The sequence below is a fragment of the uncultured Psychrobacter sp. genome (genome assembly GCF_947500265.1).
Taxonomy (GTDB): Bacteria; Pseudomonadota; Gammaproteobacteria; order Pseudomonadales; family Moraxellaceae; genus Psychrobacter.
Map to the genome: position 1 here is coordinate 230,686 of NZ_CANMRN010000001.1, position 115,343 is coordinate 346,028.

Below are 115,343 nucleotides of genomic sequence, written 5' to 3' on the forward strand. Positions count from 1 at the left end.
ACTGCATCAAGATTGCTCGTGCTAAAACCCGTCGTCCAGGCGTGATTTCTTTTGTTGGTGGCTGGCATGGTCGTACCATGATGTGTATGAGCCTGACAGGCAAAGTGTTGCCATACAAAAAGAACTTTGGCCCGATGCCAGGACCTGTATTCCATGCGTTGTTCCCTGCAGAAGAGTTGAACGTAACAGAAGCGCAAGCGCTACACAGCCTTGACATGATTTTCCAAGCAGATATCGATCCTAGTGAAGTGGCTGCAATGATCATTGAGCCAGTCCAAGGCGAGGGTGGTTTCCATCAGGTAACGCCGTCATTTGCTAAAGCATTGCGTGAGATTTGTGATGAGCATGGCATCGTGCTTATTTTTGACGAAGTACAGTGTGGTTTCGCTAGAACCGGTACCTTGTTCGCTACTGAACAGCTAGGCGTTGAGCCTGATCTAATGACTGCTGCGAAGAGTTTGGCGGGTGGTTATCCTATCTCTGCGGTCATCGGTCGTGCTGACATTATGGATGCGCCGCAAGTAGGCGGCTTGGGCGGTACTTACTCTGGTAATCCACTTGCTTGTGTTGCGGCACTTGCTGTTATGGAAGTTATCGAAGAAGAAAACTTACTTGAGCGTAGTGTAGTGATTGGTGATACCATCGCCGCGTTCTTAAAAGGCTTGAACCTAAGCAGTATCGGTCATATCCGTTATAAGGGCGCGATGTTAGCGTTTGAATTGATTGATAGCGAAGGCAAGCCTGATGCCGCCGCAGCAGCCAATCTAAAAGCAAAATCATTTGAGCAAGGCTTGCTATTAGCGTCTTGTGGTATGTATGGCAATGCCATTCGTGTGATGGTGCCATTGACAGTTGAAGATGAAGTGCTACAAGAAGGCCTTGATATCATCAAAGGTATTCTAACGGCATAAGCAATACTGAGTGTTATTTACTTTAGCGATGGAGCGCTTTTAACCAAGTACAGCTAGTTCAAGTACCTATATTGGTTAAAAGATTGTATGAAAGATAACGGCAAGGTTGCCCTTATAACACTCGCTTTGAGTGAGTTTTTTAACGGCGCCTTGCAAGTCAAGACGCCGTTTTTGTTTTTGCTGTTTGAATACTATACCGATAGCAAAGTTAAACTTTGCGGCGACGCGACAGACACAACAAACATGATGGGTATGATCCCATGAAACAAAAATAGTGTAGCTGTAACAGGCTCACACGGATGAAACACAGACAAGGAGTAGGTTATGTCTGAATTAAAAAAGTCGCTAGGGGTGTTCGATATTATTGCACTGGCATTCGGTGCAATGGTTGGTTGGGGCTGGGTTGTACTGGCAGGTAGTTGGATCATCTCGGCAGGTATATGGGGCGCAATTAGCGCCTTTTTAATAGGCGGTCTGGTAGTCGTTTTGATTGGCGTGACGTATGCTGAACTTGCAGCTTCTATGCCAATTACTGGCGGTGAGCATACCTATACCCACCGTGCACTAGGGGTCAATGTTTCCTTTATTTGCTCATGGAGTATTTTATTCGGTTACTTCTCAGTCGTCGCATTCGAGGCAGTAGCGCTGCCCACCGTCGTCGAATATATTATTCCCAATTATAGCCAAGGGTATCTTTGGAATGTTGCTGGCTGGGATGTTTACGCCACTTGGGTAGGCGTCGGGATGCTAGGCTCAGTGATTGTTACTTGGCTGAACATACGCGGTATGGAAGTCAGTGCGTGGTTTCAAAAAACAGCAGTCGTCGGTATCTTTCTAGTAGGTATATTACTGTTCGTAGGTGCATTACTATTTAGTCCTGAAACTTCTAATACCGTACAAGCGCCTAACTTTATTGGTGGTATGGGTGGCATCATGACGGTGATGGTAATGGTACCGTTCTTATTCGTTGGCTTCGATGTCATTCCTCAAGCTGCAGAAGAAATCAATCTATCTCGTCCGAACATCGGTAAGTTTTTGATCGTCTCTATTATTATCGCCGTGCTGTGGTATGTAGCAGTCGCTTGGAGTGTAGGCAAGACTTTACCGCTATTACAAGCACAAGACTCAACGTTGGCTACTGCTGATGCGATGACCAATGCTTGGAATGGTAAATGGGCTGGTACCTTGCTAGTTATTGGCGGTGTGCTGGGTATTTTATCGAGCTGGAATGCGTTTCTTATTGGTGGTAGTCGTCTGCTATATGCTATGGGCAAAACGCACATGTTGCCACAGTTTTTGTGCAAGCTGCATCCGAAATATAATACGCCCGTCAATGCGATTTTATTGATCGGTGGTCTCGCGACACTTGCGCCATTATTTGGTCGCAAAATGCTGGTATGGATTGTAGATGCTGGTGGGTTCGGTATCGTTATTGCTTATACTTGTGTGGCTCTTTCATTCTTAGTGCTGCGTTACCGTGAGCCTGATATGGTACGTCCGTTTAGAGTACCAGCAGGTAAATTGGTTGGTATTATCACTATTATCTTAAGTCTTGGGATGTTGGCACTATATCTACCAGGTATGCCATCAGCACTGGTTGCTATTGAGTGGTGGATTTTCCTTGGTTGGATCGTACTTGGTGGGGTATTGTACGGTTATGCTACGATGAAGAATCCTGGTAAGAGCAAAGATATTATGGATCATGAGCTGCGTGAGCTAAAAACGGCTAACCAGCAATGGTTAAAAGACAATCCACATAAAAAGTAGACTTACTTTAATTACCTTTGCATAAAAAAGCCTAACGTCAAACGTTAGGCTTTTTTTATTTAACTAAGGTTTTAATCTATTAAGACTTATCACGAATCAGCTTATAGTTTAAGAACTCAGTGATACCAAGGGTGCCAAGCTCACGGCCAAAGCCTGAACGTTTAACACCGCCAAATGGCGTATTGGCCTCAGAGCCAGAAGGCGCATTGATAGTGACCATACCCACTTCTAGTTTGTCTGCAATTTCAGCAGCCAGTGCCGCATCTTGCGTTTGGATAGACGCACCCAAACCGAAAGGCACGTCGTTGGCAATCTTGATAGCATGGTCGATATCATTTGCTTTATAGACGACTGCTACAGGACCAAACAGCTCCTCACGATATACATCCATGGATTCAGTCACATCTGTCAGTACTGCAGGCTTAAACCAAGCGCCAGGCTTGTCTTTGTCCATGCCACCTTCTACTAATACTGTCGCACCTGCTTGGATAGCACTGTCTAGCTGCGCTTGCAAGTTGACCGCAGCAGCTTTTGATGACATTGGGCCAATAAACGTATCTTCTTTAAGCGGGTCGGCCAAAGTCATGTTACTGACCGCATTGGTAAAGCCTTCAACGAATTTATCATAGACTGATTCGATGACGATCAAACGCTTGGCTGCGTTACAGGCTTGTCCAGTATTCCCGAAACGACCAGAGATAGCGCCTTGTATCGCTTGCTCGATATCGGCATCGGCTGCGACGATAAAGGCATCTGAACCACCCAATTCTAAAACGACTTTTTTGAGTGCGCCGCCAGCTTCTTTCGCAACGGCTTGTCCAGCGCGTTCAGAACCCGTTAGCGAGACACCTTGTACGCGTGTGTCATTGATAATGGTCGCTGATTGCTCATTGGTTGCAAAGATATTGTTATAAACGCCTTCAGGTACGCCTGCATCTTTAAAGATATCGACGATAACTTCTGCGGTGTTTGGACACTGCGGTGCGTGTTTTAGAATAATTGTATTACCTGCCATAAAGTTTGGCGCGACAAAACGGGCTACTTGGTAATGTGGATAGTTCCACGGCATGATACCTAGTAGCGCGCCTACAGGGTGTTTTTCTACCGATGCTGATCCTGAGTCTACATCAATGGTGCTTGGCGCTAGTAGCTGCTCAGCGTTGTCTGCATAGTAGCGGTAGATATCAGCCACCAGACCGATCTCGCCTTTTGCTTGGGCAACAGGTTTGCCCATCTCATTTGCAACGATACGTGATAGCTCGTCTTGGCGCTCAAGATAGATATCAGCGATTTTATGCAGTAGTGCACTGCGCTCATTTAATGGCACTTTACGCCAATCTTGATAAGCAGTGTCTGCTTGGTCAATGACGTGTTGGATATCTTGTTCAGTGGCGGTAGGGTAAGTGGCTTCTATTTCGCCAGTGGCTGGGTTATTAACTTGATAATCACTCATATTATGTCCTTTATTTTAAAATATTATTGGGTTCAAAATCCATTTGGGTCTATATTTTTATGCGGGTGCATTAATCAGATGCATCTGATTAATACTTTTAGTTATTGCTTTTGATTGATGGTTCTGGTTGCTGCTGCGTAATACAGTGAATATTACCGCCACCAAAAACAATCTCTCTTGTTCGTACTCCCACTACCTGATGCTGAGGAAAGACTTTTTCAAGCTGCTCGATGGCAAGTGCATCATTTATATCATCATATTGGGGTACGATGACCGCATCATTACAAATCAAAAAATTGGCATATGAGGCGATACAAACATCACCCGTTAGGCGAGGTTTGGCGTCGTCAGACTGTACAATGTCATAATCATCAGGCAAGGTCACTGGCTGTTGGGTACAGCATAGCTTATGGACTGTTAGTCGTCTGCCTTTTGCATCAGTCATATTTGAGAGCTGCTCGTAGGCTTTTTGCGTTGCTTCATAGAATGGATTTTCAGGGTCATCCGTGAATAAGCAAACCACTTCACCAGGGCGCGCAAAACAAGCGATATCATCAATGTGCCCAGTGGTTTCATCGGGATCGATACCGTCATCAACCCAGAGCACTTTTTGGACATTGAGATAGGCTTTTAGCTTGTCCTCGATTTGCTGTTCGTTCAGATGTGGATTACGTCCCGGGCTTAGCAGACACATACGCGTGGTCAGAACCGTGCCTTCACCATCGACATGAAACGCGCCGCCTTCCATAACAAAGTCATCCGTTCGATAGCGCGGAATATTTAGCTGCTCACATAAGCGTTTTGCGAGTTTATCATCGTCATCCCATGGCGAGTAGAGGCCGTCATAGTCTCCGCCCCACGCATTGAATGTCCAATCACAGGCGCGTAACTCGCCTGCGTCATTGATTAAAAATGTCGGTACGGTATCACGCGCCCATGCATCGTTGCTAGGCATAGAGATAACGTCGATATCATCAGGTAAGCTATCGCGGCACTGCTGATAATCGTCAGGATTGACCAGTACGCCAACGTCACAAAACTTGTTAATTGCCAATGCAACATCAGCATAAGCTTTTTTGGCAGGGACAGCTTGTTGTCGCCAGTTATCAGCACGGTATGGCCAGACCATCCATACCTTTTGTATTGGCTCAAACTCTGCTGGCATATAAAAGCCATCTTGCTGCGGGGTTGAGTCTGTCAGTAATATAGACATAAAATCACCTTATCGTACACGAGCGACCATAAAAATAGTGAGAGTAAACTAAAGAGACGGATAGCAGGTTAACCGTGAGTTAGCAGCGTGCCATACATCGATGGACGACGGTCACGGAACACACCCCATTGCTGGCGATCGACAGCCAGTTGATCTAAATCAAAGGTGGTACTAATCACTTCGCTAGTATTTGCTGAGGCTTCTTTTATGATGTCGCCGCGGCCGTCGGTAATGAACGAGCTACCATAAAACTGCATCGTGCTGTCATTGCCATTTTGGCTGATGGTTTCAGTACCAATGCGATTGGCTGCAATAACTGGCATCAGGTTGGCGGCGGAATGGCCTTGCATACAGCGCTGCCAATGGCCTTTTGAGTCGATACCGAGTGTCGGCTCATCACCAATGGCAGTGGGGTAAAACAGCAACTCGGCACCCATCAATGCCATGCTACGAGAGCATTCAGGGAACCACTGATCCCAGCAGATACCGACACCAATCTTAGCGTATTTGGTTTGCCAAACCTTAAATCCCGTATCACCAGGGGTAAAGTAGAATTTTTCCGCATAAGGAATGCCATCTGGTATGTGCGTTTTGCGATAAGTACCCAGTATCTCGCCATCGGCATCGATCACAGTGATGCTATTAAAGAATGTATTGCCTGATTTTTCGTAAAAGCTAATCGGTAGTACCACTTCTAACTCTTTTGCCAGTTTTTTGAAGTGATTGATAGCTGCATTGTCTTCGACTGAAGTCGCCAGTTTAAAATAATCAAAGTCATGAACTTGGCAGAAGTAGGGTGTCTCAAACAGTTCTTGTAGCAAGATAATATTGGCACCATCGTTGGCCGCTTTTTTGACCAAGTCAGTCGCGGTTGCAATGTTTTGCTGGATGTCCCAGCCGCATGTCATTTGCGTGGTCGCCACAGTAACGTTTCGCATGATCTCAATCCTTTTATTGATAGATAAGTAATACTATATGTAGATGATGATTCGTATTTGCTAACGAACAATTTCTCATCATTCGTTAGTGTATAGCGACAATAGTTAAGCTCATATTGGTCAAGTTTTATAGGCTTAAGCCATCATATAGCCCAATCCTAAGAAGGTCACGACGGACAGTCCTGCACCTAACATCGCATACGGGAACTGGGTAAAGGCATGCTGCATGGGTGAGCAGCCAGCACCTTGCGCGGCAAGTAATGATGAATCACTAAAGAAACACGCATGACTACCGAATGATGAGGCTGATAACAATGCGCCAATCATAAGTGGTGTGCTCACGCCAAGGGCGAGCGATATTGGGAACACGATAGGCATCGCCAACACGTACAGACCCCAGCTTGATGAAGTGGCAAAGGTCAAGAATGCCATGACCGCAAAGATAACCGCAGGGAAGATAATAATGGTCATATAAGGCGTGATAGCTTCAATCACATACATGGTCATACCAAGCTCATCGTTGATTGCTTTTAAGAAAAAGCCACCAATAACGGTCGAGAGTGGATAGAGCATGACTTTAAAGCCTTTAAAGATGGCTTCAACTTGTGTCTCAAAGCTCAAGATACCTTGCATCCAGTAGACAACGACAGTCACAAAACAGGTCAATAGTGCTCCGCGTAACAGATCGATTTCAAAGTAAACGGTTGAGACAATCAATAGAATCATCGGAAAAGCAAAGTTAGCGATATTGGCTTTGAATGACAGCTTGCGCTTGGCTTTGACGTTTGAGATCAGTTGCTCTTCGACAAATGCTTCAGGAACAGGGTTACCAGCCTTGGCTCGTTTCTCTGCTTTTTTCATCGGTCCCCAATCACCCAATATGCCATAAGCAACCAAGAATACAATAAGTAAGGCAAACCAAGCATAGGCCATATAAGGAATAGCGCTGATATAAAGTCCAATGCCTTCGCCATCTGCTGCTACGCCATTTTCTTCTAGTAGACCTGCAAAGTAAACTGCCCAAGTAGAGATAGGCACGATGATACACATAGGGGCGGCGGTCGAATCGACGATATAGGCGAGCTTTTCACGAGAGACGTTATAGACGTCAGTGAGTTTTTTAACAGAGGTAGATACGGCAAGACAGTTCAAATAATCATCGATAAAGACCACAACACCCAAAGCAAATGTGGCCAACAATGACTGACGACGCGACTTGATGATTTTCTGTAGCCATTCACTAAAACCATCTAGGCAGCCACTGATTTCAAGGAGCTGAATTAACCCGCCCATCAGACCACAGACGAGGACAATCCAAATAATAGTCTCGTTGCCCAAGACCATCGACATATTGTCTGCAAAGGGCGAAACCAAATCAAAGGGGTTGAGCATCACAAGGCCAGCGACGCAGCCTGCAATCATAGATTCAAACGGTCGCCTAGAGACGATGGCGGTGACTAATACTAATAATGTGGGTAATAAAGATAAAGCACCCCAAGATTCATCTGGTCCACGGCTCATGGATAGCCAAGCAAAGGCCAGATAGATGACGACGGCTACTATTACGGTGAGAAAGACTCGCTTGTTATGATAGTGCCCTTCGACAGCATCATTGAGTTTCATGTTCATACTTGCGCTCCCTGTAGAACCTCATTTTTTAAAACAAACTCTATTCGGTGGTTGATGCTCGACAGCCAGTAGCGAATCAACTTTCTATCGAGCGTCCTATCACAGCAATCCATTACTGTGATAGGTCAAGGCAACAGTAGTTTTTATGATAAAAGCGTTGTCTATGTCGACCGCTTTTATGCAAGGGTGGTCATGTATTTACATGCCGGTGGTGTCTTTTAGTGCATACCACCATGAGCCCATGACCGAGTAAGGAACGCGTAGAGCCCTGCCACCTGGGAACGGAATCCAAGGAATCTGTGCAAAGGTGTCAAATTCTTTGGTTTTGCCATTGATGGCATCAGCCAAGATTTGCCCGAACAGATGAGAGCCTGTTACACCGTGACCACTATAGCCGTGGGCGAAATATACGCGTTCATGTAGCTTGCCCATTTGCGGTACACGAGAGAAAGACAGAGCAAAGTTACCACTCCACGCGTAGTCGATTTTCACATCGCGCAGCTCTGGGAAAATCTTATTCATATTGGGTCTGATTTTGGCAGTGATATCAGCAGGATCTTGACCGCCGTAAACCGTACCGCCGCCAAACAACATGCGTTTGTCTGCTGAGAGACGATAGTAATCAAGAATGTAGCGCACATCTTCGACACAGACATCAGTAGGGAGCAGTTGATCGGCCAAATCGCCCAATGGCTCGGTCGCGATAATCTGCGTCGATACTGGCATCACGCGATCAGTCAGCTTAGGAATGACTTTATTGAGATAAGCGTTACCGCATAGAACGGCTTGCTTACAAGTCACCGTGCCAAACTCAGTAATGACTTTGATAGAATCGTCAGCGTACTCAATATCTACCACTAAGGTGTTTTCATAAATCGTGCCGCCATTTTTTTCGATAGCCGCTGCTTCACCTAATGCAAGGTTTAATGGGTGGAAATGTCCACCTGAATGGTCGATGACGCCGCCCACATAAGCATCTGACTTGATATGCTCTTGAATGCCATTTTTGTCTAGCATCTCTCGGTCGTGCATACCGTGGCTTTCCCACAGTGCATGCGTTTCTTGCAAATCTTTTAGCTGTCCGTTATTCAATGCTGCAAAGATGTTTTTTTCTTTCAGATCGCAGCTGATATCGTAGTCGCTGACAAACCGGCGAATAATTTTGCCACCGCGAGTCACTAATTGACCGACGAAATCTGCGCTTTGCTGACCATAAGATTTTTTGATTTTTTGCAGGCTGGCATTTAGACCGTTGACGATTTGACCACCGTTACGACCTGATGCGCCCCAACCAATCTGTGCGCCTTCAAGCACAACGACTTCATGATCTGTTTCGATAAGGTGTAGGGCAGTCGATAGGCCGCTATAACCGCCACCGACCACGCAGATTTCTACCTGAATATCGTTTTTAAGCGTTGGTCTGTCAGGCTTATGGTTGCGACTGGCTGCATAATAGCTATCAGGGTATTGACCCTTATCCGAGTAATGCGGGATATTGCGCGTGTTGTTAGAAGGTGGGTTTTGGTTCGTTGCCATATTGCTACTTTGGTTGCTATTTGGGCTGCTATTTGACATATCAAACATCCTGTAAATAGGTGAGGTATTCAAGGTTGGTCACTTGCTGAGCAAAGCGTTTGGCCTCTTGCTTTTTGACCGCAATCAATAGCTCAATCATCTCGCTTGGAAATAGTGAATCAACCACATCGCTGCTCTCAAATTGACGAATGGCTGAGAGCCAGTCCAACGGTAAGGTTTTTAGTTCTGCTGCATCATAAGTAATGCTGTTAATCGGCTCAGGTGCTTCAAGCTTGTTTTCGATACCATACAGCATACCCGCCAATACTGCGCTACAAACTAGATAAGGGTTGGCATCTGCGCCAGACACCCGATGTTCGATACGGCGTGCTTTGGTGTCACCGCCGGGGATACGTACAGCTGCGGTGCGGTTTTCATAACCCCATGACACGTTGTTTGGGGCCAATGTACCGGGGGTAAAGCGGCGGTAAGAGTTGACATGCGGTGCAAACAATAAGGTGCAATCTGACATGGTCTTAAGCAGGCCAGCCACTGCATGACGCAACATATCTGAGCCTTCATCTGATCCATCATCGAATACATTATTGCCATCTTTATCTAATAAGCTGCAATGCACATGAAAGCCATTGCCAGACTGTAGGCCGAAAGGTTTTGCCATAAAGGTCGCGGTAAGCTTGCGACGAGCTGCCACGGCTTTGACCACTTGTTTAAACAAAATCGCATCGTCAGCAGCTTTTAATGGATCATCGACGTGTAATAAATTGATTTCAAACTGACCACAACCATTTTCAGCCAGTGCCGCATCCACAGGGATATCGAGCTTTTCACACTGCGCGTAGACTTCGTCTAAAAATTCATCGAATTGTAATAGGTCATTGATACTTAAGATGGATGTTTTATTTAGTCTTAGACCGCTCTTGGGGCGGATAGGTGGCTTGGGTGTCTCTCCCTCGGTATAGTCAACCAAATAAAACTCTAGCTCCGTTGCCATCACTGGCGTCAGTCCCAGTGCTTTGAACTTTTTGCTAATGTGGTCCAAAACGTGGCGGGCATCACCGTAGTAAGGCTCATTGTCTTCGGTATATAGCCAAATCGGTAGTAGCGATGAAGGGGCGCTGGTATTGAGAAGCGGATAAGCAGCACGACCAGTTGGACGGGCAATGGCATCGATATCACCATTGCACTGCGAAGACTCGATGACATCAGCGCCCCATATATCGACACCTAAGATTGACAGAGGTAATCGGATTGCACCGTTTTCTGCTTTTTCCATTTGATCAAAAGGGATGCGCTTACCACGAAGTAAGCCATTGATATCTCCTGCGGCAACATAGACGTACTCTGTGCTGTTTGCAGATTTGACCATTCCATTGGTTGTCATCATGTCTGTTCTTCCTATGAATTTGTAGAATTACTGGGTTTGTTACTGCTACTACGTTTTGGCTGTGGTGTCTAAATTCTCTGCTAGTGGCATTTATAACGAACACTTAATAAATAAGTATTTGATAAATGACGGGTTGAATATGAGGTATTTGTACCACTGCTAAATTTTTATCAATGATATTAGTGACTTATAGGCTGTGCTCTTAGGCGTTTTTATTCAGTCTAAAAGTTAAATTCTGTTGGTTATCATTGCTGCTGACTTTTAATATATGGATGAAAACTATAATTGTCAATTTTTATTTAAAATTATCTTAAAATAACTCGAATTCGGGTTTTTAGTATAAATATCGATATTAATGAAGTTTATAGTTTACATTTTACGAGGCGTTGTGTTAAATTTTAGCTAAATAAGGGATTAGACAACATAGACAGCCTAGGTCTAGTTGTTATAACGAGGGAAGATGATATGAAAAATTCCAGACCTATTATTGCTATTGTGTCTTGTCATAAGATGGTTGACGGACAGCCAGCACAGGCGGTATATCAAAAATACATCGATGCAGTAAACTTTTATGGTGGCAATCCTATATTGCTGCCAAATACAGCTGCCGATAGCGAAAACTTCGACGCCCTGCTCGAAATAGCAGATGGAATTTTATTGACTGGTAGTTATAGCAACGTCGCTCCAAATCGATATGGCGCGACGCATACCGAAGCCAAACAAGATCTAGGCCGTGATGAGCTGAGCTTCAAGTTATTGGCTTATGCGGACAAAAAAAACATTCCGCTGTTTGCAGTGTGTCGAGGTTTGCAAGAGATGAATGTTCATTTTGGTGGCACGCTATATCCTGATTGGCGTGATATCGATGGGTTTTATGAGCAGCATTTAGAGGACAATACCCAGCCGCTTGAGGTGCAATATCAGCCCATACATGACGTCATCATTCAACCTCAAGGAAGGCTGGCAGCATTTGGTGAAAAGTGGCACGTCAACTCATTGCACAAACAAGCCATCAATAAAGTAGGCGAGCGTTTATTCGTCGAAGCGTTAGCGCCTGACGGTCTGGTGGAGGCTATCAGCTTGTTACAACATCCATTTATGATTGGTGTACAATGGCATCCTGAGTTAAATTATGCGCAAGATAGCTTGTCCAAATTTCTATTCACGGAATTTATTCACCATGCCAGAGAACCAAAAACCGAATAGCACGACTAAAAGTAAGGCAGAAACTGCTGTCACTGATAGTGATAACATTGAGAACGATGTTGATAGTGTCGATGACAAAGATGTAGCTGATGTTGATATTGAAATAGATGATATCGATGATGAACTGAATGCTTCTGAAGCAGATGAATCGTTGAAAGAAGACATTGGTAAAAAGATTAACCAGCTGCGTCTAGCAAAAGGTTACTCGCAACGTAAATTGGCAAAACTGTCAGGATTGACGAACACGTCTATCAGCTCGATTGAGCGCAATAAGGTCAGTCCAGCGGTCAATACGTTAAAGGCGATTTTGACAGTATTGGGTTCTGATCTGACTACGTTTTTTAGTGACGAGTGGAAAGAGCCAAAGGCTAGAGTGATTGTAACGCCAAAGGATCTACTAGAGCTTAATGAACCCAATAGCAAAGTATCGCTAAAGCAGGTCTATAACTGCAGCAGGACAAGAAACTTAGGGTTCTTGATCGAGACCTATCAGCCAAATAGCTCAACAGAAGAAAAAATCGCTCACGAAGGGGAGGAGATTGGCACGGTCATCGAGGGTAAAATTATTATACGTATCGAAGACAGTACCTATTTGTTAAATCAAGGTGATAGCTATGTGATTGATACCATTCAGCCGCATACTTTTATTAATCCTACCGATAGCATCACCCGTATCGTAAGCGCCCATACACCAACCACATACTAAACCTAAGCTAAATTTCGTCAGTTTTAATATTGCCCAGTTATAATTGAACAAAAAAGGCTACTTCTATTTTAGAAGTAGCCTTTTTTTGATTATAAAATTATCTATCGAATAGAAACGCTTGGTTTATAGCTGTTGATTGTCTTCTGCTGTTTCTGTCGTATCTACCGTATCGACATTATCTGCTGTTTTAGATTTTTCTTTGGTTAGCTTTATTTTTGGATTTTTAGCAACAGGTTCGATATTTTTTACAGCGACATTTAGGGCAGGTTTAGACGCTTTCTTTAGACTGCGTTTGATGCGTCGAACTGCGATAGCATCTGCTTCTGCTTGTTCTTCTGCAAGCGCCGTATCATGTAAACCTTGATATACCTCAAGCGTCTTTTCAATCATTTCACGCATGGTGAATTTGTTGGTCATTTCAGGGCGCGTCACACTCTCTAGCTGATTTCTAACCGCTTTACAAAGCGCATTGGCATTGTACTTCTTTACCAGTCCTTGCGGGTAGAGCGGTTGTAAAATCTCGCTAAAGGCGGCTTGATCCCAGCCAATGACCGGCGTACCTAGATGTATGGCTTGTAGAGCATTGATACCGATTGACTCGGGTTCATTGGCAAGTGCCATGACAATATTGGCCGCCGATAGCCATTCTCGCATATCATTACGCTTGCTGCCCACATAGGTAATGCGCTCTGCCAGTCCTAAGCTGTTGGTACGTTGACGAAAATCCTCATGAGCGACATCGCCGTCTTTATAGTCTTCATCCATAATAATGACATGAATATTTGGGAATTGCTCTTGCAGGTTACCCAAAATATCTATTAGCCACTCTTGCCCGTACTCATTACCGATGACGGTTGGGAATACGAGCCATTTTTTGTGCTCAAGCTCAGGGTATTCAGCAAAGGTATGACGTAACCAATAAACCGAAGGATTATGACGATAAGGGTAGCGCCGAGTATCGATACCGCGATAGATACGCGTGATGACTTTAGGATCTACGTCTTCGATGCGCAGTCCTTTTTTTAAGTATTGGGTGACACTATCAGATACGGTGATTATCGTATCAACATTGAGTAGAGCCTGAGAGTACTTATTAATAGGATAAAACCCATACATGGTCGAGACCAGTTTGGGAAAACGTCTGACGCGAGCGCGGCGCAGTGCCAAATGCAATATCCATGCAGGGGTACGCGAGTGTACATGGATGACATCGGGTTCATACTTTTCTATCAAATGCCGTAGTGCAGAGACTTGCAATAGCGATAGCCAAGACTTTTTATTCACATGTAGCTGATGGTATATATTGCCATCACGTTTGAGACGTCTGACCAAGTCATTGTCTTCATCGGCACTAGAGACAATGATAGAGGTATGCTCATTTTTGACCAATGCCCGTCCAAGATGAAAAATGCCGCGCTCGGATTCATCATGCTTTAGAGACGACAGTAAGCGCATAACTTTCATAATAGCGTTGGTCACCGGTTAGTAATATCAATTTGCTATTGTCAGTTAAAAGCGATTAAAACTCAACCATCAAGATAAAAAGATGAGGTCAGATAGGCGGTTTTTAGACTATATAAGCGTAAGGCGTGGATTAATAAACACCAAAAGCCGTTAGCGTCGTTTTTGTAAATGTTCAGCATTGAGCAGTACTTGTTTTTCACTCAAGTATTTCCAGTAGCGCTGCGGGAGATATTGCTTATGCAGCTTAGGGTTTTTGCGCTCTTTGATATTGACGTTGGTAAAGTAACCTTGCCAAAATTTTTGATAGCGCTGCTCATCAGGACTATGGATGCTGGCAGGGTTACGCAGTACCGCATCATCAAGATCAGTGATGGTTTGCAGCTTTGCTGGACGTGATGGTGTGCTATTACTTTTATCATAATAGATGCCATAGCCTCGCGTTAGATCATAGATCGCCCAGTGCTGATCCTGATAGCGCTGCCGAAAGTGCTCTCCGATTAATGGTAATACGTTAAAATCAGGCTCTACACGTGCAAAATAAATATCATCAGTCGTATGCTCAAAACGTACAAACGCCTCCATGCGATGTTTTTCGCGCCCAACAGATTTGACTGTTTGGACTAATTCGAGAACATTTAAATTACCCAAATCCTGCATGATTTGACGATTGGGATAGTCGATGGCGTATTTGACCACGCGGAACAATGTCGTACCGATATCGTCTTTCTCTGATAAAAAACCCCACAAGATATTTCGCATGCCTGAGCGACCCAGTAATGTATTTAATTTAACCAACACGCGCTCGGCTTTATCCTCATCGGTTGCCACGTTAGTCGCCTGAGCGATGAGTGATGGCACATAGCAATCTTGAGCGGTTAGCTTCAGTGACATATCGTTTTGTAGACGATTGGCATAGACATAAAACACAGCACTCAGCCAACCTTCAAAGCTAGGCTCATACAGTACAATGCTAGGCGTCAATTGACCGACAGCGTAAGAGTCGTTTTGCATAAGTGCTGACATGTTTTATCCTACATTTCTATCATAAATACAGTAGCGTGATAGCAGGTTTTTTAACACATGCTATCTAGAGCCATTTTAAAATAAAGCCAACTGCCCAGTACGTTGATCGTTAAATTTGGTCTGCGTTTGAGCCAATACATACTGACGGAAATTATCGCGCGTTAAATGAGCAAGGTGTTCGTTTTTGCCAGTAGTCGCGATGAAGTATTTAGCACGGTTGACCGCAGCGCCCATCTTTTTTAGATGGTATAGCGTTAATTGATTGAACTTACGTGCTTTGACGATTTTTTTGGCAGTCTTTGTACCGATACCTGGGATACGCACGATCATCTCATAAGTCGCTGTCTGGATATTGACTGGGAAATGCTCACGATGGCGTATTGCCCAAGCCAGTTTTGGATCGCAGTCCAAATCTAAAAATGGCGACTCCGGCTCCACAATCTCATGCGCACCAAAACCATAAAAGCGCATTAACCAATCTGCTTGATACAGACGATTCTCCCGCACCATGGGCACAGGCGTTCCAATCGCAGGCAAACGATTGTCAAAGAGCATAGGTACATAACCCGAGTAATAGACCCGTTTGAGATCATACGTTTTGTAAAAGTGACTCGACAGCTGAATCACCTGCAAGTCAGTCTCGTTACTCGCACCAACGATCATTTGGCTGGTCTGACCTGCTGGCGTGAACTTAGGCGCTTTTTTATGAGTCTTACGGCTTTCACGAATAGTAATGATTTCTTCTTTTACCGTCTCCATTGGTGCTTTTAATTGGTCATGCGATTTTTCTGGCGCGAGCAACGCCAACCCTGATTTGGTTGGAATCTCGATATTGACGCTCAAACGATCCGCATATAATCCTGCTTCTAGCAGCAGTTCTTTTGAGGCGCCGGGTATGGTCTTTAGATGGATATAGCCATTGAACCGCTCGCGGGTACGCAGTAGTTTAGCGACTTCGACCAGTCGCTCCATTGTATAATCGCCACTTTTAAAGATACCAGAGCTAAGAAATAACCCTTCAATATAGTTACGGCGATAAAACTGCATGGTCAAGTCAACCACTTCTTCGACACTGAACGCGGCGCGCGGCGTGTCATTGCTTTTACGTGAAGTGCAATAAGCACAGTCGTAAATGCAGTGATTGGTCAAAAGAATCTTTAGCAGACTGACGCAGCGACCATCTTCGGTATAGCTGTGACAGATCCCCGTTGCTGAGGCATCGCCTAGTCCGCCGCCTTGGTTTTTGCGAGTACCAGCGGAGGATGAGCAAGAGACATCATACTTGGCAGCATCGGCCAAGATATTGAGTTTGCCCTGTAATCTTTCATAATTGATGTTTGCCATAAGTCGCGTTTTACCAATTAATTATTGAGAGACTATCTTACCAAAATTATCGCTAAGTCATTGTATTTATAGGTGAAGTTAGAATGATATGCGACAACGGTTGTCGTCACAAAAATCTGGACTTTTGGATATGGTTTGAATTTACATAAAGATTTTTTCAGCTAATAATCCAATAACCAATCCGCCAATAATACCTGCAATACCGAGTAGTAGGAGAGGAATGGCTAATATCGTGAATACCTGTGCTTGGCTTTTTTGAATCTCAATCGAGTAGTGGTTTAAGTCAATACCTACTAACGGTAGGGCTGCTCCTATCATTGCTTGAAATCTTGAGGTACTTGAACCTGGTACTAGCTTTAATTCGTAGTGACCCGCTTCCGCCTTAAAAGTAAAAAGCTCCATTCTTCCAATATTAAAATTGTTTGAGCGTGGAGACACCATTGAGCGATTAAGCTTGATTTCTTTGTCAGTAGCGGTATTGAGAATATGTGGTTTAAAATAGGTCAGCGGCGTTTTTTTGAAGAGAGGGCCCTTGTGCCAGATTGCATAAATGCCTGATTTTGAGACAGTGAAACTACCTGCATTATCGTTATATGGTAGCGTCAATAATATGATGCCATTAAATGCATTGCTAAACAGTTTTATTGCTTTAAAAATAATAAATATGCCAATAAGAACAAGGATGAATAGAAATATTCTAATGGACAGGATGCTCATTATTCATCTTCCTTAGTGATATAGAGCTTAATAATAACGTGTTACAGCCAATACAACTACAAGGCTCATTTTTCAGATTAACAAACGCTTATTTATATCATAATAAGTTAGCTATTTTCCAAAAAAAGGTCTTGCTGACTAGATAGCTAGTCCACAAAACCTTTTACATATTCAGATAGCTGTCAAATAATAATGCGCGACAGTTTAATGTTTATTGAACCTTGGCACGTATGACCACGGTTTTGGCCGCATTGGCATCAAAGTTCACCAAGTTCCATTTCAGACCAGAGTAGTTTTCTTGGACAACCACCGTATTGCCAACCTGCTGAATGGTTTGATAGCTGTCTCCGCCAGTGGTAGCAAGCGTCGGTAGAGGACTATTCAACGAGACTAACTGGACGCCACTTGGTAATGAGATCATGGCGTTGATGTCATTAACCGGCTGTGCTGTGGTGTTGGTGTACGTGGTGTGATACTCGATCACATCGCCTGGGGCAATATGATTGGCAGGAACGGCAACTTCACGTCCATCAGCATTTTTTAGAATTTTCATGACTTTTGTGTTGGCATTGACCACGCCAGGCGTACTAAAGGTAGGGGTCAGTTGCAACGTATCCAAAGTTGTCGTTGTGGTCGTTACTTGATTGGTCACTGGCTGCTGCATAATCACTGGCGGGGTGACATTGGTTGCGACAGGTAGTACTTGCGTCACGCTGCTAGCAGGCGTGGTAATCACATCTACTTTAGTGACTTTATTGGTAATAGAGTTAGTCACTGGTACGCTAGTAACGGTCGTCATACCTTGGACAACAGGAGACTGACGCACGACATAGCGTGGCACAGTGGTCACCTGAGTTACCGCGTACGGCATGCCGTCTTGCATGGTGATACCGTTTGGCGTCGCAGTAATCGTAGCAGTTTTGCCATCAGAGTATTGCTCGACCACCGTGGTGCTACCGCTCGCAGATGAGCTAATAGCAATCTCAGGAGCAGCATTGGCCGATGATGCAGCCAATACGATACTTGCTAGCAATGCAGACATAGCTGCATTTTTTGCCATAGTCGTTTCAGCAGTTGTTGCTTGAAAACCATCGTTCGTAATCATAAAAGACTCCTCAAAAATAATAGTAAGTAATACAACAATAGATAATGCCTAGATAAACAAAACCCCCGCTAAATGACACCAAAAAATATGCCAAATAACGAGGGTAGTAGTGCTGATATTAGCCTATGTATGCGATCAGACCATCATTATTTTTAGTAAGAGCGCAGCAGTGCTAACTTGTATAAAAGCTATTCAATCTTAACTATTTCTTATTGAATAGACTTAGTACCAAAGCTGTTGTGTACTCAAACTCAAATAATTATGCGCCAAAACAAATCATGGATAAAAGCAGCATTGTGTAACCGAAATGGTATAAATGCTATTTATGTGTAGTACGGCTTTCATCTATGGAATTGCATAACTAAGTCGCTAGTCACAATCATTGTCATAAAAACTATTATCTAAAAGTCATTTCTCGAACTGTCTATCTTTGAGAACATCAAAATTCTAGATTAGAACGCAGTGTAGTTATTAGTCGTATATAACTTTCATGACTTCATATTCAACCACGCCCTTTGGCGTTTCGATGCGCACTTCGTCACCTTCGAACTTACCAATCAGACCACGAGCGATTGGTGAGTTGACTGAGATTTTACCAGCTTTAAAGTCAGCTTCATCATCGCCGACGATTTTGTATTGTTTTTCTTCTTCGGTGTCCATGTTTTCGATTACGACGCTGACACCAAACACGATACGGCCTTCTTTTGGCAGTGTCGAAGGATCGATGACTTGAGCGCCACCGAGTTTGGCTTCGATATCACGAATACGTGCTTCACAAAAACCTTGTTGCTCGCGGGCAGCATGGTATTCAGCATTTTCTTTCAAATCGCCGTGTTCGCGTGCTTCAGCAATCGATGCTGTGATGCGTGGACGGTCGACACTTTTTAGCTGTTTTAATTCGGCTTCTAGAGCCGCGTGTCCTTGCGGAGTCATTGGGTAACGTTGCATGTTTTTTCCTTAAACCAATAACACCACACCACCTCATAATGAGATGGTGTCAGTGTTGTTGCAATGGATATAAAATATAAAAGAGTGATAATTAAGACGATGTAATGAATAAGTTGGCCATCATTTATGAGTGTATCTCATCTTAATTCAAGCATAGGCGCACTTAAGCTTACGTAATAAAAAGCATAGTCGCAATTTAGCCACTATGCTTTTTAGGTCTATCACGGTAAAGGTATCGTTCCTCAAGCATGGTTGGCTATATTTAAAGCAAACAACGATACTTGAGTGAGCTTTTAGGCAAGCCTAACGGTTATGCTTAATCTACTGAAATTATTCAGCCACGTCAATAGACTTTGCTTGCTCATGCAAATCTTGTAACTTATAGACATCAAACGGTAAGTCAATCGCATAAGATTTGCAGACGGCATCAGCGGCACCTAACGTGGTGACGTAGAATACTTTGCCCTGTAGCGCACTGCGGCGAATAGAGAACGAATCCTCTTGAGCTTGCTTACCTTCAGTGGTATTGATGATAAGGTCGATTTTGCCATTTTTCAAGGCATCAACGATATGCGGGCGACCTTCAGTGACCTTGTTAATTTGCTGACTTTCGATACCAGCGTCGCTCAATACTTTTTGCGTGCCAGTGGTTGAGACAATCTTAAAGCCAAAGTCTGCAAGCTGACGAGCAATCGGAGCGATTTGGGCTTTGTCACTGTCACGAACTGAGATAAAGACGGTTTTGGTTTCGCCTTCAGTTGGTAGACCTGGCAGACGCTCATTACTACCGATAATGGCCTTGTAGAATGCTTCGCCAAAGGTTTTGCCCACGCCCATAACTTCGCCCGTTGATTTCATCTCAGGACTCAAGATTGGGTCAACACCTGGGAACTTAGCGAATGGGAATACCGCTTCTTTGACCGCATAGAATGCTGGGACAATTTCAGTAGTAAAACCTTGATCTTTAAGCGAAGTGCCAGCCATACAGCGCGCTGCAACCTGTGCTAAAGAAGTACCGATACACTTAGAGACAAACGGTACTGTACGTGCAGCACGTGGGTTTACTTCTAGGATATATACGGTTTCGCCTTTTACCGCGAACTGTACGTTCATTAGACCGATAACGCCTAGCTCTTTTGCCATAGCAACTGTCTGTGCGCGCATCACATCACATAGCTCTTTAGACAGTGAGTATGGTGGCAGTGAGCATGCTGAGTCACCTGAGTGAACGCCAGCCTGTTCGATATGTTGCATGATACCGCCGATAACGACATCAGTACCATCACATACACAGTCTACGTCAACTTCGATGGCATCATCTAAGAAGCGATCGAGTAGGACAGGCGCTTCGTTTGACGCTTGTACCGCAGTACGTAGGTAATGTCTTAGCTCGTCTTCGTTGTAGACGATTTCCATCGCGCGGCCACCTAGTACATAAGATGGACGTACAACCAATGGGTAGCCTACGTCTTTTGCTTTAACCAAGCCGTCTTCTAAGCTGGTAGCTAATGCGTTTGACGGCTGTACTAGGTTTAGCTGCTGAATCATATGCTGGAAGCGCTCACGATCTTCGGCACGGTCAATTGCATCTGGGCTAGTACCAATGATTTTAACGCCTGCTGACTCTAATGCACGAGCAAGTTTCAATGGTGTTTGACCACCGAACTGTACAATCACGCCATCAGGGTTTTCGATACGAACAATCTCTAATACATCTTCAAGCGTGATTGGCTCAAAGTATAGACGGTCAGAAGTGTCATAATCGGTTGAAACCGTTTCAGGGTTACAGTTGACCATGATGGTCTCATAACCATCTTCACGCATGGCAAGCGCTGCATGCACACAGCAGTAATCAAACTCAATACCTTGGCCGATACGGTTAGGACCGCCACCGATAACCATGATTTTCTTTTTGTCTGTTGGGTTGGCTTCACATTCGCTATCGTACGTCGAGTACATGTAAGCCGTGCTAGTAGCAAACTCTGCTGCACAGGTATCGACACGCTTATAGACTGGATAGACGTTCAGATCCCAACGCTTTTTGCGTAGTTGCTTTTGTGAGATACCAAGCAATTTAGCCAAACGTAGATCTGACAAACCTTTACGTTTAAAGCTACGTAAATTCTTCTCGTTCAATCCACCAAAGCCAAGTGATTTTACGGTAGCTTCTGTTTTAACGATGTCTTCGATCTGTACCAAGAACCATGGGTCAATCTTGGTAAAGTTAAACACTTCATCGACACTCATACCGACGCGGAATGCATCAGCAACGTAGTAGATACGCTCAGGTGTTGGAATGGTTAGGCGGTTGATGATCTCGCTACGAGCCTTCTCAGCACTGACTTTTGATAAGTCAATTTGCTCATCAAAGCCATCCGCACCTGTTTCCATGCCGCGCAATGCTTTTTGCATCGACTCTTGGAAGTTACGACCAATCGCCATCACTTCACCGACCGATTTCATCTGAGTCGATAGGATATTGTCCGCTTGCGGGAATTTTTCGAAGTTAAAACGAGGTATCTTGGTGACGACATAATCAAGCGCAGGCTCAAAGCTGGCTGGCGTTTTGCCACCAGTGATATCGTTTTGCAATTCGTCTAGCGTGTAACCAATGGCCAGTTTCGCTGCGATTTTGGCAATCGGGAAGCCAGTGGCTTTTGAGGCTAGGGCAGACGAACGTGATACACGTGGGTTCATCTCGATGACGACCATACGACCTGTATCAGGGTTGATACCGAACTGTACGTTTGAACCGCCTGTTTCAACACCAATCTCACGTAGTACTGCTAATGACGCATTACGCATGATTTGGTATTCTTTGTCGGTCAAAGTCTGTGCTGGCGCGACGGTGATTGAGTCGCCGGTATGCACACCCATTGGGTCAAAGTTTTCGATAGCACAGATGATGATGCAGTTGTCGTTTTTGTCACGAACCACTTCCATCTCGTATTCTTTCCAACCGATCAATGACTCATCGATAAGCAGTTGATGGTTTGGAGACAAATCAAAACCGCGCTCGCAGATTTCAATGAACTCATCGCGGTTATAAGCGATACCACCGCCTGAACCACCCATCGTGAATGATGGACGAATGATACACGGATAGCCCATTTTTTCTTGAGTCGCAAAGGCTTCTTCCATGGTTTCAGCCGTTTCAGCGCGAGGGCACTCAAGGCCGATACGCTTCATCGCCTTGTCAAATAAGTTGCGGTCTTCTGCCATCTCGATTGAGTCTTTGGTCGCGCCAATCAACTCACAGTTATACTTGGTCAATACGCCGTGCTTGTCTAGCTCTAGCGCACAGTTTAGAGCCGTCTGTCCGCCCATCGTTGGCAAGATTGCATCTGGACGTTCTTTGGCAATGATTTGCTCAACGGTTTGCCAAGTAATCGGCTCGATATAGGTTGCGTCAGCCATGACAGGGTCAGTCATGATGGTCGCAGGGTTTGAGTTGACCAAGATGACGCGGTAGCCTTCTTCTTTTAGTGCTTTACACGCCTGTGCGCCTGAATAGTCAAACTCACATGCTTGGCCGATGACGATAGGGCCTGCGCCAATGATAAGAATGCTTTTTATGTCGGTACGTTTTGGCATAGTTAGAGCTACCTTCGTTTGGGTGATAATTTGAGTAATCTTTATTTTTGATAACGCTCATGGCGTTTTATGCTTGCAGTGCTTTATTTAATGCCGCTTGAAGCGCTATGGACGATTCAAGCGTTTACTTATTATGTAGTTATAATCAACCGTTTACGCTTGGGCAGTTTTAGCCGCTTCCATCATATCCGCAAACTTATCAAACAATGGCGCGCAGTCATGTGGACCAGGGCTGGCTTCTGGGTGACCTTGGAAGCTAAATACAGGCTTATCGGTCAGCTCGATACCTTGGTTAGTACCATCAAACAGTGAGCGATGAGTAGATTTAACGTTGTCAGGTAACGTGTCTTCATCAACCGCAAAGCCATGGTTCTGACTGGTAATCATAACCGTGCCAGTTGCCAAATCTTGTACTGGATGGTTGGCACCATGATGGCCTGTTTTCATTTTGATAGTATTTGCACCGCTAGCCAGACCAATCAGCTGATGGCCTAAGCAAATGCCAAACGTTGGCACGTCAGTTTGTTCAATGATGTGACGTACCGCATCGATAGCGTAATCACAAGCTGCAGGATCACCAGGGCCATTTGATAAGAAGATACCATCTGGGTTCATTGCTAGCACATCTGCGATAGGGGTCTGTGCTGGTACAACCGTCACGTGACAACCGCGATCGACGAGCATGCGCAAGATGTTTGTTTTGCTACCGAAGTCATAAGCGACGACGTTGTATTTAGAATCGATGTGAGTGCCGAGTTGCTTAAAGAAGCCGCCAGTACCGCTATTATGACTACCAGGGATGTCGCGGTTGAGTAGGGTGTCTGACAGATCCCAAGTGCCCGCTGTCCACTCGAAGTTCTCTTTAGTGCAGCATTCTTTTGCCAAGTCCATGCCCTTTAGACCTGCAAAGCCTTTCGCTAACTCAATCGCTTTTTGCTCATCGTCGCTGCTGATAGTCTCGCCGTTTGAGGCAGTCATGATACAGCCGTTCTGTGCACCTTTATCACGTAATAGACGTGTTAGCTGACGCGTATCAATTTCAGCGATAGCTACTGTCTCATTACGCTGCAAATAGTCGCTGAGTGACTCTGAGTTACGGAAGTTAGAAGTTGCCATGGTGGCATCACGGATGATAAGACCGTCTGCCCATACTTTATGGCCATTGCCGGATTCTGTGTCCTCGCTATTGGTGCCTGTATTACCGATATGAGGGTAAGTCAAAGTCACCAGCTGGCGGGCATAACTTGGATCGGTTAGGATTTCTTGATACCCTGTCATGGCTGTGTTAAATACCACTTCACCAATACGATGACCTAGGCTGCCGATACTGACACCGCGAAAGATTGTACCGTCTGCTAGTGCCAAAATTGCTTGTATTTCTGCCGATGAATTCAAGGATTGCCTCCGCTGTTATTGGTGAGTGCCATCATGTTTTGTTGGTCTAAAATTGCTCCGTATCCTTTTATTTACGGCATTTGACTGTTGTCATATAAAAGTAAAAAAAGGGCGATACACAAAAATTTTCCACAAAAAAGCGAGAAGACATTATTGATGAAAACTACAAAACCCACTAGATAGTGAATAGGTAACTTGCATCATGTCCGCTCGCTTAGGCACAGATTTTGCGTATTATATACAAAATAGATGGTTATAGCTAGCCGATTTACTGGATTAATAGTCATTTCATGGCTAATAATGAGGACTCTATAAATATATTCACTTTATAAAATAGCCTAAGCAGACATTGACTACTTTCTCTTTTAGCAAAATCAACATCGAGCGTATATTAATAGCACTGGATTTTCGCAGTTGGCTTTGCCACAATGGACAGCGCAGCGCTAGACCCAATTTTTATGATCGTTTGTTATAACAATAATGAAGATGACAAGGAGTCGTTATGATTTATCAGTATCTAGACAAAACCCCTGAGTTTGCCGCACCATTTAACGGTTGGGTAGCAGATTCGGCGCAAGTGATGGGCGATGTATATTTAGGCCATCAAGCCAATGTTTGGTTCGGTGCAGTGATACGCGGTGACAACGATCGTATCCATATCGGTGACTATAGTAATGTGCAAGAAAACAGTGTGATTCACACTGATGCAGGTATCAAAGTCACTATTGGTAATTACGTGACTATCGGTCATCTGGCTATGCTACATGGCTGTGAAGTCGGTGATAACAGCTTAATTGGCATTGGCGCTGTGGTACTTAACAATGTCAAAATTGGTAAAAACTGCCTGATAGGGGCGAAAGCCTTAATTACTGAAGGTCAGGTTATTCCTGATAACTCGCTGGTGATGGGCGCGCCTGCAAAAGTAGTCAAGACGCTGACCGATGAGCAAGCAGCGATGCTAAAAATGTCAGCGCTACATTATGCTGAGCGTTGCCAAAAATTTAAAACAGGCTTAACAGAAATAGCAATGCCTGACTAAAGGTAAATAGTCTAAGCAATTCCAAATGGTTAAATTATAAGGTACGAGCTATATCTAATTGATGTGCTATTTAAGTGATACGCTCAACCATAATACATAACGTACCCAATTTTATTAAACGATTCATATTTTTTCGCAACCAACGATAAGGTCTCACCATGCAGGCAAATCAAGCACAAACACAGCAAAAACAACTGGCATTATTTGATTTAGATCATACATTACTTGATGTCGATAGCGATTATCTCTGGGGTGAGTATATCGTAAAGCATGACCTTGTCGATGAGGCGCAGTACCGCACTGCCAATCAGAAATTTTATAATGACTATATCGAAGGTACGCTAGACGCAACAGAGTACAATGAATTCGTTGCGCAGTTTTTGAGTAGTTTGCCGCTTGATAGACTTGATGAGCTAAGAGAAGACTATATCAAAAGCGAAATCGAGCCACATATTCGCCCAAAAGCAATGGAAGCGTTGTGCCAGCACATTGAGCAAGGGCATGATGTGGTGATTATTTCTGCGACCAATGATTTTGTAGTATCCGCAATTGCTAAGCGGTTTGGTATTGAAGCTGCCAATGTATTGGCAACGCCGCTTGAGATCAAAGACAATCGCTATACAGGTAAGCTAATTGATAGACCAAACTTCCAAGCGGGCAAGATATACCATTTGGATAAATGGCTAAATAAACAGCAAGCCTCTGGTATCACGTTTGAAAAAACGTATGCGTATTCAGATTCTAAAAATGATATTCCGTTACTCGAATGGGCTGATGTGGCCGTTTGCGTATCACCTGATGACGCGCTACACGCACATGCCTTGGCACATCGCTGGGCAGTAGAAGATTGGTCGATCTAGGCTGTCCAATCTAGTAACAGTAACAACATTAGCAATAGTGATAATTAGCGAACCATTTAGTATCAATCTCATTTAAAATAGCGCCACATTCGTTATTTATTTTTTTAGAAAAACAGGAATATTTATGGAAATCAATCCGTATCAGGAGCAAATTAAAGATTTATCAGAGCGTGGGCAGGATTTGCGGAGGTATCTTTGACTTCGATGGTAAGCAAGAACGCTTAGAAGAAGTTAATTTAGAGTTAGAAAACCCCGATCTATGGAATGATCCAGAGCGCGCGACCAAGATTAATAAAGAAAAAAGTCACCTTGATGGCGTCATCGATGTGGTAGTGTCACTTGAGACGACATTAGAAGATGCGTCTGCCATGCTAGAGTTGGCAGTCGAAGCAGAAGATGAATCATTGCTAGCCGATGTGCAGAGCGAGCTAGATAGCGCTGAGAAACGTGTTGCTGATTTAGAATTCCGCCGGATGTTTAGCGGTGAGATGGATCCAAACAATTGCTACTTAGATATTCAGTCGGGCAGTGGCGGTACTGAAGCGCAAGATTGGGCTGAAATGCTGCTGCGTATGTATACGCGCTGGGCAGAAGCTCATGGCTTTAAAGTAGATGTGATTGAAGTGTCATCAGGCAGCGTGGCTGGTATTAAGTCGGCAACGATTGAGATCAAAGGCGACTATGCATTTGGCTGGTTGCGCACCGAAATTGGTGTCCACCGCCTAGTACGTAAATCACCATTTGATAGTAATAATGGTCGTCATACTTCGTTTGCTGCGGTGTTTGTGTCACCTGAGATTGACGATAACGTTGAGATTGATATCAATCCTGCAGATTTGCGTATCGATACCTATCGCTCATCAGGGGCGGGTGGTCAGCACGTAAACACGACAGATTCTGCGGTACGTATTACCCATGAGCCGTCGGGCGTGGTAGTGACCTGTCAGAATGAGCGTAGTCAACATGGCAACAAGGCCACGGCGATGAAGATGCTACGTGCTAAGCTCTATGAGCTAGAAATGCAAAAACGTATGGAATCACAGCAAGCAGTTGAAGATGGTAAATCTGATGTCGGCTGGGGCAGTCAAATTCGCTCGTACGTGCTTGATGACTCACGTATCAAAGACTTGCGTACCGGTGTTGAAACCTTTAACACGGGTGCTGTGCTAGATGGTGACCTCGATCAGTTTATTGAAGCGAGTCTAAAAGCAGGACTGTAAAAGGCTGTTTTAAATAAGCAACCGTTTTAAAATAGCAACCAATATTTAATTAAGGAAAATTATGCCAAGCGTTAATAATTATTTTGATGATAAAGTGACTTCTATTGCTTTTCAAACGGCGACCAAGCCTGCGACTGTCGGCGTCATGGAAATTGGTGAGTATGAGTTTGGCACCAGCGAATTTGAAACCATGAGCGTGGTGAGCGGTGCATTGACGGTTAAGCTACCAGAGAGTGATGATTGGAAAACGTTTAACGCTGACGAGCAGTTTACCGTCGAAGCCAATCAGAAGTTTCAAGTAAAAGTAGACGTCGAAACCGCTTATCTATGTGTATACGGCAAATAACGACTTCTAAGTTATAGCAGTATTAGAACAATGAACGCCAAGTACTTTATGCTTGGCGTTTTTTTGTGTGTCATATTTCAAATAAATTTTAAGCTATTATCCTGAAAACCATATTTTACACAGCATTACACTTTGTCTGTGCCAAATAAACAGCAAAAACTAACGTCATTAATTATGCTAAAACCATGAATTCTCAAAGGTATATAGGTTTATGACAAAGGCAACAGTAAAGGCAAACCAGCAGACAATGACCAAAGACGTGCGTCATGATTATGAGCATCTCGCACGCCGCGCTAATTTGCGTTATGTGAGTGACGATGAACCAGGCTACGAGCGTAGACGTTGGGGTCGCGGCTTTACTTATCGTGATGCAACGGGCAACACGGTCAAAGACAAAGCATTGCGTCAGCGTTTTGATGCATTGGTGATACCGCCCATGTGGTCAGAGGTGTGGATATGCCAAGACGAAAGGGGTCACCTGCAATCAACAGGGCGAGACGAAAAATCACGCAAACAATACTTATATCATCCGTCATGGAACAACATCCGTGACCAAGCAAAGTTTGATGCGATGATAGGATTTGCAGAGGCGCTGCCCAATCTACGCGCGCAGGTGGAGATAGATTTGGAAGCAGAGTCCTTATCACGCACCAATGTACTCGCTGCCGTTGTTAAATTGCTAGAGACCACTTTGATTCGTATTGGTAACAGCCGCTACGCCAAACAAAACAAAAGCTATGGTCTGAGTACGCTACGCAGCAAGCATGTCAGTGAAACCGACAATGGACTGGCATTTGATTTCGTCGGCAAAAGCGCAAAAGAACACCACATTGAGCTGCAAGACGAGCGATTGATTGATATCGTACAGGCCTGTTCTGAGCTGCCAGGCTATCAAATATTCAAATATCTAGATGCCAATGGGCACAAACAAGTCGTTGACAGTAGCGATATTAATGACTACTTACGGATGCATACGTGCGGCATGGACTGCGAAAGCAAGCTGTACAGTGCAAAGGATTTTCGCACATGGATGGCAAGTGTACTTGCGGCAAGCTATCTATACGACGAGCTACAAACGACTGCAGGCGCCAGCATACTAGCCAGTGCGCCAGAAAGCGCTGAGCGACAGCAATTAGTCACCGACATGGTAAAAAGTGTGGCAGCTGAGCTAGGCAACACGCCGACCGTATGCCGTGCCTCTTATATTCATCCCATTGTCATTGAGCATTTTTTGGCAGGGCAGTTTTTTGAAAATTATAAACAAGCGCGCCGTGGACGAACCAAAAAATACCAAAGCTGTGAAGAAAAAGCATTGTTAGGGTTTTTAAGAGCTGATGTTTAAGTGTGAGGTTTTAGATAATAATATTGAGGTGTTAATTCTTTAATAGGAAATTGAAAATATGCGGCAGTACTTTGGCTATTGTATGCCTCTTCGCAGATTTATGGTGAATTAATGATAATTAGTTATAGATTATCTCTATTTATATAAAATAAAAATGATACGATATGTATTGAAATAGACGTAAAAATGCGTTACTAATAGAGCATGATAAATACAAACCTATGAAACGGTCTATAGGATGTGGCCGTTTTACAATCATAAATACCATTTTACCAGTTACCTGATATTGCTAAAGGATTAGCTTATGAACACCGCCTTTCAAACTCCGACGAATATTGATACAGATACTACCGTCACACCAAAAAACTATACCGATTACTATAATAATTTTGATATGAATACACTGCTGTCAGAAATATTTGGCGAGCAGGTGGACGATCGACTAAATGCTTATATGGCTTGCTGTGGTCGCCATGTACGCGATGGCCGCGCTGACAATGCTGCGTTAGTACACGAAGACACGGCAGGCAATATAACGCGCATGAGTTTTGGTGAGCTTGACAAAGCAAGTGCTCAAATCGCTAACTTGCTACAGTCGTATGGGGTAAAAGCGGGCGATAAGGTAGCGACCATGCTACCGCGCACGCCCGAGCTGCTAACCGTTGTATTGGCAACATGGCGTATCGGAGCCGTATATCAGCCGCTATTTACTGCTTTTGGCTATGATTCAATCAAGTATCGGATGGACAAAGCCGATACCAAAGTCGTTTTTACTAACCTAGAAAATCGCAGCAAGTTTGAAGATTTGGCTGAGCAAACCAAAATGGTATTGGTCGGCAGTGTGGAGGATGCCCAGACATGGGGTGATGATCACTATAGCCAGTCTATGGCAGCACAGCTGCAAACGTTTGAACCTATGATGCTTGATACGGACGCGCCATTCTTGCAAATGTTTACCTCAGGTACGGTTGGCAAATCAAAAGGCGTCAGCGTTCCATTGGCTGCGTTACCTGCTTTTTACCTATATATGCGTTATGCCATCGACCTACGCGAAAATGATCAATATTGGAACATGGCAGATCCAGGCTGGGCGTATGGCTTGTACTATGCCATTACAGGGCCGCTGCTATTAGGTATCACAACTTATTTTAATGAAGCAGGATTTGACGCGACCCATACCCGTGATTTTATGGTGCGTCACAAAATTACCAATTTGGCCTCTTCACCAACTGCGTTTCGAATGATGAAGTCTAGTGGTGTGTTTGATAGTGTTAATGAAGGCGCTCATAACGATACTAATGCTAAGCTGTCTTTGCGCTGTGCCAACTCGGCAGGAGAGACGCTGAATACCGAAGTGGTCAACTGGGTCGAAACCTATCTGGCGTGCCAAGTCAAAGACCAATATGGGCAAACAGAAACTGGCATGACCTGCTGTGCACATCATGCACTGGCACATGATTGTCCTGTTGGTTCGATGGGTATGGCGCTCCCAGGTCATACGCTAGTCGTATTAGATGATGATATGAATGTACTACCCGATGGTGAGCAAGGGCAACTGGCAGTCGTGGTCAGTCAGTCACCTGCGTTTTATTTCCGTGGTTATAGCTGGAATGAAAAACAAGCCTTTGTAGATGATTACTATCTGACAGGCGACGTGGTCGAGCGACATAGTGATGGCAGCTACTGGTTCTCAGGCCGTGATGATGACATCATTATTACCGCAGGTTACCGCGTAGGGCCTACTGATGTCGAAAACACCGTCTTAGAGCATGAAGCAGTGGCAGAATCTGCGGCGGTAGGCGTGCCAGATGAAGTGCGCGGTCACACTATTAAGTCTTATGTGGTACTAAAAGATGGCATCGAAGGCAGTGAGCAAATCGCCAAAGAAATCCAAGAGCTAGTACGCAAACGCCTATCCACTCATGCGTATCCGCGTGAGGTCGAGTTTGTGACAGAACTGCCGAAAACGCCAAGTGGTAAGATTCAACGCTTTTTGCTGCGTAGTCTGTCTGCTGCATAATTGAATTGGTAAAGCGTACATAAATTTAATAGAAAAATATCTAATAAGAAGCAAAAATTTAAAGGAATAATCATGCAAGTTAAAGAAAACAGCTTTTTGGTTACTGGCGGTGCATCAGGTTTGGGAGAGTCAGTGGCTCGGGCGATTGTAGGTCAAGGTGGCAACGTCGTTATCGCTGATTTAAATGAGTCAGCTGGACAAGCATTGGTCACTGAGTTAGGTGATAGTGCGCGCTTTGTGCGCTGTGATATCACTAATGGTGATGAAGTGCAATCAGCGGTCGAAATGGCAGAGTCAGCTTTCGGCGGCCTACAAGGTTCAATCAACTGTGCTGGTATCGTAGTGGTTCAAAAGCTGCTAGATCGTGATAACAATCCGGCAGACCTTGAGGCATTTAGCCGCGGGGTCAATATCAATTTGGTCGGCTCATTTAACGTTGCCCGTTTGGTCGCTGCTAGCATTGCCAAGCGTATAGCGAGTGATGGCAGTGCAGGCGACCATGTAGAGAAGAATGTAGATCAAGGCATTATTATTAATACAGCCTCTATCGCAGCCTTTGACGGTCAAGTAGGTCAAGCCAGCTATTCTTCGTCCAAGGCAGGCGTGGTCGGTCTGACCTTGCCACTTGCTCGCGAGTTGGCACGTCATGGTATACGCGTGATGACCATCGCACCAGGTGTCTTTGCTACGCCGATGATGGACAGTATTCCTGAAAAGGCACGCGAGCAGCTAGAAGCAGGTGTGCCATATCCTAAACGTTTAGGCGCTCCCAATGAATTTGCCAAATTGGTGACTCATATCATCGATAATGCTTATCTAAATGGTGAAGTTATTCGCTTAGATGGTGCGATTCGCATGGTGTAACAGTCTAGTGAGTGATTCATCACTTTTGCACAAAACGTATCTACAGAATCTGGCATAGTGCTTTGATACATATGATTAATGACAAAAAATTAATTATGGGAATCAGAGTCTATGCCATTTTTTTATAAAAAATTTCACTCATCAAATGAGCAGCGTACGCCTTGGCTGCCCATTATCATTGGCCTTAGTCTTGCTGCCATTGTTAGCACCAGCGCCATTGCTTATGCCAAAAGCACCTCAAAAACCAATAACCCCAGTCTTCCTTCTACAGCCATTGATAGAGTCTTTGTCGATAAATCAGATCGTGTTTTAAAACTGGTGAGCGACGATAAAGCCATTAGGTCGTATCGTATTGCGCTAGGGGACAGTCCATCAGGTCATAAGAAACAAGAAGGCGACCAACGTACGCCAGTTGGGATTTATACATTAGATTATAAGAATGAGAACTCTATTGCGCATCGCTCGATTCATATTAGCTATCCCAATGATGAGGACAAGGCGCGAGCGCAGTCATTAGGGGTCAATCCGGGTGGCGATATCATGATTCATGGGCAAATGAATGGCTTTGGATACTTGGCATTGTTTAATCAACGACGTGATTGGACAGATGGTTGTATCGCTGTTGCCAATGATGAGATGGATGAAATCATGGCAGCGGTGACACTTGGTACTCCTATCGAAATCGTGGAGTAGAATAGTCGGATTGTTATCTAATTTATACTAAATAGATGCATTATTCATTACCGTATTTAATGGAGATTTATCTTTCATTTGCACTAATAAAATGGCGTAACTGATCTACTAACTACCTTTAACTGATATTAATAGCTCATTTAAATATTATTAATAATAAATATCATTGCTTTAAGTAAGGTTTTATTTAGCAATCGTCTTGAAATAGGTGTATATATACCTTATATAAGTGACAGATAACAGTAGTCACTAAACTAAGATAATCCTTAGAGGTGCTACTGAAAATACTAATTATAAAAGGATATAGACATGAGATTTGAGAAGTTTACTCAAAAACTGCAGTCCGCCATTCAAGAAGCACAGAGCTTAGCGTTAGGTCGCGATCATACAGGTATCGATCCTGTACATTTGCTTGCAGTGTTGCTACAAGATGAGTCTAATTTATCGATCTGCCAACAAGCAGGTGCTTCTATTCCAGCGCTAAAAAATGGCGTTGCTAAAGCTCTAGATAACCAGGCGACCATTTCGGAGCCGACAGGTGACGTTAACCTAAACCCAAACTCGGTCAAAATCTTGAATTTGGCAGATCGTCAGGCTCAAAAAGAAGGCGATGATTTTATCGCAACAGAGTGGGTGATGTTGGCACTCGCTGAGCAGGGCGAAACCAAAAAAATATTTGAAAGTGCAGGCGTAACGGCAAGCAAGTTAAAAGTGGTGATTGAGCAATTACGCGGTGATGATACGGTAAATAACCAAAACGCAGAAGATCAACGTGATGCACTCAATAAGTACACGATCAATCTAACTGAACAAGCAGAGCTTGGCAAGCTAGATCCAGTGATTGGTCGTGATGAAGAGATTCGCCGTACCATTCAGGTACTATCGCGCCGTACCAAAAACAACCCTGTACTCATCGGTGAGCCGGGCGTTGGTAAAACGGCTATCGTCGAAGGTTTGGCACAAAAAATCATCAATGGTGATGTACCAGAAGGACTGCGCCGTAAAGAAGTGCTGTCATTGGATTTAGGTGCGCTTATCGCTGGGGCAAAATTCCGCGGTGAGTTCGAAGAGCGCCTCAAAAGCGTATTGAGCGACTTGGCCAAGCAAGAAGGCAATGTCATCCTATTCATCGATGAGCTGCATACGATGGTTGGTGCAGGTAAATCTGAAGGCGCGATGGATGCAGGCAACATGCTAAAACCTGCATTGGCACGCGGTGAACTGCATTGTGTCGGAGCGACGACGCTGGATGAGTACCGTAAATACATCGAAAAAGATGCCGCACTTGAGCGTCGTTTCCAAAAAGTACTGGTCGATGAGCCAACGGTCGAAGACACCATTGCGATTTTACGAGGTCTAAAAGAGCGTTACGAGCTGCATCACGGCGTCGATATTCAAGACAGTGCCATCATCGCTGCTGCGCGCATGAGTCATCGCTATATCACTGACCGTAAGCTACCGGATAAAGCGATTGATTTAATTGACGAAGCGGCCAGTCGTTTGCGGATGGAAATGGACAGTAAACCTGAATCATTAGGTAAGCTCGATAGCCGTTTGATTCAGCTGAAAATGCAGCGTGAAGTGCTCAAAAATGAAGAGGATGCTGGCGCGCAAGCCGAGCGTAAAGTGCTCGATGCGCAAATAGCTGAATTGGAAAAAGAGTATGCTGACCTCAATGAGGTTTGGCAGGCAGAGAAAGCATTGGTCAAAGGCAGTCAACAGCTAAAAGACGAGCTAGATAAAGCCCGTATTGCCTATGACAAAGCCAGCCGCGAAGGCGACTATGAGACCATGAGTAAGCTGCAATATGAAACCATTCCGCAGTTAGAACGACGTATTCATGAGTCTGACTTGGCTGAGCAAAAAGAGCAGACAGGTGAAGGTAGCGGTGTGAAATTGCTGCGTAATAAGGTGACAGACAACGAAATCGCAGAAGTGGTTGCTGCCGCGACTGGTATTCCTGTCAGCAAAATGATGCAAGGCGAGCGTGACAAGATGATCGCAATGGAAGAAAAGCTCCATGAGCGTGTTATCGGTCAAAACGAAGCGGTCGAATCGGTGGCCAATGCGGTACGTCGTAGCCGTGCAGGCTTGTCTGATCCAAACCGTCCTTCAGGCTCGTTTTTATTCTTGGGGCCTACAGGCGTTGGTAAAACTGAGCTGACCAAATCACTAGCAAACTTCTTGTTTGACTCTGAAGATGCAATCGTACGTATCGACATGAGTGAGTATATGGAAAAACACAGTGTCAGCCGTTTGGTAGGCGCGCCTCCAGGTTATGTCGGTTATGAAGAAGGCGGTACGTTGACTGAAGCGGTACGCCGTAAGCCATATAGCGTCATATTGTTCGATGAAGTAGAGAAGGCGCATCCTGATGTGTTCAACATTTTACTGCAAGTATTGGACGATGGCCGCTTAACCGATTCGCAAGGTCGGGTGGTAGATTTCAAAAACACTGTGATCATCATGACCAGTAACTTAGGTTCGCATAAGATTCAAGAAATGGTTGGCGAGAGCTACGAGGATATCAAAGCGGAAGTAATGGATTCTGTTGGGCAGCATTTCCGTCCAGAGTTCGTCAACCGTATTGACGAAATCGTAGTTTTCCATCCGCTTGGTATGTCACAGATGGCAGGTATTGCAGATATTCAATTGGATCGATTGCGTCAGCGTATCCAAGAGCGTGAGATGGATATTGAGCTGTCAGCAGATGCGATGAATAAATTGGTTGCCGTGGGTTATGACCCTGTTTATGGTGCTCGTCCTTTGAAGCGTGCCATTCAACAAGAGATCGAAAACCCATTGTCATTGAAACTATTAGCAGGTGATTTTGTCGCTGGTGATATTATCAAAGTCGATGTAGGTGCCGATGACAAGCTAACTTTTGATAAGCTTAGAATGAGCTAATCAATTTATCCTTGACGTCTTTATAACCCAACTTTACGCTCAAAACAAACCCCTTATCTACAATCGTAGGTAAGGGGTTTTTATTTATAAGACGCGTTTTACGTTACTGTTTTTTTACCATTTCGATATCTCTTAAGTCTCAGGACTATGCTATAACTAAATCAAAGACTAATAATATAAGTATCAACTGAACGGAGAAACAGAACGATGACAGCCCATATTGAACGTATAAATATACCTTTAACTTCGCCGCTAATCATTGCAGCATTGCTGTTTAGCACTGCCGCGTGCTCCAACCCTTCTACAGTAAGTCCTAGCAATAACAAAAGCACTGCAACAGAGTCTAAAGAGGTTTCTACTTCAGATAGCGATGCTCAAACCACCACACAAACAAAGACTAGCAAGCCTGACTTTACCACCAAAGCAATCACTACCTTTGATGAGCCTTGGGCTATGACAGCGTTACCTATTGCAGATAGCAAAGCGCCAAAATTACTAGTAACACAAAAAACAGGTGAGCTATTTATCGTAGATACAGCGACGGGTAATAAAACCAAAATCGAAGGCGTGCCTACAGTCGCTTACGGTGGTCAAGGCGGCTTGGGGGATATCATTGTGGTTCCGGATTTTGCGACGTCCAATACCGTCTATCTTAGCTACGCGGAAGCAGGGGCAGGAGCTGATAGCAATAAATTTGGTGCCAAAGTGATCAAGGCGACACTCTCAGGATTAGAGACAGCCACACCTACGTTGCAAGATATCACGCCTATCTGGCAACAGTCTCCGAAAGTCACAGGGCAGGGACATTATAGTCATCGCCTGCTGTTTTCACCCGATGGACGCTATTTATATATCAGCTCAGGCGAGCGTCAAGACAAAGACCCAGCACAAGACATGAATGGCAATCTGGGTAAGATAATACGGTTGAGTCCTGATGGTAAATCTCCAACAGACAATCCATTCGCTGATACGGGTGATGAGATAGCCAAACAGTTTTGGACCATCGGACATCGCAATGTGCTTGGTATGGCATTTGACGATAGTGGACAGCTTTGGGCGCACGAGATGGGACCAAAAGGCGGAGATGAATTTAATATTATTGAGAAGGGTAACAATTATGGCTGGCCAGTGGTATCCAATGGACGCAATTATTCAGGTTTAGATATTCCTGACCATGATACAAAGCCAGAGTTTGCGGCACCCAAAATTACTTGGACACCTGTCATATCACCATCTGCTATGAGCATCTATGCGGCTGGTACTCATAATGACTTTCCTAGCTGGCAAGGCAATGCGCTTATCAGTGGTTTATCGTCTAAAGCGCTTATCATAGTGGGCATAAGTGAAGACAATACCGCCGCTGAGCGTTACCGTTATGACATGGGAGAGCGTGTACGCAGTGTGCTAGCAGTAGACGGGCAAGTGTGGACACTTGAAGACGGTAATGATGCACAATTACTCAGATTATTGCCCAAATAACATCGAAACAATATCGAAATAACATCGAAACAGCATCGAATTAAGGACGTATTTACCTGCCTGTATATTTAATTATTTTAATAAAACTATTCAATTCTTTTAGAGTAAATTAATAGTTTTATCAAGTTTTATTTTGTAATAGATTGATAGTTAAGACCTATTTTGTTAAGGTAACGTTCCTTGAAATTTGAGACTTGCACATGGAAGAAGTAAAAGTAGGCAGATTAGGACCTTTTCCGCGGGTAAGTAAACCTGTGTTTATTACATCGTCACTGCTGATTGTTGGCTTTATTATTTTCGGTGCGTTTTTCACCGAAACAGCAGGGGCTGTTTTTAGTTTTTTACAAAATTTTATTACCGATAAGTTTGGTTGGCTATTCATTATTCTGGTCAATACCGCGCTTGCGCTTTGTATCTACTTGGCAATGAGTCGCTATGGTGACATTCGACTAGGTAACCAAACAGAACGACCGCAGTACAATCTGTTCTCTTGGATTGGCATGCTATTCTCTGCAGGTATTGGTATTGGTCTGGTTTATTGGGGTACAGCCGAGCCGCTGTATCACTTTATGGCACCACCAATGGGCGATGCCGAGACAGTAGAAGCCGCCAAGCAAGCGATGAATATCTCGTTTATGCATTGGGGTCTACATGCTTGGGCGATTTATACGATTGTAGCGCTATCTTTAGCGTACTTCCATTTCCGTCGCGGCCTGCCATTATCGATTCGATCTACTTTGTATCCTTTACTTGGTAAAAAGATCTATGGTCGTTGGGGACACACGGTCGATATCTTGGCTGTGTTTGGTACGATGTTTGGTGTGGTTACCTCGCTTGGGCTTGGGGTTATGCAGATCAACTCTGGACTCGAAAAGCTGTTTGGTACGCCTAACAGTCTTACCGTACAGTTTGGCTTGATCGCTTTCATCACAGCGCTAGCAGCAGCTTCAGTCTTGATGGGTTTGGATAAAGGTATTAAGCGTTTAAGTGATATCAATATTGGTTTCACTATCGTCTTATTAGCGTTTATGGTCATCTTAGGACCAACGCTATTTATCTTTGATAGTTTTATCGAAAACATCGGCAACTATCTGACTGTGATTGTACCTCTAGGTACATGGGGTGAGTCTTATAGCGGTACAGATTGGCAAAGTAGTTGGACGATATTTTATTGGGCATGGTGGGTTAGTTGGGCACCATTCGTTGGTATCTTTATCGCTCGTATCTCTCGTGGTCGTACTATCCGTGAATTTACGCTTGGTGTACTACTGATTCCAATGCTGATTTTGTTCTTCTGGTTTACCACCTTTGGCGGCGTTGCTGTTCATATGGAGCTTGCTTCTGCTGTGTCAGGTGTTAGCCCAGGATTGGTAGAAGCAGTACAAGCGGATTCTGGTAGTGCCATCTTTAAGTTGGTTGAGTACTATCCATTGGCAAAACCGATTACGCTACTGATTGTCGTCATGATTATGCTATGGTTTGTGACTTCGTCAGATTCTGCTAGCTTTGTCATCGATATGTTGACTGCTGGTGGCGATACCAACCCACCGAAAATCCAGCGCTTATTTTGGGCAACGACAGAAGGCGTTATCGCCGCTATCTTGCTAGCGGCTGGTGGGCTGTCTGCTCTACAGGCGGCGGCTATCGTAGCGGGACTACCGTTTGCCTTAGTAGTCTTTGTCATGATGTATGCGCTACTGCGTGGTTTGAGTCGTGATCGTCTGATTCTATACAGAGCGCAGCAAGGCTTTATTACGGATGAGTCAGCAGACCATAACTCAGCGAATGAGTTCGTTGACGAGCATCTGCTAAAAGGGCCACCTAAGATTGTTAAAGGTGACTAAGAAGTAGATAGCATCAAGACAGCTACTTAAGCTTTTGATAGAAGAAGCCCCAATTTACTTTTAAATTGGGGCTTTTTATTGGATAAAGATATTTAAATTTATTCAGAACAAATTCAGATTGTTGAAATATTATTGCTGCAATGTTACTACGATTTCTATACATTCGGCAGTATTTACATGGTGTTATATTTAGTGATTCGTACATACCTTAGTATGGTTACGCTCTTTTTTGGGGATATACCTATGGATCATGTAAAAGTTGGCAGGTTAGGCCCTTTCCCGCGGGTAAGCAAACCTGTTTTTTTAACTTCAGCATTACTTATTATTACATTTATTATCCTTGGCGTTTTTTTTACTGAATCTGCCGGTACGTTGTTCAGTTTTTTACAAGGCTTTATTACCGATAAATTTGGTTGGTTTTTCATTATTCTCGTTAATGTGGCCTTAGGACTTTGTGTTTATTTGTCTATGAGCCGTTATGGCGATATTCGCCTTGGTGCTCAAACTGAGACACCACAGTACAGTCTATTCTCGTGGATCGGCATGCTGTTCTCTGCTGGTATCGGTATTGGACTTGTCTACTGGGGTACAGCAGAGCCCTTATATCACTTTATGGCACCACCACTCGGTGAAAAGGAAACGATAGAAGCCGCCAAGCAGGCGATGAATATTACCTTTTTACATTGGGGCTTACATGCTTGGGCATTGTACGCGATTGTAGCGCTATCTTTAGCCTATTTCCATTTTCGCCGTGGCTTACCACTATCGATTCGCTCAACCCTTTATCCTATATTGGGTAAAAAGATATATGGCTCGTGGGGTCATGCCGTTGATATCTTAGCCGTATTCGGTACGATGTTTGGTGTGGTGACGTCACTAGGTCTTGGCGTTATGCAAATTAACTCAGGGCTTGAGAAATTATTTGGTATTCCTAATAACCTCACAATACAAATCGCTCTGATTGCCTTTGTTACTGCTTTAGCCGCCTGTTCTGTCATGATGGGCTTGGATAAGGGTATCAAGCGTCTAAGCGATGTGAACATTGGTCTAACGGCTATTCTGCTTGGTTTTATGGTCGTCTTAGGGCCGACGCTTTTCATTTTTGATAGCTTCCTAGAAAATATCGGCAACTATCTTTCAGTGGTTGTACCATTAGGTCTGTGGGGAGAGTCTTATGAAGGTGAGGCAAACTGGCAGTCAGCATGGACGATATTTTATTGGGCATGGTGGGTAAGTTGGGCACCATTTGTCGGCGTGTTTATTGCTCGTATCAGCCGTGGTCGTACGATTAGAGAGTTTGTACTTGGGGTATTGCTTATCCCCATGACCATATTATTCTTTTGGTTTTCAACTTTCGGCGGCGTTGCTATCCATATGGAGCTACTCGCTGCTATTGATCCGGCGTTGGTTAGTCCTGGACTGGTCGAGGCGGTACAAACAGATTTTGGTAGTGCCATTTTTAAATTGGTTGAGTACTATCCATTGGCGCAACCCATCACATTTATAATTGTGATTATGATTGTATTGTGGTTTGTGACCTCATCAGATTCAGCAAGTTTTGTCATTGATATGCTGACCGCAGGTGGCGATACCAATCCGCCAAAGATTCAACGTTTATTTTGGGCAAGCACTGAAGGCGTTATTGCTGCTGTTTTGTTGGCTGCTGGTGGATTGAGCGCGTTACAAGCAGCCGCTATCGTAGCAGGATTGCCATTTGCCGTGGTTATATTTGCCATGATGTATGCGCTACTGCGTGGTTTGAGTCGCGATCGATTGATACTATATAGAGCGCAGCAACATTATATTACTGAAGAGTCAGCAGATCACAACTCGGCAGATGAATTTGCTGATGAGCATCTACTAAAAGGGCCACCTAAGATTGTTAAAGGTGACTAAAAGTAGGTAAAAGTAAGACAGCTACTTAAGCTTTTAATAGAAGAAGCCCCAATTTATTTTTAAGTTGGGGCTTCTTTATTGGGTGAAGATACTTAAATTTATTCAAGACAAATTCGGTTTGTTGAAAATTATTACTGAAATGTTACTACCATTTCTATACATTCGGTAGTATTTACAAGATGTTATATTTGATAATTCGTTCATACCTTGGTATGGTTACGCACTTTTTTGGGGATATACCTATGGATCATGTAAAAGTTGGCCGATTAGGCCCTTTTCCGCGGGTAAGTAAACCTGTATTTTTGACTTCAGCAATCTTAATACTGGCGTTCATTATTTTTGGCGCTTTATTCAACGAACAAGCAGAAGTAGTATTTAACCAAGCAAAAGCATTTGTCTCTTTACGCTTTGGCTGGTTCTTTATTGTCGTGGTCAATTTAACATTGGTCATGAGTATTTATATGATATTTAGCCGCTACGGCGATATCAGACTCGGTCATCAGAATGAGAGGCCAGAGTACAATATGGTTTCTTGGATTGGTATGCTGTTTTCAGCAGGTATCGGTATCGGGCTGCTTTATTGGGGCACCGCTGAGCCGCTGTATCATTTCATGGCACCACCATTAGGCGAGGCGGAGACAGTTGCCGCTGCCAAACAAGCGATGAATATCTCGTTCCTACATTATGGTCTACATGTATGGGCGCTATATGGCATGGTTGCGCTATCGCTCGCATATTTTCATTATCGAGTAGGTTTGCCACTGGCTATCCGTTCGACACTTTACCCAATATTGGGTAAAAAGATCTACGGCGGTTGGGGCCATACGGTAGATACGCTTGCCGTATTTGGTACGATGTTTGGGGTAGTGACCACGTTAGGTCTTGGCGTCTTGCAGATCAACTCAGGCCTTGAGACGTTATTTGGCATACCCAATAATATTACGGTGCAGATTATTTTGATTGGCCTTATCACCATGCTAGCAGGGTTATCTCTGTTTATGGGATTGGATAAAGGCATCAAGCGTCTAAGTGATACCAATATATTGTTCACTGTGATATTGCTAAGTTTTGTGATTATCTTTGGGCCTACGCAGTTTATTTTTAATAGCTTCGTAGAAAACATCGGCAACTATTTGCATCAAATCGTGCCGTTAGGTCTATGGACAGAGTCTTATAGAGGCGAAGAAAATTGGCAAGCTTCTTGGACGATTTTCTATTGGGCATGGTGGATTAGCTGGTCACCATTCGTTGGGGTATTCGTTGCACGTATCTCTCGTGGCCGTACCATCCGTGAGTTTATATTAGGCGTATTATTAATTCCTATCACGATACTTTTCTTGTGGTTTACCGCTTTTGGTGGTTCTGCGGTAAATATGGAGTTGGTAGCAGCAGCAGACCCTAACATAGTTAGCCCAGGTCTGATCGAAGCGGTCAAAGCCGATACGGGTAGCGCTATCTTTAAATTGATGGAGTCTTATCCATTAACAGGTGCGGTCAACTTACTCATCGTGGTGATGATTGTATTATGGTTTGTTACCTCATCAGATTCAGCCAGTTTTGTCATCGATATGCTGACATCAGGTGGTGATACCAATCCACCAAAGATCCAGCGCTTATTTTGGGCAGGTTCTGAAGGTATTATTGCCGCTGTATTATTGGCAGCAGGTGGTTTGAGTGCACTACAAGCGGCATCGATTGTCTCAGGCTTTCCTTTTGCTATTGTGATCGTCGTGATGATGTATTCTCTATTGCGCGGTCTCAGTCGAGATCGTTTGATACTCTATCGTAATCAGCAATGGTTCACCACAGAAGAGTCAGCAGAGCACAACTCGGCCAATGAATTCCGTGATGAAGAGTTGCTAAAAGGTCCACCAGCACTTGAGAAAGATGCTTAAGTTTTAGAGTTTATTTTATGGCTACAAAAAATACCCAGCTTATATAGGCTGGGTATTTTTATGGATGTTCAATATTTTTAATAAAAAAGCTTTCAATACAGTAGCTTTCAGTACAGCCGATCTCGATACAACCGCTTTATGGATTAATTGCATTCGCCTTTTGTATAACCGATAGCTTCAGGAATATTACAGGCCGAACAGGCATTACTAGCCGTTCGGTAGCTGATCACTGATCCAACTTTCGTTTTTACACAGACGGGTTCATATTGTGCCGTACAGATATTATTAGCAGGGTTAGCGGGCGGGCATTGAGTAAGAGCACCTTCAAATTGCTGACTGATATCAGGACTAGATGGAGTAGGTGTTTGACCAGACGTGTCTACATCAGACATAGAGCTACAGCCAGTTAAAGCTAGAACTAATATCAATATAAGTGATGATGGTTTGAACGAAGATTGATTAATTGTGGAAAATCGACGAGTAGATAGAGCTTGTTTCATAAGAAATGTCCTTATTAATAATATTCGATAGCGTCCTGTTATCGCTGATGGATTTGCTTACTGATTATAAATACTTAGTCAGTTATGGTAGCTCATTTGTCAGTAGCTATCCACTGAAACACCATACAAAAACCCCAAGCTCAATTGAGTTTGGGGTTTTGTTTTCTGCCATCAAATACTGATTTTATGACAGCATGTCTAAATCAAAGACATCTAGACTGAAGAAATTCGCTTATTCAGCTGGTTTGTCGTCTTGATTTAGCTGCACGTATTTGTCAAAGTTTTGAGCATAATCAGTCAAATTATCGCTCAGCATTTGGCGATACTGTTTGACATAAAACTCGACAATATCGTCTTTTTCTTTGGCGAAATCATCGCCTTTGACGAATCCGATAGAGGCAACTGACGCGCTATAGCGTGCTGCAGCATACAATAAAGAAGCACCTACTTGACCTGAATGTGCTTCAGGACCTAGCTGGCTGTTGGCGATACCGATGATAGCGTCAGCACGTTGATAGAATGCCTGCATTTCAGGGGTGATTTCGATGTTAGCATCAGCGTTTTGGTCTTGAATATTGTCTTGAGACATAAGCAACTCCTAATAATAAGTGTCAGTAGTTTTTAGTATAAAAATGGTTGGTAAACGTTTTAAAATAGTGACTCTTATAAACCAGCGTCTGCTTTTAAGATATCAGCTTTGTCTGTTTTTTCCCACGTAAAGGCAGTCTCTGAACCTGGACGACCAAAGTGTCCAAAGGTAGCAGTCTGCTGATACATTGGCTGTAGTAAGTTCAACATACGGGTAATGCCGTAAGGACGTAGGTCAAAGTGAGTACGAATCAAGCGAATAATCTCATCGTTACTGATTTTGCTAGTACCAAAAGTATTAACAGAGATAGAAGTAGGCTCAGCGACACCAATTGCATAGCTGACCTGTACTTCACAGCGCTCAGCAAGACCTGCTGCTACGATGTTTTTGGCAACATAACGTACCGCGTAAGCAGCACTGCGATCTACTTTTGAAGGATCTTTACCACTGAACGCACCGCCACCATGACGTGCCATACCGCCGTAAGTATCAACAATAATTTTACGACCAGTCAAACCAGCATCACCGACAGGGCCGCCAATCACAAACTTACCAGTTGGGTTGATATGATAGCGTGTGCCAGCGTGCAATAGGTCAGCTGGTAGCACTTGCTTGATGATAGATTCCATTACGGCTTCTTGCAGATCTGACTGCGAGATGCTTGGATCATGCTGTGTTGATAATACAACAGCATCGATGGCAACAGGACGATTGCCGTCATACTTCAAGGTTACCTGCGCTTTGGCATCTGGACGCAACCATGGCAACTCACCTGCGCGGCGCAGCTCCGACTGACGCTCCATCAAACGATGAGCATACTCGATAGGCGCTGGCATCAATACTTCTGTCTCATTACTGGCATAACCAAACATCAAGCCTTGGTCGCCTGCACCTTGCTCTTCAGGGTCGCTACGATCGACACCTTGCGCGATTTCAGGAGATTGCTTACCTAACATATTAATGACTGCACAAGTCTCGCCATCAAAGCCTAGGTCTGAATGGTGATAGCCAATGCCATTTACGGTGTCACGGACCAGACGCTCTAAATCGATATTTGCCGTTGTAGTGATTTCACCTGCAAGTATGACTGCGCCTGTTTTTACTAAGGTTTCGCATGCCACACGTGCGTGCAGATCTTCACGTAAGATAGCGTCAAGGATAGCATCTGAGATTTGGTCAGCCATTTTGTCAGGATGGCCTTCGCTCACAGATTCTGAGGTAAATAAGTTGTATTCACGCATAATGGGATCGCTTAATTGAATCAATAAGGGTAGGAAAAGCAGCACATCTGGGTGCTGCTCTAATTAATTTTGACCACGCATTTACGCGGCAGATAATCGGTATTTCTCAATTTGAAATCGGTTTTGACTAAAATCTTTGCTAATAAACATGACCAAAGGGTGAGCGGACTATCATTCAATCAATATATAAAATGATACTGCCTCGCTCTAATATGGTCTTGGCGGTAATGAGTTGAGTCAATACTTGACCTAATAGACAACGCTAATGTGCAGATTGCCTTATCAGAAGCAGGGTAATGGCCAAAATCTCTTAACGCAAAATAGGGTTATTCTACCTTGAAACGTTATAAAACTCTAGTGAGCAACACTTGCTCTACTATAAGAAATGCTCAACAAGCAGTTCACTGCAATCAAAGGTGGTTACTGGATAGCGGTTTAGCTAGCTGAGCAATTAGCTAACGGTAGCATCTGCTTGAAATGAACAATACGTTACAACTCTAAAAATGCAGCTTTATCTTTGAACATGCATTCTTCATAGACAGGGCAAGCGCCGCATTTGGGTGTACGTGCCTGACAGGTATAGCGGCCGTGTAAGATAAGATAATGATGAGCGTCTACAATGAAGTCTTCTGGGATACGCTCGACCAGCTTTTTTTCGACGATGAGTACGGTTTTGCCAGTGGCAAGCCCAGTACGATTGCCCACCCGAAAGATATGTGTGTCAACAGCCATGGTCGGCTGGCCAAAGGCCGTATTTAACACGACGTTGGCAGTTTTACGGCCGACACCTGCCAGTGATTCTAAGTCTTTACGGTTATCAGGAACGGTGCTATCAAATTTCTCAATCAAATCATGGCAGGTTTTAATGACGTTTTTTGCTTTGGCATTATATAGACCAATGTTTTTGATATAGGATTTGAGACCGTCTTCGCCTAGTGCCAGTATTGCCTCAGGTGTGTTAGCTATTGGGTACAATTGCTTGGTAGCAATATTGACACTGACATCAGTCGCTTGTGCGGACAGAATTACCGCGATAAGTAACTCAAAATTACTGTCATAATTAAGTTCGGTGACAGGCTCATCAATAGTCGCTGCCAGCTTTTCAAAGAATGGACGCACGTTACGATTGGGCATTCGTCTAGAGGGCGGCGTGTCAGCTGTTTTATGTTTGACCGTTTTACTCATGGCATTTTGACTATTATTTTAGTGAATGATTGTGCCAAATTATATGCTAGCGCTAGCATTCATGTTAATGATTAAAGTATCAACTTATTAACGAACTAACTGCGTAATCAGCTATTACCGTTATAGCGCTACTTGTAATGACTCAAGCTCGGCTTGTAAGGATTCGAGCTCTGCTTGTTTCTTATCGTTTGCACGCACACTCAGTTGTTTTTCTAGTTTTTTGATTTTGGTACGGAGCTTGGCAGCAGCAATGGTGTTTTTTGCTTGTGACTCACTGATGTTTAGAGACTGACTTGCTGCATTATTGAGCTTAGCCTCTACCATACTAACGACAGGTCTACTATTGCTCGTATCAGCAAGCTGTTCTGTGACGCGTTTCAAATGAGTGTGGTAGCGCTGTCTCAAATCCTCTTGCTCTGCTATTCGCTCAGGCTCAGATATTTCTCGCTCAATTGTAACTAAGTCAATGCAATCAACAGGGCAGGGCGCGATACATAGCTCACAGCCCGTGCACAAATTTGTAAAAATCGTATGCATATGCTTACCAGTACCAACGATAGCATCGACTGGACAAGCAGGGATGCATTTGGTGCAGCCGATACAGTCATCTTCACGGATAACCGCACGAACCTCGGTCGGACGTTCGGAAGTAGCATCTATTGGCCACTGTGAAGGCACCGCCGTCAGCGTAGTGTCAAGAGTATCTATATCGAGAGTTTGAGCAATCGCATTGGTGACTGGCTGACCACCAGGCACACATTTATTATACGGCTCGCCATCTAATACAATCGCAGCGGCATATGGCAGGCAACCATCTGGATGCTTACATAGCCCGCACTGCGTCTGTGGCAAACAAGCATCCACACGTGCAATTTTTGCCTGTATGTCAGCGGGCAAGGTATCAATGTGTAATGCATCGAATAAGATAGGTAGATTAACTAAGCGTATATTGGTGCTACTTTGCATTTAATTAAGGACCTTAATACCAGTCGTTAGAATTGGTATTAGTATAAATAGAGATAAAAGGTTGAGAAAGCGGTCTTTGTAAAACAGTATCTATAAGAGCATCTGCTCTGTCAGCGTTTTACTGCTCATTTTGGCGTGTTACTTACCAAAAATGAAGTTCGAAGTAAAACGCTTATAACAGGAGCAGCGATTTTAAAGAGATGAGATTGAAAATACAACACTATAGTGTAATGTGGTGTTTATAGATAAGGACTGATTATAAATCTATATTTTGTTCTTTAGCCACTTGGTCAATCAAATCGCGAGCGATACTACCCTTTGGCGGAATTCTAGGTAGGTTTGAGAGATCGAAGAAATCAGCATGTGCTAGCTCATCTTCTTGCAAGATAATATCGCCACTGGCATACGATGCACGAAAACCAAGCATTAAGTTAGAGGGGAATGGCCATGGCTGACTGCTCACATAGCGGATATCTGATACGCTGATATTGACCTCTTCTGCGACTTCACGTACTACGGCATGCTCCAGACTCTCTCCAACTTCTACAAACCCTGCGATCAAACCATACATTGGCGGTAGGTTTTGCTGTCCATGACGATGATGGTGAGCCAATAAGATTTGCATCTCATCCGTCACTGGATTTTGACGAGTAATAGCAGTAATGACGCACGGTTGTACGCGAGGGTATTGGCGCAATCGACATATTGGACAAACCATGGCACGTTCGCCTTGGTCAGCATGTACGGTAGGGCTAGCACAGCGACTACAAAACTGCGTATCTGCTTGCCAGCTTAATAGTTGTATTGCTTGGCTAATCTGATCTGACAAAGCGACTGGCAAATGAGTCATTAGTTTTCGATAAGGAACAAAAGTGTTACCACTGCTTTCAGCAATAATTGGTAGCGTCATGTTATGAGCAACTGCATAGTCATAAGTCATGGCGCTCGTGGCATGAGCGGTAAAGCTATGAGCCATATTGGCATCAACCGTATCATCTGCATCGTTACCAGTGCTGTCGTCTGATAACCAATGATTTGGTGCTAGGCTCTCGTGCAGCGTTACGTGACCAACCTGATAAGCTTGCTCGCTTAAGTCATTACTATCGGGCGATAGCTGAACTTGCAAAGGCCACCAACCATCTGGCATTTGACGGCATAAGATACTGTCATCACTTAATACAAAAGCATGGGCCATATAAAATTCCAAACATTATAAAGTAAGTCCGCATCGACGTAGACACAGACTGTTTTAGAGTAAAATATCATCAATTCTATGTAAACCAGATACCCATATATGTTGTCAGGCTGGTTCAGCCTCATGACCAGGCTAGTTCAGCCTAATGACTGTAGCGCTTTCACGTGCCTGACTTGTACCTACATTATCTTGAATTATCTATATTTAAATGAGATGTCATGGTTAAGAGGTGATGACCATGACATGACAATGAGAAAAGTTAAGCAGCAAGTAAATGGCTTAAGCTCTGTTGACCAACATCAAGCGCTTGCTTGCTGACAGGATGATTATTCTCAAAACCATCTAAGTGATGATCGACCGCCATGATAACATCAGCGATGCAGGCTAATGTACTGTCTTCGATACGTCGTCCGCTTTCGATACGCTTTTCAATATAGTTGGCTAGCTGACTCAGCATGCTGGCAGGTGTGGCCAGTTGTAAGAAACGTACTGCGCCTGCTACTTGACGCATCATCCCAGGAATATTTTGGATATTGAGCATATCGCGTTCAGGCTCCGCCAAATAATCATTGATGGCTTGCTCGGCACTAGCAATCGCAGTTCGGCTTTCTTGTATCAAGGTATCATTGGCGGTATTAAGCTGATGCAATGAGATATGCGGGTTATTCAGTGGTAGATAGATTGCCCCTGGTGTATGCATCTCTGCCATAGCAATGGTGGCGTTCTCTGCATGCATTAACGCTAGTAGCAAATGATCGAAATCTTCAGGAGAAGGCGCTTGCCAATGGCTCACAGCTTCTGCTGCTTCACCAAGACTATTGGCTGCGTTGGACAGACCTAATAAACGTAATGCCGAACTAAGTTCAGTCAACTCTTTAATAATCTGCGCTGTCTGCATGTCAATAGGATTGATTGAATCGCCACGTGCATAACTGTCTACGTGTTCTTTAATGCTATTAATCTGATTTTGAATAATTGTGTTTAACGTATCGGTAAGTTCGCGGTTAGGACCGAATAGAAAGCGCTTCATTTGTTCTAGCTGAGCACCTTCTAAATGATTGCTTGCATACTGTTCACGTAGTTGATGCGCTTGCTCGTTATCACGTTGACAGGCAAAGCTCACTAAATCTGCAAAGCGGGTATCCATGACTGGTAAATAGCTTTGAAATTGCTGCTCTAAATAGATAAGTGTGTGTTTTTGACTCAGATTTAATGGTAATACTGCTGCGATATCAGTCACGGCAGCAGTCGCCGCTTGCCAAAACAAACTATCAGTATTTGCAGCGATTAATGCACAAGCTGCACTCATAGCATCCAGCTTTTGCTGATCCGCAGAGTCAATGTTGCCATCTTGATTGAGTAGTGCAATGCTAAGGCCACTACGATACGCGTTGGTCAGCAACTCTGTGTCTAGATTAAGTGCGCTTAGAGATTCAAAGTTTTGTTCAGGATTGGCGATGATGACACTACTGCTACCAAATGCAGAAAAATAGTCTGCTGTAATAGGAGCTTTTTGACTATGCGCATTAAGCTTGTTGATTACAGGTATGAGTAGAGTAGGCTCTACCGATTCAGTCAATAGTACAAACTCGACATAACGATCCAAGGTCATGATGGCTTCTGATAGATCCATGATCAAATCAGTATCGTTGTTATCACCATTGTCATAAAGTCTCTGTAGACCACTAACAATAGCATCATTTAATGCTTCTGCACCGACTAAAGAAATCAGTTTGAAAATACAAGACAGCTGCTTTAATACTTCGATAGAATCTGACAACAAAGGCGCCTGACTACTATCATCATTGAACTCACCCAGATGAATTTCAGTATCCTTGAGAGTTGCTATAACCTCATCATGCAGTAAATGGAGTGATGGTAGGTTAAAATCAGTAACACTAAGCGTTGGGGCGGTTAGCTTCATTTGCGCAGACTGGTCCATAAGTATTTTTCCATAATGTACTGATGAGAATAGCAATAGTGTAAATTTGATTCAGAAAGTATTAGCTAGTGATGTTTTAACGCTTTCTATCATAATAATCAAGACTAAATTATACAAATGTCGGTTCAATAAAAATTCAAAGGACAATTACATGCTAGCTTTTAGGGCAGGATAATCTGCTGCCAAAGCGGCATACCAGCTTTGGTCAGCAGTTTCATCCGCCGTTGAAGCCAGTAATAAATTTGCTAAATTGGCGAAACTTGCATGAGCGGTTTGTCCGCCATCGGTATCTGTATCGTCTTCGATGGCAAGCGTGACCTGTCCACCAGTCATCGCCAGATAAACTTCGGCTAAAATCTCTGAATCAAGTAATGCTCCGTGAAAAGTACGGTCTTGTTTACCAACATCTAGGCGACGCACGAGGGCATCTAGCGTGTTTTTTTGCCCAGGGTACTGCTGCTTGGCCATCGCCAGTGAATCGGTTACTTGCACTCGATTGGCAAAGTCATTCAGACCAATTTTTGCAAACTCCATATTTAAGAAGCTCATATCAAAAGTAGCGTTATGAGCGATAATCTCAGCGCCGTCCATAAAGTCATACAAAGACTGAGCCACTTGGTCAAAGGTCGGCTTGTCAGTCAAAAATGCTTCAGAGATACCATGAATACGAATGACTTCATCATCCATACCGCGCTGCGGATTGATATAAACATGCAGCTTCTCACCAGTAAACTTACGTCCGACCAGCTCCACAATACCGACCTCGATAATACGGTCGCCTTTTAGTGCATCAAGCCCTGTGGTTTCCGTATCCATGATAAGCTGCCGATCTGCTTCATGGCGATGTATCGGCTTTGGTAGTAGCGGCTTGAAATATGGGTTGGCACGGCTAGTATCCCCATCGAACTTAGGGGCATCAGATTCTACACTTGGCAATATATCATTGTCGACGGTATCATCTAGGTGCGTTTGAATATCGGGCATAGCTTTGGTACTCGTCGGGTTGTATGTATTGTCTTGATGGCTGTTAGATTCTACAGCAATGTCTTTATTTATCTTAAGGGTGCTAGCTGTACTCTGACTATCTTCTCTTAGCGGTTCAGGTTCTAAGAGCTCTTCATCAAACTCATCGTCCATCATATCTAAACCCAATGGATCAAAACTTAGCCAGTCAGCGCTAGACGTATTTTGCAAGGTATCAGTTTTAGCGTCAGTATTAGTATCAATATCAGTCGCTACGTAGTCTTTTTTTTTAGTCGTCTCTGCTTTACCGACTATATCTGAATGCCCGCTGTTGGATGTGACACCTAGGTTTGCCAGCTCATCTGCTTTTTCATTACCAGCATGTCCAGCGTGACCCTTGACCCAATGCCAGCTAACATCACGCTGTTGGCAGAGTTTATCCAATTGTTGCCATAGGTCTTGATTGGCGACGGGCTTTTTACTGGCAGTTTTCCAGCCCTTTTTCTTCCAACCTTCAATCCATTCAGTGATGCCTTTTTTGACATAACTGGAGTCAGTCCAAATCTCAAGAGTATGCTCATGCGGGCTATGAGTCAGGGCTTGTATCGCACCCATTAGCTCCATACGGTTATTGGTGGTTGCTTTGTCGCCGCCGTACAAATCTTGCGTGCTGCCATCACTAAATATAAGATGTACGCCCCAGCCGCCAGCGCCAGGATTGCCTTTGCAAGCACCATCAGTATAGGCCACAGTGGTATTTGTTTTAGCGGCCAATGGATCAATCGCGTTGTCTTTATGAGTGTTTGGCATTGAATTACGGTTGTCTGACATAAAAGAGTATGGACCTGATAAGTGGTAAGCATAGGGTAGTACTAGAGCATCTCGTTCACGCTATTCGAACGATGATGATGACGTTGTGAGTATAGCAAATCTATCATAAATATGGGCAGTCGTAATGCACAAAGTCAGAAAACCCTTACGGTAACTTATAACATAATAGTAACGTCCTGGTTTTCTGTTAAAATAGCGAAGCTCGCTGAAAGCCACTGGTTTTTAATGACAGAGCTGTCTTTGCTACAAAGATGCCCAAGCGCACTTTTCTTATACAGCTATCTAGGGCGTGTCATCAATTAGCACATTGATGCAATTTATGGCCTTAAAATGGCTAAATTTTCGCTAAACTGTGTCAAAGTTCTTGTCAATATGTTTATATTCACTGCGAATTTTTCCTTGGTTAGCATCAATTTATCTTATTTTAATGCTCATAATCTAATTGGTGACACGCCCTAGTGACATTTTGATAATAGTACACCTAATAAAAGTTTTTAATGCATGATTGCAGGATAACCCCATTATGTCCTTACGCTCGAATTTATTTAATAAGAGACTGACGTATCTGATGCTCAGTGTAACTGCCAGCAGCGCGATTTTTCTGAGCGCTTGTAATGATACTAGCCCTCAAGCAGATACCGAAGTCGCGTCCGATCTGTCTGTCTTTGAGGGTTGTTATACAGTGAGTCAAGATGAGCCTGCTCAGATAAAAGTCAGCCAGCAAGACGACACTTGGGTGATGCAGATGAAAGAGCCCGTCACTGCTAAGCGCGTCTGGGATACTCCAGAGCCGTTAGAAGTGATAGACAATAGCGATATACCGCAGTTCTTCTCTATCGATCCAGATAATGTCGATGCGGTTATTGGTCGTCCTGATCGAGTGCTTGTACTGGCTCATGTCAAACCAGCCTACGCAAATATTGATCCGCTCTTAGACAGTGAGTACTTGTCGTATATTTATCGAGGTGCCAACACGATCTATCACGTGGAATGTGATGAGGTGAATACTGATATTTTAGCCAATCCACATGCTAATCTTGTTATCAATAATGTTAATGATAGTATTTAAATAAGTATTGATGATAGTACTTGGATAAGTATCGACTATAAATATCATTGTTGGTCGATGATATTTGTATAGGCAGTATCTTGTTATAAACAGTCATACCATTAGAGTTAAGCGATATGAATTTTTTTAGTTACGTGGTGTTAGGCGGGTTTTCTTATGCAGCTGGTTGGGCGGTAAGAACGTATGTATTAGACAAACAACCGACGCCTGAGCAGCCTTATAATTTGAAACATCCTGCGATTTTGGCATATTTGGGTGCATTTTTTATTATCATGTTGATCGTTTCGTGGCTGCTTGGTCGCTATGCACTTGGTCATGCTGCGATTGATTTACCTTTCATCATTGTCAATAGTCTCGTTGCGACATTCGTCTACTCGTTTGGTCTTAATCCAGAAAAAGCTAATTATGAAGTGCCTGATTAAAATATAGTATTAAATGAGTTAAAGATAACAAAAGCCACGACCGAAAAGTTAATTCGCGGTCGTGGCTTTTTTGATAGTGCAGTTTTTTAATAGCTGAAAGTATTAATATTTATGAGGCTTTCTTAAGATTAGTACCAGTCTCGTCGCTGTCTTTCTCATCAGTACTAGTCTTGTCGTTATCAGTCTTATCCGTATTATTGTTAGATTCTAACTTGTTTTTAGTATTCGATTGTTCCTGCTTCCATTCTTTGTATTTTTGCAGATCTTTTCTGGCCTGCTTTAAACAAAATTTAAGTATTAGCGCATCATCGATATGACCGATAAACGGAATAGAGTCAGGAATGAGGTCAATTGGATTTAGCACATAGAGCGCACCAATAACGCCAGCTGAAATTGTTTTGAAAGGAATCTTACGGTAGTCACCTTTATAATAGTCTTTGACAAGACTCATAAACAGCATTAAATCGTCACTAAACGGTTCAAGGTAGCCGCTATCTTCTAACTTTTCTTTCAGCTTGTCTTCTTTGCCCAGCAAGTATTCTAAATTAGAGTCAAGTGACTTGTTTTTATCGGTTTTTTTATTAAACATAATTATTACCCTTTGTTTTTTGCGATGAATTTGTATTTACAGTAACAAATCTGATCGACCTATATTGTGTGTCTCAGTAGCGAAAAAGTAAATATCGGTAAAGATTAGGCAACCATCAGTGTCAGAAAAGCGTCTACAATATGCTGCCACAAGGTCTAAAAACACAAGTCATAAAAATAAAAGCGATAAGGTAGCAGCAAGATATGGGGATTAAGACTCAGGCATGGACAGATAATAAAAATAGTCGTGCAACTGAAATAACATCTGGGCTAAACCGTCGGCAGTTTCTACGTCGAATCGGTGTGAGTGCAGGCACAGCAGTATTAGCGAGCCAAGGTATGTACCAAGCGCTTGCAGCCAGTCCTATCGATTCTGATCATAGTACACAGCTGACCAAGGATGATCTACCAACTTCGTTATTGGATAATCGCTCATTAGCACAAACGTCACAGGAATCGCTGACGCAGACAGGTTGTATCACGCCTACGATTGAGACGCGACTTTTTGCCAGCTCCAACGTTGGTGGTAATGATGAGCGTAATCAGTTGGCATTAGATCGGGTGGCTTGTGCAGGGTTTAAAGTAGAAAATCCTGCTATTACCAATCGTCAATACTTACGCTTTGCGGGAACGGACTCACAGCGTGCTAGCGATTTTCAAAACCTTGCCACTGGAGCAATAGCCGCGCCAAAGCTGCTGCTAGGTGTGCGCGGCGGTTACGGTGCCATGCGCATATTGCCTATGGTGGACTGGTCGACACTAGGACGGATTATGAAGGAGCGTGGCACGATACTCGCAGGCTTTAGCGATGTGACAGCTATCCAATGTGCGCTATTGGCAAAAGGGTCAATGAGCTCGCTTGCCGCACCGATGCTCTATAGTGAATTTGGCAAGACCAAACCTGACGAGGTCAGCTGTCAGCAGTTTGTTGAAGTGCTGACCAATCCCAATCTAACTATCAGCATACAAGATGCTTCGTTAACCAGTCAGCAGCTACCTGCCATACTGACAAAGGGTGAGCCAAAACTGTTAACTGGTACGATTTGGGGTGGTAATTTAAGTGTCGTATCAGCGCTGGCAGGTAGTGAGTATTTACCGCGTATCGATGGCGGTATTGTGTTTTTAGAAGATGTCGGCGAGCAGGCGTATCGTATTGAGCGCATGTTATATGACTTATATCTCGCAGGCGTCTTTAAAAATCAGCAAGCGATTGTATTTGGAGCATTGTCTGGTACGGGCGAGGACAGCTATGACAAACGTTATGATGTCGCCACAGTCATTCGTCAGCTGCATGAATTGACAGGATTGCCGGTATATAGTGGTATGCCTTTTGGTCATATCGGCAAAAAATACAGTTTTCCGCTAGGAGTAACTTGCCAGATGAGTCCTGATGTAAATGGCGGCTATCAGTTGGCATTTACCGATTATCCAACGATCAAGGCTGATGCTATCCACGCAGAAGGGTTGTGGCAGACTGCTTAATTGCTAAGCAATAGTTTTTAAATACTAATCTCTAACTATTATTCACTGCCATGACTAAATAGCTAACCGTGAAAATTTATCCTGATACTCTTTCGGTGTTAGTTCAGTCGCACGTTTGAACAAACGCGTGAATGAAGAAATATCATCATAGCCAACTTGCTCGGCAAGCGATTTAATCGTTACATCTCCCAATTCTAGCAGGCGCTTTGCTTGCTCAATTCTAACGGCTTGAATATACTCAATCGGCCGCATCGCTACAGAGGACTGAAAGCGTCTGTTTAATGTACGTGGCGTGATATTGACCATGGCAGCCAATCCGCTCACCTGGATTGTCTGATAAAAGTTTTCCTCAATGAACTCTTGTACTTGCTTTACCAGTTGGTCTGAATGTGGTTTGTGCAGGGTCACGTTGGTATAGCTATTCTGACTGCCTCTTTTGCTATCGATGATTTGGGTTTTTGCCACTTGCGTAGAGATCTCACGTCCGCAGTAGCGCTCAATCAATAATAGCCCTAAATCATAAAAGGCGCTGCCGCCAGCTGCACAAAATATATTGCCCGACTGGTTTGTTGACTCGCTTCTTGAATGGGTCACAAACTGATTTTCTTGTAAGTCCACCAATGGAAAATCTGCCTTAAACTTATTGGCATAGCCCCAGTGTGTGGTGGCTATCTTATGATCTAACAATCCTGCCTTTGCCAAAAAAAATGCTCCGCTACAATTGCTTGCTATATCAGCCTTGGTATTCGCAAGCCGTACTAAATGTGGCAGCAGCTCACTATTTCGCGTCAATACCTTATCAATAGAGTCGCCAATGGTTGGCACAAGCAATAAATCGCACTCTGTCACGTCTCGAATATCACAGTGGGCTTGCATGATTAACCGATTGCTACACCTGATATCGCCACCACCTAAGCTTGCAATCTGTACATTAAATCGTGGCTCTACAGACTCATTCGAGAAGCGCTGCCAGCTGACCCCCGTGAATGAAAACAAGTCCAATGCGCCAGAGAGTACACTACCGAGCACACCATCGAAGCCAAGAATAATCATTTTAAAAGGTTTGAAATAGGGCATAAGTCACTCGTTTCCTTTGTTGTGCTTACCAAAATAGCCATTATTTGGTTGATTTTAACCAGTTAGATACTCTGTCTATGTCTTATTTGACCATAATTATGTCATAAATGACAATACGGACAAGTATCAAATTAGACTAATATCAATTGATAACCACATTTAATCAGTTAATGAGAATACTATGGCCGCAGATACCCTCCTAAACGATTTTGAATTACCTTTCCAATTATATGATGTGCTAGGCACAGAATCACTCACCGAGCACGCAAAGTTCTCAGAACATAGCCGTGAGACATTTGATGCTGTGTTAGAGACAGCAAATAAGATTGCGACAGATTTATTTTTACCTCATAACCATATCGCAGATAAGAACGAGCCGCAGTTCGATGGCAAAAAAGTCAGCATGATAAACGATGTGAAAGTCGCTTTTGATGCGTTCCGAGAGTCTGGCTTTATCGCCGGTCGTTATAGTTTCGAAGACGGCGGCATGCAGTTACCTGAGACGGTTATGACTGCTGTGGCAGGCTACTTTATGGCAGCCAATCCATCAACGACTGCCTATCCATTTCTGACCACTGCGGCAATCAACGTTATCTCGCATTTTGCTAGCAATGATATCAAAGCAGCCTTTATGCCGCGCATGCTGACAGGTGAGTTCACCGGCACCATGGCACTGACTGAGCCACATGCAGGTTCATCGCTTGCCGATATCAAAACCGTCGCGGTAAAACAAGACGATGGCTCGTACCGCGTCAAGGGCAGCAAGATTTATATCTCAGCAGGTGATCACGAGCTGTCTGATAATATCGTGCATTTGGTATTGGCCAAAGTACCAGGCGGTCCAGGCGGCGTAAAAGGCATCTCTTTATTTGCTGTGCCTAAGTATCGCTTGAACGATGATTTGTCTGTTGGCGAGCGTAACGATGTACATCTGACTGGACTGATTCATAAGCTTGGTTATAGAGGTGCGACTTCTACGGCATTGAGCTTCGGTGATGAAGGCGATTGTCATGGCTATTTGATCGGCGAAGAGCATTTTGGCTTGCGCTATATGTTCAAGATGATGAATGAAGCACGTATCGCTGTCGGTTTTGGCGCTTCTATGATTGGTTATCGCGGCTATCAGTATTCGCTAGATTATGCCAAAGACCGTACACAAGGTCGCATTGCGCCAAACAATAAGCCTGAAGATGATGCAACGGCCATTATTCAGCATGGTGACGTAAAGCGCATGCTATTGGCACAAAAAGCCTATTCTGAAGGTGGCATCTCATTGTGCTTATATGGCTCAAACCTAATTGACCGTATCAATACCTGTGAAGACGAAACGCTAAAAAATGAGCTAACAGAGTTGTTGGATTTGCTAACGCCAGTGCTAAAAGCATGGCCATCTGAATATGGGCCAAAAGCCAATGATTTGGGTATTCAAGTATTGGGCGGCGCAGGCTATACGCGTGAATATCAAGCTGAGCAATTTTGGCGTGACAATCGTCTAAATCCTATTCATGAAGGCACAAACGGTGTGCAGGCGCTAGATTTGTCATTCCGCAAGTTATGGCAAAAAGGTGGGTTAGGCATCCAAATCCTAAAACGTGAAATCGCAAAAGATTTAGAAAGCATCACTACGCCTGAAAGCGCGCAACTTGCAGGCAAGCTGATGCCTTATATGGGTCAGTTGCATGAAGTGCTCGTGCATTTGGGCAAAGTGTTGCAGTCAGAAGAAGCACTGACATTGACTGGTAATGCTCAAGCACTGATGAATATTTTTGCCTCAATTGTACTGAGCTGGATTTGGATTCGCCAAGCCAGTAAAGCTGAGCAGCTACTAAGTACGACGCAAGATATCGAGCAGCAGAACTTTTATAAAGGCAAGATACAAGCGGCCAAATACTTCATCGATTGGGAACTACCATTAGTTAAACGCGACATCGAATTATTAACCAACACCAACTCGGTTTGCACTGATATGCAAGCGGACTGGTTCTAAGGACAACTCTAAGGAAAGAGATATGACAACGATAAACAAACAATGGCGCCTAAAAGCAAGACCAGTAGGCGAACCAAGCGCTGAAACTTGGGATTATACCGAGACAGAAATACCAACGATTACCGATGGTCAGCTACTGATTAAGGTTGAATACATCTCTATCGATCCGGCGATGCGTGGTTGGCTGAACGATGCCAAATCTTATATCGCGCCAGTACAAATTGGTGAAGTGATGCGCGCCGGTACTGTGGGTGAAGTGATTGAAAGTAAAAATGAAAAATTTGCAGTAGGTGACTATGTCGCAGGTCACGACGGCGTACAGTCATATGCGGTCAGCGATGGTACTGGTCTGCATAAAGTTGATCCGAGCCTAGCGCCGCTGTCTTATTACTTGGGTGTACTAGGTATGCCGGGGATGACAGGGTATTTCGGTCTCCTAAAGACGGGTCAGCCAAAAGCGGGTGAGACCGTGGTCGTCTCTGGCGCTGCTGGTGCGGTTGGTAGCTTGGTCGGTCAGATTGCCAAAATTAAAGGCTGCCGCGTCGTCGGTATCGCGGGCGGTGCTGAGAAATGCAAGTTCTTGGTCGATGAGCTTGGGTTTGATGCGACGATTGATTACAAAAACGAAGATGTGAAAAAAGCACTAAAGAAAACTTGCCCAGACGGCGTCGATGTGTACTTTGACAACGTAGGCGGTGATATCTTGAACGACGTGCTTACTCAGATTAATCTGCATGCGCGTATCGTTATTTGCGGGGCTATCAGCCAATATAACAACACCACGGCAGTAAAAGGCCCATCGAACTATCTATCACTGTTGGTCAATCGTGCTCGCATGGAAGGCATCGTGGTGTTCGATAATATCAAAGAATACCCAATCGCCATGAAAGAGATTGCTGGCTGGATTCAGTCAGGTGATATGAAAGTAAAAGACCATATCGTTGAAGGTATCGAGACGTTCCCTGATACTCTAATGATGCTCTTTAACGGTGAAAATTTCGGCAAACTAGTACTTAAGGTAGAGGGATAGATCATGACACTGAATACAAATGGAATTGCATCAGATGTAGCTGGCAAACGAATTTTGATCACGGGCGGTGCGTCAGGCATCGGTGCAGCAAGTGCATTATTGCTAGCCAGTCGCGGCGCAAAAGTCGTCATTGGTGATATGGCAGAAGAGATGGGTGAAGCAGTTGCCAAACAAGGTCAAGATGCTGGCAACAGTATCGTCTTTAAAAAAGTAGACGTGACCAGTGGTGATGAAGTGCGTGCGTTGTTTGATTTTGCAGTAGAAACGCTTGGTGGTCTAGATGTTGTGGTAAATAACGCTGGTATCGACCACATGCCTTCACCAATGCACGAGCTAAGTGATGATGATTTTGATCGTAATATCGCAGTGAATTTAAAAGGCGTTTGGCACTGTATGCGTGCTGCAGTCAATTGTATGCTGCCTAATGGCGGTGGTCATGTGATCAACGTCGCATCTATTGCAGGTTTGCGTTCAGCGCCTATGATATCAGCCTACAGTGCGGCTAAACATGGGGTCATGGGTCTGACCAAATCTGCTGCCCATGAGTATGCCCGTGCCAATATCCGTTTTAATGCAGTATGCCCAAGCTTCATTGATACGCCAATGGTACGCAACACCATGGCAACGATGGATGAGCGTACACAGCAAGCAACGATTAAGGCCAGTCCACTGCGCCGCCTAGGAAACGTCAGTGAAATCTCTAGTGCGATTGCGTGGCTTGCCAGCGATGAAAGCAGCTTTATGAATGGTCATGCCTTCACCTTAGATGGTGGTATGCTAGCGTAACTGTGATCGTTGAGCGCTCTTTGTTTAGTTCATTAGTGCTCGATAATCGCTGTTAGTTATGACAGCGATTATCTGCGTTTAGTTATCTGATTTTAGATACACGTTTTAGATACATGAATTTAGCGCTCAAAAATTATCGAAAATATAAAGTTTATAAAAATATAAGGAACAACTATGAAAGATTTATTTGATTTAACTGGTAAGGTTGCTCTAGTAACTGGTGCTAGCCGTGGTATTGGTGAGTCTATTGCCCGTCTATTGGCATCAAGAGGCGCACATGTGATTGTCTCAAGCCGAAAAATTGATGCGTGCCAAGCAGTCGCAGATAGCATCAAAGCTGATGGTCACAAGGCCAGTGCTTTCGCTTGTCATGTAGGAGACATGGAGCAAATTGACGCAATTTTTGAGCATATCAAAAGTGAATTTGGTCAAATTGATATCTTAGTTAATAATGCAGCAGCCAACCCTTACTATGGCCATATCTTAGACACGGATTTAGCCGCCTTTGATAAAACGGTTGAAGTTAATATCCGCGGTTACTTCTTTATGTCGACGGCCGCTGGCAAAATGATGAAAGAGCAGGGTGGCGGTGTCATCTTGAATACCGCATCAGTCAATGGTTTAGTAGCAGGCGATAAGCAAGGCATCTACTCAATCACCAAAGCGGCAGTCATTAGCATGACCAAAGCCTTTGCTAAAGAATGTGGCCCACTTAATATCCGTGTTAATGCGCTATTGCCAGGTTTGACAGATACTAAGTTTGCCTCGGCTTTGACTACCAACGATAAAGTCTTAAAAATGGCGCTACACTCAATTCCTCTAGGACGTGTGGCTGAGCCTGATGAAATGGCTGGTACCGTATTGTATCTAGTATCGGACGCTTCAAGCTATACCACAGGTGCGACTATCGTTGTCGACGGCGGTATGTTAGCTTAATTAGCAAAATACAGCATATAAGTTCAAGAACAATTTACTATGAAGAGCCGCATGAGATTCATTTTCATGCGGCTCTTTTGATTTGGTTTTTTAATGGAATGTTTAAGTAATCCTGGTTTTGCACTATCGAATAAATTGCTAATTTTAAATGAGCATCAGCTGTATAGTGGCATAATAAATATGCTAATAGCTACTTGGAAAATATGATGGAGTCACGCATGAATTCAGTTATCAACAATAAAATAAATATAATTTCTCAAAATAAAACATGGCTGTTTGTACCCGCGACTCGCATCGATAGAGTAGCGAAAGCCTTTGCTAGTGGTGCAGATGCGGTTATTGTCGATTTAGAGGATGCCGTGGCGCCAGAAGATAAAGCATCCGCACGCGAAGCATTGCAACAATATCACGACAGTGCAGGTTATCAGCCGATTTGGCTACGTATTAATAAGGCAGGTAGCGAAGAATTTTTCAAAGACATAGTGCTCTGTCAGAAAACGCCTAATTTGGCTGGTGTGTTACTAGCTAAAGCCGAGCAAGTCGCCGATATAGAGAGCGTACATCAGCTTACCAATTTACCCGTGATTGCCTTGATTGAGAGTGCGATAGGATTGTATCAACTCGATAGTATGGCAAAAGCAGTCGGCTTGGCCGCGTTTAGTTATGGATTTTTAGATCTGTGCAACGATTTGCAGGTGCAAGTAGGAACGCCTGCCGCAAATATCATCGCCAATCAAATCCGCTATCAACTAATCCTGACGTCAAAGGTGCACCAATTATCGCCGCCTATCGATACCATTTATCTTCATTTCAATAGTGAAGTTGGACTGAGCGATCGAGTAAAGTTATGGTCACAAATGGGGATGTCAGGAATGCTGTGTATTCATCCAAAACAAGTGGCAGTCGTGCAACAAACATTACAACCGACAGATGAGACTTTGTTGTTTGCACAGCGTGTAGTCGAGGAGTATGAGCGCAGCGGGCAGGCAGTATTCAAAATAGATGGTGAGATGGTCGATGCACCAGTGATTGAGCGTAGTCGTCAACTGTTGGCAAAGTAGCAGTCCAATCCATGTTTAGTTAAATATAAGCAGTCGGTTCAATATAATTTGGTTACTAGAAAGCCGAGTGAAAGTATTACAAGCAGTATACTAAGCGAGACTGACACCCTACCTAATTTATAGAGGATTAACTATATAATGCTTTATCACAAACCATATCCATTCACATTCGATAAAAGCAAACTATGATTTTCATTAATAATATCATTCTCAATGATAATGAGGTAGAGATTAGCGCTATACGAGCGCAAGGCGCAGGTGGCCAGAATGTCAACAAAGTATCTTCTGCCATCCACCTGCGTTTTGATATTAACAACTCAAGTCTGAGTGATGAGTACAAGCAGCGACTGCTAAATAGCAAAGATAGCCGAATAACCAAGGAAGGCGTGCTAATTATCAAGGCGCAGCAGTTTCGTACGCAAGAGCGCAATAAAATAGATGCGCTTGAGCGTTTGCAAAGTTTTATAACCAAAGCCACTTACGTTAATAAAGCCAGAAGGCCTACCAAGCCAAGCAGAAATGCCAAACGTAAACGGGTGGATAAAAAAACCCAGCGCGGTAAGACAAAGGCTTTACGCGGTAAAGTAGATTTTTAGAAAGTTTGTGATAGTAGGTTTTGTCGTTGAGAATTTTTGTGGCAGAAAGTTTATAGAACAAAAATCGTAGTAGGTTATGGCAATTTTTGAATTTAGAATGGTATAGGCGATTAATTATCACCTATACCATTTTTCTAGATTAACAACTTATTTAGAATGCACCATTGAGTCCAATAAATAGGCTGGTTGAATCGTCGTCATTACCTTGTGAATGCGTGACACCAGCATTGGCATTCAATAGACCAAAGCTTCTAGATAGGCCAAGTGTCATGGCAACGTTATCATCATCAGTTTCGACCATAGGCGTCTCAAAGCTGATATTTGGTAGCGTATTTAAACGTGCGGTTACTGCTTCACGATTATCACTCAGCTGCTTTTGGTAATGAATGTCACCAAATAAATTGAGGTTCTCCATCAAACTATGACTGGCTTTGAGGCCAAGCTTGCCATATGTCGTAGAGTATTTCTGCTCATCGAACTGCATAGCAATGCCAGACATCTCTTTTTCTTTGAGTCCGTCAATTTTTACGCGGCTCGCTGTTGCACCGATATAAGGCGTAACGGCAATATTGCTCACTTGCATTGGGTAGCCTGCCTGCAAGTTGGCATAAAAGCGCTTGCCATCAGCATTTGACTTAAACTGTTGTTGGTTACTACCAAGTGTGACAGCACGTGTGACATCGACATCCATGTTGCCAAATCCTGCAGCACCATTGATCTGTAAACCGCCAAACTTGTTGCTATGATAGACACCAAAACCAACTTCTCCCAGATCAATATCACTCAAACCTGTGCCAACGTCTGAGTTTCCAAAGTCTTTTTGAGTGATGTTGCCGTATAAGCCTGTCACGGCGTTGGCTGAGTTAGGATGAGCAAAATCTACGCCAAGCAATACTTGGGTATTATTATCACCATCAAACCCTGCAATCTCTTGATTAGCGACTTCACCGACGGCCCATAGTGTACGGGCAGGTTTTTGCTCACTGCTTTGGATTTGATTGACGTGTGACTGTAAGCGCTCATTGGTTGCAAGTCCAGTTGTCGTTGCAATATGTGGCAAGACGCCGATTAAGCTAGGCGCTGTGACTACAGCATTTGCATAGTCAGCAATCAGTTGATGAGTAGCACCTGTTGGATGTATGCCATCAGCGAAAAAGTAGGTTTCGTTGGCGTTTGCTTCTACAAGAGTATCAGGTCCACAAGTTAGAGAGCTATTGTTGTCACCGCAAGCTTCATCGGTGACATTAGTAAAACCATACTGAGCAGGCGACGCAATGATCTCCTGAGTTAAGCTAAACATATCTAGCGGTATGATATTAGCCCCAGTATTTGCTACACCACTGAGCATAAATTGATTGTATAGACTGGCTGCACCAGTACTTTGCGCTTGAATAGTTTGATTTGGAATGTTGGCAATAAAATCAGCATTTTCACCATCTTCAATAGCTTTTTTGACAGCCGCATCGGCAACTTTTTGTGCTGCGATAATTCTTGGAGTTAAACCAATATCAGGAATATTGGGTACTAAAATATAGTTTGCACCATTGTCTTTTAGTGCATTGATCGTTTCGGTTTGGCTAGCTACTGCACCAAGTATGGTCGCTTGGGCATTATTAATAGGGTCCGCCGCAGCAAGCAGGTCATTTGCCCCTGCCCAAACGACATATAGTCCATTAGGATCTACTTTGTTATTGGCTAAGTAATTGTTTGTTTGAGTTTTGGCAGAGGCTACATCCACTGGAAATCCAAAATCTGTATTTATAACCTCTTCACCTGCTCGCGCGCCACCAATGGCGTAGTTATTACCAGTTTGATTCCCAAGATAGACAATGGGAACAGAGGTTGTTCCTAGCTGCTCAGCAAATGAGGTCGCCCATGTATTGTCAGGATTGGTAGTAAACTGACCTGATTCTGTAAGCCCCAAGTTACCTTGAGTTATGGAACTAAAATAGCCACCATCGGTCAGGCTATCACCGAAAAAGGTGACACTGTCATAAGCATTTGCGTGAGAAATGCCAGCGATAGATAGGCTGATAGCGAGCATGCTTTTGGCAAAAGTTTTGAGAGTAGTAGGGCTAACGGTAGGGCGAGAGGTATTACGAGGCATAGCGACTTCCTTGTCGTCAATGTAATAGTTTGTCAACCGAGTGTAACCACTTTTTAAAAAGCTAGCAATCGTTTTGATTGCAAAATTGCAAGAATATTCCCTTATTTGAGTAAGTTTTTAGAGCATAAAAAAGGGGGAGCAAGTATTAAGAAATCATACTGTCTCGCTCACATAATATTTTGTTCCCCTCTATGTAATTATGCGGTAAGCACCTGATTTTTATTTAGTTGTCTTTGTTGAAAAGTATAAGAATTATCTATCGATATTGCTTATTTAGTCTAAACAACTGCTTGCTCATGAATAGTATCAAAGCAGCACTCCATAGTAAGATAATCAGGCCAAATGCGCATACAGACGTCACTGGTGGCAAGAGTAAGTATAGCTAGCAGTATCAATATTATAGAGACTGAAATTAAGCTTGTTTTTGTGGACGCAATAACAAGGCAAGTCCAAGCGCTACAAAAGCGGCGATACCAGATATCATATAACTGATACTAAAGTCCCCAGTGACTTCTGCAAGATAACCTGCTGCCACTGGCCCAAGAGCTTGCCCACCTGAAAAAGCAAAGGTCAGCGCTGCGAGCGCACTTGCCGCCGCCGCAGGCCCGAAATAATCGCCTGCAGAAGCTGCCATTATGACAGGCACACTCCACACTACTAAGCCAAACAGGATAATTGACAAATACAATCCTAAACTCCAATCCGTAAGTCCGACCAACAGATAAGCGATAGCAAGGAAAAAGAAGGCTAAAGCGAGACCAAGGCGTCTGCCAATATGGTCAGAGATCCAGCCAAATAATATACCTGAGAACATACTGAGTAGGCCAATCCATGCCCAAACCCCACCCGCAGTTGCTTCACTCAGTTGATACGAGCCAACCATATTGGTGACAATGAAGGTGACGTAAACCATGTAAGTGGCGCCATAAATGGCAAAGATGACACCCAAATGTACGAGCAGCTTAATATTACTACGTTCTAGTTTTTTCTTATTTTTAACAGGTAAGGTGGGTGCGCGCCCTAAAGGATTTTGACTAACATCGTCTGGATGATTGCGAATTAAAGTAAAAGTAAGCCAAGCTACCGCAATATTAATCACGGCAAAAATTAGCCAGCCTGTCTGCCAAGACAGTAGGGTAGAGATAGGTAAGAGTTTGGGTACGACAAAGCCTGATAGAATGATACCAAATCCAGGACCAGCCATGACTAGCCCTAGAGCAAGCCCGCGGTGTGAAGGAAAAAACCAATGTGACATGACGCTCATCATTGGTAAGACCACGCCACCACTACCGATACCCGTCAACACATAGAGTGCGCACAGTACAGGAAAGCTCGTGGTAAAAGCCATGCCGAGCATCGAGACAGCAATAAGGAGGAGGCTTGCCGTCGCAGTCGTTCGAGTACTCAACCGAGGTAGGATAAACGGGCTTAGAAGCACCGCAACCAGATATCCTATCAGGTTGGTAAATCCTAATATACCGCTTTGGGTATAATTTAATCCCAAAGAAGATGACATGGAAGGTAGTAACATACCAAATGCAAATCGACCTAACCCAAGCCCACAGAACATGGCCACAGAACCTGTCGCTGCGACTATCCAAGCGTAATGCAATTTACCCAATCTAAGGGGCGCAGTGTTATCTTGATTTCCTTGAACCTGACTGTCTTGTTGGTTTATTCCATTAGGCATCATAAACCTCCCATAATTCGAGAACTCATAATAACTATCGTAATTGATTTTAATTGTAGATTATAGCGAGCCATTTCCTTGTTTTGAATATCATTCATTTTACACTCATCCTTGTGTGCTTAATGCCTGTCAGTCTTTCCTAGAGTATGCTTATAGTTTAAGTATACTTTTGTCCAATAAAATCAGTATAACTGCCCCTGAACGTTCGTTCAATCGGTGTCTAAGAAATACTTGAAATGATTTGTAGGCTGTATCGTTGTATTCACGCATAAAGAAAATGCCAACCTATTTATATGGCTGGCATTGTGGTTGCTAGTCTCTGGTAGCTATTTTCTAGCTGTTATTTGTTAATGCTACCTTTGTTGTTTAGCCAAGTCGCTTACTCAATTCAGGAAAACGCTTGATCATGAATAGCATTAGGAGTAATGCCACAACTGCGATAGCCGCACCTGTGTATCCTACGCTAGATAGTGAGATGTGTGTCACGGCATAACCACCGAATAGCGCGCCCGTACCAATTCCCAGATTAATAATACCTGAGAACATCGACATCAGCATGTCTTGCGCATTGACATCGACCATGATGACTTTGGCCTGCATTGAGATAATCAGTAGCATGAGCGCTGCGCCCCAAAGCAAAGCGATAAAGCTGAGCGCCCATACAGAGGTCACCGCTAGCAATAGTGCAAGCATAGATACGAGCATCAGTATGGTCGATATCAGCATCAATCTAGTATTGAATCGATCACCCCAACGACTGAAAATAACACTACCTACAATTCCTGCTGCACCGAATAATAACAGTACAAAAGTCGCAGCGTTTTCACTGATATTGCCAACTTGGCGCATGAATGGTTCTATATAAGAATAAGCCGTATAGTGGGCTGTAAAGACCAACAAAATAAGCAGGTACAAACAGACCAATAATGGGTTTTTGAGTAGCTCCGGAATCTTTCTAAAAGACCCTTCAAACATACTAGGCAGCGTCGGCAATAGCCTTGCTTGTAGGATGAATACAACTAAGGCAATCACACCAATACCGCCAAATGTCGCCCGCCAGCCAAACCATTGACCGACCAAACGACCCAATGGCACACCCAATACCATCGCTAATGACGTACCAGTTGCAAGAACACTAAGCGCCATGGCTTTTTTGCCTTCAGGTGCGACGCGTATCGCAATTGCGGCTGTGATAGACCAAAAAATAGCATGCGATAACGCAATCCCAACCCGACTAATGAGGAGTACGTCGAAGCTCCATGCAAATACGGATAGCACATGACTGGCGATAAATACGGCAAAAAGCCCCAGGAGCAAACGTTTGCGCTCAAATCGACTGGTCAGTAGCATTAGCGGCAATGACATCGCCGCGACAATCCAAGCATAGAGTGTCAACATCCAGCCAGTTTCTGCCGTCGTGATAGAAAAGTCTTGGGCAATGTCGCTCAACAGCGCCACAGGGACAAATTCTGTGGTGTTCATAATAAAGGCACTAACGCCCATCAAAAATACTTGAAAATACTGAGTTCGGCGAGCGTTTGAGCTGGCCTCAATGTTATGTGTCATAAAATCCAATACAGATGCAGATACTACGTGTGATAGGTCAAAGTGGGGCACGCTTGCTTAGAATACAAGGATTGCGAGGCAAGATAGCAAGTCCACGTCGATCGTGGAAGTTGTTTTTTGATAAGGATTGTTAATTGGGCATTTATTCGAAAAATTTATTACCGCTTAACTATTATGCTAAGCCCCTCCTTAATTATTCAAATTTTATTCGCGTAAATATAAGCGACAGTTATTGTCGTCTCATATCGAAGCCCATCTAGACATATATTGATAAGCCTTGCTACTATATAAGCACATCGTGGGTTTAAGGCTACTTCCAGCACGATGAAAAACAACAACTGGTAAAACGCACAACACCTTATTACTCTGCAACTTTCAGCAAGGTAACTGTGCTTTTACCTTTATCGGCATAGTTAAATAGGCCAGAGTATAAGGAAGCATCCCATGACGATTACTGGTCACCATGCAATGACATTGCAGTCTTTAATCCTACAGCGCATTGAACAACAAAATCTATCATACGCCCAAATTGTCCAATTTATGGGCTATCAGACTAATGTCAAAACTCAAACTAGCGCTTTAAAACGTCTAGAGCATGTCTTGTCGTCTTCAGAATTAGGCCTGACCAAAACCAGTTATGATTTCAAATACTCATCTGCTGAGTTTATTCATGCTCTGTGCGAAGTGTTGGAGATTGATAGAAGTGAGTATTTACCACTTTTACAGCAGCTGGAGCAGTACGCTCACAAGGTATTAAATGCTACTAAGCCCATTGCCTATGCAGATATCACTTTTAGCGACGATTTCAAACCTTCATTTATGAGTATGATGGCGGTTTCTAAGTTTACAAGAATAGAGCTAGATGATGAGGTACGCCTACTGGATAGATACCGACAGCGACAAGTGATCAATGGATTAATTAGAGCACATTACATGGCTATGACAGGAAATATCCCATTTAATGGGGTAATCAATGGCTATCGAGTGTCATTCCAAAATGAGGATGGACAAAAGCAATACTTCTATATCACTGCTGACTTTGCCTAGCCATAGTAAGTCTATGTTAAGTGACATAGTAAATTAGGATAGGCGACACCAGTTGTCGTACAGGCTTCCAAACTACTTTATTTTTATACGGGTTTATATTATAGTTATTAGGTCAGGCAAAATAACATGAGATAAAAACCAGTTAACCCTCGGGGCGCAATGCTTCACTTCTTAACTGAGTTGTCTTTAGCACGCTACCTTAGCAATGTTATTTTCGTTTATTCTAAACTTCTGCGTCTGTACAAATTATACAAACCATCATTATTAATAAACAAAAAAACTAAACAGAAAAAATGCTCGTTGGCAGTGCAACAGTATTGGCAATGCGACAATGAAAAGCTGTGACTAAAAAATATAAATACATAAAAACTGCTACTTTACCAAGCCTATTCACTCACTTAACTTTATAGATAATGACGTCATTTAAACAAAATGGCGAACAAACTCGGCTGGCTTGAAATCAGCATTCAGAATATAACAACAACGAAAAACTGCAGCTAAAAAACCAAAATCAAAACAATAAGGATATAAATATGACGAGATTAACGTATCAGTTTGAGCAAAAACGTATAGATAATTCTAAGTGGTTGGATGGATCAAAGCTATCTGGCATAACGGCACTAGAAAATGATGAGAAGGGCCGAGTACGAAAAACGCCATTGTTTTACCTCGAAACGGTTTCTGTAGACAATTATGAAGATGATATTTATTTCGTGAATAATACTGATGAGACGCTCAGATGGGTAGCACCCTTTAAACCCTATCGAAACATAGAAGAAGCAAGAGCAAAGCTAGGCGATGTCAGTGATGAAAACTTGCATAAAGTGAAGCTTTATAGTGATGGCATGGATAGCGTATATCAGGATGTACTGCCTAAGCAGGGCGTGCGGATTGGCAGCACCCATATCATGTATGACAGTGATGCGATGATGCAGTGGTTTATACATGTGCCTTATAAAGGGCCAGATACTCATTATGCGATTTGGCAATTTAATGTAGTGGAAAAGGGCGGGATTCGAGGAACTTATCCGTTGCTGTGGGATGATTTTAGTAAACCCTCGCACATGGTGAATTGTGACTGTTTGTTTGATCAAGCTGATATGCCGATAGAGGTCAGTATTTATGAAGAGCGCTGTGCAATGCTTGACAGGCTTATCGGGTCATTTGGCATATCAAATGCCATATTCATATTGGCAATCAATGATGTGCTCTATCGTTATGGCGTGGGCTGGAGCGCGCCCTATAGCGAGTCGGATATACAAGCGCAAGACATTGCGATGAAACTAACAGAACAAAAGCCAGAAAATGCAGAAGCGGTGAAAGCCATTGTCCAAGCGGTTTATGATTTTTGGTTTAACGAAGGTTTTGCAAAAAATATCTCAATACAGGCTTGTGAGGAGCTTTTAAGCTTGTACCAAGCACAGGTTGCCACCCAAAAACCAGTTTGATTTATAAAAAAAATTATCAAGAAGAAACCTAAGTAATAATTAAAAAAGGAGAACCTTATGATGTTTCCCATTGAAAACAACGATACGTTTTTATTGTTTTTTCATGGTCTCGATTCAAGCAATGAGACCAGTAAATATACGTGTATCACGCGTGAGCCCAAATACTGTCAAACGGTCAATTACCGCGAGAATTTCGCAAAAATATTTGAGATTTATGATGCATTGATTCGTGAAAAAATGACACAGTATCCACGAGTGGTGTTGGCAGGGCATTCGCTTGGCGGCTGGTTTGCCAATCATTTTGCTCATAAATACAACTTGCGCGCGCTATTGATTGCACCTTGTATCTATCCAAGTGAGGTATTGGCGGACCGTATCCCTGACGTGGCTGATATGAAGCTGTCTTTTCCAACGACCAATACCGAGATGGTGCGGGTTATGGTAGAAGTCGATGATGAAAGTCTCGATGTGGCAGTCGCCAAACGAACCTTAGTGAATCTGCCTGATAGCTGGGAAGTCGACTACTTTGAAGGCGGTCACCACCGTATCGCCCGTAGTAATGATATCTGGTATCACTTAACTCATTTGTGTGAAGATCCCATCGCTTGGATGGATGAGGCAACGTATCATGGTGAGGACTGATAGTAAGGACAGTCAAAAAACTCAAGCGACTGAAGGATAAATAAACCGCTAAAAATAATCGATTGACATTAAAGACGATCGGTCATAATATTTGTGCATGACGATTACTAAGCCAAAAGCCCGTCGAGGGCGTCCACCCAATGTTGAGAGAGAGTTTACGGATACCCGTGAAGCTCTTTTGAGATCTGGGATGGAGATACTAACAGAGCAAGGCTTTGCGACTACTGGTATCGATGCCATACTCAAACGCATCAACGTGCCTAAAGGCTCTTTCTACAATTATTTCAAAAACAAAGAAGCATTTGGACAGGAAGTGTTGCGGCAGTACGCGTTGTATTTTGCTCGCAAGCTAGATCATTGTTTTCTGAATGAGCAAGTATCTCCCATACAGCGTATTAGTGACTTTGTTGAAGATGCTAAGTCAGGAATGATTAAGCATGAATTTCGACGCGGCTGTTTGGTAGGTAACTTGGGTCAAGAGATTGTCGTGTTGCCTGAGAGTTTTCGCTGTGAGTTAGAAAACATACTGCTTGATTGGCAAAAACGTTTAGCGGCTTGTTTACGTGTTGCAGTACAACAGGGACAAATACATCCTAATAGTGATTGTGATGAGCTTGCTGCTTTTTTTTGGATTGGTTGGGAAGGTGCGGTTTTGCGTGCTAAGTTGGTGCAAGATGTCAGTCCATTAGATACTTTTTTCCGAGGTTTTGTAGCAGGAATACAGAAGTAATTTTTTATTTATATTTTTAGACGACCGGTCTAAATTTTTTACTAATTTATAGACGATTGGTCTAAATAGGAGCTACTATGTTTAAAGTAATATTAATCGAAAAAAATGACGATGTTTATCAGTCTAATCTGACTGAGATACAGGACACGCAATTACCAGAAGGCGATGTCACGGTTCGTGTGGCATATAGCACACTCAATTACAAAGATGGATTGGCCATCACGGGTCGTAGCCCTGTGGTACGCACATTTCCCATGGTTCCAGGGATTGATTTAGCGGGTACCGTCGAAACAAGCAGCCATCCCCGCTACAAAGCTGGTGACAAGGTATTGTTAAATGGTTGGAGTGTGGGTGAGAAGTATTGGGGCGGTCTATCACAAAAAGCGCGATTAAACGGTGACTGGCTGATCCCGCTTCCTGAATCGATGACTGAACGTCAGGCGATGGCGATAGGTACAGCAGGATATACCGCAATGCTTTGCTTAATCGCATTAGAGCGTCATGGACTGACACCGGAGCGTGGCGAAGTATTGGTGACGGGTGCTAATGGCGGCGTTGGTAGCTTTGCCATCGCACTTTTGGCAAACCAAGGCTACTCTGTCACGGCCTCTACGAGTCGCCTAGAGGAAGCAGAATACTTAAAGAGCCTCGGTGCAACGACGATCATAGACCGTGCTGAATTGAGTAGCCCGGGACGTGCGCTTGGTAAGGAGAGATGGGCTGCTGCAATTGATTCTGTTGGTAGTCATACGCTGGCCAACGTTTGTGCCAGTACGTGTGAAGATGGTTTAGTCGCTACTTGTGGACTGGCTCAAGGCATGGATTTCCCTGCTACTGTTGCGCCATTTATTTTACGCGGTGTCAGTTTGCTTGGTATCAATAGCGTGACGCGACCTTATGATGAGCGTGTAGAAGCATGGCAGCGTTTGAGTACAGGTTTGGATATGACGCAATTGGATGCGATCACCAGAGAGATTGGTCTAAGCGAAGTCATTCCGACAGCCAACGAGTTATTGGATGGTAAGGTTCGTGGTCGAATAGTCGTTGATGTCAATCGTTAGGCTATCGAGCATAATTTTTAATACTTCAACATTAAAGTTTCGATGTTGAGCCTCTTTTTAATACATGAACAAATGATGTATCGAAAGGTCTAAGATTGAATCATCAAAGTGAAAAATAATTATTCACAAACGGTCACAAATATCGGTATTTATCTTTTGTCATCTGATGTGCTATCATCGTTGAACGATCTATCGTGGGTTTAACAGTTTTGTTGTTTCCGACCATGACAATAGTCTAATGGCGGCATGACAAACCTTGCAACTTCCAGCACGATATAAAACAACTCTGGTAAAGCGCATGAGCCTGTACTCCGACAACCTCATTTGTGCCTGATTTTTTGCCTATTTGGGCGTATATCAACCTTTTCGTCGGAGTTACAGGAGTCTAAGGTGTTCAATATCATGAGCCATATTACCAATCAATCCAAGTATACCCGCCGTTACCAACCGCGTCATTCTCTAGCGAAATATATTATCGATCAAATAGAGTTGTCTGAGCTGCGCCCGCAGAACATCGTTAAAAAAATGGGCTATCCGCTCAAGCACACCATACCTGCCTGTGACCGCCTGCGCCATGTACTATGCAATAGATATCTTGGACTTGATGGCAGTTACATGGATAAATACTTTACGGCAGATGAGTTTTTAGCGAAGCTATTTGAAGTACTGGAAATACCGTATCAGCCATTCGCAGAAGATATTGCTCAGATCCAATATGACTTAACGAATGAGGCTGACGTTACGCCTAGCTATCGTTTGCGAGCCGAAATGGATTTTGAATTTACGAGTGGCGCACACTGGATGTCTCGCGGTGCTGCCTCGCGTTTTGCGCAAGTCACTCTGCCTAATGACTTTGCTAAACTGAATAAGGTTGCGCGTGAGTCAGTGATTCAAGAAAGTATCTGCGAGCATTATCAACAGTACGAAGGTAATCTGCCATATAACGGTATTATCAAAGGCTATCGATTGACTATTGAACAAGACAATCATGTGATCGACCGTGCAGAGTATGGATTGCCAAAATCTAGCAGTATCTAAAACATGTTGAGCGTATAAGCAGCGTGACCTGTTCATTGCATTGACTGAGTAATCACATTTACCGAAAAATAAGTATAAGAAAGCCTCACTTTATCGTGGGGCTTTTTGGTGTTTACGTCATATTTATAGTTTGTTAAACATTAAACATCAGGCTTTGAAATAGCGCGCCACAAAATCACAAACAGTGCATCAAATTCTGCATTTAATGGCGTTTCTGTTTGGCGAATGGTATGCATTAAACCGAGTCGGCTGATAAAGCCCATAAACACATCAAACAGTATGTGCAGCGGTACGGTGTCATTGAGCACCCCACGATTTTGTCCATCTTCTAATACCGCCAAAAACGCGCCAATTAACTCTTTGTTTTCATAGATTGCGATATTACGTATCCGTGAGGCTGAGACAGAAGATAGCACCATCACCGCATCTGGATGCGAGTCGACAAAATCAAAGCAGACCCACAGCGTCTTACGTAGACGATCTTGTACGCTATCAATCCCTTGCAGATGATCCATGATGCGAGCGGCCAATCTCCCCAAAACGATATCCATAATGGTATAAAACAGCGTTTGCTTATCCCCGAAGTACTTGTAGAGCGTTTGCAAAGAGACGTTTGCAGACTTTGCAATCTGAGCCATCGTTACCTCATTAGCATCAAATCCTGCAAAGACCTTACGAACGGCTTGCTCAATTTTATCCAAAGTTGCGGGCCGCATATCGGATAGGGGCGCTAGAGATCGAGTTTGCGTAAGGTTATCTGACTGATTAAAGGTTTTCATATTTATTGCTTCTTAACGTATTGGCTATTTGATACGTCCTACCAGTTAAATGATTTGCTCAATAGTTTAACGTGATTAAATTAATAAGTAATATGCATTACCATTTTTATTTAATTGATTGCGAAGTGGTTTTCCTTATCCTAGTATAAGACTCGTATATTAATAGATACAAAGAATTTATAGTATGTCTATAGCGGTAATATAGATTACCATAAATTTTTCAAAACGACTTAGATATAGCTATTATTTATTCAACCTTGTCAAGGACAGACATTATGAGTATTGAGAAATTCACCCCAAACTGGATGACCGAAGAGCATCAGATGGTGCACGACAGTGCCTTAAAAATGTTTCAATCTTGGGATTCCAAAGACGAGCAATGGCGCAAAAACGGCATGATTGATCGCGCCGCTTGGGAAGAAGCAGGCGAAATGGGTTTTTTGTGTGCATCGATACCAGTTGAGTATGGTGGTGGTGGCGGTGATTTCGGTCATGAAGCAGCTGTTATTTATGCTCAAACTGAGGCCAATCAATCGGGATTTGGCGGCATGGTACATTCAGGCATTGTCGCGCCATATATTTTAAAACATGGTACTGAGCAGCAAAAACAAGCGTGGCTACCAAAAATGGCAACGGGCGAATGTATCGGCGCTATCGCCATGACCGAGCCTGGTACTGGCTCCGACTTACAAAACATCAAAACCTATGCGGTCAAAGATGGCGATGACTACATTATTAATGGTTCTAAGACTTTTATTACCAATGGTCAGCATGCCAAACTTATCTTATTAGCGTGTAAAACAGACCGTGAAAAAGGCGCTCAAGGTGTCTCACTTATCATCGTAGAAACGGATAAAGTAGAAGGGTTTGAGCGTGGACGCAATCTCGACAAGATTGGTCTGACGTCGCAGGATACCTCAGAGCTGTTCTTTAGCAATGTACGTGTGCCGCAAAAGAACCTGTTGGGTACAGTAGAAGGCATGGGTTTCATACAGATGATGCAGGAGCTGCCACGTGAGCGCTTAATTATTGCGTTATCTGGGGTCGGCTCAATGAAGCTAGCGATTAGCTTAACGTTAGACTATGTAAAAGGCCGCGAAGCCTTTGGTAAACCTATTTGGAAGTTTCAAAATACGCGCTTTAAGATGGCAGAGTGCTATGCAGATTATCTCGCTGCCAGCACCATGTGTGATGCTGCAATGGATGCGATGTTAGATGGCAAACTGTCCGTACCGCATGCGTCATTGATCAAATACTGGGTCACTGAAAAGCAATGTGAGGTGATTGACGAATGCGTGCAGCTGTTTGGCGGTTATGGCTATATGACAGAGTATCCTATTGCGCGTTTGTATGCCGATGCGCGCGTGCAAAAAATCTATGGCGGTACCAATGAGATTATGAAAGAGTTGGCATCACGCTTTATGTAGCCGTGTAGCTTATTGATTGGTTACAAGCCCACGTCCTATCTAGCAAGCTAAATAGGACATCAGCACATTCTTTACAAAATTTACAAAATAAAAAAAGGATTTTTTATGACTGAGACCGCTTACATTTATGACGCCATCCGCACGCCACGTGGTAAAGGTAAAAAGGATGGCTCGTTGTATCAGGCATCACCGATTTGGCTGACGCGAACTTTGTTAAAAGAGATGCAGCAGCGCCACTATTTGGACACCAGTTTGGTCGATGATGTGGTGCTTGGCTGCGTGACGCCAGTGGGCGAGCAAGGCTCTGATATTGCCCGCATTGCCACTATTGATGCTGGCTGGGCGCAAAGTGTGGCAGGGCTTACCTTGTCGCGCTTTTGTGCCTCTGGTCTGGAGTCTATTAACTTAGCAGCGGCCAAGATCATGTCAGGTATGGAAGACATGGTCGTGGCAGGCGGTGTGGAGTCTATGAGCCGTGTGCCGATGGGCTCCGATGGCGGTGCTTGGTACATGGATCCACGTGTCAATGAGGCTACGCACTTTGTACCACAAGGGGTGGGTGCGGATACCATCGCGACGCTCAAAGGCTTTAGTCGTATAGATGTTGATGCCTTTGCCACTGAGTCGCATCGCCGCGCAGCACAGGCTTGGGAGAACGGCTATTATGACAAATCGGTCGTCCCTGTCACCGATATCAATGGCATGATGCTATTGGACAAAGATGAAACTATCCGGCCCAATACCAATGTAGAGACTTTAGCTGGGCTCAAACCTTCCTTTATCATGCCGGGCAAAATGGGCTTTGATAGCGTTATCTTGGACAGATATACCACAATTGAAACGGTCAATCATGTCCACCATGCGGGTAACTCCTCTGGCATCGTCGACGGGGCAGCAATTTGCTTGATTGGTAGCGCAGCCGCTGGCAATCAAGCAGGTCTCAAACCACGCGCCAAAATCACGATGGCATCAGTTGTTGGTTCGGAGCCTGCCATCATGCTGACCGGCCCAACGCCTGCCTGCCAAAAAGCCCTTACCAAAGCGGGCATGCAAGCCTCTGATATAGATCTGTGGGAGATTAATGAAGCATTTGCTGCCGTACCGCTTAATACTGCTGATGATTTCGGAATTTCGCTTGATATTGTCAATGTCAATGGCGGTGCAATCTCCATGGGGCATCCGCTGGGTGCAACGGGCGCGATGCTGATGACGACCATCCTCGATGAGCTAGAACGCCGCGACTTAAAAACGGCCATGATTACGCTATGCGTGGGCGGTGGTATGGGTATTGCGACCATTATCGAGCGCGTTTAACCTCTGTCTCAACTAGACCAAAAAATAATATATACAGAATCATTTAAGGGATAAAAATGATGACAAACAATCAGACAGCAGATAGCGTAAACATGATTAACGAGCAAGAAGGTTTTTCAGCCCAGCGTGACGATGCAGGTATCGTCACTGTGATGATAGATCAAAGTAACCGCAAAATGAATGTCATCGGTGATGGTTTTGCAGAGGCGTTTGCAGCGATGGTCAATGCTTTCATCAATGATGAGGCAGCCACAGGCCTAATTCTCACATCGGCCAAAGACACTTTTGTGGTTGGGGCAGACCTTAATCAGTTGTCTGCCATCAAGACAGCCGAGCAAGCATTTACATTGACTGAAGGGCTCAAAGGTAGTATGCGTCAGCTTGAAACCTCATGGAAACCTGTCGTCGCTGCCATGACAGGCACCGCATTGGGTGGTGGTTTAGAGCTGGCGTTGGCGTGTCATTATCGTATTGCTATTGATTCGCCTAAGACTAAGCTGGGTCTGCCTGAGGTTAAGTTGGGCTTGTTGCCCGGTGGCGGTGGTACGCAGCGCTTGCCTCTATTGGTGGGGATTCAAGCAGCACTGGAGCTGATGACCCAAGGTCGTGATCTGAGCCCAATAGCGGCAAAAGGTATCGGTCTCATCGATGCCACTGCCACTGACCGAACAGACATGATGTTGCAGGCTAAAAACTGGATTCAGGATAATCCAAGCGCACAGCAGCCATGGGATAAAAAAGGCTTTAAAATCCCTGGCGGTGATAGTAAGCATCCCAGCGTCGTACCGATGTTCTCTATCGCACCCGCTATGGCCAATCAAAAATCACATGGCAATTATCCTGCGATTACCCATATTATGTCTTGTGTGTTTGAAGGTTGTTTAGTAGACATCGATACAGGGCTTGAGATTGAGTCACGTTATTTCGCAGCTTGTGTGCTGTCTGCTGAATCTAGAAACATGATCAATACCTTGTGGACTCAGCTCAATAGCATCAAAAAAGGTCAGTCTCGCCCCCAAGGGTTTGAACGCACAACCACCAAAAAAGTTGGTATCTTGGGTGCGGGCATGATGGGTGCTGGCATTGCGTATGTCACTGCCAAAGCTGGTATCGATGTCGTTCTACTAGACACAGACATGGCAGGCGCCGAAAAAGGCAAAGCATACTCTGCCAATATTTTGGACAAAGCGATCAGCCGTAAACGCTCAACAGAAGAGAAAAAACAAGCCCTCTTAGAACGTATCAAGCCAACAGTCTCTTATGAGGATTTGGCTGATTGCGATCTTATCATCGAAGCTGTGTTTGAAAACCGAGAGATCAAAGCCAAGTGTACCCAGCAAAGTGAAGCGGTGATTTCAGATACTGCAGTTTATGCGTCTAATACTTCAACACTGCCGATCACAGGACTGGCAAAAGCCAGCACACGCCCAAATCAATTCATCGGTCTGCACTTTTTCTCACCAGTAGACAAGATGCCGCTCGTTGAGATTATCATGGGTGAGCAAACCGATGATGCGACGTTGGCAAAAGCGTTTGATTATGTACTACAAATCGGCAAAACGCCTATCGTCGTCAATGACAGTCGCGGTTTTTATACGTCGCGTGTGTTTGGCGCCTATGTATCAGAGGGTATTGCGATGCTAGGAGAGGGCGTGCATCCTCGCAGCATTGAAGTCGCTGGTATAAAAACAGGCATGCCGATGCCGCCCTTAGCATTACAAGATGAGGTGTCGTTGAGTCTGGCACTGCATGTCAGCGAACAGCGACAGCTTGATATGGCAGCCGAAGGCAAGCCGATGGCGGTGCGTCCTTCATACGAGATACTCAAAACGCTAGTCAATGAGCATGGGCGTGAAGGCAAAAAAAATGGCAAAGGCTTTTATGAGTATCCTGCAGGAAGTGATAAGTACTTATGGCCTGAGCTGATGACCTTATACCCACCAAAATCAGAGCAACCCTCGCAGCAAGACTTGGTCGATCGTTTGATGTTTATTCAAGCCAATGAATCTGCTAAGTGCTATGAGGAAAACGTCGTGCGCTCAGTTGCTGATACCAATATAGGGTCTATCTTTGGCTGGGGGTTTGCACCGCAGCACGGTGGTACACTACAGTTTATCAATGCAATGGGCGTGAGTGCGTTTGTTGAGCGGAGTCGTGAGCTGGCTGCGAAATATGGCGAACGTTTTGAGCCAGCTCAAATCTTGTTAGATATGGCAGTCAAAGGTGAGGCGTTCTCCGATGACTGATGTGCATTTATCAAATCATGATCAAATGGCGGACTGTCTACAAGGGTTACGAGTGGTCGATCTGACTCGTAACCTACCTGGGCCTTTTGCCACGCGTTTGCTTGCGGATTTGGGCGCGGACGTCCTTAAAATCGAGCCCAAACAAGGTGATCCTGCTCGGGTATTTGGTGAATTATTCGCAGCTTTAAACCACGGTAAAACGACCGAAAAATATGATTTTCATGATCCCAAAGCGATTGAAGCTATAAAAGCACATCTTAAAGAAGCTGATGTGATGCTAGATAGCTTTCGCCCAGGTGTCTTGGCAGAAATGGGACTAAATGCTAAGACCCTGCATACCATCAACCCAAAGCTAGTAATAGTGTCAATCACTGGCTATGGCGTAGAAGGCAATTACGCAAAAGAAGGTATTGACTCAGAAGATGGCTCTGAAGTGAATCATGACTGGGCCAACAAAGCCGGTCATGATATTAATTTTATGGCTATGAGCGGCGTACTAGATCAGCTAAAAACAGCGCAGGGTGAGCAGGCTATGCCTAATATCCAGTTTGCGGATTTGGCAGGTGGTAGTGACACAGCCGTGATAGCACTGTTGGCTGCCGTATTTGCCGCCCAACATACGGGCAAAGGGCGACACATTGCTATTAGCATGACGCACAGTCTTTATAATCATATGGTCATGCCAAAGGTCACAGGCAAACTGATTAATAGCCTTTCAGGAAATGGCTCAAACGACACTCTACTGCCGCAGCATGATTTTTTGGGTGGTGCATTGCCATGTTACCGATTGTACCAAACCGCTGATAAGCGCCATATGGCGGTTGGTTCCTTAGAGTTGAAATTTTGGCAAGGTCTATGTGAGGTATTGGAGCTGCCAGCGCTTAAAGCAATACACTGGCAACTTGGTATCATGCCCAATATGCCTGAGAGTGAGGCTGCGACTAAAACAATCGCGGAAAAATTCGCCAGTCAAACGCTTGAGCATTGGCAACGTGTATTTGCAGCAACAGATGTCTGTGTGACCCCTGTGCTGAGTTTGCATGAAGCTAAAGTTCACCCTTTATTTGCGCATCAAGATGAGCATCATGCAACATCAGGGTGGCAGCCAGTGAATTAATAATTAGTATGTAAGTAGCTTTAGAGAAAAGTGAAAGTTGGATTAGCACTTGAAGGAGATATCAAGCCGCTGCTGGCTAGTATCGTCTCTTTAGCCTGTGTAATTTAGACTGCCTGTCTAAAGTAGAGTGATTGAACTTGTATATTTATAACTGTCTATCTAAAATTGCCTGAATAAGAGACAATACACCCATAAATCCTAAAGTCTTACGGTACTGAAAAATAGTAGCACGTTCAAAGGCTCTTAGAGATTGAGCAACACAGACATTTAATAAATTTAACTTAAGCAAAAAGGCAGTTCTGAATGACCAAACATAACCCGTATAATTTTTTACCTTTGCAGCCAACAGGTAGAAACGAGACCAATACTGCTAATACTTATGCTCCTGAAGATATGATTAAAATATACGAGCAGCAGTTTCTCATTCAAGTGCCAGAAGAAGAGCTAACCGAGTTTTTGCCAGCGTTAAAAGCATTCTATGATATCGATAATCATACCTTAGATGTCAGTGCCATTATTTTTGATGCAATCGCAGACTCTGCTATCATTTATAATCATAAAATCAAAGTCGGCGACTATCAAATATTAGGTGAGTTGATAGAAGAGGCGATTGAATATGATGAAGACAACAAAGGTGATGAAAGCGCTGAAAATGAAGAGATTCAGGCCTATACATTAGAGTGTCAGCGTACTTTCTTCATTAATGATGTAGAAATACCTTATCATTTCAACCTATTTATTTATGGTGATGGTTATTCTACTTTAACCAAAAAAGAAACCGTGTTAGAAAAAATGTACTGGTTTGTCAGAGGTAGATTTGAAGAGGATTTATTAGATGACGCTGAAGATAATGACAGCTTAGAGTCTATTAATGCGCAACTAGCCAGTTTAGGTATTCGTGAAATGGATTTGACGACTGTAGATGAGATAATCAGCTATGTAGAAGGCAGCATCATTGACGACCCAATGGTAGACGAGCTTAACAAACTGTTGGATGATGCTGAATAGTGTGGAAGATAAGTTAGTAGAGTAATCAGCAAAAGAACAGATTTGAAAATTATATAGCTGAAAAACTAGAAAAAAGCCTCACTGCTCGTATTATGAATGGCGAGGCTTTTTAAATTATTAACCTCATAAATAAGTTCTTTCGACATCATCCAAAATTACATGACGCGATGCATTTCTAGGTTTTTACCCATCTCCCCTCAAAGGGTCAGTCGATTTCCTATATAATGTGAGCTATTTCATTATTGTTTATCCATTCAATTCAGGCTTTTTTCTTAGTAAAGATGCTTCTTATCAGGTAAAACGGTGCTTTATGTTCAACGCTTCCTCGACTCGTTTAAATAAATACATCAGCGAAAGTGGTATTTGCTCTAGGCGAGACGCTGACCGCTTTATTGAACAAGGTAATGTATACATCAATGGCAAACGTGCGTCGGTAGGTGATCAAGTGGTTGCTGGAAATGCGGTAAAAGTTAACGGGCAGCTTATTGAGCCGCGAGAGCCCGATGATTTTATTTTTATTGCATTAAATAAGCCAGTAGGCATTGTGAGCACTACAGAAAGCTCTGAGAAGAATAATATTGTCGATTTTGTGCGACATAGTTTGCGTATTTTTCCGATTGGCCGTTTGGACAAAGATTCTCAAGGTTTGATATTTTTGACTAATAATGGTGATTTGGTCAATAAGGTACTACGTGCTGGCAATAATCACGAGAAAGAATATCTAGTTACAGTAAATAAGCCGTTAACGGATAGTGTTATCGAAGGTCTGGCGGGCGGTGTACCGATGCTTGGCAAGATGACCAAAAAGTGCCCAGTGACTAAAGTAGCTCCTAATGTCTTTAACATCACGCTCGTACAAGGTTTGAACCGTCAAATTCGCCGTATGTGTGAGCACTTTGGCTACGAAGTCGTCAAGCTTGAACGTACGCGGATTATGAACGTAAGTCTCAAAGGTCTTCCCGTTGGTGACTGGCGAGACTTAACCCCAAAAGAGCTGTCCGTGTTACTTAAATCTGTAGAAGACTCTTCTTCGCAAGACAATCACTCAAACAAGAAATCTCGCAATGCACCACGAAAAAAACCTCGTGCTGATGCTTCGTCAAAGTCAAAATCATCTACAAAATCAGCAGGTGCAGCAAAGGGGCGTAACAAATACGCCAAGGACGATGCTAGAAAACCAGCAGGTTCTAAAGGTAGGGATGGACGTCCTACTGGTCGTGGTAAGCCGTCAGGCCGTAATGGTAAATCTGGAGGCAATGGTAAACCTGCTACCAATGGCAGGCGTCCTTCAAAGGGACGAGGCTCTTCGCGGTAATAATTTTTCACAATGTGACGGCTATATTTATTTCAAAAATAGCAGTAAGCTAAATAAATTTAGTCTTAATGAGATAATATTATGTTTAAAATAAAAGTAGAGCGCATTGTCAAAAAACCGATTGATGAGGTATTTGAAGCACTGAGTGACCATGCCAGTTATAGCTCATTTAAAGCGGTGGGGATTGCTAAGTTAGTAGCTGAAGGTAACGAAGAGCGCAATGGCGTTGGGGCTTTACGTAGCATTCAAACGGGACCCGTTAAGTTTTGGGAGCGGATTACGGCGTTTGAGCGTCCTACTCATATGCAATACCAAATCGAAAAATCTAAGCCTATCAAAATGCAGCATGATAAAGGCATCATTGATTTAAAAGACTTGGGCGATGGCACCACACACGTGACTTGGGTATCTGAGGGTCGATTGATTGTACCATTGCCATTAGTCGGTCGTTTATTTGACCGTCAAATGCAGAAACAAGGAACCATAGGGTTTAGTAGCATACTCAAATCTATCGAAAGCCGCTAATCTAGCGGCAATGTTGGGTTTTTTGATATCACTCTCTAGTGGTGTCTTATTTTATTTGAGTCATCACTGTCAGTTTTAATCTGCTTTATTCTTAGCAGCTTCAATCTCGTTAAAACGCGCTAACTGCTCTGGCGTTGCTTTCTGTTGATATTTCTCTTTCCACTCAGCATAAGGCATGCCATAAACAAGCTCGCGCGCATCCTCATATTCAATCTCAATACCACGCTCTTCACCAGCCGCTTTATACCATTTGGATAAGCAGTTACGACAAAAGTCGGCAAGGTTCATTAGCTCAATATTTTGTACATCTTTACGCTCGTCTAAATGAGCCAATAAGCGACGAAATGCCGCGGCTTCTAACTCGATGTTTGATTCTAATTTTGCCATAATATTTTCCTAGTTATAATTGAGCCACTTTTAAACCACATGATACTAACGACATAAATATTGCGCAATTAGCGTGGGCTCATCGTCTGTAAAGTTTATCAGTGGCTCAATCTGTCGTTAATTGTAATGAACTGTGGCGATAGTTAACTCTAATAGTACTATGTATTCTTCTAATATAAATTACGACTTGTCATCAATTAAATCAAAAAATACCAGAAGCCAAATGGACAGAATCCACAAAACAAAGGACTGATCTATCATATCAAGTACAAAATGTGTGATATAGCTTCATCTTTGTAAAGAAACTCTAAGTTAATTAGCGTGCTTTATAAAGCTATCTATTCAATTTTTGGCTGAGGTAATTGACATACTTGGCTAATAGGCTTTGCAACATGTTGTGTTGTGCTCTTTAGCGATATAAACCCCTATTTATTATATGGATCATTATGGTGAGCAGAGCAGAGTGATGCATAGTCTCTAATCACCAGAGTCGTCAATTTTAAATTGCCAAACTCTTCAATCTTAAAAGCTTTTTTTGGACCAATTTGACGGCATTGCAAATCGTCGTGCCAGTGCTTCAACATGTTAATAAAAGGAGTCTTGTCGTTAGATCTTGATAGACCACATTAATGATGCCAGTATTTCCCAATTGACGTGCTAGCGGCAACGACTTAAATTCGAATAATTACTGATTAATGTTGACCAATATATTGAATGAAATCGAATCTATGGTATTTTCTGATATGGCTATTGAAGATTGGGTGCAGGTCTTTTTCTGTATGGTTCCTAGTCGAATACCGTGATAGTTATGGCAATTGCAACTCTGGGGCGAAAAAAGAATATCAGTAGAAGAATCTAAAACATAAGTAAAAATAAATCAGTATTTCCAAAAAAAAGCCCTAGTGATCTAGGGTTTTTTAATGGATGTAAGTTTAGTAAATTTTAACGGGCTTCGAAATACATAGTAATTTCAAAACCGATACGGATGTCTTGAAAAGCTGGTTTGGTCCACTGCATGAGATTGCTCCTGAATGATGTTACTAGTTGATAGACAGTATTAATAAAGGGAATGCCTCATGCTATTACAACCTGACCCCTACTGTCAATTCATTAGATGTTAACTTGGAATATTTTAGCTATGAAGTTTAGCGGCAACAGTAAAGTTTACTTATGTTTATAAATAAGCCCCTAATTGTGAAGTTAGTATTTGGAGGTTGTCGATGGAGTACGCTAATTGTGGACTTCAGGTTCTGTGATTCAAAAGAGACTGTAGCTAATGCTCATTTAAGAAATAATAACCAGCTTATGTTCATTAAATAACCAAAAAAAGATTGAAGAACTTTCTTGGCTTTGGTATGTTTCAAGCCATGCTTTGATTTCATGTAATTTAAATTCTATCACGCGTAGTTCGGCCAGTACAATTAGTACGGTCGATCGAATCCTCATTTACTATCAACAAGGAAAACCCAACCTTGGCAATGTTAACCGATCGATTTTCATTGGAGTGTGTAATTCTACATTAACCTGTATATACTAATATGTAAGGGGTTAGGTTTGGTTAATGAATTATAGCTTTAAGGGTGGATTAAGTAAACGTATTTTTTAGTCTGAATATGGTCACCCCAATATTAGGGTCTTTTGACCACTTACCCCTACTCGAGGGGTAAGCGAAATTTGCTGCAATATTAGTTATATCTGATGACTTGATTAGTCTTTCTCTAAAAAGTAGTGAGTCTTTGATTTCTTTTATCTGCCATTTCTGTCCTTAATTGCATTGAAATATATTTAATATATAACGGTTATACAAATATACTCCTGTCTAACTGAGTATCACATGGCTGTATACCTACCATATTTTCCCATGGAATAGTTATCAGGCCTCATCATCTACTATCATAAAAAGATGTACTAAAAACCTCAGCAAGCCAGAAAAGGCTTTGCCATTTGATGTTTGATCGTCAGCAATACAAATGCCAAATCTGATAGTGCTAGAGTTGTAAGGTTTGAAGATTGCTTTTGATGCCTCTGGTTTTTTATCAGTAGTTCTATAGATATCATTCAGAGTAGCTTTTATATCTTTATTGCCTGCAATCATCCACGACTGTGCAGGTAAAAGTCTTAAGCTAATCTGTGCAAACCTTAGAAACTCATCTATATCTTTTACCGGAAATGAAAGATAGGCATTATTAATAGTGATTTTTTGTCTAACTATCTGTAGAAACCATAGGTAGTCCGTATGTTGTTGATCACGTAAGATCCAAACTGATTTTAGTATGATGGGTAGGAGCTCATAATTTTCTCTACTTTTCATACTTTTTGGTTGTCGTTGATTCGTTGTTTCAATAAAGCGACATTTCCCCTGGTTAGTAGTAATCTGTGCTATTTGCTCAGCGCGCTCAGCGAATACTTGTGCATCCTCGAGCTTTATGAATGAATGGTTTGCCGATAGTCTGACATCGCCGCTTTCCTCTAAAAGCTGTAAGAATTTGATGAGTTGGTTGATACCATAGCGGTGAACTCTATCGTCTGCCACATTAGCAGTGAACACATCACTTTCCTTGAACTGATTAACAATATCAATAGTAAGGTTTACTGGAATATCTCGACTTTGATTTAAGGTTAGTTTTTTTGTCAACTTGCGAGTATCGGAGATAGATATCTTGTTATCGATAATTGGGATGCTATTGGACTTGAGCCTGTCTTTACTAATATCAGTAATGTTTTTAAAGATAACGTAATCTAACTGCATTTCTGTATTGGCAATAGCGTATGTAGTCATAAGCATTGCTGAATGAATATAATACTCAAAGCTTCGGTTAGGAGACACATGCCCAGCTATTCCTGAAATGGCATACCATTTATCTTGAGCATCATGATTAACTCCTAACAGCCCAGTTTTTATCTTGGCAATATGTTGATCACTGTAACCAGTTAATGTTTTCACAAGCTGATCGTCAGCATTCAAAATCAGTGATAAATTGGTAATTGCTGTATGTCTAAATGCGTGAAATGTATAGTCCTTCGCTTTGAATAAGCACAGCATTCTTCTCAGTACTGCAAGAGGTTCGGTGTCATCAATTGGATATTTGTCATATGAGGGACTAAATATATAATCTGTCTTATGAAGCTCATTCAACTGTACATATTGATTAAAAAAATTCAATTCCTCGTCAGATAGTAGTGAAAAAGCTGCTACTCGGCGGATACTACCTTGAGTTTTTGTGCTGCGGTAAATATTTGGACGAATAACTAGCGACGGTTCGCCAAGGGTAAATCCCTCAATATCTGCATACCTTAATCCAAGCAATTCTTTCTTCCGCATGCCTGTACGATATGCGAGAACAAACAACAGCTTGTACATATCGACTTCGAGTGGATCAACAAGCTTTGGTATGTTTAACAGGATTGCTTGATAAGCTAGGGGTGAAATCCATTCGCTACGTACCACTCTTTGTGTTTGAGCTTCTTTAATACTTACTTTAGGGAAATGATAGTACTTAACCCCTATGTCATGTAGACGCTGCAGCAGCTTTGCTGAGTATTGAGTATCTTTGTTATTACGATAGACAGCTTTATGCTCTAAAATCTCTTCGTAGCATTCTTCAAAATCCTCACTACTATAAGTATTTAAAGGCTGTCCTGATAAGAAATAAAGCCATTCATAAGCTACCGAGCTCAAATAGCCTTGAATAGTTTCTTTTTTGGGACGAGGCGTTGCATTAGATCTAGATAATACAAACTTTATTAAAATATTTTCAGCAATATCACGTTCTTCATTTAACATGTTCGTTAAAGAGTAGTTGATATCATATTCGTTGTCTTTGATTCTTTCTTTTTGCTTACGAGTGCTGTAATGATTGTCTAATTCTTTATAAATACGTTTAACGATATCTATCTTGCGGACTTCGGCCAGCTCAGCATACCTTACGGTATTTTTGCTGACTTTGGATAGAGGTGCCTCGACTGATAAAGATGGTTTGTTAGTTTTATACTCTTTATTTATCAAGGTAGAAAAATCATCTGTGAGTAGACCTGTGGTTTTACGCTTGCCTTGTGCAACTCCTATTAGTGCTTGATCAACAAAGACATTGGGCATCATCTCCCAATGATAACTTGCATAACTTAGCAACCATGGTAGAGAAGGAACCTTGTTTTTAGATACTTGCAAAACCTCACTTAAATGGTTCCTTAGTAATCTTTCAATATCCGTGCTTGTCCTAAACTGATAAGGCTCGTTAAATTTTCTACATCGGTATAACCAGCATTGGCTGATGACATCTAGAGAGACTTGCTGAGTAATGTATAAAGAACTCTTTTTTACATTAGTAGATTCTGCTCTTTCATTACCATAATTTTTTGTAGGGTAACGTACAGAAACAATGACATGATGATCATTGAAAGCAGTTAAGACTGGTTGATCTAACAAAGTATTGACTAAAGCAGCTAGTAGTTCTTTATCGTTAATCCCGCCAAAAGCTATTAGTGAAAACACAAGCGACACTAAGGACTGATTTTGATCTTTGCTTGCCGCTGCCCAGTCTGCCATCACCGTTTTAGTTATTTTATTAAAAAGCTTGCCATTTTTTATCCAGTTTTCATCAATTGAAAGTGGACTCTCTTTTACTAAAACAGGTTCGCTAGGCAAAGGGTAGTGATACTCTGATTGCATATAAAACGTGTTGTAGTAGCTGACAAATTTAGATAAAACCTCCCAAGCATATCGAAATTGAGCCATTGAAGTATAAATTTTAGAACAGACTTGATGAATCAGCTTGTGTGCTTGTTTTAAAAAACCTTCGAAATACTGTTCATCAAGTGGGTATGTCATTAATGCTAATTGTTCTAAATAATCAGTATAATTTACTTCCCATTGCTTTAGTTTGATATCGTCAGTTGGCTTAGGATGTTTTTCTAGGTAGATTTTTTTGTATTTCTCTGTTGAAAGTATTTTGTATTCGTAAAATCTTTTGTCTACATCCGCATGATTGACTAAAGCCTGAAAGTCTTGGAATGCTTGTTTTTGAATATCTTCCCATAGAGTTTGAAATATATTCAGCAACTCGTACTTTTGATAGGCACGTATTGATACCTCATTCTGGTTTACACTCAAAGCATTTATATCACCTTTTTGTTCGGTGAACCCAGCAGTAATTTTAGGTGGAAAAATATTTTTATTTACGATTGACGGATTAATAGGATGTTTTTTTACCTCACGAGCCTTACTTTTTTTCTTGCGTTTAGATTTTTGAGTTTGATGCAACTTTGCTAGTTCTTTACGCGACTGGTTGCTATCATTATTCGATTTATTTTTTGATGGTTTCATTTGCTATCACATTTTTAGATTCATTTGTTGTGCGATTTCTTCAAAGGTATCACGCACTTGCCAAATTTGTTGCTTATTTATTGATGAGAACTGTCCCAATGCCTCTTGTCGGTTTTTCTCATGACCAATCACTGTATTGATCAAGATCATTGAAACGCCAAGCTTTTCAAGCTGGGTACGTAAGAAGTGCCGTGTCCAATAAGAATCATCAAAAGGCATGTAGTCTACTAATAATTTTGAGATATGGCTTCGCTTGATTTGAATAAGTTTATCGTAACTATCTGATAGCATATTAAGTAGGGTTAGCTCATCTTGTTCTTGTTTGATCTGATGAATCATTTTATCGACCTTGGCAGTCGCATAAGGCTGATAATCGACAAGAAATAATTGGTACTTTTTTAAAATTGCCAAAAGAGTAGGGCACAATGGGATTAGTCGATGGTTTTTGACAACCTTATTAGGTTTATCTGCCACTTCGTACCAACCCACCTCTAAGTCAATATCTCTAACATTAGTCAGTCCATTATTTGGACGAGTACCAGTCAACAAACAAAACTGGATCCAAACAAGAGCGCTATACCTATTGAAGTGCTCCTCTCTATTGTCGCCATTATCAACCCACACCGATAGATCCTGTAAGAAAATATTGACGTATTTTAATGTCAATGCAAATCCAGAGCCTGTAGTGAAATCTATTCTAGTACTTTGTTTGCCAATAAAACTATCGTCTAATTGGTTGTCATAGTTAAGCAGCTCTATTGCTTGACGATAACGCTTAATAAGAAATTCGTTATTATGACTGCTGTAGTAAGTAGAGGGTGCAAGAGATGCTGGTATTCGGCAAATCAGATCGGCAATATGTTGGTTACCACCTCGAATATATCTGTGTAAGACAATATGCAAAGCGGTTTCAATACGTACTACTGATAGATAGGGTAGGTCTATATCTTCTTTTATAGTGCGAATATAGTCTAGAATATCGTCTTTATTTGGTAAGTTTTTTTCATGAGAAAGGAATTTTATTAACTTCATTGGCATGGGGAGACTTATGATACGCTTTTGATTTTCGTGAATATTTGCATCATATTCATGCTTACGATCAGTGATTTGTAGTTGATACTGCAAATATGCAGCATCTCCCAAAACGGTGAATAACCCAGAGTCTGGAATGAAACCAGTTGTCATTAAAAGCTCTACAGGAACGGCTGTTATCATTGATAGGAGTAAGATAAGAGAGGCTTTATTGTGTTTATAGTCGTGTTGATGTGAATCTATCGCTAATCTGCCAAAAACCTGTTTTAAGCCTGCTACAGAAAGCGTTCTGACATTAGAGTTAAGCTCTAACTCTCTCTGGCTAATATAGCTGTGATGAACGTTTTTTTCTATCCTATGTAACGGTTGCATGTAACGAACTTTCTTATCAGGCAAATCTAAACTGACAATCAGTGGACGTTCTAAAGTATCCATGTACTCTTCAATATTTTTAGGTTTTCTAGAATTTGGTGAATACAGTTCATAATCAAAATCTGGTATTGCAGGATACTGGTAGTATAAATGTGGAGCATCGCTCTCAATATCATATTTATTTTGATTCCAGTAGCTATTTTCTACCCAAGTTGAACCATCCACGAAATCAGCCAATTGTTCGGTGGCTTCACTTTCAAAAGGATCCAAATATTTATCTTTCTTTTTGCGCTGGCGAGTGATTTTCTTGTTAGGATAGTAGGCTTGCTCAAAGCATTTAACAATCGCGTTAAGCTGTTTAAATTTTTTACTGCGGAACCTGACCGTTGCTTCACTTTCCTCAGTGTTTATTAGCAGCTCTATTCGTACTTCTTGTTCGTACGCTATTATTCCCAATTGTCCTACAAAGAATACATAGATGAAGTCTACTGTATTCGATAACTCTTCTAGATCGTCAAGTTTCGGTAATACCTCCCAAATCCATCGGTTATTCTTAGAGTTGGAAAATACGGGTAACTTGAATCGGTTAATTACATTTGTTAAATGCGTCTTTGCTTTTTTGTGATGTGATAACAACAAATATGTATGAATGGATATGCATAACCATATTATTTTTTTGTGCTCATTATCGGTTAAGTTATCTAACAAGAAAAGCGGTTGTAGAATCGGAGGTAATGCATTGAGCGTCTTTTTACTGACATCTTCTTGAAAAAATAAACCGTTTTTTATAGCTATCAACTGCTCTATTAAAGGTGGCGACCGTTGTTGAATGGTTAAATTAATTGAAGTGACAATTTCCTTTAGTGCAGCTATCCAGTTCTTATTGTAGTTATATGGATATTCAACACTTAAAAGATCAACTTGTTCAATAAGCTGGTCATTAGTCAAAAGAACAATTTGATCACTATCATCAGGCATTTTGTTTCTCGCTATTTTTTGACTTATTCCGTGCGTTATCGTATGTTTTTTCATGGATATTCATGTGTGAGCAAAAGAGTATTATGGGATAATTGTTAAGACCAAATAAGTGTTCACATTGCTTTTCAGTTAGAGCTTTTTTTAGATCTTGATGGACTTTATAATAATTTAAACTTTCTTGGCTACGAATGGCTCTATTAAGAAAGTTAATAAGTTCATAAAAAACACTTTCTAACCTATAAAATTCAGGGAGTTCGTTGGTATTAATACAGATACAGTGTACTTGCTTAACTGTAGCCTGCTGGAAGTATCTCTTGCAAAAGAATGCCAAAATGTAGTTGTTCAAAAAAATGAAATCTTGGTCTATGATTGTGATGAATGTAGTAGCTGCTAGAGCTCTTTCGATCTCCATCTCAAGAAAATCATTTTCTAGTTCTGATGATATCTCATGAGTTAGTATGTATAGCTGCTTAAACTCGTCATGGTAAGTAATAAGCTGCTCTGATATATAACCGGTTGAGTATTGTTTAAATTTCACTTTGTGATCCATAATCTGATACTGTTTCAGTATACATGCCAAACAATTAGAGGAGGGGTACAGTTGAAGCAAAGTCTTATATTTGAAGCGATCTGACCCATCCTGTTAAATCCGTATGACTAAACTTGGGATGTTTTAGTTACGTAGCCTGACGATAAAATTCAAACCACACTTGCCTTGGCGATCTATAGCCTAAATCCTCTTGAATTATCGTCTGATTGTAGTAGATCCCGATATAGCCGATAATATCATTGCTTGCCAATATCGCGAATCAGCCAATCGTAGTAGCTTGAATACTTAATCTTTAGCATACGGTATATAGTAGTAATGCCGAAAAGGGACTAGTTATCTTCAACAAAGGCGTACATTACTGGCTGTCACTGCTGGCATAGCCCTGCGTCTTGCGTCACTAAAACAGTCTACTGGAATGTTTCTTAACATTTCTCATTGGCGAAGTACGCCGTCGCCTCATTCGAGCATAATTCTCGTCTTGCGTTGGGGCGAAGCGGTGCTTCGCTTTATTCCTCCTCATTTAATATCTCTCGTTCCTCTTCAGCAACTTTAAGCTGTCTTTTGAGGCGCTTGTTCTCTTCCATCACGGCCATAAGCTGTGGATCGTACTGCTCAGTTCCTTCAAGATTATCTTAATTGGCTTTGTTATGTCAGTTCGATAGCGTTTGCATGGCGATGCCAAGTTGCTTTGCAGTCGCTGAGATGTTGCCGTTATTGTCTTCTATCTTTTTGATGGCTCCTACTTTGAATTCCGTTTAATACGCTTAGTTTACCAAGTTTACGTGTAAGGTTTATTTAGCATAGCTCACTACTGTTTATGTGTCATCTTTTGAGTTTGAACAACGGTATTATGAGTTTTTAACTTAGTAAGGTATCATCGACTGACTTGATTACTCAACTTCCGATATACTTGAGACAGTTCACTACAATTAAAATTGTTGAACTTCGTTATTAACAAGATTTTTTAAGCAAACATCGAGTAGAAAGACAATGCATCTAATGCATTGTCCTAGATAATTTTTTACTTTTAGTTGTGGTTTTTGATTTCAGTAAACAATGATTTTTCTCAAACCAAAAACCAAAGTCCACCCATAATAACCAGTCCTGAAACTGCTAACACGATCAAGCAATATCCCATAATGGCACGTGCATCAAGTCCTGCAATACCTAATAACGGTAATGCCCAGAATGGCTGTATCATATTTGTCCAGGCATCTCCCCATGCAATTGCCATAGCCGTCACACTAGGATTAACCCCAAGCGCTGTACCAGCGGGTATCATGACAGGCCCCTGAACGGCGAATTGACCACCACCTGAAGGCACAAAAACATTTACGATACCAGCACTTAAAAATGCAAACACGGGAAAGCTATCTGCTGAGGCATTATTGATAAAAAATTCAGTCACCTCAGTACTAATTGAAATACCATTGAGGTTTGCTCCTGTCATTATACCCATAATACCACCATAGAATGGATACAGTAATACGATGCCAGTAATACTGCTGATACCTGAATTGACAGCCAAATAGTAGCGCTCAAGAGTGCCATGGGCTAATAATCCCATAAATAAAAACAGGCCAATGACTATGTTAAATCCTAAGCTAAAGCCATTACTGGTAAATTCATTCACATAATACATGAGTGCAAGCGCTAGTAAGACAAAAGCAATAAGACGGCTGTCATCTAACTTTTGGGCTGGTGTATCATGTTTAGGCGCTTGGTAAACCTCATTTTTTAGGATACTGGGATCAACTAACGTCGGATTTTTGGGGTGCATAAAGCTATTAAGAATAGGTATAACTACGATTAAGGTAATTAGAATAGCTAAGTTGTAGGGAGCGAATATAGTTTGTGAGAGAGGAATAGCATCGGTCAAGATGTCTCCTGAAAGTTGTTTTAACGTATCGCCACCGCTGCTTAGTGCCAAAGGGATTGATCCAGATAGCCCTGAGTGCCAAACTAGAAATCCAGAGTAAGCAGAAGCAACCAACAGGGGATAATCCACTTTAGTTACTTTTTTGGCAAGAGATCTAGCAAAAACAGCACTAATTACCAAACCAAAACCCCAGTTAATCAAAGCGCCTGCCATTGCTACTAACGTTACTATGATAATAGCAGCTTTTGGCGAATGTACTTTATCTGCCATAGCATCCAAAAATCGCTGAATAAAAGGAGCGTTGGCAAGGGCATAGCCAGTGATTAGAATTAATGCCATTTGCATGGCAAAACCATGCAATGACCATAGGCCGTTGCCCCAGTGGCCTGCCATAGATAAAATATCTTGTCCCGTTAAGATAAGACCCGCTGCAAATGCGATAAGAGTGAGAATAATGGAAAAAACAAAAGACGATGGTAAATAACGATTGACCAGTTTTACACTGGCATTGGTTAGCATAGTCAACATAGCAAACATCCTTGTATTATTTTCAGTGACTTTTGTATAAAGACTTGGATCAATGTGGATATGAGTCTAGTGTCTTTATAGCGTAGGACACCTTATTTTGATTTTTTAAGTGAATAACAGTCCATAAGTTGTTAATTCGAGTGACAATCTTTGCAGTTCGTCTTTATTTATTCGTTATGCTTCTTCTTATGATATGATTTTAAGACTGTAGCCTTATTTATCTTGACTGGTTTTGATGTCTCAAACTATATCTCTATAATTCTGGCCATCCATATCAAAGTCCTTTTGATAGAATTATCTTTACTCGCTTTCCATAAAATAGTTGTAATATTTCTCCCTTAACGTTTTTTTGCTAATTTTACCTGTGCCTGTATAAGGCATTTCATCAATTAAAACAGTCGCAGAGGGAATCGACCATTTATGCAGTTTATGAGTTAGGTACGTTTCTATATCTATATGTGCGATCTGCGTTTCGGGCTTTGCGACTAAAATTAAAAGCGGGCGTTCTCCCCATTTTGAATGATTAGCGGCAATTACGGCCGCTTCAGCAACGTTTGGATGGCTCAGCATGGCATTTTCAATTTCGACGCTACTTACCCATTCGCCACCAGTCTTAATCATGTCTTTTGCCCGATCAGTAATATTCATATAGCCATGCATATCGATCGTTGCTATATCCCCTGTATCAAACCATGTCTCCTTGTCTTCAGCTATATTATTAGTCAATTGTTTACTACCATTGTTGCTCTCAATATTGCTGTAGCTTTGTGCGACATTATGTCCTCTGATTTCTAGCACACCCTCAGAGATCCCGTTGTGGGGCAGTAACTCATTATGTTGGTCCTTTAATCGCATTTGCATACCGAAAATAGGCCTACCGCATTTGAGTACTTGCTTTTTTGGTATATTCTTTAGATCTTTTACTCTATTGCAAGCGCCCAAAGAGCTGGTTTCAGTCATACCCCATGCGTTCTCAAGAGCTATACCATGATGACTTAAGCTCTCGATTAAGGAGTAGGAAGCTGCAGAACCGCCTGAGATGGCTCGTTTTAAAGTAGTTTCGGTGATATTGTTTTCTTGCAGATGGTTTTTCAGCGCTGTCCAAATAGTGGGTACCGCCATTGAGACATCTACTGACTGAGTCTGAATCAGGTTATAAATCTTTTGAATTTGGCCAGCAAAGGAGTTGGGCCATACAATTTTTGCTCCACATAGCACTGCATTAAACGGTATACCCCACGCACTGATGTGATACAAAGGTACAATCGGCATGATACAGCTGCTTTCATCAAGACCTACCACATTAGGCATACTCAGAGTTAGTGCGTGTAACACCGTACTACGATGTGAATAAAGCACACCCTTAGGAACACCTGTTGTACCTGAGGTGTAGCAAAGCCCACTTGCACTTTGTTCAGCGATATCAGGCCAATCATAATTGGTAGACTCTGTAGCAATAAGCTCTTCATAAAACATAAAATCTAATGATGATTTCAATGTTTTATCTATATCGCCTAGTACAATAAAATATTTTACGAAAGGTTTAAGGTGTTCGTAGAGGGATTCGATAATGTGCAGGCAATCCTGCTCAACAACGATAACTTCATCTTGAGCAGATATGATGATTTGTCGTAATTGCTCATGGGGCAATTTGGGATTGATGGTGTGATAAATACGCTCTGAACAAGGAATGGCATAATGGAGTTCAAAATGCTGATGGGTATTCCAAGCAATCGTTCCGACCTTGGCGTCCTTGCTAACTAGCAGTCGGTCTAAACTATTAGCAAACTGGGCAACACGGTCAAAAGCGTCTTTGTAAGTATACTCATGTGTAGTCACACCATCTGATTTGAGAGTCACGATTTTTTGCTCAGAGTAGAGTGCTAAAGCATACTGCATGATAGACGTGATATTTAGATTACAATGCATCATCATTCCATTAATCATCTTTCTGTCCTTAGGTAAGATGGTTGATGTTTATGATAATGCAACTATAGTGCCAAATATTTTTGTTATAATAATCAATAACTTAAAAATAATATCCTGTTTTCATTTTGAAAAATTATTTCACTTTTGAAACGTTGCTATCCATAACTTTCATTTTACGCCATAGCGTTGTACGGCTAATACCTAGATTTTTGGCAGCCAATTCTAGATTGCCATCAACGTCCTGAAGTGTTTGTTCTATCAGTAGTGATTCTTGATTTATCTTGGCTTTCTTTAACAGAGAGGTGTCATTTGTTTTTTGGGTAGATGAAAAAAGCTCTGGCAAATGCAGAGATAAGAAATTCGGCTGAGTATGACTTTTATCAAAATAAAACAGAACCTGTATTCTCTCTATAATATTTTCTAATTCACGAATATTTCCAGGCCAGCTATATTTTTTTAATAAGTGAGGAAGGGTGTCTGGTAGGTCTTTGATGGATTTTCTATACTTCTTTAAAAAGTGATCAGCTAATGTCAGTATATCTTCTGGTCGATTTCTCAAAGGTGGTATGGATAACCGAAGAATATTAAGTCGATAGTATAGATCCGCCCTAAAACTGTCATTGGCAACCAGGTTCTCTAAGTCGGCATGCGTGGCGGCGATAACGCGAATATTGAGATGATGACTAGCAGTTGAACCTAACCGGCTGATTTGTCTTTCTTGTAACACTCTTAAAAATCGTGTCTGTAGATGCAAAGGCATGTCGCCAATTTCATCTAAAAACAAAGTTCCATTATGTGCAGATTCAATAAGTCCGATCCGGCCATTTTTTTTGGCACCCGTAAAGGCACCTTCGGCATAACCAAATAGTTCACTCTCTAATAAGCTCTCTGGAAAAGAGGCACAGTTAATAGCCACAAAAGGCGCCTTACTACGGCTACTATGATTATGAATACTTTGTGCTAAGACTTCCTTACCTGTACCACTCTCACCCGTAATTAGTACAGTACTGTCAGTTTTGGCATAGGCTTTCGCTAAGGATAAAGTGGTCTTAAAAATGGCGTTTAGAGTAGAGAGTTGGTTGAAACGGTAGCGGGTATTGAAGTTTCTAGAAGATACTTTTCTAAATTCGCTGCTAGAATATTCTAATGCGTTGAGTTCTTGAGCACTTAAAATATAGCCATTAATATAATCGTTGTTCATCTCTAAAATATGAACCGCCAACTGGTAGTTTTCGATATCAAGTAGTTGGCGTGGATTATGAGCAGCAGTATCTAGATTTAAGTTACCAAAGATATCTGCAGGTGATTTATTCAGTACGTCAGCGGGAGACTTTTTAAGCAGTTCGGCCATGGATGTATTAATAAAAGATATTTTTTTATTTTTGGTGATAAAACAAACACCTTCATTTAGATGGTTAAATATCTCCGTAAGACGGATAATGGTAGATTGTTCTCTCCTTATTTTTTCTAAACTTCTCAAGGCATTCGCGAACAGATCTTTAAGCGATACCACAGTCATCGCTAATTGTCCGACCAGACCTTCATTAATGGCCAGCTCTACTGAGATAGGCGAACCAATAACAGCATCAAACTTTTCTTTTTTGATTAGCTGAACGGTTCTTTTGGCATCGAAATAAGAATCGTAAGTGAACTGTTCGATATCTAGCAAAAAAACTTCTGAATAATCTTCTAGACTGACGGTAGTAGTTGCTTTTCCCAGTAAAGCGATACGTTTGTATTGCTTCAAACTAGAGATGGCTTGGATAACATCAAACATACCTGTTCTAATGACCTGAATTTCAATACTTAGTATCTTTTGTAAATAACTAGCCGTTGCTCCTGTACACAAGATTATTTGACAACCATTGATGGTCAGTTGCTGCGCTACTACTTCAACATCAGAAATATGACATTCAACAAAACCAATATCTTGTGAATCAATCTCTAATATGGCTTGTTCGACCAAAGAACGAATCCCATTAATATTTGGGGTATGGATATAGGTAAATAAAATATTAATAGGTTTGTTATTAGACATCCGTTGCACCCTTAAAAATATACGTTATATAGGAGCACAGCTGTGCCCACCATCTACTTTAATCTCTACACCAGTAATTCCTTTACCTGCTCTTGAGGCAAGTAATAATAGCGCACCATCTAATTCTTCAAAATCAACAAATTTGCGACTTGGAATACGTTTTAACAATTGTTGACCCAAATCACTCATTAGGTATTCTTTATTAATATCAGTCACCATATATCCAGGAGCCACCGCATTTACATTGATACCAAACCGAGCCAGCTCAACGGCCATCACTTCTGTTAGATGGCGTAAACCCGCTTTAGACGCACAGTATGGACTAACACCTAAGTTGACTGACTCAGACAAGACAGACGTAATATTAATAATAGCCCCTTTATTATGTGAAGCAATCATGTGCTGCGCGATTTCTTGCGAGCACTGCCAAGGAGCTTTTAGATTGGTGTTAACAATCTTGTCCCAATCGTTGTCATCATAATTCAAAAAGCTTTTGGTATCACTGACGCCTGCATTATTAATAAGAACATCTACACTGACACCATTGTCCTCTAAACTACTTATCATTTGGTTAAAAGCTTGACGGTCATTTACATCTAATACAAAGCTATGAACGTTGATATCAAAGTCTGCTTCAAGACTTGCTTTTAGATGCTGCAATTTATCAGCACTTCTGGCACAGATAATGACATTTGCGCCTTTTTGGGCAAACAAAGTAGTGATATGTTTGCCCAAGCCGCCAGACGCACCTGTAATAAGAACATTCTTGTTACTAACATCAAATAAGCTCATTGTCATTGTCTCCTTAATCTTTCTTGCCTAGTAGTTTTCTTGCGACACTCATTCTATGAACTTCATTTGCGCCATCATAGATTCTAAAGCCACGAGCATCTTTAAAAATTTTGCAGACGATAGATTCATCTGTCATGGCCTGTCCGCCCAAGATCTGAACACTTCGGTCAATCACTCGCCAGATACCTTCAGAGCTAATAACTTTTACCAGACTTGATTCATAGTTACCTCGTTGTCCTGCATCTAGTACTTGAGCACAATAATGAATGGCCAGTCTAGTACTCAATAAATCTATTTCATTATCCGCCAACATAAAGCCCACGCCTTGATGGTCGCCCAGTCTTTTACCAAAGGACTGACGATCTCTGGCATATTGTGTAGCAATGTCATGAGCTCGTTGAGCTTGCCCAAGCCAACGCATACAATGAGTTAGGCGAGCAGGTGCTAATCGAACCTGAGCATATTTAAAGCCTTGACCTATTTCACCTAGTACATTCTCTTTTGGGATTCGTAGGTTGTCGAACGTTAATACGCCATGACCACCTGCAAAGCAAGAATCCATAGTATTCATATTTCTTTCTAATATAAATCCTGGTACGTCGGTATCCGTCAAAAACATGGAAGCACTACCATCTTCCATCTTTGCCATAATGATGGCAAATGCCGCACCATCGGCACCTGTAATGAGCCATTTTCGGCCATTGATGACGTACTCGTCACCTTCTAACACAGCAGTGGTTTGCAACATGGAAGGGTCTGAACCTGCACCTGGACTAGGCTCTGTCATTGCAAAACAAGAACGCGTCTCGCCACTCACCATTTTGCGTAACCAACGTTCTTTCTGCTCTTCATTAGCGACTAAATCTAGTAGATGAATATTACCCTCATCTGGGGCATGAATATTCATAGCGATAGGGCCTAATGCAGAATAGCCTGCTTGTTCAAATGCAATGGCTTTTTGCATGTGTGACCAACCTAGTCCACCCATCTCAACGCTGGCATGCGGTGTGAGCAGTTTTGCCGCTTTAGCACGGCTAACAATATCGTCACGCAGCTCAGTACTTGGACCGTGGCTGTCCTGACGAAGGTCCTGCTCAAAAGGAATGATTTCTTTGGCGATGAAGTCTTTTACCTGTTGTTGTAACGCTAATAAATCGTCTGATAATGTAATCATATGTTTATTCCTTAAACCCATTGTTATTGACATACATGTTATAAACATCGTCCATGGCACTATTGAATAACCCATTTTTAAGCGAATTATAAATAGTAAAATTTTGGAGCTTTATACGTTTGTGCAAAATTTGATTGTTTTTAACCTTTATATCTAAAATGTTTAAACACCCATAATCTTGCTCTTGGGTATAAATGTCTGCTAAGTGATGATTATACATCCAGTTAATTATCACTCGGTTGACTGCATCGTGAGAAGATATCAAGATGTTTTGACGGCTTGGTTTAGACAATATCGTCTGCTCGAACCAATCAATCACTCGATGGCTAAACTCTTTCCAGCTTTCGCCTTGAATAAAATTTTCAAGCTGATTGGTCTGCAGTAGATACGCCTCTTTCAACGCTGTTTCAGATTGATCGTTAGGTAAGTCTTTGAGCCTCCCTGACTTAATCTCTCTAATAGCATCTACTGCCAATACCTTTTTTGAAGGTTGATATTGGGTTAATATTTCCGCCGTTTGTATAGAGCGGGGCATAGTAGATGAGTAAACGCTTTCAAAAGATATGTCTTTTAAACACTCAGCGAGTAAGCTAATTTGCTCAATACCTTGTGGCGATAACTGAGCATATTTTGGGTTTATAGGCTTATTATTTTCATCAAAATAAGCCACATGACCATGCCGTACTAGAAAAATACGTAGCCAAGAATCAGTCATGATTTGCTACCTTAGGATCAGTTATCTTTAATACCTCATTGTTTAATGATTCTAAAACCGTAAGAAGGTTAGAGATTTTCTTACCTTCTCGAATGTTTTGGCTCAACAATGCTAAGGCTTGTTCATTATTTTCAATTGGCATATCGGATACTGGTTCTAATATCTTATGAATATTTGAGGCATGATTTTCTTGTTCTAAGAGATAGCTTTTCAATAATTCAAAGCTTTTCATAACCATCAATAAGCTGTATTTATTGTCAGAGGTAGGCAAGAGCTCATTTTTGATAACCGTTTGACTGGTTTCTATTAAGTCAATGAACGTTTGCTGTTTCATACTTTATCTCCCAAGATATCTAGAATGTTTTTCTCAAGCTTAGGTACCATAAACTCGGTTAAAGCCAGTTCTAAAGAAGGTATTTCCATATCATCATTGCGATTTGACTGCTGCATAGCAATGATCGCCCAACGTACATGAGATAGTATGTGCCAAAACTTTAATTCGGTCTTTGGCACATCAGCACCACAAACATCAGTATATGCTTGAGAGAAATCTTCATAAGAGCCAATGCCACCAGCAATATTCTTATTTTGACCAAAACGCCAGCACTTAGCCGTGAACCAACCAATGTCTTCACGGCGATCTCCCCATTGGGTAAACTCCCAATCAAGAATGCCTGAAATATGATTGTTTTCAATCATGATGTTGCCCGTACGAAAATCTCCATGTACCAGCACCAACTCATCAATACTAGGTAAATTATCAGTCATCCAACTAATTGCATACTCTAAAATAGGGTTAGTTGCTTGCAGCAAATCTAACTGCGCTCGAAAAGAATGAATTTTGTCTGCAAGATATTGATCTTTATTAGGTTTAGGTAAAAATTCCGTTAATTCATCACCAAGAGGTACTTGATGAATAGAAGCCAATGACCTACCGATATCTTGCGTGATGTTTTTTCGGATATTGGCATCGGCCAGCCGAACCAGTTTATGGCCTTCAGCCACTCCGTTGATTTTCTGCATAATGAAAAAATCACTATTCAAAAAATTTGGGGCTTTTTTAAAATAGATTGGTTTAGGAACCTTAATTCCTAATTGGTATAAACGTGAAAGTAATCGATATTCTTGTTCGCGGTCAGAGCTGACCGAAACAGCAGCTTCTGAGTTTTTTCGTAGGACTAATGCAAAATCGTTATCTTGAATCAACCAATTTTCTTGGATAGCACCACCGCTCATTTTTACCACTTTCAAGTGTGCTGTTACTTTCAAATTAAGCTGATCTACGAGGAGTTCTTTTAATTGATTAACTCTATAAATATTCATGACTATCCCTGTGTTAAATCTACTATCTTTTAATCAGCAAATTATATGCCAGTATTTTTTTATATATAAATCAAACACTTAATTATTTAGTGCCTTTTCATAAATGAAATATATTTTCATTTATGAATTTCGATAGTTTTATTCCAGGTTGGTAATACGCTTGTCTAGCTCATATAAATCGATTTTCAAAGTATGAGGCCGAATACTTCCAACAGTTATTTAGTACTAGAAAAAATAGTGCCATTATTTCAATAAGCAGACCTTATTATTCGAATCATATAGCTGATCATTAAACAAAAACTGAGCAGTACTATAAGAGAGCACTATGTATTAGGCTAAAAGCTTGGATGCTGCTAATATGCATATAACTCGACCTATATTTGGTCTTAAATTGAACCGTCATATAAGCATGTGTTAAAGCCAACAACCATTGGAGTTGTATGGATATCAATCAATGATCTTGGTAATAGGTAGATAGTATTAATGAATTGGGAACAGTGGATAGCAGAAAATAGAAAACAAATTGAGCACGTTGTGGGATATGAAGAAAACTTTGTCAGAAGTATTTTAGCTAAAATTCCCGAAATAAGCCCCGAGGATGTCACTGCACAATTTCATTTTACTGATTCAAATGGAGGTAACAGATATATTGACTTTATGATTGTGAATGAGGTAAAGGGCTATCGATTACCTATTGAGTTAGATGGGTATTGGAAAGTAACTAATTATCACGATTTCAACGATATGTTGGAAAGGCAAAATGATCTAGTACAGATATACGGTGTTCTGCTCAGATATACCAATAATAAAATGAATCAACAGCCTGATAAAATAGTTAGAGAAATTAGAAAAACATTAGAGTTACAAGGTAAGAACCAATTGAGCCAAGAAATGCTAGAAAAGCAAGAACAACAGCGTGTTGCTGAATATCAACAAGAGCTCAACCAGCTAAAAGATGAGCTGATACAACAGCAAGAAACACATATGCAGTCTTCATCTACGATTGCTAAAAGTGAAATTGCAAGCATTCAAGCAACGATTGCTGATCTACAATCTAAGATAGAACAAAATAACACTCCAGCGAAAGTAGAAGTAGCAAGAGACAATATTGCTGTCAAGCACTCTAAAGAGCCTGTAAAAACTAAAGTTACAGCCAATCAAATGTTAGTAGCAGGTTCTGCTGGGTTAGTTATTGTCGCTCTAGGAGCTAATGCATTCTTTAGCAAAAACAAACAAATTAGTTTTGAGACGACTGAGAGTAGCTCACTGTTGCTGTTGGCCAATAATAACGAAGAAGATGAATCAGAAGACGTCAATACAGAGTTGATGGAAGGAACTCCATCACTTCAAAACACTGTTAGTGCTGAGACGGATACTACAATAGTAAAGAGGCAAAAGCCTCAAGCTAATACTATTACCGTTGAAGAGGATTATTCTGAAGTATCATACAAAAGTGTGGCACAAGAGTCTGCTGTTATTAAAAAAGAAAGTGAGGAAGTTGAGGTTCACCAACCTACGTTTGAGGAAGTGCCAAAGAATAACTATGAAGTAGCTGTCTCTAATACGGTAACAGCTGCCCAAGCCTATCAGCACATAGGTGATTACCGTATCGTTTGTGGTTACGTGTCACAAGTTACAGGATTCAGTAAGGGAAAATATTTAAATCTTGGTGCTACATATCCCAATCAAGATGCCACTATCGTAGTGTGGAACTCTGATATGGAAAAATTCGATAATCTAGGTCAATACGAAGGTCAGGAACTATGTGTACAAGGCACAGTTAGTTCTTATAAAGGAACACCTCAGATCAAACTATCTTCTATGAATCAGGTTAAATAAATTTATGTGGACCTTTTTTTCTATTATTGCAGGTTTTTTTTTCCTACTGTTACTGCCGGCTCTATCGTCACTGTATGACCAAGAATATAGTGAACAAGCGAGAAAACGTAAACAGGAAGAAGAGAGGATTAATGAGGATAAAACAGATATCGCTGCTGAGAGAAAGAAAGTCGAGACTGATAGAGCATGGATTAGAGATCAAGAACTAAAACTGATTTCTAAAGAAAAAAAGCTCGAAGCAGATAGACGTCAGAGATATCTTACAGTAAAGCAGTTAGTAGTAAGCTGCTCTATATTTATAATCATCGCTGTAACTATCATTATGTTTTTCAAAAACTTAAATACAATTTAACTACCACTAGGGTCATTATGTTTAAAAAAATTGTAGTTATCGCAAGTGCTGTATTGTTTAGTATAACATTGTCTCATGCTACCGAACCGAAAATAGAAGCCTACAAAGCACCATTTCATGTTGGAAAAACGGTAATGGCATGTGGAATACTAGCCGAGACAAAGCATTTCCCCAATAGACATTATCTTAACTTGGACAAAAAGTACCCTAAACAATCGCTAACAGTATTGGTATGGAACAAAGACTATCGTTGGTTTGAACAACGCTTTGGTGAAATAGATAGTTACGTCGGTAGACGCTTTTGTGCAAGAGGTAAGATTGAGGAATATAAAAACAATCTACAAATGAAAGTCACTAATCCACAATTTTTGAGATTGATGGATAAATAATATATTTAAGAGGTTGTTAGGTGCTTTGATAACATGCTGTTGAATGTAAGATGCTGAGGTAAAAACGCTTTGCAAGTTAATAATATTAGACTGTTAGTTGGCCTCCCATTTTTGGCATTAGTGGGATGTACTCCATCACCATAAGATGATGTATTGTATGGTGCAGGATTTATTAAAGTGAACCAAACATTATGGTCCGAAAAATACACTAAACCTTATCCGTTTTCTGTCGCTAGTGGTGAGATTTCATGTGGGTCACATCCGAAATTTGGTCGAGAGGTATATTTTGAGCCCGAAGGCTTTACTAATGAATCCTATATTGGTACACCGTTAAACCAAGCTGCTAGAAATAGTCTTGAGCAAGATAATATGGCATCTAATGTACCTTATAGTATACGAGCAGGCGCTGACCTAAGTGAGGCTATAAAGATAGGTTTACAAGTATGCGCTGACTACCAAGATAGGCTAACATCCAATCTTTATTCTACGCAATGAAAATAGTGGGTCTGCGGTTTTCAAAATAGTGTCTCTTACTGAAAAAATATTTATACAACTTCCAAGAATATCTGATAATTTATAAATAAGTATAGTAACGTTAGACTTTACTTTATTAAAAGAAGATTTTTAACATGAGTTACGGAAGACCAAAAGACTGGGTAGAAATGCGTCATTTAGCTTCCGAGTACGGGCTGACACTCAGACATTATCAAGAAGAAAAGCCTCATCTTTTTGAGCTAGTTGTTGTGAGAACGTTCGTAGGCGGAGAATCCATTCTCACTGCCATGACACATGAAGATGTTGAAGGTAACGGTAAGCTCAGTAATAATAAGACATTGGAGCAAACTATTCTTGATAATGCTGTTCGTTCTAAGTTTTATGAATATTTAGTATTGTGTCATAACAATAGATTTGAATCTAATTACCAACTCCCATCAGGTTTGTAAATTTTACTAAGATTGTTTGCTGCACCAACAATAGCGGGAACTATATGTTGTTCAAAGTGATCTGAGGTAAAGGCATGTACTGGAAAACTAACAGATAGTGCATATACCATTTTGTTGGAGGATAAATCCTTAATAGGGGCGGTACATGCAACCATATCATTGTTAAACTTTTGCCAACTTGTAAGATGGTTTTTACCACGACTGTTCTTTACTGCCTGTAGCAATTCATCAAGGTTTGTCGGCGTTGCGTCAGAGTAAATTTTCCACTCTGGAAAATCATTAAACCTGCTTTTAACTTCTTCATCCGACAAATCACTCAAAAGCATTTGTCCAATGACGGTGGCGTAAGCTGGCCATCTTAGTCCAGGCAATATATTGGAGGTAAAGCTTCCTAAAGGTTGAATATTCTGCAAATTGACAATTTCTGTTCCATCTAACGTGAAAAGGTGTACGGCAGTGCCAGTATCATCTCTCAATTTTTCCATGACTGCATAGGCTTCTTGTTTAAATGAAATAGACTTGAGATAAGAGTGGGATAAATCAACCACTTTAATATCTAACATGTAGTTTTTATTGTTGTCTTTTTTGATGTAACCCATCTGTTCCAAAGTAAATAACAGCCTATATGCACTGGATTTATTGATGCCTAACTGTGTCGCTATTTCTGATAATGACATCTCCACGATCTCATTTTTATTAAACAACTCCATCAACAAAAGCCCATTTTTTAGGCTGTTCACCATATATTTATCATCAGGTAATGATTCGGACATTATATCGATCTCAAAAATTGGTTAGAAATATTCTATCATACAAGGTAATTTATCGCGTAGTCCATAAGACCTGATAATAAATAGACAATGTTGAGCAGTTTATTGACCTATCCATTTTATCTCAATTTATATCCTTCCTGCCTCTACGCTTATCAGTAGTATTTTCTAACAAATTCTATAGATCAGTCGTTTAAATGATGTGGTTCATTAGTTTTAGTCGTGCATCTACCAAGCCATATCATCAATGTCGTCTTTATTGTCTAAATCATGACTGCTTATTTTCTAAATTATATTTCATGAAGCGACCCTATTCATCGCAGTTACATTCTGCCTTTCTATGTCATTTTGACAGTTTTTATCCTGCAAAAATGACGCCTGTTATTCGCGCCTTGCATCAAATACCTATAAATATTTTATACATTAAAACTTTGTAAGCACAGATAATCGCAGATAAGTAACAGATTATAAATATTATTATTTGGATTTTATTCGCGTATTGGCTATTTAATTTGCAGTTGACAAGTGCAGAAAGTCTAAGTTATATTAAGTTTTACACATTAAACAGTGTTTCATATACAAAACTAAGGACGGTTTACATGGACTGGTTACCCATATGCGATTTATCAGATATTAATGAAGATGAGCCAAAATCTGTAGAAGTCAATGGCAAGAAAATTGGGGTTTTTCAGATTGAGGACACTTATTTTGCACTAGAAAATGTATGTCCACATGCTTATGCCTTGTTGACTGACGGTTTTATCGAAGATGAGACCGTAGAGTGTCCTTTACATGAGGCTATTTTTGATATTAGAAGTGGCAAATTATTGAGTGGCCCTGCTGATCGAAACCTATGTACGTACGCTTTAAAAATCGAAGCGGACAAAATATACCTTCAAGACAAAGCTTAAAAGACTAAAGCAATGCGCCAAAAAGGAGAAAGAGGATGCAGCAATACAACGAAAGCTTGATCCGTTGGAAGCAACACAGTCCTAGTAAGGATGCGGGAATCAATAATATTCAAATGCCAGGACAGTCAACATTGATGGTCTGGCAAACCCGCGATCACGAACCGACAGATTATGAATTGTCTTTAGCAAAAAATTTAATTACTGCGTTTTCGTCTGGCGCTGAGACTGTGGAAGAAGTCGTCAACGCTCTGAATGAGCAAGGCATGCTTCATGGAGATGGCAGCGCTTTTACCACTGAGTCGTTTGAACGAGAAATGGCACGATTGGGATACTAAAAACCATCAAATAGGGAGTGTAAGACGATGAGACAGTTTCAGTCATTAGAAGAGTATTTGTCATTAGGACTAAGAAATCGCTGGCATCCAGTGTTGTCTTCTTGGGAAATAGAAGCGAATCCAGTCGGTATCACGCGCTTGGGTGAAAACCTTGTGTTATGGAGAGATGAAGCTGGCGAAGTCCATGCCCTCGAAGACAGATGTCCGCACCGCGGTGCCAGATTGTCTTTAGGCTGGAACTTAGGTAGTAAGGTTGCTTGCTGGTATCACGGGGTAGAAGTCGACAAAAAGGGTACCGTCGTCGATGTACCTGCGGTTAATGACTGCCCAATGAAAGGTCAGTCTTGTGTACGTAGTTATCCTGTCCAAGAATCAAACGGAGCAATCTTTGTTTGGTTTGGTTTAGAAGATGGTCAAACGCCAACGCCACTTGAGTTGCCAGAGCAGCTAGCAAGTGATGATTGGAGTAGCTTTTTGTGCATGGCTGATTGGGAAGTCAACTATCAGTATGCCGTTGATAACGTGATGGATCCAATGCACGGCGCTTTTTTACACGCGACGTCTCACTCTATGGCAGAAGGCGATAAGCAATCTGATATGGAGTTTAAAAAGACCAAAGATGGCTTCGTATTCGAAAAAACAGGTCAAAAAGGTGTGAACTTTGATTGGGTAGAATACGGCGATACGGGTAGCCCTTGGTTAAGATTGTCTATTCCTTACAAGAAAGATTTTGGTCCCGGCGGTGTGTTTTGGATTGTCGGTTTTGCCACACCGATTGATGAGCACCATACCCGTGTCTTCTTTTGGCGCTGCCGTGAAGTGCAAGGCTGGCAACGTGATACGTGGCGCTTTATGTACCGCACCTATCTTGAAAAACTGCACTGGGATGTCTTAGAACAAGACAGAATTATTTTAGAAAATATGGCGCCACAGGCTCAGGCTCACGAGTTTTTGTATCAGCATGACGTGGGTCTTGCCCGTTTGAGAAGAATTTTTCAAAAAGAAGGCAAAAAGCAATTTAACCAGCTGCAAGCGTTAAAAGAGCCTAAAGAAGAGAAAGTCAACGCTTAACTGGAATGCTTCTTAAAGGTGGCATACAAGCAAAATACAAATTGAAAGGGAGTTCCAGCACTAATGAACAATTTACTACTCAACAAGAGAATCGTTATATCAGGCGCGGCTCGTGGGCTGGGACTGTCTTTTGCTATCGCTTGTGCCAAGCAAGGCGCAGACGTGGTCATGTTGGATATCTTGACAGATGAAGTTCATAGTCAAGCCAATTTGTTAAAAGAGCAGGGGTTAAAGGCAACTGCTTGGCAGATAGATTTGTCAGATGCATCCAACATCAAATCGACAGTTGATGACGTAATTGCTCAGAGTGCTCAAATTGATGGCCTTATCAACTGTGGGGCTTTAGCGACTGGGGTTGGCGGTAAAAACATGATGGATTATGACGAAGATCTTTGGGATCGTGTAATGCAAATTAATGTCAAAGGTACGTGGCTATTGAGTAAAGCATTGGTTCCATATCTTAAAGCGTCTAGCGCTGGAAAAATCGTCAATATTGCCTCTGATACCGCGCTTTGGGGTGCACCAAACTTGATGGCTTATACCGCAAGTAAAGGTGCCATCATCTCTATGACTCGCTCCATGGCGCGTGAGCTTGGTGAAGACAATATCTGTGTCAACTGTATTTTACCCGGTCTTACCATCGTTGAAGCAACTGCTTATGTACCACAGCAACGCCACGACCATTATGTCAATGGTCGCGCGCTCAACAGAAAGCAATATCCAGAAGACATAGATGGTACAGCAGTATATCTCTTGTCCGATTTGGCGTCATTTGTCACAGGTCAAAATATCCCAGTAAATGGTGGCTTTGTATTTAACTAGGAAGCTTGCGTCACAGCGAGTAACCAAAGCATTCCAATAAGGATTTCACATGATAAACGGAATTAAAACCTTAAAATTCGGTGTTGAAGACCGAAAAAAATGTCAGAACTTTGCGATTGATTTTGGGTTAGAAGAAGTCAGCTCAGACATAGAAGGCACGACAAAATTTAGCATGGACAACGGTAGTGCCATTTATGTCTACGACAAAGATGACACCAGATTGCCGCCTGCTTTTGAAGACGGCTCGACGCTAAGAGAAGTGACTTGGGCAGTAGATGATCAAGAGAGTTTTGACAAGCTAAAGGATAGCTTACAAGGTGTCGATAGTTATAAAGCAGAGACAGATATTTTATATTGCCGTGATCCAAATGGGCTGACATTGTCTTTTGAAATCAGTGTCATGCAAACCAGTCTCGATAAAGCAAGCGCGGGTATCAATCAGTATGGTTCTATTAATAGAATCAATGAAGCCAGTCCAGTGTATGAAAAAGCAGCACCATTAGGCGTCGGTCATGTTGTCCTCTTTAGTCCCAACCTTGTAGCGGCACAAACATTTTACGAGGATAAATTGGGCTTTTATCTATCAGATGCTTATAACAATCGAGGGGCGTTTTTACGGTGCTCCGCGGAAGGCTGGCATCACAATCTGTTTTTATTAAAGCTGCCTCACAGAGATGCGCCTGGGTTAAATCATGTGGCCTTTATTGTTAGAGACATACATGAGGTCATTGGCGGCGGTCTGCACATGAACCGAAAAAAATGGGATTCGTTTATCGGGCCTGGTCGCCATCCTGTGTCCTCTGCGTACTTTTGGTATGTGCATTCACCATTTGGCGGGGCATTTGAATACTACACCAACGACGATTACTTAACGCCTGAATGGCAAGCTCGTCATTATGATTATTCACTTGATTTATTTACAGAGTGGGCAGTCGAGGGCGGTATTGATGATACCACGAGACGGCAAATCAACAATATGTGAATGATTAAAGCTGGATGAGTTATATAGAAAGAGATGGCACACAAATAAGGAGGTTTACCATGAATCAGATAGTCGTAATGGGTGCAGGTCAGGCCGCAATATGGGCGGCAAAAACCCTAAGATCCGAAGGTTATACAGGTCTCATCACGATTGTGGGTGACGAAGATCATGCCTTTTACGAACGTCCTCCTTTATCCAAACAAGTGCTATTGGGCGAAGCCACTCATGAGTCGTTACAGATATTTAAGGATGAGGTTGTTGCTGAGCTTAATATCGTGCTATTGAAGCCAGTCAAAGTAACTCGTATTGATCGTCAGAATAAGACGGTCTATACCAACACTGACCAAGCAATTCCTTACGATAAATTATTGATTGCCACTGGCAGTAAGGCAAAAATCCCTGTCGAACAATGGGCGTCTTACGACAACGTTGTCAGCCTTCGCAATATTAAGGACAGTCTACGTATTGAAGAAAAGATCAATAAGGTAGATAAAGTTGGCATCATCGGTGGCGGTTGGATTGGTTTAGAAGTTGCCGCTTCTTTATCCAAAAGAAACATCGACGTGACTCTATATGAGATGAATGACCGATTGTGTGCCAGAAGTGTGAGTCAGGAAGTATCAGATTATCTGTTAAACCTTCATGATCAGCATGGCGTCCATATCAGACTGTCTTGTAAACACCTTGACTTGAATCAATCAGATGAGGATCAAAGCGTCACCATTCATGTTAATAGTAGCAATGACAACGATACTGCTGTTTATGATTTGGTATTTTTGGGTACAGGGGCGCACATTAATAAAGAGATTGCGGAAGTATCAGGATTAGAAACAAGCGATGGTATTGTCGTCAATGAATACTGCCAAACCAGCGACCCCGATATATATGCTGCAGGTGATGTAGCTATTCATCCCAATCTAGGTTTTTGTATTCAGTCTTGGTCAAATGCTCAGCATCAAGGCGTCATTGCTGCTCAATCCATGTTGGAGCACAGAATTCCTTATGAAGAGACACCGTGGCTCTGGTCGGATCAATACGATAAAAACATTCAAATATTAGGCTCGCCTGTCGATATTGAACACTGTCAATTGGTGGTTAGAGCAGACGAAGATGGGGATCATTGCTTTTTTTATCTCGATCGCGAGAAAAAACTGCGTTACCTAGTCGCCGTCAACAACAACAAAATTGTCAAAATGGCCAAAAGGTGGATAAAAGCAGAATGGCCACTTGATCCAGATGTGTTAAAAGATCAGTCATTCAATCTTGTGAAGATAAAACCCAAATAATCTGTACGGGGAAATAAGATTTTTGAACATTTAATACCATTTTTTGTATAAAAAAGCCACTGCTACCAAACGATTTGAATGCTATTTAATCACTGATTGAATCATCAAATTCCAAGCCAATTATCAAGGATGACGGAAATGGATACAACCGTAAACAATGTCGATGCTGTAGGTGTACAAAGAAACAGACCGGGTGGTTTTAGATACTGGTTGCCCGCCATTGTATTGATGATAACAGTGATATTGGCATTTTTTGACAAAATTAGTATCGCTGTCCTCTTCTCAGATCCTGCTTTTTTGTCTGATTTTGGGATTGAGGGGGACAAAACCAAATTGGGCTGGTTGATGAGTATTTTCTTATTAGCCTATGGTCTCTCATCTGTTTTTCTTAGCTTTGTAGGTGATATTTTTGGGCCAAAAAAAATCCTACTCTGCGGTATTGCCAGTTGGGGGGTGTTGATGCTCCTGATGGGTTTGACCAACAATTTTTACATGCTCTTGTTCTACCGCGTTTTGCTTGGCATTGCTGAAGGGCCGTTACTGGCGCTTTGCTACAGCATTGTTAAGCAAAATTATACGGAATCCGAGCAGGCACGTGCGTCTACCTTATTCTTATTGGGTACACCGCTGGGTGCGGCGCTTGGATTTCCATTGACCGCCCTTATTCTACAAAACTACCACTGGGAAGCCACTTTCTTCTTTATGTCGTTCATCACCATATTCCTATTCATCCTCGTATTCTTTGGCTTAAAGGGTATTACGTATGTGAAAGCGAATAGAAAGAGTGTTGACCATAAAACGAACTTCACAACACTGTTAAGTAGTAAGCCATTTTGGTTGGTTACCTTCTTTAATGTCGGGACATTGGCCTACCTATGGGGTCTAAACAGCTGGATACCGACTTACCTAATAGAAGCAAAAGGTTTTGATTTAAAGCAGTTTGGTAGCTTATCTATGATTCCATTCTTAGCCATGCTTATTGGCGAGATCATTGGTGCATTTAACTCAGACAGGTTTCCAAATAAGAGAGCGTTACAAGTCTTTGGTGGACTATTTGGCGCAGGGATTACGATGTTTTTATTGATTTATCAAGAAGGTGTAGTGAATGTTCTCATCTTCATGTCTGCCAGTGCTTTTTTATGGGGCTTCAATGTTTCAGCGATTTTCGCTTTGCTTGCTAACACGACTGCAAAAGAAGTGGCGACAACAGCAGGCGGCATCTTTAATGGATTTGGGAATTTCGGTAGTGCCTTAGCACCCGTTATCATCGGCTATATTGTTGTTTATACAGGCAATATTGACTACGGAATTATGTTTTTAGCAGGTGTGGCTATCGTATCCTCTTTCTTCTTATTGCCATTGCTTAAGAAATACTAGATTTAAAAAGAAAGAGCGTAAACAGCACGAAATTTTGTTAAATCAACCGATTAAATAGTGAGTGAAACCACAAGGAGTGCAGTTATGAATACTAAAAATACTGAAACTTGGAAAAGACCAGAAGGCAGTACGCTAAAAGATTGGATATCAACCCGTGTTGCAAGATTTGAAAATCGCGAATACGACTTTAGCGCACTGAAGTTTCAAGCAGATTTTGATCCTAAATACAGACGCGCTCAAATGCGTTATATGGGAACAGGGGCGACCGGTATTTCTGGGGATACCAATACGGTGCCAGCTGAAAACTTTACCTTTTCGACAATGCTGTTACCAGCAGGGTGTGAAGGCCCGCCACATGTGCACACTGATGCTGAAGAGGTTTTCTTTATGCTGCGCGGCTCTATTGAGTTGACGGTAGAAGAGAACGGTGAAGAAACCTCTTTGGTTTTGAATTATAGAGATTTGATCTCGATACCACCCAATGTGTATAGAGGGCTTCGCAATCATACGCAAGAAGATGCGCTGATGTGCGTCATGATTGGTAATCCAAAACCTGTCATTCCGACTTACCCAAATGACCATCCGTTGTCTAAGATTAAACGTTAGGTTTTGCGAAAACGTTTTTGTTTCATCGATGGTAACGAGATGAATCGACTCTGATTTTTGGATACATAAAGGAATCTGTATGAAAAATTTTGACAAGGAATATGACTCCATCAGTCGTATTGAGTTTATTCAAAATGATGGGCTGGGTGAGGAGACGATTGTCTTTTTACATGGTATCAGCTCAGGTTCTGATTCTTGGTCAAACCAAATAGATGCCTTGGCAACTAATGGGTCTGTTTTAGCGTGGAATGCACCTGGATATGGCAACAGTAAGCAAGTTGAACAAGAGGTGCCTACTGCGCTTGACTACAGCCAGCGTCTGTTGGCGCTTCTCGAATCAAAAAATATTGATCGTATCTATCTCGTAGGCCATTCCTTAGGTGCGCTTATCGCTG

Annotated in this window: 95 protein-coding genes and 1 pseudogene (2 of these 96 only partly in view); 54 read left to right on the forward strand and 42 right to left on the reverse strand. The window is 42.2% G+C overall.

Annotated elements, in window-relative coordinates:
* The 3 genes from gabT to Q0788_RS00990 form a co-directional block, all read left to right on the forward strand.
* Nucleotides 1-911 carry the 3' portion of a 4-aminobutyrate--2-oxoglutarate transaminase gene (gene gabT, locus Q0788_RS00980; protein WP_298807270.1) on the forward strand. 349 nt of this gene lie to the left of the window's left edge, so 911 of the gene's 1,260 nt are visible here — the last part of the coding sequence; its start codon lies beyond the left edge, outside the window; its stop codon occupies nt 909-911.
* Between the two features lie 87 nt (nt 912-998).
* Nucleotides 999-1,175 carry a hypothetical protein gene (locus Q0788_RS00985; protein ID WP_179799233.1) on the forward strand — a complete coding sequence of 59 codons (177 nt, stop codon included), beginning with the start codon at nt 999-1,001 and terminating at the stop codon, nt 1,173-1,175.
* 60 nt (nt 1,176-1,235) lie between these two features.
* Nucleotides 1,236-2,678 (forward strand): APC family permease, encoded by a 1,443-nt coding sequence (locus Q0788_RS00990; RefSeq protein ID WP_298807272.1) that lies wholly within the window; start codon nt 1,236-1,238, stop codon nt 2,676-2,678.
* Nucleotides 2,679-2,757: 79 nt separating this feature from the next.
* Here the strand turns inward: Q0788_RS00990 and Q0788_RS00995 are convergent, their stop codons facing one another.
* The 6 genes from Q0788_RS00995 to Q0788_RS01020 all read right to left on the reverse strand — a co-directional run bounded on the left by Q0788_RS00995 (nt 2,758) and on the right by Q0788_RS01020 (nt 10,831).
* Nucleotides 2,758-4,131 carry an NAD-dependent succinate-semialdehyde dehydrogenase gene (locus tag Q0788_RS00995; protein ID WP_298807274.1) on the reverse strand — a complete coding sequence of 458 codons (1,374 nt, stop codon included), beginning with the start codon at nt 4,129-4,131 and terminating at the stop codon, nt 2,758-2,760.
* A gap of 97 nt (nt 4,132-4,228) precedes the next feature.
* Entirely contained in the window at nt 4,229-5,344 is a 1,116-nt protein-coding gene (gene aguA, locus Q0788_RS01000) for an agmatine deiminase (protein WP_298807275.1), read from the reverse strand.
* A gap of 68 nt (nt 5,345-5,412) precedes the next feature.
* On the reverse strand, nt 5,413-6,285 hold the full coding sequence (aguB, locus tag Q0788_RS01005; protein ID WP_298807665.1) for an N-carbamoylputrescine amidase: 873 nt from the start codon (nt 6,283-6,285) through the stop codon (nt 5,413-5,415).
* Nucleotides 6,286-6,417: 132 nt separating this feature from the next.
* Entirely contained in the window at nt 6,418-7,911 is a 1,494-nt protein-coding gene (locus Q0788_RS01010; RefSeq protein ID WP_101205679.1) for a Na+/H+ antiporter NhaC family protein, read from the reverse strand.
* 198 nt (nt 7,912-8,109) lie between these two features.
* The gene (locus Q0788_RS01015; RefSeq protein WP_298807277.1) at nt 8,110-9,486 is read right to left on the reverse strand and encodes an FAD-binding oxidoreductase; all 1,377 of its coding nucleotides are present in this window, start codon (nt 9,484-9,486) and stop codon (nt 8,110-8,112) included.
* A gap of 1 nt (nt 9,487) precedes the next feature.
* Nucleotides 9,488-10,831 carry a glutamine synthetase family protein gene (locus tag Q0788_RS01020; RefSeq protein ID WP_298807278.1) on the reverse strand — a complete coding sequence of 448 codons (1,344 nt, stop codon included), beginning with the start codon at nt 10,829-10,831 and terminating at the stop codon, nt 9,488-9,490.
* 465 nt (nt 10,832-11,296) lie between these two features.
* Here Q0788_RS01020 and Q0788_RS01025 point away from each other — a divergent pair, with 465 nt between their 5' ends.
* Both Q0788_RS01025 and Q0788_RS01030 read left to right on the forward strand, forming a co-directional pair.
* Entirely contained in the window at nt 11,297-12,037 is a 741-nt protein-coding gene (locus Q0788_RS01025) for a gamma-glutamyl-gamma-aminobutyrate hydrolase family protein (protein WP_298807279.1), read from the forward strand.
* Nucleotides 12,012-12,743 (forward strand): cupin domain-containing protein, encoded by a 732-nt coding sequence (locus tag Q0788_RS01030; protein ID WP_298807281.1) that lies wholly within the window; start codon nt 12,012-12,014, stop codon nt 12,741-12,743. The genes Q0788_RS01025 and Q0788_RS01030 overlap by 26 nt, the downstream gene beginning before the upstream one ends.
* Before the next feature lie 123 nt (nt 12,744-12,866).
* Here Q0788_RS01030 and Q0788_RS01035 read toward each other — a convergent pair whose 3' ends face one another.
* From Q0788_RS01035 to carA, 8 genes are all read right to left on the reverse strand, one after another.
* Nucleotides 12,867-14,207 (reverse strand): glycosyltransferase family 4 protein, encoded by a 1,341-nt coding sequence (locus Q0788_RS01035; protein ID WP_298807283.1) that lies wholly within the window; start codon nt 14,205-14,207, stop codon nt 12,867-12,869.
* Nucleotides 14,208-14,357: 150 nt separating this feature from the next.
* Nucleotides 14,358-15,230 carry a TIGR03915 family putative DNA repair protein gene (locus Q0788_RS01040; protein WP_298807285.1) on the reverse strand — a complete coding sequence of 291 codons (873 nt, stop codon included), beginning with the start codon at nt 15,228-15,230 and terminating at the stop codon, nt 14,358-14,360.
* 75 nt (nt 15,231-15,305) lie between these two features.
* The gene (locus Q0788_RS01045; RefSeq protein WP_298807287.1) at nt 15,306-16,574 is read right to left on the reverse strand and encodes a putative DNA modification/repair radical SAM protein; all 1,269 of its coding nucleotides are present in this window, start codon (nt 16,572-16,574) and stop codon (nt 15,306-15,308) included.
* A 141-nt stretch (nt 16,575-16,715) separates the two neighbouring features.
* On the reverse strand, nt 16,716-17,291 hold the full coding sequence (locus tag Q0788_RS01050) for a hypothetical protein (RefSeq protein ID WP_298807289.1): 576 nt from the start codon (nt 17,289-17,291) through the stop codon (nt 16,716-16,718).
* Between the two features lie 211 nt (nt 17,292-17,502).
* On the reverse strand, nt 17,503-18,396 hold the full coding sequence (locus Q0788_RS01055) for a hypothetical protein (protein ID WP_298807291.1): 894 nt from the start codon (nt 18,394-18,396) through the stop codon (nt 17,503-17,505).
* Between the two features lie 471 nt (nt 18,397-18,867).
* The gene (greA, locus tag Q0788_RS01060) at nt 18,868-19,344 is read right to left on the reverse strand and encodes a transcription elongation factor GreA (RefSeq protein WP_057760725.1); all 477 of its coding nucleotides are present in this window, start codon (nt 19,342-19,344) and stop codon (nt 18,868-18,870) included.
* Between the two features lie 330 nt (nt 19,345-19,674).
* Nucleotides 19,675-22,938, reverse strand: coding sequence for a carbamoyl-phosphate synthase large subunit (gene carB / locus Q0788_RS01065; RefSeq protein ID WP_102091162.1), 3,264 nt, complete (start codon nt 22,936-22,938; stop codon nt 19,675-19,677).
* A gap of 153 nt (nt 22,939-23,091) precedes the next feature.
* Entirely contained in the window at nt 23,092-24,333 is a 1,242-nt protein-coding gene (carA, locus tag Q0788_RS01070; RefSeq protein ID WP_298807293.1) for a glutamine-hydrolyzing carbamoyl-phosphate synthase small subunit, read from the reverse strand.
* A gap of 502 nt (nt 24,334-24,835) precedes the next feature.
* Here carA and Q0788_RS01075 point away from each other — a divergent pair.
* The 13 genes from Q0788_RS01075 to Q0788_RS01135 all read left to right on the forward strand — a co-directional run bounded on the left by Q0788_RS01075 (nt 24,836) and on the right by Q0788_RS01135 (nt 42,738).
* Entirely contained in the window at nt 24,836-25,372 is a 537-nt protein-coding gene (locus Q0788_RS01075; RefSeq protein WP_160021317.1) for a gamma carbonic anhydrase family protein, read from the forward strand.
* 158 nt (nt 25,373-25,530) lie between these two features.
* Complete coding sequence (locus Q0788_RS01080) at nt 25,531-26,232, forward strand: HAD family phosphatase (RefSeq protein ID WP_102078363.1); 702 nt, start codon at nt 25,531-25,533, stop codon at nt 26,230-26,232.
* Nucleotides 26,233-26,356: 124 nt separating this feature from the next.
* Nucleotides 26,357-27,452 (forward strand): peptide chain release factor 2 gene (prfB, locus tag Q0788_RS01085; RefSeq protein ID WP_298807295.1). Its coding sequence is split into 2 segments (ribosomal slippage): nt 26,357-26,428 and nt 26,430-27,452, totalling 1,095 coding nucleotides; the frame shifts between segments, so codons are not numbered across the junction.
* Between the two features lie 61 nt (nt 27,453-27,513).
* On the forward strand, nt 27,514-27,798 hold the full coding sequence (locus Q0788_RS01090; RefSeq protein WP_298807296.1) for a pyrimidine/purine nucleoside phosphorylase: 285 nt from the start codon (nt 27,514-27,516) through the stop codon (nt 27,796-27,798).
* A gap of 211 nt (nt 27,799-28,009) precedes the next feature.
* Nucleotides 28,010-29,140 (forward strand): DNA topoisomerase IB, encoded by a 1,131-nt coding sequence (locus Q0788_RS01095; protein ID WP_298807298.1) that lies wholly within the window; start codon nt 28,010-28,012, stop codon nt 29,138-29,140.
* 304 nt (nt 29,141-29,444) lie between these two features.
* A complete protein-coding gene (locus tag Q0788_RS01100) occupies nt 29,445-31,160 on the forward strand; it encodes an AMP-binding protein (RefSeq protein ID WP_298807300.1) in 1,716 nt (571 codons plus the stop codon).
* A gap of 72 nt (nt 31,161-31,232) precedes the next feature.
* The gene (locus Q0788_RS01105; RefSeq protein WP_298807302.1) at nt 31,233-32,024 is read left to right on the forward strand and encodes an SDR family NAD(P)-dependent oxidoreductase; all 792 of its coding nucleotides are present in this window, start codon (nt 31,233-31,235) and stop codon (nt 32,022-32,024) included.
* A 111-nt stretch (nt 32,025-32,135) separates the two neighbouring features.
* Complete coding sequence (locus Q0788_RS01110) at nt 32,136-32,717, forward strand: L,D-transpeptidase family protein (RefSeq protein ID WP_298807303.1); 582 nt, start codon at nt 32,136-32,138, stop codon at nt 32,715-32,717.
* Between the two features lie 309 nt (nt 32,718-33,026).
* Nucleotides 33,027-35,624, forward strand: coding sequence for an ATP-dependent chaperone ClpB (gene clpB, locus Q0788_RS01115; protein ID WP_298807304.1), 2,598 nt, complete (start codon nt 33,027-33,029; stop codon nt 35,622-35,624).
* A 207-nt stretch (nt 35,625-35,831) separates the two neighbouring features.
* Entirely contained in the window at nt 35,832-37,103 is a 1,272-nt protein-coding gene (locus Q0788_RS01120; RefSeq protein WP_298807306.1) for a PQQ-dependent sugar dehydrogenase, read from the forward strand.
* A 200-nt stretch (nt 37,104-37,303) separates the two neighbouring features.
* Nucleotides 37,304-38,947 carry a BCCT family transporter gene (locus tag Q0788_RS01125; RefSeq protein ID WP_191113839.1) on the forward strand — a complete coding sequence of 548 codons (1,644 nt, stop codon included), beginning with the start codon at nt 37,304-37,306 and terminating at the stop codon, nt 38,945-38,947.
* A 243-nt stretch (nt 38,948-39,190) separates the two neighbouring features.
* Entirely contained in the window at nt 39,191-40,843 is a 1,653-nt protein-coding gene (locus Q0788_RS01130; RefSeq protein WP_298807308.1) for a BCCT family transporter, read from the forward strand.
* 242 nt (nt 40,844-41,085) lie between these two features.
* Complete coding sequence (locus tag Q0788_RS01135; RefSeq protein WP_298807311.1) at nt 41,086-42,738, forward strand: BCCT family transporter; 1,653 nt, start codon at nt 41,086-41,088, stop codon at nt 42,736-42,738.
* Between the two features lie 143 nt (nt 42,739-42,881).
* Here the strand turns inward: Q0788_RS01135 and Q0788_RS01140 are convergent, their stop codons facing one another.
* The 8 genes from Q0788_RS01140 to dnaQ all read right to left on the reverse strand — a co-directional run bounded on the left by Q0788_RS01140 (nt 42,882) and on the right by dnaQ (nt 52,150).
* Nucleotides 42,882-43,238 carry a hypothetical protein gene (locus Q0788_RS01140; RefSeq protein ID WP_298807313.1) on the reverse strand — a complete coding sequence of 119 codons (357 nt, stop codon included), beginning with the start codon at nt 43,236-43,238 and terminating at the stop codon, nt 42,882-42,884.
* Between the two features lie 232 nt (nt 43,239-43,470).
* Nucleotides 43,471-43,827, reverse strand: a complete 357-nt coding sequence (locus Q0788_RS01145; RefSeq protein WP_102078350.1) for a DUF3144 domain-containing protein — start codon at nt 43,825-43,827, stop codon at nt 43,471-43,473.
* Between the two features lie 74 nt (nt 43,828-43,901).
* Entirely contained in the window at nt 43,902-45,068 is a 1,167-nt protein-coding gene (gene metK / locus Q0788_RS01150) for a methionine adenosyltransferase (protein WP_057760687.1), read from the reverse strand.
* A gap of 489 nt (nt 45,069-45,557) precedes the next feature.
* Nucleotides 45,558-46,253, reverse strand: coding sequence for an endonuclease III (nth, locus tag Q0788_RS01155; RefSeq protein WP_298807315.1), 696 nt, complete (start codon nt 46,251-46,253; stop codon nt 45,558-45,560).
* Nucleotides 46,254-46,373: 120 nt separating this feature from the next.
* Nucleotides 46,374-47,219, reverse strand: coding sequence for an RnfABCDGE type electron transport complex subunit B (locus Q0788_RS01160; protein ID WP_298807317.1), 846 nt, complete (start codon nt 47,217-47,219; stop codon nt 46,374-46,376).
* A 256-nt stretch (nt 47,220-47,475) separates the two neighbouring features.
* Nucleotides 47,476-48,414 carry an NAD(+) diphosphatase gene (gene nudC / locus Q0788_RS01165; RefSeq protein WP_298807318.1) on the reverse strand — a complete coding sequence of 313 codons (939 nt, stop codon included), beginning with the start codon at nt 48,412-48,414 and terminating at the stop codon, nt 47,476-47,478.
* A 259-nt stretch (nt 48,415-48,673) separates the two neighbouring features.
* On the reverse strand, nt 48,674-50,356 hold the full coding sequence (locus Q0788_RS01170; protein WP_298807319.1) for a hypothetical protein: 1,683 nt from the start codon (nt 50,354-50,356) through the stop codon (nt 48,674-48,676).
* A 147-nt stretch (nt 50,357-50,503) separates the two neighbouring features.
* On the reverse strand, nt 50,504-52,150 hold the full coding sequence (dnaQ, locus tag Q0788_RS01175; RefSeq protein WP_298807320.1) for a DNA polymerase III subunit epsilon: 1,647 nt from the start codon (nt 52,148-52,150) through the stop codon (nt 50,504-50,506).
* A gap of 523 nt (nt 52,151-52,673) precedes the next feature.
* Between dnaQ and Q0788_RS01180 the strand changes: the two genes are divergently transcribed.
* Complete coding sequence (locus tag Q0788_RS01180) at nt 52,674-53,219, forward strand: hypothetical protein (protein WP_298807322.1); 546 nt, start codon at nt 52,674-52,676, stop codon at nt 53,217-53,219.
* 116 nt (nt 53,220-53,335) lie between these two features.
* Complete coding sequence (locus Q0788_RS01185; RefSeq protein WP_102078823.1) at nt 53,336-53,641, forward strand: hypothetical protein; 306 nt, start codon at nt 53,336-53,338, stop codon at nt 53,639-53,641.
* Between the two features lie 109 nt (nt 53,642-53,750).
* Here the strand turns inward: Q0788_RS01185 and Q0788_RS01190 are convergent, their stop codons facing one another.
* The gene (locus Q0788_RS01190; protein WP_298807324.1) at nt 53,751-54,230 is read right to left on the reverse strand and encodes a YkvA family protein; all 480 of its coding nucleotides are present in this window, start codon (nt 54,228-54,230) and stop codon (nt 53,751-53,753) included.
* A 203-nt stretch (nt 54,231-54,433) separates the two neighbouring features.
* Here Q0788_RS01190 and Q0788_RS01195 point away from each other — a divergent pair, with 203 nt between their 5' ends.
* Complete coding sequence (locus Q0788_RS01195) at nt 54,434-55,711, forward strand: LD-carboxypeptidase (RefSeq protein WP_298807326.1); 1,278 nt, start codon at nt 54,434-54,436, stop codon at nt 55,709-55,711.
* Between the two features lie 54 nt (nt 55,712-55,765).
* Here the strand turns inward: Q0788_RS01195 and Q0788_RS01200 are convergent, their stop codons facing one another.
* Nucleotides 55,766-56,788 carry a GlxA family transcriptional regulator gene (locus Q0788_RS01200; RefSeq protein WP_298807328.1) on the reverse strand — a complete coding sequence of 341 codons (1,023 nt, stop codon included), beginning with the start codon at nt 56,786-56,788 and terminating at the stop codon, nt 55,766-55,768.
* A gap of 181 nt (nt 56,789-56,969) precedes the next feature.
* On the opposite strand from Q0788_RS01200, the gene Q0788_RS01205 reads away from it, so the two are divergent.
* The 6 genes from Q0788_RS01205 to arfB all read left to right on the forward strand — a co-directional run bounded on the left by Q0788_RS01205 (nt 56,970) and on the right by arfB (nt 63,184).
* Entirely contained in the window at nt 56,970-58,775 is a 1,806-nt protein-coding gene (locus tag Q0788_RS01205; RefSeq protein ID WP_298807329.1) for an acyl-CoA dehydrogenase, read from the forward strand.
* Nucleotides 58,776-58,797: 22 nt separating this feature from the next.
* Nucleotides 58,798-59,805: an NADP-dependent oxidoreductase gene (locus Q0788_RS01210; protein ID WP_102091185.1), complete on the forward strand. Its 1,008-nt coding sequence runs from the start codon at nt 58,798-58,800 to the stop codon at nt 59,803-59,805.
* Between the two features lie 3 nt (nt 59,806-59,808).
* A complete protein-coding gene (locus Q0788_RS01215; RefSeq protein ID WP_298807330.1) occupies nt 59,809-60,591 on the forward strand; it encodes an SDR family NAD(P)-dependent oxidoreductase in 783 nt (260 codons plus the stop codon).
* 174 nt (nt 60,592-60,765) lie between these two features.
* Nucleotides 60,766-61,527 carry an SDR family oxidoreductase gene (locus Q0788_RS01220; RefSeq protein ID WP_101205627.1) on the forward strand — a complete coding sequence of 254 codons (762 nt, stop codon included), beginning with the start codon at nt 60,766-60,768 and terminating at the stop codon, nt 61,525-61,527.
* A 218-nt stretch (nt 61,528-61,745) separates the two neighbouring features.
* Nucleotides 61,746-62,588 carry a CoA ester lyase gene (locus Q0788_RS01225; protein ID WP_298807331.1) on the forward strand — a complete coding sequence of 281 codons (843 nt, stop codon included), beginning with the start codon at nt 61,746-61,748 and terminating at the stop codon, nt 62,586-62,588.
* 185 nt (nt 62,589-62,773) lie between these two features.
* A complete protein-coding gene (gene arfB, locus Q0788_RS01230; RefSeq protein ID WP_298807332.1) occupies nt 62,774-63,184 on the forward strand; it encodes an alternative ribosome rescue aminoacyl-tRNA hydrolase ArfB in 411 nt (136 codons plus the stop codon).
* 151 nt (nt 63,185-63,335) lie between these two features.
* On the opposite strand, the gene Q0788_RS01235 is transcribed toward arfB, so the two are convergent.
* The 3 genes from Q0788_RS01235 to Q0788_RS01245 form a co-directional block, all read right to left on the reverse strand.
* The gene (locus Q0788_RS01235) at nt 63,336-65,291 is read right to left on the reverse strand and encodes an autotransporter domain-containing protein (protein ID WP_298807333.1); all 1,956 of its coding nucleotides are present in this window, start codon (nt 65,289-65,291) and stop codon (nt 63,336-63,338) included.
* 412 nt (nt 65,292-65,703) lie between these two features.
* A complete protein-coding gene (locus tag Q0788_RS01240) occupies nt 65,704-66,981 on the reverse strand; it encodes an MFS transporter (RefSeq protein ID WP_298807334.1) in 1,278 nt (425 codons plus the stop codon).
* Nucleotides 66,982-67,347: 366 nt separating this feature from the next.
* On the reverse strand, nt 67,348-68,547 hold the full coding sequence (locus Q0788_RS01245; RefSeq protein ID WP_298807336.1) for a sugar transporter: 1,200 nt from the start codon (nt 68,545-68,547) through the stop codon (nt 67,348-67,350).
* A 444-nt stretch (nt 68,548-68,991) separates the two neighbouring features.
* Between Q0788_RS01245 and Q0788_RS01250 the strand changes: the two genes are divergently transcribed.
* The 6 genes from Q0788_RS01250 (at nt 68,992) to Q0788_RS01275 (ending at nt 74,513) form a co-directional block, all read left to right on the forward strand.
* Nucleotides 68,992-69,594 (forward strand): hypothetical protein, encoded by a 603-nt coding sequence (locus tag Q0788_RS01250; protein ID WP_298807338.1) that lies wholly within the window; start codon nt 68,992-68,994, stop codon nt 69,592-69,594.
* 533 nt (nt 69,595-70,127) lie between these two features.
* On the forward strand, nt 70,128-71,042 hold the full coding sequence (locus Q0788_RS01255) for a hypothetical protein (RefSeq protein WP_298807340.1): 915 nt from the start codon (nt 70,128-70,130) through the stop codon (nt 71,040-71,042).
* 57 nt (nt 71,043-71,099) lie between these two features.
* Nucleotides 71,100-71,684 carry a YqiA/YcfP family alpha/beta fold hydrolase gene (locus Q0788_RS01260; RefSeq protein ID WP_298807342.1) on the forward strand — a complete coding sequence of 195 codons (585 nt, stop codon included), beginning with the start codon at nt 71,100-71,102 and terminating at the stop codon, nt 71,682-71,684.
* 97 nt (nt 71,685-71,781) lie between these two features.
* Nucleotides 71,782-72,414 carry a TetR/AcrR family transcriptional regulator gene (locus tag Q0788_RS01265; protein WP_298807343.1) on the forward strand — a complete coding sequence of 211 codons (633 nt, stop codon included), beginning with the start codon at nt 71,782-71,784 and terminating at the stop codon, nt 72,412-72,414.
* Nucleotides 72,415-72,491: 77 nt separating this feature from the next.
* Nucleotides 72,492-73,475 carry an MDR family oxidoreductase gene (locus tag Q0788_RS01270; RefSeq protein ID WP_298807344.1) on the forward strand — a complete coding sequence of 328 codons (984 nt, stop codon included), beginning with the start codon at nt 72,492-72,494 and terminating at the stop codon, nt 73,473-73,475.
* A 402-nt stretch (nt 73,476-73,877) separates the two neighbouring features.
* Entirely contained in the window at nt 73,878-74,513 is a 636-nt protein-coding gene (locus Q0788_RS01275; protein ID WP_298807346.1) for a hypothetical protein, read from the forward strand.
* 140 nt (nt 74,514-74,653) lie between these two features.
* On the opposite strand, the gene Q0788_RS01280 is transcribed toward Q0788_RS01275, so the two are convergent.
* Nucleotides 74,654-75,292, reverse strand: a complete 639-nt coding sequence (locus Q0788_RS01280; RefSeq protein WP_298807348.1) for a TetR/AcrR family transcriptional regulator — start codon at nt 75,290-75,292, stop codon at nt 74,654-74,656.
* A 275-nt stretch (nt 75,293-75,567) separates the two neighbouring features.
* Between Q0788_RS01280 and Q0788_RS01285 the strand changes: the two genes are divergently transcribed.
* From Q0788_RS01285 to Q0788_RS01315, 7 genes are all read left to right on the forward strand, one after another.
* Complete coding sequence (locus Q0788_RS01285; protein WP_298807350.1) at nt 75,568-76,719, forward strand: acyl-CoA dehydrogenase family protein; 1,152 nt, start codon at nt 75,568-75,570, stop codon at nt 76,717-76,719.
* 105 nt (nt 76,720-76,824) lie between these two features.
* On the forward strand, nt 76,825-78,033 hold the full coding sequence (locus Q0788_RS01290) for an acetyl-CoA C-acetyltransferase (protein WP_298807351.1): 1,209 nt from the start codon (nt 76,825-76,827) through the stop codon (nt 78,031-78,033).
* A 56-nt stretch (nt 78,034-78,089) separates the two neighbouring features.
* Nucleotides 78,090-80,279: a 3-hydroxyacyl-CoA dehydrogenase NAD-binding domain-containing protein gene (locus tag Q0788_RS01295; protein WP_298807353.1), complete on the forward strand. Its 2,190-nt coding sequence runs from the start codon at nt 78,090-78,092 to the stop codon at nt 80,277-80,279.
* Nucleotides 80,272-81,396, forward strand: coding sequence for a CaiB/BaiF CoA-transferase family protein (locus Q0788_RS01300; protein WP_298807355.1), 1,125 nt, complete (start codon nt 80,272-80,274; stop codon nt 81,394-81,396). Before Q0788_RS01295 ends, Q0788_RS01300 begins: the two co-directional genes overlap by 8 nt.
* A gap of 303 nt (nt 81,397-81,699) precedes the next feature.
* Nucleotides 81,700-82,404 (forward strand): hypothetical protein, encoded by a 705-nt coding sequence (locus Q0788_RS01305; protein WP_298807357.1) that lies wholly within the window; start codon nt 81,700-81,702, stop codon nt 82,402-82,404.
* A 310-nt stretch (nt 82,405-82,714) separates the two neighbouring features.
* On the forward strand, nt 82,715-83,719 hold the full coding sequence (gene rluF, locus Q0788_RS01310) for a 23S rRNA pseudouridine(2604) synthase RluF (protein ID WP_298807359.1): 1,005 nt from the start codon (nt 82,715-82,717) through the stop codon (nt 83,717-83,719).
* Between the two features lie 81 nt (nt 83,720-83,800).
* Nucleotides 83,801-84,244 carry an SRPBCC family protein gene (locus Q0788_RS01315; RefSeq protein ID WP_298807360.1) on the forward strand — a complete coding sequence of 148 codons (444 nt, stop codon included), beginning with the start codon at nt 83,801-83,803 and terminating at the stop codon, nt 84,242-84,244.
* 75 nt (nt 84,245-84,319) lie between these two features.
* Here the strand turns inward: Q0788_RS01315 and Q0788_RS01320 are convergent, their stop codons facing one another.
* The 13 genes and pseudogenes from Q0788_RS01320 to Q0788_RS01380 all read right to left on the reverse strand — a co-directional run bounded on the left by Q0788_RS01320 (nt 84,320) and on the right by Q0788_RS01380 (nt 103,264).
* Nucleotides 84,320-84,631 carry a DUF1244 domain-containing protein gene (locus tag Q0788_RS01320; protein WP_194364083.1) on the reverse strand — a complete coding sequence of 104 codons (312 nt, stop codon included), beginning with the start codon at nt 84,629-84,631 and terminating at the stop codon, nt 84,320-84,322.
* Between the two features lie 942 nt (nt 84,632-85,573).
* Nucleotides 85,574-85,648, reverse strand: coding sequence for a pyrroloquinoline quinone precursor peptide PqqA (gene pqqA / locus Q0788_RS01325; RefSeq protein ID WP_075107140.1), 75 nt, complete (start codon nt 85,646-85,648; stop codon nt 85,574-85,576).
* 856 nt (nt 85,649-86,504) lie between these two features.
* Nucleotides 86,505-89,954 (reverse strand): site-specific integrase, encoded by a 3,450-nt coding sequence (locus Q0788_RS01330; protein ID WP_298807366.1) that lies wholly within the window; start codon nt 89,952-89,954, stop codon nt 86,505-86,507.
* Between the two features lie 6 nt (nt 89,955-89,960).
* Nucleotides 89,961-92,390, reverse strand: a complete 2,430-nt coding sequence (locus tag Q0788_RS01335; RefSeq protein ID WP_298807367.1) for a hypothetical protein — start codon at nt 92,388-92,390, stop codon at nt 89,961-89,963.
* A 1,017-nt stretch (nt 92,391-93,407) separates the two neighbouring features.
* A pseudogene (locus Q0788_RS01340) lies at nt 93,408-93,620 on the reverse strand (IS3 family transposase); the annotation flags it as partial.
* Between the two features lie 332 nt (nt 93,621-93,952).
* The gene (locus Q0788_RS01345) at nt 93,953-95,293 is read right to left on the reverse strand and encodes a TIGR00366 family protein (RefSeq protein WP_102094019.1); all 1,341 of its coding nucleotides are present in this window, start codon (nt 95,291-95,293) and stop codon (nt 93,953-93,955) included.
* 300 nt (nt 95,294-95,593) lie between these two features.
* Nucleotides 95,594-97,240: an AMP-binding protein gene (locus tag Q0788_RS01350; protein WP_298807368.1), complete on the reverse strand. Its 1,647-nt coding sequence runs from the start codon at nt 97,238-97,240 to the stop codon at nt 95,594-95,596.
* 115 nt (nt 97,241-97,355) lie between these two features.
* A complete protein-coding gene (locus Q0788_RS01355) occupies nt 97,356-99,260 on the reverse strand; it encodes a sigma 54-interacting transcriptional regulator (RefSeq protein WP_298807369.1) in 1,905 nt (634 codons plus the stop codon).
* A gap of 24 nt (nt 99,261-99,284) precedes the next feature.
* Nucleotides 99,285-100,052, reverse strand: a complete 768-nt coding sequence (locus tag Q0788_RS01360; protein ID WP_298807370.1) for an SDR family NAD(P)-dependent oxidoreductase — start codon at nt 100,050-100,052, stop codon at nt 99,285-99,287.
* 13 nt (nt 100,053-100,065) lie between these two features.
* The gene (locus Q0788_RS01365) at nt 100,066-101,226 is read right to left on the reverse strand and encodes an acyl-CoA dehydrogenase family protein (protein WP_298807371.1); all 1,161 of its coding nucleotides are present in this window, start codon (nt 101,224-101,226) and stop codon (nt 100,066-100,068) included.
* A 4-nt stretch (nt 101,227-101,230) separates the two neighbouring features.
* Entirely contained in the window at nt 101,231-101,941 is a 711-nt protein-coding gene (locus Q0788_RS01370) for a histidine phosphatase family protein (protein WP_102094027.1), read from the reverse strand.
* Complete coding sequence (locus Q0788_RS01375) at nt 101,934-102,275, reverse strand: hypothetical protein (RefSeq protein ID WP_298807373.1); 342 nt, start codon at nt 102,273-102,275, stop codon at nt 101,934-101,936. Before Q0788_RS01375 ends, Q0788_RS01370 begins: the two co-directional genes overlap by 8 nt.
* Nucleotides 102,272-103,264 carry a phosphotransferase family protein gene (locus Q0788_RS01380; protein ID WP_298807374.1) on the reverse strand — a complete coding sequence of 331 codons (993 nt, stop codon included), beginning with the start codon at nt 103,262-103,264 and terminating at the stop codon, nt 102,272-102,274. Before Q0788_RS01380 ends, Q0788_RS01375 begins: the two co-directional genes overlap by 4 nt.
* A 483-nt stretch (nt 103,265-103,747) precedes the next feature.
* On the opposite strand from Q0788_RS01380, the gene Q0788_RS01385 reads away from it, so the two are divergent.
* The 5 genes from Q0788_RS01385 to Q0788_RS01405 all read left to right on the forward strand — a co-directional run bounded on the left by Q0788_RS01385 (nt 103,748) and on the right by Q0788_RS01405 (nt 106,788).
* Nucleotides 103,748-105,103: a hypothetical protein gene (locus Q0788_RS01385; protein WP_298807375.1), complete on the forward strand. Its 1,356-nt coding sequence runs from the start codon at nt 103,748-103,750 to the stop codon at nt 105,101-105,103.
* A gap of 4 nt (nt 105,104-105,107) precedes the next feature.
* Nucleotides 105,108-105,455: a hypothetical protein gene (locus Q0788_RS01390; protein WP_298807376.1), complete on the forward strand. Its 348-nt coding sequence runs from the start codon at nt 105,108-105,110 to the stop codon at nt 105,453-105,455.
* A 53-nt stretch (nt 105,456-105,508) separates the two neighbouring features.
* On the forward strand, nt 105,509-105,844 hold the full coding sequence (locus Q0788_RS01395; protein WP_298807377.1) for a hypothetical protein: 336 nt from the start codon (nt 105,509-105,511) through the stop codon (nt 105,842-105,844).
* Nucleotides 105,845-106,021: 177 nt separating this feature from the next.
* On the forward strand, nt 106,022-106,339 hold the full coding sequence (locus Q0788_RS01400; RefSeq protein ID WP_298807378.1) for a hypothetical protein: 318 nt from the start codon (nt 106,022-106,024) through the stop codon (nt 106,337-106,339).
* Between the two features lie 134 nt (nt 106,340-106,473).
* Nucleotides 106,474-106,788 carry a hypothetical protein gene (locus Q0788_RS01405; protein WP_298807379.1) on the forward strand — a complete coding sequence of 105 codons (315 nt, stop codon included), beginning with the start codon at nt 106,474-106,476 and terminating at the stop codon, nt 106,786-106,788.
* On the opposite strand, the gene Q0788_RS01410 is transcribed toward Q0788_RS01405, so the two are convergent.
* Nucleotides 106,764-107,561 carry an IclR family transcriptional regulator gene (locus Q0788_RS01410; RefSeq protein WP_298807380.1) on the reverse strand — a complete coding sequence of 266 codons (798 nt, stop codon included), beginning with the start codon at nt 107,559-107,561 and terminating at the stop codon, nt 106,764-106,766. The genes Q0788_RS01405 and Q0788_RS01410 overlap by 25 nt on opposite strands.
* A 596-nt stretch (nt 107,562-108,157) precedes the next feature.
* Here Q0788_RS01410 and Q0788_RS01415 point away from each other — a divergent pair.
* From Q0788_RS01415 to Q0788_RS01455, 9 genes are all read left to right on the forward strand, one after another.
* A complete protein-coding gene (locus Q0788_RS01415; RefSeq protein WP_298807381.1) occupies nt 108,158-108,469 on the forward strand; it encodes a non-heme iron oxygenase ferredoxin subunit in 312 nt (103 codons plus the stop codon).
* A 35-nt stretch (nt 108,470-108,504) separates the two neighbouring features.
* On the forward strand, nt 108,505-108,804 hold the full coding sequence (locus tag Q0788_RS01420; RefSeq protein ID WP_298807382.1) for a recombinase-like helix-turn-helix domain-containing protein: 300 nt from the start codon (nt 108,505-108,507) through the stop codon (nt 108,802-108,804).
* A gap of 27 nt (nt 108,805-108,831) precedes the next feature.
* Entirely contained in the window at nt 108,832-109,875 is a 1,044-nt protein-coding gene (locus tag Q0788_RS01425; protein ID WP_298807383.1) for an aromatic ring-hydroxylating dioxygenase subunit alpha, read from the forward strand.
* Between the two features lie 63 nt (nt 109,876-109,938).
* The gene (locus Q0788_RS01430) at nt 109,939-110,697 is read left to right on the forward strand and encodes an SDR family oxidoreductase (RefSeq protein ID WP_298807384.1); all 759 of its coding nucleotides are present in this window, start codon (nt 109,939-109,941) and stop codon (nt 110,695-110,697) included.
* 49 nt (nt 110,698-110,746) lie between these two features.
* Nucleotides 110,747-111,679 carry a VOC family protein gene (locus Q0788_RS01435; RefSeq protein ID WP_298807385.1) on the forward strand — a complete coding sequence of 311 codons (933 nt, stop codon included), beginning with the start codon at nt 110,747-110,749 and terminating at the stop codon, nt 111,677-111,679.
* Nucleotides 111,680-111,738: 59 nt separating this feature from the next.
* The gene (locus Q0788_RS01440) at nt 111,739-112,965 is read left to right on the forward strand and encodes an FAD-dependent oxidoreductase (RefSeq protein WP_298807387.1); all 1,227 of its coding nucleotides are present in this window, start codon (nt 111,739-111,741) and stop codon (nt 112,963-112,965) included.
* A gap of 138 nt (nt 112,966-113,103) precedes the next feature.
* Nucleotides 113,104-114,342 carry an MFS transporter gene (locus tag Q0788_RS01445; RefSeq protein WP_298807388.1) on the forward strand — a complete coding sequence of 413 codons (1,239 nt, stop codon included), beginning with the start codon at nt 113,104-113,106 and terminating at the stop codon, nt 114,340-114,342.
* Nucleotides 114,343-114,426: 84 nt separating this feature from the next.
* Complete coding sequence (locus Q0788_RS01450; protein WP_197130885.1) at nt 114,427-114,948, forward strand: cupin domain-containing protein; 522 nt, start codon at nt 114,427-114,429, stop codon at nt 114,946-114,948.
* A gap of 79 nt (nt 114,949-115,027) precedes the next feature.
* A protein-coding gene (locus tag Q0788_RS01455; RefSeq protein ID WP_298807390.1) for an alpha/beta hydrolase crosses the window boundary here: on the forward strand, nt 115,028-115,343 show its 5' portion. It continues 494 nt past the right edge of the window; 316 of the gene's 810 nt are visible here — the first part of the coding sequence; its start codon is at nt 115,028-115,030; its stop codon lies beyond the right edge, outside the window.

Excerpts from the sequence above, each read along its gene's own strand:
- Q0788_RS01420 (WP_298807382.1), top strand. The coding sequence starts at position 108,505 with ATGCAGCAATACAACGAAAGCTTGATCCGTTGGAAGCAACACAGTCCT.
- aguA (WP_298807275.1), bottom strand. The coding sequence starts at position 5,344 with ATGTCTATATTACTGACAGACTCAACCCCGCAGCAAGATGGCTTTTAT.
- Q0788_RS01390 (WP_298807376.1), top strand. The coding sequence starts at position 105,108 with ATGTGGACCTTTTTTTCTATTATTGCAGGTTTTTTTTTCCTACTGTTA.
- nudC (WP_298807318.1), bottom strand. The coding sequence starts at position 48,414 with ATGGCCCATGCTTTTGTATTAAGTGATGACAGTATCTTATGCCGTCAA.
- Q0788_RS01185 (WP_102078823.1), top strand. The coding sequence starts at position 53,336 with ATGAATTTTTTTAGTTACGTGGTGTTAGGCGGGTTTTCTTATGCAGCT.
- clpB (WP_298807304.1), top strand. The coding sequence starts at position 33,027 with ATGAGATTTGAGAAGTTTACTCAAAAACTGCAGTCCGCCATTCAAGAA.
- Q0788_RS01180 (WP_298807322.1), top strand. The coding sequence starts at position 52,674 with ATGTCCTTACGCTCGAATTTATTTAATAAGAGACTGACGTATCTGATG.
- Q0788_RS01445 (WP_298807388.1), top strand. The coding sequence starts at position 113,104 with ATGGATACAACCGTAAACAATGTCGATGCTGTAGGTGTACAAAGAAAC.
- Q0788_RS01075 (WP_160021317.1), top strand. The coding sequence starts at position 24,836 with ATGATTTATCAGTATCTAGACAAAACCCCTGAGTTTGCCGCACCATTT.
- Q0788_RS01215 (WP_298807330.1), top strand. The coding sequence starts at position 59,809 with ATGACACTGAATACAAATGGAATTGCATCAGATGTAGCTGGCAAACGA.
- Q0788_RS01295 (WP_298807353.1), top strand. The coding sequence starts at position 78,090 with ATGATGACAAACAATCAGACAGCAGATAGCGTAAACATGATTAACGAG.
- Q0788_RS01260 (WP_298807342.1), top strand. The coding sequence starts at position 71,100 with ATGATGTTTCCCATTGAAAACAACGATACGTTTTTATTGTTTTTTCAT.
- Q0788_RS01190 (WP_298807324.1), bottom strand. The coding sequence starts at position 54,230 with ATGTTTAATAAAAAAACCGATAAAAACAAGTCACTTGACTCTAATTTA.
- Q0788_RS01120 (WP_298807306.1), top strand. The coding sequence starts at position 35,832 with ATGACAGCCCATATTGAACGTATAAATATACCTTTAACTTCGCCGCTA.
- Q0788_RS01425 (WP_298807383.1), top strand. The coding sequence starts at position 108,832 with ATGAGACAGTTTCAGTCATTAGAAGAGTATTTGTCATTAGGACTAAGA.
- dnaQ (WP_298807320.1), bottom strand. The coding sequence starts at position 52,150 with ATGTCAGACAACCGTAATTCAATGCCAAACACTCATAAAGACAACGCG.
- Q0788_RS01360 (WP_298807370.1), bottom strand. The coding sequence starts at position 100,052 with ATGAGCTTATTTGATGTTAGTAACAAGAATGTTCTTATTACAGGTGCG.
- Q0788_RS01220 (WP_101205627.1), top strand. The coding sequence starts at position 60,766 with ATGAAAGATTTATTTGATTTAACTGGTAAGGTTGCTCTAGTAACTGGT.
- Q0788_RS01040 (WP_298807285.1), bottom strand. The coding sequence starts at position 15,230 with ATGTCAGCACTTATGCAAAACGACTCTTACGCTGTCGGTCAATTGACG.
- Q0788_RS00990 (WP_298807272.1), top strand. The coding sequence starts at position 1,236 with ATGTCTGAATTAAAAAAGTCGCTAGGGGTGTTCGATATTATTGCACTG.
- Q0788_RS00995 (WP_298807274.1), bottom strand. The coding sequence starts at position 4,131 with ATGAGTGATTATCAAGTTAATAACCCAGCCACTGGCGAAATAGAAGCC.
- Q0788_RS01385 (WP_298807375.1), top strand. The coding sequence starts at position 103,748 with ATGAATTGGGAACAGTGGATAGCAGAAAATAGAAAACAAATTGAGCAC.
- Q0788_RS01415 (WP_298807381.1), top strand. The coding sequence starts at position 108,158 with ATGGACTGGTTACCCATATGCGATTTATCAGATATTAATGAAGATGAG.
- Q0788_RS01255 (WP_298807340.1), top strand. The coding sequence starts at position 70,128 with ATGACGAGATTAACGTATCAGTTTGAGCAAAAACGTATAGATAATTCT.
- metK (WP_057760687.1), bottom strand. The coding sequence starts at position 45,068 with ATGCGTGAATACAACTTATTTACCTCAGAATCTGTGAGCGAAGGCCAT.
- rluF (WP_298807359.1), top strand. The coding sequence starts at position 82,715 with ATGTTCAACGCTTCCTCGACTCGTTTAAATAAATACATCAGCGAAAGT.
- Q0788_RS01140 (WP_298807313.1), bottom strand. The coding sequence starts at position 43,238 with ATGAAACAAGCTCTATCTACTCGTCGATTTTCCACAATTAATCAATCT.
- Q0788_RS01195 (WP_298807326.1), top strand. The coding sequence starts at position 54,434 with ATGGGGATTAAGACTCAGGCATGGACAGATAATAAAAATAGTCGTGCA.
- Q0788_RS01320 (WP_194364083.1), bottom strand. The coding sequence starts at position 84,631 with ATGGCAAAATTAGAATCAAACATCGAGTTAGAAGCCGCGGCATTTCGT.
- Q0788_RS01380 (WP_298807374.1), bottom strand. The coding sequence starts at position 103,264 with ATGAATATTTATAGAGTTAATCAATTAAAAGAACTCCTCGTAGATCAG.
- Q0788_RS01450 (WP_197130885.1), top strand. The coding sequence starts at position 114,427 with ATGAATACTAAAAATACTGAAACTTGGAAAAGACCAGAAGGCAGTACG.
- Q0788_RS01370 (WP_102094027.1), bottom strand. The coding sequence starts at position 101,941 with ATGACTGATTCTTGGCTACGTATTTTTCTAGTACGGCATGGTCATGTG.
- Q0788_RS01020 (WP_298807278.1), bottom strand. The coding sequence starts at position 10,831 with ATGATGACAACCAATGGAATGGTCAAATCTGCAAACAGCACAGAGTAC.
- Q0788_RS01440 (WP_298807387.1), top strand. The coding sequence starts at position 111,739 with ATGAATCAGATAGTCGTAATGGGTGCAGGTCAGGCCGCAATATGGGCG.
- Q0788_RS01205 (WP_298807329.1), top strand. The coding sequence starts at position 56,970 with ATGGCCGCAGATACCCTCCTAAACGATTTTGAATTACCTTTCCAATTA.
- Q0788_RS01130 (WP_298807308.1), top strand. The coding sequence starts at position 39,191 with ATGGATCATGTAAAAGTTGGCAGGTTAGGCCCTTTCCCGCGGGTAAGC.
- carB (WP_102091162.1), bottom strand. The coding sequence starts at position 22,938 with ATGCCAAAACGTACCGACATAAAAAGCATTCTTATCATTGGCGCAGGC.
- Q0788_RS01345 (WP_102094019.1), bottom strand. The coding sequence starts at position 95,293 with ATGTTGACTATGCTAACCAATGCCAGTGTAAAACTGGTCAATCGTTAT.
- nth (WP_298807315.1), bottom strand. The coding sequence starts at position 46,253 with ATGAGTAAAACGGTCAAACATAAAACAGCTGACACGCCGCCCTCTAGA.
- Q0788_RS01035 (WP_298807283.1), bottom strand. The coding sequence starts at position 14,207 with ATGAAAGTTATGCGCTTACTGTCGTCTCTAAAGCATGATGAATCCGAG.
- Q0788_RS01305 (WP_298807357.1), top strand. The coding sequence starts at position 81,700 with ATGACCAAACATAACCCGTATAATTTTTTACCTTTGCAGCCAACAGGT.
- Q0788_RS01335 (WP_298807367.1), bottom strand. The coding sequence starts at position 92,390 with ATGAAAAAACATACGATAACGCACGGAATAAGTCAAAAAATAGCGAGA.
- Q0788_RS01125 (WP_191113839.1), top strand. The coding sequence starts at position 37,304 with ATGGAAGAAGTAAAAGTAGGCAGATTAGGACCTTTTCCGCGGGTAAGT.
- Q0788_RS01025 (WP_298807279.1), top strand. The coding sequence starts at position 11,297 with ATGAAAAATTCCAGACCTATTATTGCTATTGTGTCTTGTCATAAGATG.
- Q0788_RS01330 (WP_298807366.1), bottom strand. The coding sequence starts at position 89,954 with ATGAAACCATCAAAAAATAAATCGAATAATGATAGCAACCAGTCGCGT.
- Q0788_RS01270 (WP_298807344.1), top strand. The coding sequence starts at position 72,492 with ATGTTTAAAGTAATATTAATCGAAAAAAATGACGATGTTTATCAGTCT.
- Q0788_RS01300 (WP_298807355.1), top strand. The coding sequence starts at position 80,272 with ATGACTGATGTGCATTTATCAAATCATGATCAAATGGCGGACTGTCTA.
- Q0788_RS01200 (WP_298807328.1), bottom strand. The coding sequence starts at position 56,788 with ATGCCCTATTTCAAACCTTTTAAAATGATTATTCTTGGCTTCGATGGT.
- Q0788_RS01430 (WP_298807384.1), top strand. The coding sequence starts at position 109,939 with ATGAACAATTTACTACTCAACAAGAGAATCGTTATATCAGGCGCGGCT.
- Q0788_RS01090 (WP_298807296.1), top strand. The coding sequence starts at position 27,514 with ATGCCAAGCGTTAATAATTATTTTGATGATAAAGTGACTTCTATTGCT.
- Q0788_RS01240 (WP_298807334.1), bottom strand. The coding sequence starts at position 66,981 with ATGCCTAATGGAATAAACCAACAAGACAGTCAGGTTCAAGGAAATCAA.
- Q0788_RS01245 (WP_298807336.1), bottom strand. The coding sequence starts at position 68,547 with ATGACACATAACATTGAGGCCAGCTCAAACGCTCGCCGAACTCAGTAT.
- Q0788_RS01350 (WP_298807368.1), bottom strand. The coding sequence starts at position 97,240 with ATGATTAATGGAATGATGATGCATTGTAATCTAAATATCACGTCTATC.
- Q0788_RS01095 (WP_298807298.1), top strand. The coding sequence starts at position 28,010 with ATGACAAAGGCAACAGTAAAGGCAAACCAGCAGACAATGACCAAAGAC.
- Q0788_RS01265 (WP_298807343.1), top strand. The coding sequence starts at position 71,782 with ATGACGATTACTAAGCCAAAAGCCCGTCGAGGGCGTCCACCCAATGTT.
- Q0788_RS01145 (WP_102078350.1), bottom strand. The coding sequence starts at position 43,827 with ATGTCTCAAGACAATATTCAAGACCAAAACGCTGATGCTAACATCGAA.
- Q0788_RS01235 (WP_298807333.1), bottom strand. The coding sequence starts at position 65,291 with ATGCCTCGTAATACCTCTCGCCCTACCGTTAGCCCTACTACTCTCAAA.
- Q0788_RS01010 (WP_101205679.1), bottom strand. The coding sequence starts at position 7,911 with ATGAACATGAAACTCAATGATGCTGTCGAAGGGCACTATCATAACAAG.
- Q0788_RS01210 (WP_102091185.1), top strand. The coding sequence starts at position 58,798 with ATGACAACGATAAACAAACAATGGCGCCTAAAAGCAAGACCAGTAGGC.
- Q0788_RS01285 (WP_298807350.1), top strand. The coding sequence starts at position 75,568 with ATGAGTATTGAGAAATTCACCCCAAACTGGATGACCGAAGAGCATCAG.
- Q0788_RS01080 (WP_102078363.1), top strand. The coding sequence starts at position 25,531 with ATGCAGGCAAATCAAGCACAAACACAGCAAAAACAACTGGCATTATTT.
- Q0788_RS01160 (WP_298807317.1), bottom strand. The coding sequence starts at position 47,219 with ATGCAAAGTAGCACCAATATACGCTTAGTTAATCTACCTATCTTATTC.
- Q0788_RS01170 (WP_298807319.1), bottom strand. The coding sequence starts at position 50,356 with ATGGACCAGTCTGCGCAAATGAAGCTAACCGCCCCAACGCTTAGTGTT.
- Q0788_RS01280 (WP_298807348.1), bottom strand. The coding sequence starts at position 75,292 with ATGAAAACCTTTAATCAGTCAGATAACCTTACGCAAACTCGATCTCTA.
- Q0788_RS01410 (WP_298807380.1), bottom strand. The coding sequence starts at position 107,561 with ATGTCCGAATCATTACCTGATGATAAATATATGGTGAACAGCCTAAAA.
- Q0788_RS01290 (WP_298807351.1), top strand. The coding sequence starts at position 76,825 with ATGACTGAGACCGCTTACATTTATGACGCCATCCGCACGCCACGTGGT.
- Q0788_RS01045 (WP_298807287.1), bottom strand. The coding sequence starts at position 16,574 with ATGGCAAACATCAATTATGAAAGATTACAGGGCAAACTCAATATCTTG.
- Q0788_RS01225 (WP_298807331.1), top strand. The coding sequence starts at position 61,746 with ATGAATTCAGTTATCAACAATAAAATAAATATAATTTCTCAAAATAAA.
- Q0788_RS01105 (WP_298807302.1), top strand. The coding sequence starts at position 31,233 with ATGCAAGTTAAAGAAAACAGCTTTTTGGTTACTGGCGGTGCATCAGGT.
- Q0788_RS01030 (WP_298807281.1), top strand. The coding sequence starts at position 12,012 with ATGCCAGAGAACCAAAAACCGAATAGCACGACTAAAAGTAAGGCAGAA.
- Q0788_RS01315 (WP_298807360.1), top strand. The coding sequence starts at position 83,801 with ATGTTTAAAATAAAAGTAGAGCGCATTGTCAAAAAACCGATTGATGAG.
- Q0788_RS01050 (WP_298807289.1), bottom strand. The coding sequence starts at position 17,291 with ATGAGCATCCTGTCCATTAGAATATTTCTATTCATCCTTGTTCTTATT.
- Q0788_RS00985 (WP_179799233.1), top strand. The coding sequence starts at position 999 with ATGAAAGATAACGGCAAGGTTGCCCTTATAACACTCGCTTTGAGTGAG.
- Q0788_RS01355 (WP_298807369.1), bottom strand. The coding sequence starts at position 99,260 with ATGTCTAATAACAAACCTATTAATATTTTATTTACCTATATCCATACC.
- greA (WP_057760725.1), bottom strand. The coding sequence starts at position 19,344 with ATGCAACGTTACCCAATGACTCCGCAAGGACACGCGGCTCTAGAAGCC.
- Q0788_RS01055 (WP_298807291.1), bottom strand. The coding sequence starts at position 18,396 with ATGATTACGAACGATGGTTTTCAAGCAACAACTGCTGAAACGACTATG.
- Q0788_RS01405 (WP_298807379.1), top strand. The coding sequence starts at position 106,474 with ATGAGTTACGGAAGACCAAAAGACTGGGTAGAAATGCGTCATTTAGCT.
- Q0788_RS01135 (WP_298807311.1), top strand. The coding sequence starts at position 41,086 with ATGGATCATGTAAAAGTTGGCCGATTAGGCCCTTTTCCGCGGGTAAGT.
- Q0788_RS01435 (WP_298807385.1), top strand. The coding sequence starts at position 110,747 with ATGATAAACGGAATTAAAACCTTAAAATTCGGTGTTGAAGACCGAAAA.
- arfB (WP_298807332.1), top strand. The coding sequence starts at position 62,774 with ATGATTTTCATTAATAATATCATTCTCAATGATAATGAGGTAGAGATT.
- Q0788_RS01365 (WP_298807371.1), bottom strand. The coding sequence starts at position 101,226 with ATGATTACATTATCAGACGATTTATTAGCGTTACAACAACAGGTAAAA.
- Q0788_RS01275 (WP_298807346.1), top strand. The coding sequence starts at position 73,878 with ATGAGCCATATTACCAATCAATCCAAGTATACCCGCCGTTACCAACCG.
- Q0788_RS01100 (WP_298807300.1), top strand. The coding sequence starts at position 29,445 with ATGAACACCGCCTTTCAAACTCCGACGAATATTGATACAGATACTACC.
- Q0788_RS01375 (WP_298807373.1), bottom strand. The coding sequence starts at position 102,275 with ATGAAACAGCAAACGTTCATTGACTTAATAGAAACCAGTCAAACGGTT.
- Q0788_RS01015 (WP_298807277.1), bottom strand. The coding sequence starts at position 9,486 with ATGTCAAATAGCAGCCCAAATAGCAACCAAAGTAGCAATATGGCAACG.
- Q0788_RS01110 (WP_298807303.1), top strand. The coding sequence starts at position 32,136 with ATGCCATTTTTTTATAAAAAATTTCACTCATCAAATGAGCAGCGTACG.
- Q0788_RS01250 (WP_298807338.1), top strand. The coding sequence starts at position 68,992 with ATGACGATTACTGGTCACCATGCAATGACATTGCAGTCTTTAATCCTA.